Annotated in this window: 131 protein-coding genes and 3 pseudogenes (1 of these 134 running past the window's edge); 29 read left to right on the top strand and 105 right to left on the bottom strand. The window is 41.4% G+C overall.

The window, feature by feature from the left end:
- Window positions 1-69: 69 nt before the first annotated feature.
- Complete coding sequence (locus tag SJY16_RS13300; protein WP_377889859.1) at window positions 70-354, bottom strand: HNH endonuclease; 285 nt, start codon at window positions 352-354, stop codon at window positions 70-72.
- A gap of 97 nt (window positions 355-451) precedes the next feature.
- Entirely contained in the window at window positions 452-3700 is a 3249-nt protein-coding gene (locus tag SJY16_RS13305) for a DEAD/DEAH box helicase (RefSeq protein WP_377889860.1), read from the bottom strand.
- A 171-nt stretch (window positions 3701-3871) separates the two neighbouring features.
- Here SJY16_RS13305 and SJY16_RS13310 point away from each other — a divergent pair, with 171 nt between their 5' ends.
- On the top strand, window positions 3872-4510 hold the full coding sequence (locus SJY16_RS13310) for a LysE family translocator (protein WP_377889862.1): 639 nt from the start codon (window positions 3872-3874) through the stop codon (window positions 4508-4510).
- Between the two features lie 21 nt (window positions 4511-4531).
- Here the strand turns inward: SJY16_RS13310 and SJY16_RS13315 are convergent, their stop codons facing one another.
- Both SJY16_RS13315 and SJY16_RS13320 read right to left on the bottom strand, forming a co-directional pair.
- The gene (locus SJY16_RS13315) at window positions 4532-4726 is read right to left on the bottom strand and encodes a hypothetical protein (protein ID WP_377889863.1); all 195 of its coding nucleotides are present in this window, start codon (window positions 4724-4726) and stop codon (window positions 4532-4534) included.
- 284 nt (window positions 4727-5010) lie between these two features.
- Entirely contained in the window at window positions 5011-5568 is a 558-nt protein-coding gene (locus SJY16_RS13320) for a kinase (protein ID WP_377892232.1), read from the bottom strand.
- Between the two features lie 164 nt (window positions 5569-5732).
- Between SJY16_RS13320 and SJY16_RS13325 the strand changes: the two genes are divergently transcribed.
- Window positions 5733-5864: a hypothetical protein gene (locus tag SJY16_RS13325; protein ID WP_377889864.1), complete on the top strand. Its 132-nt coding sequence runs from the start codon at window positions 5733-5735 to the stop codon at window positions 5862-5864.
- A gap of 34 nt (window positions 5865-5898) precedes the next feature.
- On the opposite strand, the gene SJY16_RS13330 is transcribed toward SJY16_RS13325, so the two are convergent.
- The 5 genes from SJY16_RS13330 to SJY16_RS13350 form a co-directional block, all read right to left on the bottom strand.
- Window positions 5899-6390 carry a GNAT family N-acetyltransferase gene (locus tag SJY16_RS13330; RefSeq protein ID WP_377889865.1) on the bottom strand — a complete coding sequence of 164 codons (492 nt, stop codon included), beginning with the start codon at window positions 6388-6390 and terminating at the stop codon, window positions 5899-5901.
- Between the two features lie 102 nt (window positions 6391-6492).
- Window positions 6493-7209: a trehalose operon repressor gene (gene treR / locus SJY16_RS13335; RefSeq protein ID WP_377889866.1), complete on the bottom strand. Its 717-nt coding sequence runs from the start codon at window positions 7207-7209 to the stop codon at window positions 6493-6495.
- A gap of 15 nt (window positions 7210-7224) precedes the next feature.
- Window positions 7225-8919 (bottom strand): alpha,alpha-phosphotrehalase, encoded by a 1695-nt coding sequence (gene treC, locus SJY16_RS13340; protein ID WP_377889867.1) that lies wholly within the window; start codon window positions 8917-8919, stop codon window positions 7225-7227.
- Window positions 8920-9010: 91 nt separating this feature from the next.
- Window positions 9011-10414: a PTS system trehalose-specific EIIBC component gene (gene treP, locus SJY16_RS13345; protein WP_377889869.1), complete on the bottom strand. Its 1404-nt coding sequence runs from the start codon at window positions 10412-10414 to the stop codon at window positions 9011-9013.
- A gap of 61 nt (window positions 10415-10475) precedes the next feature.
- Window positions 10476-10976 carry a PTS sugar transporter subunit IIA gene (locus SJY16_RS13350; RefSeq protein ID WP_377892234.1) on the bottom strand — a complete coding sequence of 167 codons (501 nt, stop codon included), beginning with the start codon at window positions 10974-10976 and terminating at the stop codon, window positions 10476-10478.
- A gap of 248 nt (window positions 10977-11224) precedes the next feature.
- Between SJY16_RS13350 and SJY16_RS13355 the strand changes: the two genes are divergently transcribed.
- Window positions 11225-11722: a cupin domain-containing protein gene (locus tag SJY16_RS13355; RefSeq protein ID WP_377889871.1), complete on the top strand. Its 498-nt coding sequence runs from the start codon at window positions 11225-11227 to the stop codon at window positions 11720-11722.
- 80 nt (window positions 11723-11802) lie between these two features.
- On the opposite strand, the gene SJY16_RS13360 is transcribed toward SJY16_RS13355, so the two are convergent.
- From SJY16_RS13360 to SJY16_RS13375, 4 genes are all read right to left on the bottom strand, one after another.
- Window positions 11803-12654 (bottom strand): aldo/keto reductase, encoded by an 852-nt coding sequence (locus SJY16_RS13360; protein ID WP_377892236.1) that lies wholly within the window; start codon window positions 12652-12654, stop codon window positions 11803-11805.
- 25 nt (window positions 12655-12679) lie between these two features.
- Window positions 12680-12958, bottom strand: coding sequence for a hypothetical protein (locus SJY16_RS13365; protein ID WP_377889873.1), 279 nt, complete (start codon window positions 12956-12958; stop codon window positions 12680-12682).
- Window positions 12959-13285: 327 nt separating this feature from the next.
- Window positions 13286-13948, bottom strand: coding sequence for a type 1 glutamine amidotransferase domain-containing protein (locus tag SJY16_RS13370; RefSeq protein WP_377889874.1), 663 nt, complete (start codon window positions 13946-13948; stop codon window positions 13286-13288).
- A gap of 94 nt (window positions 13949-14042) precedes the next feature.
- Complete coding sequence (locus tag SJY16_RS13375) at window positions 14043-14306, bottom strand: hypothetical protein (protein WP_377889876.1); 264 nt, start codon at window positions 14304-14306, stop codon at window positions 14043-14045.
- A 196-nt stretch (window positions 14307-14502) separates the two neighbouring features.
- On the opposite strand from SJY16_RS13375, the gene SJY16_RS13380 reads away from it, so the two are divergent.
- On the top strand, window positions 14503-15303 hold the full coding sequence (locus SJY16_RS13380) for a peptidoglycan-binding protein (RefSeq protein ID WP_377889878.1): 801 nt from the start codon (window positions 14503-14505) through the stop codon (window positions 15301-15303).
- A 339-nt stretch (window positions 15304-15642) separates the two neighbouring features.
- Here SJY16_RS13380 and SJY16_RS13385 read toward each other — a convergent pair whose 3' ends face one another.
- The 5 genes from SJY16_RS13385 to SJY16_RS13405 form a co-directional block, all read right to left on the bottom strand.
- Window positions 15643-16539 (bottom strand): zinc-dependent metalloprotease, encoded by an 897-nt coding sequence (locus tag SJY16_RS13385; RefSeq protein ID WP_377889880.1) that lies wholly within the window; start codon window positions 16537-16539, stop codon window positions 15643-15645.
- 195 nt (window positions 16540-16734) lie between these two features.
- The gene (locus tag SJY16_RS13390; protein ID WP_377889882.1) at window positions 16735-17835 is read right to left on the bottom strand and encodes an AI-2E family transporter; all 1101 of its coding nucleotides are present in this window, start codon (window positions 17833-17835) and stop codon (window positions 16735-16737) included.
- Window positions 17836-17844: 9 nt separating this feature from the next.
- Entirely contained in the window at window positions 17845-18453 is a 609-nt protein-coding gene (locus SJY16_RS13395) for a serine/threonine protein kinase (protein ID WP_377889884.1), read from the bottom strand.
- Window positions 18454-18592: 139 nt separating this feature from the next.
- The gene (locus SJY16_RS13400) at window positions 18593-19537 is read right to left on the bottom strand and encodes a nucleoside hydrolase (protein ID WP_377889886.1); all 945 of its coding nucleotides are present in this window, start codon (window positions 19535-19537) and stop codon (window positions 18593-18595) included.
- A gap of 154 nt (window positions 19538-19691) precedes the next feature.
- Window positions 19692-20579, bottom strand: coding sequence for a diacylglycerol/lipid kinase family protein (locus SJY16_RS13405; protein WP_377889887.1), 888 nt, complete (start codon window positions 20577-20579; stop codon window positions 19692-19694).
- Window positions 20580-20740: 161 nt separating this feature from the next.
- Here SJY16_RS13405 and SJY16_RS13410 point away from each other — a divergent pair, with 161 nt between their 5' ends.
- Window positions 20741-21355 carry a PH domain-containing protein gene (locus SJY16_RS13410; protein WP_377889889.1) on the top strand — a complete coding sequence of 205 codons (615 nt, stop codon included), beginning with the start codon at window positions 20741-20743 and terminating at the stop codon, window positions 21353-21355.
- 210 nt (window positions 21356-21565) lie between these two features.
- Here the strand turns inward: SJY16_RS13410 and SJY16_RS13415 are convergent, their stop codons facing one another.
- From SJY16_RS13415 to SJY16_RS13435, 5 genes are all read right to left on the bottom strand, one after another.
- The gene (locus SJY16_RS13415; RefSeq protein ID WP_377889891.1) at window positions 21566-22603 is read right to left on the bottom strand and encodes an STAS domain-containing protein; all 1038 of its coding nucleotides are present in this window, start codon (window positions 22601-22603) and stop codon (window positions 21566-21568) included.
- A 23-nt stretch (window positions 22604-22626) separates the two neighbouring features.
- A complete protein-coding gene (locus SJY16_RS13420) occupies window positions 22627-22860 on the bottom strand; it encodes a hypothetical protein (protein ID WP_377889893.1) in 234 nt (77 codons plus the stop codon).
- A gap of 71 nt (window positions 22861-22931) precedes the next feature.
- The gene (locus SJY16_RS13425) at window positions 22932-23816 is read right to left on the bottom strand and encodes an aminoglycoside 6-adenylyltransferase (protein WP_377889895.1); all 885 of its coding nucleotides are present in this window, start codon (window positions 23814-23816) and stop codon (window positions 22932-22934) included.
- Between the two features lie 78 nt (window positions 23817-23894).
- Window positions 23895-24149, bottom strand: a complete 255-nt coding sequence (locus tag SJY16_RS13430; RefSeq protein ID WP_377889897.1) for a hypothetical protein — start codon at window positions 24147-24149, stop codon at window positions 23895-23897.
- A gap of 89 nt (window positions 24150-24238) precedes the next feature.
- On the bottom strand, window positions 24239-25090 hold the full coding sequence (locus tag SJY16_RS13435; protein WP_377889898.1) for an MBL fold metallo-hydrolase: 852 nt from the start codon (window positions 25088-25090) through the stop codon (window positions 24239-24241).
- Window positions 25091-25242: 152 nt separating this feature from the next.
- Between SJY16_RS13435 and SJY16_RS13440 the strand changes: the two genes are divergently transcribed.
- The 5 genes from SJY16_RS13440 to SJY16_RS13460 all read left to right on the top strand — a co-directional run bounded on the left by SJY16_RS13440 (window position 25243) and on the right by SJY16_RS13460 (window position 29972).
- Entirely contained in the window at window positions 25243-25911 is a 669-nt protein-coding gene (locus tag SJY16_RS13440) for a peroxiredoxin (RefSeq protein WP_377889900.1), read from the top strand.
- Window positions 25912-26064: 153 nt separating this feature from the next.
- Window positions 26065-27498 carry a spore germination protein gene (locus SJY16_RS13445; protein ID WP_377889901.1) on the top strand — a complete coding sequence of 478 codons (1434 nt, stop codon included), beginning with the start codon at window positions 26065-26067 and terminating at the stop codon, window positions 27496-27498.
- A gap of 4 nt (window positions 27499-27502) precedes the next feature.
- Window positions 27503-28663 (top strand): Ger(x)C family spore germination protein, encoded by a 1161-nt coding sequence (locus SJY16_RS13450; RefSeq protein ID WP_377889903.1) that lies wholly within the window; start codon window positions 27503-27505, stop codon window positions 28661-28663.
- Window positions 28664-28665: 2 nt separating this feature from the next.
- On the top strand, window positions 28666-29769 hold the full coding sequence (locus SJY16_RS13455) for a GerAB/ArcD/ProY family transporter (protein ID WP_377889905.1): 1104 nt from the start codon (window positions 28666-28668) through the stop codon (window positions 29767-29769).
- Window positions 29766-29972, top strand: a complete 207-nt coding sequence (locus SJY16_RS13460) for a hypothetical protein (RefSeq protein ID WP_377889907.1) — start codon at window positions 29766-29768, stop codon at window positions 29970-29972. The genes SJY16_RS13455 and SJY16_RS13460 overlap by 4 nt, the downstream gene beginning before the upstream one ends.
- Before the next feature lie 48 nt (window positions 29973-30020).
- Here SJY16_RS13460 and SJY16_RS13465 read toward each other — a convergent pair whose 3' ends face one another.
- The gene (locus tag SJY16_RS13465; RefSeq protein WP_377892238.1) at window positions 30021-30452 is read right to left on the bottom strand and encodes an AhpC/TSA family protein; all 432 of its coding nucleotides are present in this window, start codon (window positions 30450-30452) and stop codon (window positions 30021-30023) included.
- 308 nt (window positions 30453-30760) lie between these two features.
- Here SJY16_RS13465 and SJY16_RS13470 point away from each other — a divergent pair, with 308 nt between their 5' ends.
- A complete protein-coding gene (locus SJY16_RS13470; RefSeq protein ID WP_377889908.1) occupies window positions 30761-31183 on the top strand; it encodes a VOC family protein in 423 nt (140 codons plus the stop codon).
- A gap of 71 nt (window positions 31184-31254) precedes the next feature.
- On the opposite strand, the gene SJY16_RS13475 is transcribed toward SJY16_RS13470, so the two are convergent.
- From SJY16_RS13475 to SJY16_RS13595, 25 genes and pseudogenes are all read right to left on the bottom strand, one after another.
- On the bottom strand, window positions 31255-32895 hold the full coding sequence (locus SJY16_RS13475; RefSeq protein ID WP_377889910.1) for an alpha-glucosidase: 1641 nt from the start codon (window positions 32893-32895) through the stop codon (window positions 31255-31257).
- 1 nt (window position 32896) lies between these two features.
- Window positions 32897-33748: an alpha/beta fold hydrolase gene (locus tag SJY16_RS13480; RefSeq protein WP_377889911.1), complete on the bottom strand. Its 852-nt coding sequence runs from the start codon at window positions 33746-33748 to the stop codon at window positions 32897-32899.
- A gap of 142 nt (window positions 33749-33890) precedes the next feature.
- Window positions 33891-35861 carry a phospholipase D-like domain-containing protein gene (locus SJY16_RS13485; protein WP_377889913.1) on the bottom strand — a complete coding sequence of 657 codons (1971 nt, stop codon included), beginning with the start codon at window positions 35859-35861 and terminating at the stop codon, window positions 33891-33893.
- Between the two features lie 294 nt (window positions 35862-36155).
- Window positions 36156-36362: a helix-turn-helix transcriptional regulator gene (locus tag SJY16_RS13490; RefSeq protein ID WP_377889915.1), complete on the bottom strand. Its 207-nt coding sequence runs from the start codon at window positions 36360-36362 to the stop codon at window positions 36156-36158.
- A complete protein-coding gene (locus tag SJY16_RS13495) occupies window positions 36363-36764 on the bottom strand; it encodes a hypothetical protein (protein ID WP_377889916.1) in 402 nt (133 codons plus the stop codon).
- Window positions 36765-37002: 238 nt separating this feature from the next.
- Window positions 37003-37350, bottom strand: coding sequence for a DUF4260 domain-containing protein (locus SJY16_RS13500; protein WP_377889918.1), 348 nt, complete (start codon window positions 37348-37350; stop codon window positions 37003-37005).
- Window positions 37347-37748, bottom strand: a complete 402-nt coding sequence (locus SJY16_RS13505) for a hypothetical protein (RefSeq protein WP_377889919.1) — start codon at window positions 37746-37748, stop codon at window positions 37347-37349. The genes SJY16_RS13500 and SJY16_RS13505 overlap by 4 nt, the downstream gene beginning before the upstream one ends.
- Window positions 37745-38485 (bottom strand): ABC transporter permease, encoded by a 741-nt coding sequence (locus SJY16_RS13510; RefSeq protein WP_377889921.1) that lies wholly within the window; start codon window positions 38483-38485, stop codon window positions 37745-37747. The genes SJY16_RS13505 and SJY16_RS13510 overlap by 4 nt, the downstream gene beginning before the upstream one ends.
- Window positions 38482-39390 (bottom strand): ABC transporter ATP-binding protein, encoded by a 909-nt coding sequence (locus SJY16_RS13515; protein WP_377889923.1) that lies wholly within the window; start codon window positions 39388-39390, stop codon window positions 38482-38484. Before SJY16_RS13515 ends, SJY16_RS13510 begins: the two co-directional genes overlap by 4 nt.
- Window positions 39391-39745: 355 nt before the next feature.
- Entirely contained in the window at window positions 39746-40891 is a 1146-nt protein-coding gene (locus SJY16_RS13520) for a mannitol-1-phosphate 5-dehydrogenase (RefSeq protein WP_377889925.1), read from the bottom strand.
- Between the two features lie 2 nt (window positions 40892-40893).
- Window positions 40894-41331 (bottom strand): PTS mannitol transporter subunit IIA, encoded by a 438-nt coding sequence (locus tag SJY16_RS13525; RefSeq protein ID WP_377889926.1) that lies wholly within the window; start codon window positions 41329-41331, stop codon window positions 40894-40896.
- 2 nt (window positions 41332-41333) lie between these two features.
- Window positions 41334-43445: a BglG family transcription antiterminator gene (locus SJY16_RS13530; RefSeq protein ID WP_377889927.1), complete on the bottom strand. Its 2112-nt coding sequence runs from the start codon at window positions 43443-43445 to the stop codon at window positions 41334-41336.
- Between the two features lie 23 nt (window positions 43446-43468).
- A complete protein-coding gene (locus tag SJY16_RS13535; protein WP_377892240.1) occupies window positions 43469-43735 on the bottom strand; it encodes a hypothetical protein in 267 nt (88 codons plus the stop codon).
- A gap of 78 nt (window positions 43736-43813) precedes the next feature.
- A pseudogene (locus SJY16_RS13540) lies at window positions 43814-45241 on the bottom strand (PTS mannitol transporter subunit IIBC); the annotation flags it as partial.
- Window positions 45242-45597: 356 nt separating this feature from the next.
- On the bottom strand, window positions 45598-46374 hold the full coding sequence (locus tag SJY16_RS13545) for an ABC transporter permease (RefSeq protein WP_377889929.1): 777 nt from the start codon (window positions 46372-46374) through the stop codon (window positions 45598-45600).
- Window positions 46371-47267 carry an ABC transporter ATP-binding protein gene (locus tag SJY16_RS13550; RefSeq protein ID WP_377889931.1) on the bottom strand — a complete coding sequence of 299 codons (897 nt, stop codon included), beginning with the start codon at window positions 47265-47267 and terminating at the stop codon, window positions 46371-46373. The genes SJY16_RS13545 and SJY16_RS13550 overlap by 4 nt, the downstream gene beginning before the upstream one ends.
- A 12-nt stretch (window positions 47268-47279) precedes the next feature.
- Window positions 47280-47480, bottom strand: a complete 201-nt coding sequence (locus SJY16_RS13555; RefSeq protein ID WP_377889933.1) for a PLD nuclease N-terminal domain-containing protein — start codon at window positions 47478-47480, stop codon at window positions 47280-47282.
- 207 nt (window positions 47481-47687) lie between these two features.
- Complete coding sequence (locus tag SJY16_RS13560) at window positions 47688-48008, bottom strand: YxlC family protein (protein WP_377889935.1); 321 nt, start codon at window positions 48006-48008, stop codon at window positions 47688-47690.
- Window positions 47992-48537: an RNA polymerase sigma factor SigY gene (gene sigY / locus SJY16_RS13565; protein WP_377892243.1), complete on the bottom strand. Its 546-nt coding sequence runs from the start codon at window positions 48535-48537 to the stop codon at window positions 47992-47994. Before sigY ends, SJY16_RS13560 begins: the two co-directional genes overlap by 17 nt.
- A 203-nt stretch (window positions 48538-48740) precedes the next feature.
- Window positions 48741-49241: a GNAT family N-acetyltransferase gene (locus tag SJY16_RS13570; RefSeq protein ID WP_377889937.1), complete on the bottom strand. Its 501-nt coding sequence runs from the start codon at window positions 49239-49241 to the stop codon at window positions 48741-48743.
- 23 nt (window positions 49242-49264) lie between these two features.
- The gene (locus tag SJY16_RS13575) at window positions 49265-49450 is read right to left on the bottom strand and encodes a hypothetical protein (RefSeq protein WP_377889939.1); all 186 of its coding nucleotides are present in this window, start codon (window positions 49448-49450) and stop codon (window positions 49265-49267) included.
- 79 nt (window positions 49451-49529) lie between these two features.
- Window positions 49530-50465 carry a UDP-N-acetylmuramate dehydrogenase gene (murB, locus tag SJY16_RS13580; protein ID WP_377889941.1) on the bottom strand — a complete coding sequence of 312 codons (936 nt, stop codon included), beginning with the start codon at window positions 50463-50465 and terminating at the stop codon, window positions 49530-49532.
- 250 nt (window positions 50466-50715) lie between these two features.
- Window positions 50716-51666, bottom strand: coding sequence for a hypothetical protein (locus SJY16_RS13585; RefSeq protein ID WP_377889943.1), 951 nt, complete (start codon window positions 51664-51666; stop codon window positions 50716-50718).
- 165 nt (window positions 51667-51831) lie between these two features.
- A complete protein-coding gene (locus tag SJY16_RS13590) occupies window positions 51832-52458 on the bottom strand; it encodes a class I SAM-dependent methyltransferase (protein WP_377889944.1) in 627 nt (208 codons plus the stop codon).
- A gap of 103 nt (window positions 52459-52561) precedes the next feature.
- Window positions 52562-53185 carry a hypothetical protein gene (locus SJY16_RS13595; RefSeq protein WP_377889946.1) on the bottom strand — a complete coding sequence of 208 codons (624 nt, stop codon included), beginning with the start codon at window positions 53183-53185 and terminating at the stop codon, window positions 52562-52564.
- 131 nt (window positions 53186-53316) lie between these two features.
- Here SJY16_RS13595 and SJY16_RS13600 point away from each other — a divergent pair, with 131 nt between their 5' ends.
- A complete protein-coding gene (locus tag SJY16_RS13600) occupies window positions 53317-54441 on the top strand; it encodes a CapA family protein (protein WP_377889948.1) in 1125 nt (374 codons plus the stop codon).
- A 12-nt stretch (window positions 54442-54453) separates the two neighbouring features.
- Here the strand turns inward: SJY16_RS13600 and SJY16_RS13605 are convergent, their stop codons facing one another.
- The 8 genes from SJY16_RS13605 to SJY16_RS13640 all read right to left on the bottom strand — a co-directional run bounded on the left by SJY16_RS13605 (window position 54454) and on the right by SJY16_RS13640 (window position 61686).
- Window positions 54454-55014, bottom strand: coding sequence for a GNAT family N-acetyltransferase (locus tag SJY16_RS13605; protein ID WP_377889949.1), 561 nt, complete (start codon window positions 55012-55014; stop codon window positions 54454-54456).
- Between the two features lie 149 nt (window positions 55015-55163).
- A complete protein-coding gene (locus SJY16_RS13610; protein ID WP_377892245.1) occupies window positions 55164-56210 on the bottom strand; it encodes a M14 family metallopeptidase in 1047 nt (348 codons plus the stop codon).
- Window positions 56211-56491: 281 nt separating this feature from the next.
- Window positions 56492-57682, bottom strand: a complete 1191-nt coding sequence (locus tag SJY16_RS13615) for a dicarboxylate/amino acid:cation symporter (RefSeq protein WP_377889951.1) — start codon at window positions 57680-57682, stop codon at window positions 56492-56494.
- A gap of 188 nt (window positions 57683-57870) precedes the next feature.
- Complete coding sequence (locus SJY16_RS13620) at window positions 57871-58509, bottom strand: FusB/FusC family EF-G-binding protein (RefSeq protein ID WP_377889953.1); 639 nt, start codon at window positions 58507-58509, stop codon at window positions 57871-57873.
- A 291-nt stretch (window positions 58510-58800) separates the two neighbouring features.
- Entirely contained in the window at window positions 58801-59046 is a 246-nt protein-coding gene (locus SJY16_RS13625; protein WP_377889954.1) for a biotin/lipoyl attachment domain-containing protein, read from the bottom strand.
- 246 nt (window positions 59047-59292) lie between these two features.
- Complete coding sequence (locus tag SJY16_RS13630) at window positions 59293-59850, bottom strand: HD domain-containing protein (protein WP_377892247.1); 558 nt, start codon at window positions 59848-59850, stop codon at window positions 59293-59295.
- A gap of 54 nt (window positions 59851-59904) precedes the next feature.
- On the bottom strand, window positions 59905-61398 hold the full coding sequence (gene argH, locus SJY16_RS13635) for an argininosuccinate lyase (protein WP_377889956.1): 1494 nt from the start codon (window positions 61396-61398) through the stop codon (window positions 59905-59907).
- Between the two features lie 72 nt (window positions 61399-61470).
- The gene (locus SJY16_RS13640) at window positions 61471-61686 is read right to left on the bottom strand and encodes a hypothetical protein (protein ID WP_377889958.1); all 216 of its coding nucleotides are present in this window, start codon (window positions 61684-61686) and stop codon (window positions 61471-61473) included.
- Between the two features lie 206 nt (window positions 61687-61892).
- On the opposite strand from SJY16_RS13640, the gene SJY16_RS13645 reads away from it, so the two are divergent.
- The 4 genes from SJY16_RS13645 (at window position 61893) to SJY16_RS13660 (ending at window position 65098) form a co-directional block, all read left to right on the top strand.
- Window positions 61893-62135 carry a transcriptional regulator SplA domain-containing protein gene (locus tag SJY16_RS13645; RefSeq protein WP_377889960.1) on the top strand — a complete coding sequence of 81 codons (243 nt, stop codon included), beginning with the start codon at window positions 61893-61895 and terminating at the stop codon, window positions 62133-62135.
- Between the two features lie 17 nt (window positions 62136-62152).
- The gene (splB, locus tag SJY16_RS13650; RefSeq protein ID WP_377889962.1) at window positions 62153-63181 is read left to right on the top strand and encodes a spore photoproduct lyase; all 1029 of its coding nucleotides are present in this window, start codon (window positions 62153-62155) and stop codon (window positions 63179-63181) included.
- Between the two features lie 139 nt (window positions 63182-63320).
- Complete coding sequence (locus SJY16_RS13655; RefSeq protein ID WP_377889964.1) at window positions 63321-63920, top strand: TetR/AcrR family transcriptional regulator; 600 nt, start codon at window positions 63321-63323, stop codon at window positions 63918-63920.
- A gap of 11 nt (window positions 63921-63931) precedes the next feature.
- Window positions 63932-65098 (top strand): FAD-dependent oxidoreductase, encoded by a 1167-nt coding sequence (locus SJY16_RS13660; protein WP_377889966.1) that lies wholly within the window; start codon window positions 63932-63934, stop codon window positions 65096-65098.
- 52 nt (window positions 65099-65150) lie between these two features.
- On the opposite strand, the gene SJY16_RS13665 is transcribed toward SJY16_RS13660, so the two are convergent.
- The 7 genes from SJY16_RS13665 to SJY16_RS13695 form a co-directional block, all read right to left on the bottom strand.
- Window positions 65151-65540, bottom strand: a complete 390-nt coding sequence (locus SJY16_RS13665) for a sporulation protein (RefSeq protein WP_377889968.1) — start codon at window positions 65538-65540, stop codon at window positions 65151-65153.
- A 3-nt stretch (window positions 65541-65543) separates the two neighbouring features.
- Complete coding sequence (locus SJY16_RS13670; RefSeq protein WP_377889970.1) at window positions 65544-65714, bottom strand: FbpB family small basic protein; 171 nt, start codon at window positions 65712-65714, stop codon at window positions 65544-65546.
- Between the two features lie 264 nt (window positions 65715-65978).
- Complete coding sequence (locus tag SJY16_RS13675; RefSeq protein WP_377889971.1) at window positions 65979-66254, bottom strand: YkvA family protein; 276 nt, start codon at window positions 66252-66254, stop codon at window positions 65979-65981.
- A gap of 265 nt (window positions 66255-66519) precedes the next feature.
- Entirely contained in the window at window positions 66520-67434 is a 915-nt protein-coding gene (locus SJY16_RS13680; RefSeq protein WP_377889973.1) for an AEC family transporter, read from the bottom strand.
- Between the two features lie 125 nt (window positions 67435-67559).
- Entirely contained in the window at window positions 67560-67862 is a 303-nt protein-coding gene (locus tag SJY16_RS13685) for a hypothetical protein (RefSeq protein WP_377889975.1), read from the bottom strand.
- Window positions 67863-67972: 110 nt separating this feature from the next.
- Window positions 67973-68299, bottom strand: coding sequence for a DUF3889 domain-containing protein (locus SJY16_RS13690; protein WP_377889977.1), 327 nt, complete (start codon window positions 68297-68299; stop codon window positions 67973-67975).
- A gap of 198 nt (window positions 68300-68497) precedes the next feature.
- Window positions 68498-68980: a CBO0543 family protein gene (locus tag SJY16_RS13695; RefSeq protein ID WP_377889979.1), complete on the bottom strand. Its 483-nt coding sequence runs from the start codon at window positions 68978-68980 to the stop codon at window positions 68498-68500.
- Between the two features lie 228 nt (window positions 68981-69208).
- Here SJY16_RS13695 and SJY16_RS13700 point away from each other — a divergent pair, with 228 nt between their 5' ends.
- A complete protein-coding gene (locus tag SJY16_RS13700; protein ID WP_377889980.1) occupies window positions 69209-70606 on the top strand; it encodes a DUF2254 domain-containing protein in 1398 nt (465 codons plus the stop codon).
- Window positions 70607-70680: 74 nt separating this feature from the next.
- Here SJY16_RS13700 and asnB read toward each other — a convergent pair whose 3' ends face one another.
- Both asnB and SJY16_RS13710 read right to left on the bottom strand, forming a co-directional pair.
- A complete protein-coding gene (gene asnB / locus SJY16_RS13705) occupies window positions 70681-72609 on the bottom strand; it encodes an asparagine synthase (glutamine-hydrolyzing) (RefSeq protein WP_377889981.1) in 1929 nt (642 codons plus the stop codon).
- Between the two features lie 458 nt (window positions 72610-73067).
- The gene (locus SJY16_RS13710) at window positions 73068-73658 is read right to left on the bottom strand and encodes a peroxiredoxin (RefSeq protein WP_377892249.1); all 591 of its coding nucleotides are present in this window, start codon (window positions 73656-73658) and stop codon (window positions 73068-73070) included.
- 196 nt (window positions 73659-73854) lie between these two features.
- On the opposite strand from SJY16_RS13710, the gene SJY16_RS13715 reads away from it, so the two are divergent.
- Both SJY16_RS13715 and SJY16_RS13720 read left to right on the top strand, forming a co-directional pair.
- Window positions 73855-74136: a hypothetical protein gene (locus SJY16_RS13715; RefSeq protein ID WP_377889982.1), complete on the top strand. Its 282-nt coding sequence runs from the start codon at window positions 73855-73857 to the stop codon at window positions 74134-74136.
- 256 nt (window positions 74137-74392) lie between these two features.
- Window positions 74393-74569, top strand: coding sequence for a hypothetical protein (locus SJY16_RS13720; RefSeq protein WP_377889983.1), 177 nt, complete (start codon window positions 74393-74395; stop codon window positions 74567-74569).
- A gap of 41 nt (window positions 74570-74610) precedes the next feature.
- On the opposite strand, the gene SJY16_RS13725 is transcribed toward SJY16_RS13720, so the two are convergent.
- Together SJY16_RS13725 and SJY16_RS13730 are read right to left on the bottom strand one after the other, a co-directional pair.
- Window positions 74611-74832 carry a hypothetical protein gene (locus SJY16_RS13725; RefSeq protein WP_377889985.1) on the bottom strand — a complete coding sequence of 74 codons (222 nt, stop codon included), beginning with the start codon at window positions 74830-74832 and terminating at the stop codon, window positions 74611-74613.
- Window positions 74833-74957: 125 nt separating this feature from the next.
- The gene (locus SJY16_RS13730; RefSeq protein ID WP_377889987.1) at window positions 74958-76061 is read right to left on the bottom strand and encodes a histidine kinase N-terminal domain-containing protein; all 1104 of its coding nucleotides are present in this window, start codon (window positions 76059-76061) and stop codon (window positions 74958-74960) included.
- A 347-nt stretch (window positions 76062-76408) separates the two neighbouring features.
- On the opposite strand from SJY16_RS13730, the gene SJY16_RS13735 reads away from it, so the two are divergent.
- Window positions 76409-76819, top strand: a complete 411-nt coding sequence (locus SJY16_RS13735) for a TipAS antibiotic-recognition domain-containing protein (RefSeq protein ID WP_377889988.1) — start codon at window positions 76409-76411, stop codon at window positions 76817-76819.
- A 385-nt stretch (window positions 76820-77204) separates the two neighbouring features.
- Here the strand turns inward: SJY16_RS13735 and SJY16_RS13740 are convergent.
- Both SJY16_RS13740 and SJY16_RS13745 read right to left on the bottom strand, forming a co-directional pair.
- A pseudogene (locus tag SJY16_RS13740) lies at window positions 77205-78083 on the bottom strand (lipase family alpha/beta hydrolase); the annotation flags it as partial.
- Window positions 78084-78257: 174 nt separating this feature from the next.
- Entirely contained in the window at window positions 78258-78683 is a 426-nt protein-coding gene (locus SJY16_RS13745; protein ID WP_377889990.1) for a GNAT family N-acetyltransferase, read from the bottom strand.
- Between the two features lie 120 nt (window positions 78684-78803).
- Here SJY16_RS13745 and guaC point away from each other — a divergent pair, with 120 nt between their 5' ends.
- Window positions 78804-79787, top strand: coding sequence for a GMP reductase (guaC, locus tag SJY16_RS13750; protein WP_377889992.1), 984 nt, complete (start codon window positions 78804-78806; stop codon window positions 79785-79787).
- Window positions 79788-80171: 384 nt separating this feature from the next.
- Complete coding sequence (locus SJY16_RS13755; RefSeq protein WP_377889993.1) at window positions 80172-81629, top strand: MDR family MFS transporter; 1458 nt, start codon at window positions 80172-80174, stop codon at window positions 81627-81629.
- Window positions 81630-81655: 26 nt separating this feature from the next.
- Here SJY16_RS13755 and SJY16_RS13760 read toward each other — a convergent pair.
- Window positions 81656-81841: pseudogene (locus SJY16_RS13760) on the bottom strand (VOC family protein); the annotation flags it as partial.
- A 16-nt stretch (window positions 81842-81857) separates the two neighbouring features.
- Window positions 81858-82244 (bottom strand): VOC family protein, encoded by a 387-nt coding sequence (locus SJY16_RS13765; RefSeq protein ID WP_377889995.1) that lies wholly within the window; start codon window positions 82242-82244, stop codon window positions 81858-81860.
- Between the two features lie 170 nt (window positions 82245-82414).
- On the opposite strand from SJY16_RS13765, the gene SJY16_RS13770 reads away from it, so the two are divergent.
- On the top strand, window positions 82415-82633 hold the full coding sequence (locus tag SJY16_RS13770) for a DUF2642 domain-containing protein (RefSeq protein ID WP_377889996.1): 219 nt from the start codon (window positions 82415-82417) through the stop codon (window positions 82631-82633).
- A gap of 31 nt (window positions 82634-82664) precedes the next feature.
- Here the strand turns inward: SJY16_RS13770 and SJY16_RS13775 are convergent, their stop codons facing one another.
- The 4 genes from SJY16_RS13775 to SJY16_RS13790 form a co-directional block, all read right to left on the bottom strand.
- Window positions 82665-83867 (bottom strand): alanyl-tRNA editing protein, encoded by a 1203-nt coding sequence (locus tag SJY16_RS13775; RefSeq protein WP_377889998.1) that lies wholly within the window; start codon window positions 83865-83867, stop codon window positions 82665-82667.
- Window positions 83868-84194: 327 nt separating this feature from the next.
- Window positions 84195-84389 carry a hypothetical protein gene (locus SJY16_RS13780; RefSeq protein ID WP_377890000.1) on the bottom strand — a complete coding sequence of 65 codons (195 nt, stop codon included), beginning with the start codon at window positions 84387-84389 and terminating at the stop codon, window positions 84195-84197.
- Window positions 84390-84409: 20 nt separating this feature from the next.
- Window positions 84410-85036 carry a GNAT family N-acetyltransferase gene (locus SJY16_RS13785; protein ID WP_377890002.1) on the bottom strand — a complete coding sequence of 209 codons (627 nt, stop codon included), beginning with the start codon at window positions 85034-85036 and terminating at the stop codon, window positions 84410-84412.
- A gap of 87 nt (window positions 85037-85123) precedes the next feature.
- Window positions 85124-85633, bottom strand: coding sequence for a GrpB family protein (locus SJY16_RS13790; RefSeq protein WP_377890003.1), 510 nt, complete (start codon window positions 85631-85633; stop codon window positions 85124-85126).
- 400 nt (window positions 85634-86033) lie between these two features.
- On the opposite strand from SJY16_RS13790, the gene SJY16_RS13795 reads away from it, so the two are divergent.
- Both SJY16_RS13795 and SJY16_RS13800 read left to right on the top strand, forming a co-directional pair.
- Window positions 86034-87356 carry a hypothetical protein gene (locus tag SJY16_RS13795; RefSeq protein WP_377890005.1) on the top strand — a complete coding sequence of 441 codons (1323 nt, stop codon included), beginning with the start codon at window positions 86034-86036 and terminating at the stop codon, window positions 87354-87356.
- A gap of 134 nt (window positions 87357-87490) precedes the next feature.
- Complete coding sequence (locus SJY16_RS13800; RefSeq protein WP_377890007.1) at window positions 87491-88102, top strand: acetate uptake transporter; 612 nt, start codon at window positions 87491-87493, stop codon at window positions 88100-88102.
- A 216-nt stretch (window positions 88103-88318) separates the two neighbouring features.
- On the opposite strand, the gene SJY16_RS13805 is transcribed toward SJY16_RS13800, so the two are convergent.
- Together SJY16_RS13805 and SJY16_RS13810 are read right to left on the bottom strand one after the other, a co-directional pair.
- Window positions 88319-89284: a ring-cleaving dioxygenase gene (locus tag SJY16_RS13805; RefSeq protein ID WP_377890009.1), complete on the bottom strand. Its 966-nt coding sequence runs from the start codon at window positions 89282-89284 to the stop codon at window positions 88319-88321.
- Between the two features lie 72 nt (window positions 89285-89356).
- Window positions 89357-90142: a GNAT family N-acetyltransferase gene (locus SJY16_RS13810; RefSeq protein ID WP_377890011.1), complete on the bottom strand. Its 786-nt coding sequence runs from the start codon at window positions 90140-90142 to the stop codon at window positions 89357-89359.
- 127 nt (window positions 90143-90269) lie between these two features.
- Here SJY16_RS13810 and SJY16_RS13815 point away from each other — a divergent pair, with 127 nt between their 5' ends.
- Both SJY16_RS13815 and SJY16_RS13820 read left to right on the top strand, forming a co-directional pair.
- Window positions 90270-90470, top strand: a complete 201-nt coding sequence (locus tag SJY16_RS13815) for a hypothetical protein (RefSeq protein ID WP_377890013.1) — start codon at window positions 90270-90272, stop codon at window positions 90468-90470.
- A gap of 6 nt (window positions 90471-90476) precedes the next feature.
- Complete coding sequence (locus tag SJY16_RS13820) at window positions 90477-91115, top strand: STAS domain-containing protein (protein ID WP_377892253.1); 639 nt, start codon at window positions 90477-90479, stop codon at window positions 91113-91115.
- Window positions 91116-91170: 55 nt separating this feature from the next.
- Here the strand turns inward: SJY16_RS13820 and SJY16_RS13825 are convergent, their stop codons facing one another.
- The 6 genes from SJY16_RS13825 to SJY16_RS13850 all read right to left on the bottom strand — a co-directional run bounded on the left by SJY16_RS13825 (window position 91171) and on the right by SJY16_RS13850 (window position 96898).
- On the bottom strand, window positions 91171-91818 hold the full coding sequence (locus SJY16_RS13825) for a Type 1 glutamine amidotransferase-like domain-containing protein (RefSeq protein WP_377890015.1): 648 nt from the start codon (window positions 91816-91818) through the stop codon (window positions 91171-91173).
- A 14-nt stretch (window positions 91819-91832) separates the two neighbouring features.
- A complete protein-coding gene (locus SJY16_RS13830) occupies window positions 91833-93752 on the bottom strand; it encodes an ABC transporter permease (RefSeq protein WP_377890017.1) in 1920 nt (639 codons plus the stop codon).
- Window positions 93742-94503, bottom strand: a complete 762-nt coding sequence (locus SJY16_RS13835; protein ID WP_377890019.1) for an ABC transporter ATP-binding protein — start codon at window positions 94501-94503, stop codon at window positions 93742-93744. Before SJY16_RS13835 ends, SJY16_RS13830 begins: the two co-directional genes overlap by 11 nt.
- Window positions 94504-94602: 99 nt before the next feature.
- Window positions 94603-95607 (bottom strand): sensor histidine kinase, encoded by a 1005-nt coding sequence (locus tag SJY16_RS13840; protein WP_377890021.1) that lies wholly within the window; start codon window positions 95605-95607, stop codon window positions 94603-94605.
- Window positions 95607-96293: a response regulator transcription factor gene (locus SJY16_RS13845; RefSeq protein ID WP_377890023.1), complete on the bottom strand. Its 687-nt coding sequence runs from the start codon at window positions 96291-96293 to the stop codon at window positions 95607-95609. Before SJY16_RS13845 ends, SJY16_RS13840 begins: the two co-directional genes overlap by 1 nt.
- Window positions 96294-96361: 68 nt before the next feature.
- Complete coding sequence (locus SJY16_RS13850) at window positions 96362-96898, bottom strand: DJ-1/PfpI family protein (RefSeq protein WP_377890025.1); 537 nt, start codon at window positions 96896-96898, stop codon at window positions 96362-96364.
- Window positions 96899-97142: 244 nt separating this feature from the next.
- Between SJY16_RS13850 and SJY16_RS13855 the strand changes: the two genes are divergently transcribed.
- Window positions 97143-97826 (top strand): bacteriorhodopsin, encoded by a 684-nt coding sequence (locus SJY16_RS13855; protein WP_377890027.1) that lies wholly within the window; start codon window positions 97143-97145, stop codon window positions 97824-97826.
- Between the two features lie 63 nt (window positions 97827-97889).
- Here SJY16_RS13855 and SJY16_RS13860 read toward each other — a convergent pair whose 3' ends face one another.
- The 9 genes from SJY16_RS13860 to SJY16_RS13900 form a co-directional block, all read right to left on the bottom strand.
- Window positions 97890-98813, bottom strand: a complete 924-nt coding sequence (locus SJY16_RS13860) for a type II secretion system F family protein (RefSeq protein WP_377890029.1) — start codon at window positions 98811-98813, stop codon at window positions 97890-97892.
- A 3-nt stretch (window positions 98814-98816) separates the two neighbouring features.
- Window positions 98817-99776 carry a type II secretion system F family protein gene (locus tag SJY16_RS13865; RefSeq protein WP_377890031.1) on the bottom strand — a complete coding sequence of 320 codons (960 nt, stop codon included), beginning with the start codon at window positions 99774-99776 and terminating at the stop codon, window positions 98817-98819.
- 1 nt (window position 99777) lies between these two features.
- The gene (locus SJY16_RS13870) at window positions 99778-101109 is read right to left on the bottom strand and encodes a TadA family conjugal transfer-associated ATPase (RefSeq protein ID WP_377890033.1); all 1332 of its coding nucleotides are present in this window, start codon (window positions 101107-101109) and stop codon (window positions 99778-99780) included.
- A 16-nt stretch (window positions 101110-101125) separates the two neighbouring features.
- On the bottom strand, window positions 101126-102322 hold the full coding sequence (locus tag SJY16_RS13875; protein ID WP_377890035.1) for an AAA family ATPase: 1197 nt from the start codon (window positions 102320-102322) through the stop codon (window positions 101126-101128).
- Window positions 102319-102909, bottom strand: a complete 591-nt coding sequence (gene cpaB, locus SJY16_RS13880) for a Flp pilus assembly protein CpaB (RefSeq protein ID WP_377890036.1) — start codon at window positions 102907-102909, stop codon at window positions 102319-102321. Before cpaB ends, SJY16_RS13875 begins: the two co-directional genes overlap by 4 nt.
- A 31-nt stretch (window positions 102910-102940) precedes the next feature.
- Window positions 102941-103843 carry a pilus assembly protein TadG-related protein gene (locus tag SJY16_RS13885; protein WP_377890038.1) on the bottom strand — a complete coding sequence of 301 codons (903 nt, stop codon included), beginning with the start codon at window positions 103841-103843 and terminating at the stop codon, window positions 102941-102943.
- Window positions 103840-104214: a TadE family protein gene (locus SJY16_RS13890; RefSeq protein WP_377890040.1), complete on the bottom strand. Its 375-nt coding sequence runs from the start codon at window positions 104212-104214 to the stop codon at window positions 103840-103842. Before SJY16_RS13890 ends, SJY16_RS13885 begins: the two co-directional genes overlap by 4 nt.
- Complete coding sequence (locus SJY16_RS13895; protein WP_377890041.1) at window positions 104211-104711, bottom strand: A24 family peptidase; 501 nt, start codon at window positions 104709-104711, stop codon at window positions 104211-104213. The genes SJY16_RS13890 and SJY16_RS13895 overlap by 4 nt, the downstream gene beginning before the upstream one ends.
- Window positions 104712-104776: 65 nt before the next feature.
- The gene (locus tag SJY16_RS13900) at window positions 104777-104941 is read right to left on the bottom strand and encodes a Flp family type IVb pilin (RefSeq protein ID WP_377890042.1); all 165 of its coding nucleotides are present in this window, start codon (window positions 104939-104941) and stop codon (window positions 104777-104779) included.
- A 396-nt stretch (window positions 104942-105337) separates the two neighbouring features.
- Between SJY16_RS13900 and SJY16_RS13905 the strand changes: the two genes are divergently transcribed.
- Window positions 105338-105679, top strand: a complete 342-nt coding sequence (locus SJY16_RS13905; protein WP_377890043.1) for a DUF192 domain-containing protein — start codon at window positions 105338-105340, stop codon at window positions 105677-105679.
- 96 nt (window positions 105680-105775) lie between these two features.
- Here SJY16_RS13905 and SJY16_RS13910 read toward each other — a convergent pair whose 3' ends face one another.
- From SJY16_RS13910 to SJY16_RS13965, 12 genes are all read right to left on the bottom strand, one after another.
- Window positions 105776-106855: an AI-2E family transporter gene (locus tag SJY16_RS13910; protein ID WP_377890044.1), complete on the bottom strand. Its 1080-nt coding sequence runs from the start codon at window positions 106853-106855 to the stop codon at window positions 105776-105778.
- 90 nt (window positions 106856-106945) lie between these two features.
- Window positions 106946-107455, bottom strand: coding sequence for a nucleotidyltransferase family protein (locus SJY16_RS13915; RefSeq protein ID WP_377890046.1), 510 nt, complete (start codon window positions 107453-107455; stop codon window positions 106946-106948).
- A 104-nt stretch (window positions 107456-107559) separates the two neighbouring features.
- Window positions 107560-107955, bottom strand: a complete 396-nt coding sequence (locus SJY16_RS13920) for a VOC family protein (RefSeq protein WP_377890048.1) — start codon at window positions 107953-107955, stop codon at window positions 107560-107562.
- Between the two features lie 158 nt (window positions 107956-108113).
- A complete protein-coding gene (locus SJY16_RS13925) occupies window positions 108114-109454 on the bottom strand; it encodes an FAD-binding oxidoreductase (RefSeq protein ID WP_377890049.1) in 1341 nt (446 codons plus the stop codon).
- A 132-nt stretch (window positions 109455-109586) separates the two neighbouring features.
- Entirely contained in the window at window positions 109587-110627 is a 1041-nt protein-coding gene (locus SJY16_RS13930; protein ID WP_377890051.1) for a zinc-binding dehydrogenase, read from the bottom strand.
- A 258-nt stretch (window positions 110628-110885) separates the two neighbouring features.
- Window positions 110886-111443: an MEDS domain-containing protein gene (locus SJY16_RS13935; protein ID WP_377890052.1), complete on the bottom strand. Its 558-nt coding sequence runs from the start codon at window positions 111441-111443 to the stop codon at window positions 110886-110888.
- Between the two features lie 87 nt (window positions 111444-111530).
- Entirely contained in the window at window positions 111531-112259 is a 729-nt protein-coding gene (locus SJY16_RS13940; protein ID WP_377890054.1) for an alpha/beta hydrolase family protein, read from the bottom strand.
- A gap of 12 nt (window positions 112260-112271) precedes the next feature.
- Window positions 112272-112511: a hypothetical protein gene (locus SJY16_RS13945; RefSeq protein WP_377890055.1), complete on the bottom strand. Its 240-nt coding sequence runs from the start codon at window positions 112509-112511 to the stop codon at window positions 112272-112274.
- Complete coding sequence (locus SJY16_RS13950) at window positions 112512-112709, bottom strand: hypothetical protein (RefSeq protein WP_377890056.1); 198 nt, start codon at window positions 112707-112709, stop codon at window positions 112512-112514. It lies immediately after the preceding gene.
- Window positions 112710-112769: 60 nt separating this feature from the next.
- Window positions 112770-113345, bottom strand: a complete 576-nt coding sequence (locus tag SJY16_RS13955; protein ID WP_377890057.1) for a histidine phosphatase family protein — start codon at window positions 113343-113345, stop codon at window positions 112770-112772.
- 28 nt (window positions 113346-113373) lie between these two features.
- Window positions 113374-114372, bottom strand: coding sequence for a serine hydrolase domain-containing protein (locus tag SJY16_RS13960; protein ID WP_377890058.1), 999 nt, complete (start codon window positions 114370-114372; stop codon window positions 113374-113376).
- A 166-nt stretch (window positions 114373-114538) separates the two neighbouring features.
- On the bottom strand, window positions 114539-115343 hold the 3' portion of the coding sequence (locus tag SJY16_RS13965; RefSeq protein WP_377890059.1) for an FtsW/RodA/SpoVE family cell cycle protein. Its footprint extends 476 nt past the window's final position; only the last 805 of its 1281 coding nucleotides appear in the window; its start codon lies beyond the right edge, outside the window; its stop codon occupies window positions 114539-114541.

Here is a 115343-nt window from a genome sequence, read left to right on the forward strand (position 1 = left end):
TTGACTTCCTACTATATAATCACCTTTCAATTACCAGAAAACCCTTATAAGACAGTAGCTATAGCGCACCTATTTTTTTCTATTTTTTTCGTTCGATTTCGACACTCTTACTTTTTTGGTAGATGATTGCTTTTTAATCCACTTTAAAAAACGTCGGATTTGCTCATCCTCTTTTAACTGTTTTAATGTATAAAGTCTTATCGCTAACTCTCGATTGGTGTATAAGGCATGAATTTGTTTATGACATGCTACACACAAAATAGCAGTTGGCCCGAACGCCCCTCCTTCTTCTTTAGGTGTTAAATGATGAACCGTACATGTTACACCACTTCGTCCGCACAGTTCACACGTCATTCTTAACCACCCCTATCCGCTATTATTTGTTCTTTGTTAATAGGTATACCATCTAAAAGAGAAAAAGCCCCCCTGTTCCAACAGGAAGGCTCACGCATTAAATGCTTAAAATCTCTTTAATTTCCTCCTCAGAAAGGCTTGAGATCATCGTCTCACCTGGCTGGATGACCTTTTCGATCAGCTCTTTCTTCTTTTGCTGGAGTTCGTATATTTTCTCTTCAATTGTTCCCTGAGTGATCAACCTTAACACTTGAACGACTTTCTTCTGTCCGATACGGTGTGCTCTTCCGGCAGCCTGTTCTTCAACCGCTGGGTTCCACCACAGGTCATACAAAATAACCGTGTCTGCACCAGTTAAATTCAAACCAGTACCACCCGCCTTCAACGAAATAAGGAAAATTTCCTTTTCTCCGTCGTTAAATCGCTCTGTCATTTCTACACGATCTTTTGAAGGCGTTTGGCCGTCTAAATAAAACACATCATGGCCAGCGTTCGTTAGATTATCCTGAATGATTCGAAGCATGCTCGAAAACTGCGAAAAGATAAGAATCCGCTGCTTGTTTTGAATCGAAGTCGCAACGATGTCCATCAATTGCTCAAGCTTACCTGAGTATCCATCGTAATTTTCAAGAAATAAAGAAGGATGACAGCATAGCTGCCTGAGGCGTGTCAGTCCAGCAAGTATTTTCATTCGATTACGCTGGAAGCCTTCACCCGCAATGCTTTCTTTTGTTTCCTGCTGAATGCGATGTAAATAGCCGATATAGAGTTCTTTTTGCTGTTTTGTTAACTCAGATACTTGAACCGTTTCGATCTTGTCAGGAAGCTCTTTTAACACATCCTGCTTCACTCGCCTCAAGATGAATGGTCGCACCATTCTAGATACTTGTTCATGAGGCAATTTCTTAAATGAGCTCAAGTCTGGAAAGAAACCTGGCATGATCGAATGAAACAGTGCCCAAAGCTCATCAAGAGAATTTTCGATCGGTGTTCCACTGAGCGCAAATCGCTTCTTTGCACGCAGATGTCTCACAGCTTGAGAAGTTTTCGTTGCTGGGTTCTTGATTGCTTGGGCTTCATCAAGAAAGACCGAGTCAAACTGCATTTCTTCATACTGAGAAATATCCTGCCGTAACGTAGGATAAGAAGTAATCCATACGTCAGGTGCTCCCTGTGCCAATAGTTCTCTTCGTTCAGGTGGTGCACCGGCATTAACGGCAACTTTCATACTAGGAGCGAATTTCTCAAATTCTTTCTTCCAGTTATAAATCAGTGAAGCAGGTGCGATGACGAGTGCAGTCGCTTCTGGATTCTCTTTCTTTTCAGAAAGAAGGTAAGCGATACTTTGTAGCGTCTTACCTAGACCCATATCGTCAGCTAGAATACCTCCTAGTTGATAATACCCGAGTGCTTTTAACCATTGAAATCCTGTCAATTGGTACGAACGTAGTTCCGCATCTAACTCTTCAGGCAAGCTGAACTGAAGATCTTCAGGATGTTTTAGCCTCGATAACAGTTCTCGGAATGCTTCCCCATAACGAGAGCTACGCTTTCCTATCCCCATCGTTTCATCGATTTGCAACCCTCGATACAGTGGGAGCTGCAGATCCCCACGTTCGACTTCATTTTCTTTAATGTTCAACTCATCCAAAAGCTTTCCAACATGTTGAAACTCTTCATCTTCGATCGAAACGAACGACCCGTTTTCAAGGCGATAATACCTTTTCTTTTCGATCATCGCTTTCAGAACGTTTGAAATCTCGCCTTCATCGATTCCCTTCATATCAAAGCTAACGTCAAGCCAGGTACCTGTACCGTCCACATCGACTGATGTAACCGGGAGGGAACCTTCATCCAATAACCAGCTCTTTGCTGAATCTGTTAAAAGCACTTCTGCTAGTTCATCAAGTCGTGGGAGCGTCCAATATAGAAAATCAAAGATTAATGCTTCATCATCGACATACAGTTCACGACCGTTAAATTTAAGTGACGCTTGTTCGATAAGTGCCATAATCTGTTGTTCCTTCTCGCTATCACGAAGGATGATGCCACCATTATTATTTTCTAAGCGAGACGAACTGTCGAAAGGATCGATATGATCGTCCCCATATTGATACGTGACGTTAACAAGGAGGCGTTCTGCCTCTGCATTCACGTAGACTTTCGCACGAAGCTCTGGTTTTTCGATTTTCTCAGTAATGTCTTCTGAAATCGTAACGTCACCGAGCTTCTTCAAACGTGGGACAACTTGAGATAAGAACGGTTCGATTTGGTCACCGGAAATGGAAACGGTGCTTCCAGGTGCTGACGTTCGAAACTGTGCTAACTCTTTAAGCAACTTTTGCTGTTTCTTTGTAACCTTGTATAACGTCTCATTGTGAAAAACCCATCCGTACGTACTGAAGAAGGCAGCTTCCTCAAAGCCATTAAGATGAAGAATGAAGTCGGAATCAACTTGATCAACTTCAAACTCAAATGGGTGCTTATCTTTATATAGTGGAATGTTCTCATAAAGGAAACGATTAAAATCAAACCGAATCGTGCGGTTCTGGACATACAACTCTTCGAGAAATTCGTTTGCAGTCAAAGGTGGCAGGATCAACTCTCGATTGTCTGTAAACCTCCCCCAATTATCTGGGATACTTAAATAAACCAACTCATTACGCCTTACCGCTAATAGTAACTGCAACAATGGTAGATCCCGCTCATTGAATTCATGTTCATGAGGCTCATAACTAAATTTCTTTGTGAAATAAAGCGATTCCTCCGACTGAACTGCGTCTAGAAATGTGCGAATATCTTTTACGACATATAAGCGATCCACGCCTACCTTCATCTCGACCGTCCAAGGTGCGTCTCCCTGCGATCGTCTTAACGATGGATAAGCTGTTGCTTTAATCGTAAACTCCACCTGTAATCGATCCTTCTTTGCTGAAGGTATATCAGATAAATCCACATCATAATCGCTCAACGCTTGAATTAACTGATCTGTCTCAACGTAACTCTTCGTTGCAACCGGAGCCGTTCTTTTCTTTTCTTTCTTCGGTTCTTGGTAGTGTGTTTGAGAGTCACTGATCGCAATGAGAACTGCCGCGATGTGCTTACACGTTCCATACGTATCGAATGCTTCACACTCGCAAGATCCAAACCAGTTATCGCTCAATAGCTCGATAACGACTTCATAATCACTCGTTCCTTGCACATGTGCAGTATAGGACTTGTCCTCTGAATTATACTTTAGAACATGAACGCGCCCGTTCTGGTAGTAAGTGAGCCCTCTCTGATAGAAACTCACTGGAAACCGTTCTTTTATTTCGCTCTTCGAAAACATTGAGTTTTGGTTCATCTCGATATCACTTCAATTCTCATCGTAGTAGTACCCTTCATTATACAATTATCTTGGCTCTCCACAAAACCATAACCGCTCACAATCGATATTTTTTCGTGCATTGCTTCTATTTTTGCAAGTTTGGACATGTATTTAAATAGAGCCAAGCAAAAAAGGAGAATGTTATCGATGCTAGAAACTGTGGTAGGTCATATCATTCTTGGTTTATCGATTGCAGCCCCGATAGGCCCAATCAATATTGAAATCATGAAACAAGGAATTCACAAAGGATTCTGGTCCTCCCTCCTTGTAGGTGGGGGTGGAATGAGTGCAGACCTCATCTTAATGTGTCTCATGTACTTCGGTATTGCTGCTTTCGTAAAAATATCGTATGTACAACTATCTTTATTAGTTCTTGGGTGTGTAATTCTCACCCTATCAGGAATTCAAGGGTGCCTCTCATCTGTCAGTATAGACGAGGCACACGACAAAGATAAGTCGGGACTCTTTCATTCTTATGCAACGGGCTTCATGATTGCAGCATTTAATCCGATGAACCTCTTATTCTGGTTAGGCATTTACGGTTCTGTATTAAGTCAATCGTTACAACGCCCTGATAAATGGGAAGCCTTCTTCTTATCTACTCTTGTGTTTGTTGGAATCGCACTTTGGAATCTTAATATGTCGCTTACCGTACACTTTGGCAAGACATTAATGAAACCAAGGACGCTAAAAGGGATCAGTGTTGTAGCAAGTCTCGTATTGCTCTTCTTCGGCCTTCGTTTCGGCTACTTGGCTGCTGAAATGCTATTCATCGCTTCAAAATAAAGAGAGCAGCTTAAGCCGCCCCTAAATCATGTAAACATATAAGGCTATACCTGCTACCGCTAGAATACTTACGACAATATAAATCAGAAAAATCGTTACGGTCGTATTTTTCGCTTTCTTATCATAAGCAGAATCACTCTTCCCTGCGACCAGAAGGGTACCGATCAAAATCAGCACAGTAAATATAATGATTAAAATAGTTGCAACTTTTATCATATCTCTCCCCCCTCTCTTCTATCATACATCGAATCGAGAGTGGTTTTAAACATGGACTTTATCAATATTTCTACATTATCAAAATATAGGCACCTTTTTTACTTTTAACCTAATAAAGAAATATAATTTGGTTTTTTCATGTATTGGATTCCTGATTTATGACAACACTTTTTTATACAGTCGGTCATTATCTTTCATTACAATGAAGATGCTGTCAGATGGCTGGCTGTACCACAAGCAAGTCCCTTGAAAGAGCCCCTCTACTCTGAGGGGCTTGTTCCATTTTATGAGCTGTTTATAACGACATCAGCATTCTCCATAGGGGATTGTTCCATCAAGTAATAATCTTCCGCTTTCCAATAACGATCTTGAAACTTAGTAAGATTCTTCTGGGTTCGCTCACTTTCTCTTAAAAACCTTGTTCTCCGCGGGCAATCGAGGTAAATGACATAATCGAAATAATCTCGCCATTCCTTTCGTTGTAAAAACACACCTTCTATGACGATCACAGCAGCATCATGGATCGATATTTCTTCAAGAGTATGAGAATCACTCTGTTCATCATAGCGCTGAAGTCTCAATGTGGAAGCAACTCTTACCTTTTTAAAGAGTTGGTCTCGCAAATAGTGAATATCCCACTGAAGTGCGTAGTACTCATACCAGTCCTCATTACTAGTATTGTAACGCTCCTTTCGTGCTACGATATAGTCATCGAGGTGGAGAACAAGAATCTCTCGGTCGATCCGATTGACCTCGTGACGCATCTTATTAACAAACGTGGTTTTTCCAGACCGACTCAATCCATCGATTCCAATAATCACCCGCTTTTCTTTTGATAACATAAATCGAATATCTGATAGGTTCACCCTTTTCACCTCACCCTATAATGAAATGTGCTAATTTTCTACATTTTTCATGAATTCCTATTGATTTACCAACATCCTATCGATAAACTATGATTATATTCGATAAAAAGAACAGTTCTACTAAACAGGGGGTTGGATTTGTGCAGAAAGACAACAGCTTACCAAAGGATTGGATGTTTCTCGTGCAAGAAGCTATGAACTCCAACACAACTAAGGAAGAATTTGCTGCTTATTTAATAGAAATTGAGCAATCTCTAAAAAAGTCTTCATAGAATAATAAACCCAACCGAAGCTGGTTGGGTTTACCTATAGAAATAAATGTAGAATGGACATCAGACCTGATCTGCTTTCCATCTTCTTATTTAAATCAACGTAACCTTGCTCAAGATAAATCGCACGTGCCACATTGTTTTGTTCATTTACTCCAAGCACCACTTCATCAATATGTGGGAAATTAGTCTTCACATACCCTCTTACAAGTGACATAGCTTGTTTTCCATACCCTTTACCCTGCTCTTTCTCATCAATACAGAGCGCTCTTAACAGCATGGCGCGTTTGTTCGATGTAAAGTCCTTCGCACCCTCTCCGCTATGTAATACAAAAAAACCAACAACCTTTTCTCCAGATAGTATTACTACAGGATGCCGATCAGGGTCCCTCATACACTGCTCAAAGGCTGGCATAGGTAAAGAAGTATACTTCAATTGGGGGTCAGAAAGGGTGAATCCTCTGAGCGCCTCTAGATGAAATCCTTGAGTACGTACTAGCTTCACTTGTTCTGTAGTTGACTTTGTCATGATCTCCCTCTCCTTTCTCACCGTTACCATTTCTACTTCGCTAAAGAAAAAACCTTTTTTCTATCAAAAAAGCAGCATACAATCTGTATGCTGCAGTGACGGTTACTTCTCTCTTCTAGCAAAATCGACGAATCGAAATTTATCCAACCGATGGCGTGACTCTGTGTATTCTACAAGCGATGTATCACTCAAGTAGACATAGTTTCGCACAACCACCACATGGTCATAGTCTTTTAAATCCAGAAAACGCATGTCGTCTTCATGAGCTTCTTCGACCACTATTTCTTTCTTCGCATAGCTGATCGAGAGACCGAGGTCGTTCTCCAAATAATCATAGATCGAGTTTTCACACGTTTCTTTCGTTAACTCTGACACGTATTGAACAGGAAAATAATCGCGATCTAATATGATTCGCTCACCATCGATTTCTCTCGCTCTAATCACATGCCAAACCTCATCATCCGCACGAAGACCAAGCTGTTCACGAACCCAATCAGTTGGCTTTTCTTTTTCGAGGTAGTGAACGATTGTTCGAGCTGTTTGACTCATCTGTTGTGAAACTTCTTTGAAGCTCACGAGACCTGAGACGGGGAACTCATACCGATTCAGGTCAATCACAACAGAACCTCTGGCTTTTATCTTTTGTATCAACCCATTCTGTGACAAGAGGTTTAGCGCTTTTCGAATCGTTTCGCGGGATGTCCCATATACTTCTGAGAGTTCATGCTCAGAAGGTAGCTTGCTGTTTGGTTTATACGTACCATCTTGAATTTTTGCCGATAACTCTTGATAGATCTGAGCGTATTTTGTTTGTTTCATGTCACCATCACCTTATTATGATTGCTTGAAATGATAGACTACAGATTCAAATGGCTTAAGTTTCATACCATCAATCTTGGTGTGAGGAGGCTCAGAGTAATTAGAAAGAAGCAGCTCTTGCTTGAAACCATCTATTGAAATATGTGATGGAAGATGAAATTCTGCTTCATGTTCGTAAAAGTTGTTGATCACTAGTAACTTTTCTCCCTCAACTTCTCGTACATAAGCAAAGATCTGAGGATCTTCTGGCAAAAGGAGCTCATAGCTTCCTTCTGTTACAATATCAAGATTCTTCCTGAGCTCGATCAGCTTCTGATAATGTTCGAAGATCGAATCGTTTTCTTGAAGCGTGTTCTCCACATTAATTTCCTCATAGTTCTTCGCTACTGGAATCCATGGTTCCCCCGTTGTGAAACCGGCTTGTGTATCCGCGTTCCACTGTACTGGCGTACGAGAATTATCCCTAGACTTATGGCGTAAGATCTCAAGTATTTCTTCTTCACTATAGCCTTTTTCTTGAAGAATGGAGTAACTATTAAGCGACTCAACATCACGATAAGACGATAGATCGTCGAACTTCGGATTCGTCATACCGATTTCTTCCCCTTGATAAATATAGGGAGTGCCTTGCATCATGTGCATCGTTGTCGCTAACATCTTCGCTGACTCTTTCCTGTAGTCGCCATCATTACCATAGCGTGAAACGATTCTTGGTTGATCGTGGTTACACCAGAATAGTGCGTTCCACCCTCCACCTTCATGCATTTCTTTCTGCCATGTTGAAAGGATGTCTTTCAGCTTAAGAAAATCGAAATCAGCGACCGTCCACTTTTCACCGTTCGGATAATCTACTTTCAAGTGGTGGAAATTAAACGTCATGCTGAGTTCATTACGTTCAGGGTTTGAGTAGTGAATACAATCCTCAATCGTTGTCGATGACATTTCTCCTACGGTCATCGGATTATACTTCATGAACACTTCACGATTCATTTCATTCATGAACTCATGTGCGCGAGGGCCATCTGTATAAAATTTACGCCCATCTCCAGGCGTAACCGATCCATCATCGTTCGGGAAATCCTGATCTTTTGAAATGAGGTTGATCACGTCTAGTCGGAATCCATCAACACCCTTTTCGAACCAGTAAGTCATCATGTTATAAACGTCATCACGTACTTTCTCATTTTCCCAATTCAGATCTGCTTGTGTCACATCGAATAAGTGAAGGTAGTATTGACCTGTTTCTCGATCAAACTGCCAAGCGGATCCTCCGAATTTAGACTGCCAGTTCGTTGGCTCTTCCCCATCAACTGGATCTTTCCAAATGTAATAATCACGGTACGGATTATCTTTTGATTTTCGTGATTCAATAAACCACTGATGCTCTGTTGACGTATGGTTCACAACGATATCCATAATGATTTTGATATTACGATTGTGTGCTTCCTCAAGCAAACGATCGAAATCCTCCATCGTGCCATACTCTTCATAAATACTGAAATAATCACTGATGTCATACCCATTATCATTTTGCGGTGAATCGTAGATCGGCGTTAACCACACCACATCGACACCAAGCTTCTTCAAGTAGTCTAACTTCTCAATGATACCATTAATATCCCCAGTACCATTCCCTGTCGTATCATTAAAACTCTTTGGATAGATCTGATAAACGACTGACTTTTTCCACCATGGTTGCACGCTATTCAACTCCCTATTTCTTTATACAAACTACTGATATCAAAAAACGATATCACCGGAACAGCCGACTAAGACATTCCTGGTGATATCGTACGAACTATTAATTTTCTACTTTTCTTACCTTTCCGTACAGAAGTGTTAGGACGAAAGGCAGTACTAAGACAATACTCATTCCAAGGAAGAAGGCTCCCCAATATTCTTTAAAGATCGATAAGAAACCAGGTACTCCTCCAACTCCGATCGATTGTGCTTCAACACCCATGACGGTGATGACAAGACCAGCGATCGCAGAACCGATGATCGCAGCGAAGAATGGGAAACGATAGCGTAGGTTTACACCAAATAGCGCTGGCTCTGTGACACCGAGGAACGCGGAGACTGCTGACGTTCCTGCAAGACCCTTTGTTTTCTCATGCTTTGTCACTAACATCATCGCTAGTGCCGCTGCACCTTGAGCGATATTTGAGAGTGCCAGCATCGGCCATAAGAATGTGCTTCCGGTGCTTCCAATCAATTGTAGATCAACTGCTAAGAACGTATGATGCATACCAGTAATAACAAGCGGTGCATAAAGCGCACCATATACGAGTCCACCGATTGCAGGAGCTGCATCAAACAAGCCAATAAACCCATCAGTCAAGAGATTTGCAATCCAAAACGTAACCGGGCCGATCAACGTGAAAGCTAAGAACCCTGTGACAAGAAGAGCTACTGGCGCAACGACAAGCATCTGAATCGAATCATGCACACGTTTATTTAAGAATGTTTCTATTTTCGCTAGAATATAAGCGGACACAAGAACCGGTAGAACCTGGCCTTGATAACCGATCTTCTCAATCTCGAGACCAAATAAATTCCATGTCGGGATTTCCTCAGCCTCACCATAAGCCCACGCATTCAGAAGGTCAGGGTGAACTAAGATAAGACCAAGGACGATTCCGAGTAGCGGACTCCCGCCAAACTGTTTCGCCGCTGACCAACCGATTAGTCCAGGTAAAAACACAAAGGCGGTGTTCGCGATCAAATTGATGATACTCGCGAGATCTGCCCATTGAGGATAAACCTCAACTAACGGGTCACTAAAGAAAATATCTGGTGCAGTTAGAATATTGTTGATACCAAGCAACAAACCTGCTGTCACGATCGCGGGAAGAATAGGTATGAAAATATCAGCTAACGTCTTTACTGCTCGCTGAAGTATGTTTTGCTTTTCGGCAGCAGCGTTCTTCACATCCTGTTTGGATGCGCTCTCAATTTCAGTAATTTCAGCGAAGATCTTATACACCTTATCAACTGTTCCTTGTCCGATAACAACCTGAAACTGTCCATTCGCAGAGAACGAACCTTTCACAAGATCATTTTGTTCTAACGCTTCTTGATCCACTTTGCTTTCATCATGTAGAACTAGTCGAAGTCGTGTCACACAGTGCGTAGCGGTCGAAATGTTATCTTTACCGCCAATCGCATCTACGATCTGCTCGACAGATTTCCTATCAATAGCCATGCTTCTTCCCCCTATTCATAAGGTACAGGTCGCCTACGAACGACCTGTCGTTAGTTATGTGTTACTTCTTTACTTTTGTATACATAATTTCAGCTTCACCGCGAGAAGCACCATCCGTGTACTTTTTCTCAACATTTTCAAGTACATCGGCATTCGTAATGATTACTGGCGTGATCGTGCTCGCTGCTTTTTCTTTTACAAGATCAAGGTCAACCGAGATCAGTGGATCACCGACTTTTACTTTGTCGCCTTCCTTCACGTGTCCTTCAAATCCTTCTCCACCCATGCCGACTGTTTCTAAACCTACGTGAATCAGGAGTTCGAGGCCTGATTCAGATTGAATGCCAACAGCATGCTTCGTGTGGAAGAACTGAATGACCTTACCGTTTACTGGTGATACAACTTCGCCATCTGTTGGTTCGATCGCTACGCCATCACCCATCATCTTTTGTGAGAATGTTGGATCTGGTACGGTTTCAAGCTCTACAACCTTCCCGTTTAATGGAGCGAAAATTTTCTCTTCTGTTGGCGTTTCCTTTTTACCGAATAGTTTTTTTAGCATCATTTATTCTCCTTTCAAACGCTTACATTTATATGTTAACTTGTCTATACATGTTAGATACAATTCGTAGTGTACCTTGTATAGACAAGTTAGTCAACAGAAACGTTTTAGTCTTCTACTGGGGAAAGAAAGCATGTGTATTGAAGTCAATACTCCTTTTCCCTTTTACCTTCCAACTAAACGAAAACATGTTTGAACACGTTTGAAAACGTTTAATAGGTGTACGAGAACATAAGGAGGGATAGCGGATGAATAAAGCGGATGTAGAAACGATGGGGATTCCGAACAACCCCGATCTTCCTCTCCTCCTTTACCGTGGAAGTTTAGTAGATTTCACAAACACTTGTGCGGAGCAGTTCAAAAAGAATAACTGGACGAACAGTTGGAAGAACGGGGTATTTGATTACCATCATTACCACAGCAACACTCATGAAGTGCTTGGCATTGTTAGTGGTGAAGCTACCATCACGTTCGGCGGTGAAAATGGAGAGAAAGTAACGGTTAGAAAAGGTGATGCAGTAGTCATTCCAGCAGGTGTTGGGCACAAACGAGAAAGCGCATCTTCTGATTTTCAGGTTGTCGGTGCATATCCAAATGGACGAGATCACGATATGAAAACCGTTGATTCCAATGAGCGAGACGCTCTTAAAGCAATCCAACGTGTTCCATTTCCTGAAACAGATCCGATTTTCGGTGGGGATGGTCCGCTGGTTGAAATTTGGTCGAATGTGAATCAGGAGACGTGAACGCTTAAGCACGTTGCCATTATCAATGAAACACCAAAAAAACCGGCCAGAGGATTTCACCTCTGGCCGGTTTTGTATAACTATCCTTTTCTTCCAGGAACCGTTTTATCATAAAAAGGTTTGTGATCCGGATGATGTGCGAGTCTACTATCTTGATTACACGCATCGATCTCCGCCATTTGTTCACGGGTCAGTTCAAAGTCGAAAACATCAGCGTTTTCTTTAATTCGCTCAAGGTTTGAGGATTTCACGTTAAGAATCACATCATGTTGCAAGCACCATCTCAGAACGACTTGGGCTGGTGATTTTCCAACACGTTCACTAATTGCCTTAATCGTTGGGTTCGACAATACCTTCCCTCTTTTTAACGGCGACCATGCTGCGACTTGAATGTTCTTCACACGACAATAGGCTCGTAGCTCTTCTTGTATCAATTCTGGGTGAAATTCAATTTGATTGATTACAGGTGTGACACTCGAAGTTTTTGCTATCGTCTCAAGATGATGTCGTTCAAAGTTGCTAACACCGATTGCGCACACTTTCCCCTCATGATAAAGCTTTTCTAATGCCTGCCACGTTTCTTGATACAGCTCAGGAACGGGCCAGTGAATGAGATAGAGGTCGAGGTAGTCAGTCCCTAAGCGCTCTAATGAACGTTCGAATGCTTGCAGCGTTGCATGATATCCTTGCTCATCGTTCCAGACTTTTGAGGTAATGAATAGGTCTTCTCGCGATAAGTTTGATGCCTTGATCGCTCTACCAACCGCTTCTTCATTCCCATAGTAAGAAGCCGTATCGATACCACGGTAACCACATTGAAACGCATCATTAACAGATTGAACCGCTTCATCACCCTGTAGCTTAAATACACCAAAACAAACCTTTGGCATTTTCACTCCGTTTAAGAGCGTTACGCGTGATTCTATTCCCATCACCGCATCATCCTCCCCCTATGAATTAAATCAATTTCTTATATTCTTCAACAAACGAACGTGGATCTTCTTTTATCATAAAGGAAATCACACCTCTGTTTGTGTGGAGATAAAGAAACCCGTAGTTCCCTGCCGTGAAACGATAAGATACATCGAACACGTCGTTCAGCCGATAGTGCTGAAACGTCGAGCGAATGCTATCTTCATAGAGCTCTAATTCATATTCTTCTTCAATCGTACGTTGTCCTGTCCGTTCAATTTTGCGAACCATTTCTATGAACGGTTGGGAGGTAATAAACGTCATGATTCTCACTGCTTCCTTTACGAAAAGCTATTCGCTAATTATAATCTATGCCTGTTATACCATGTTTTAACCCTGTAGTAAAAATCCACTTCTACAACGAGTGTTCTAGCTCCTTCTTTTCATGTAGCTGGAACTTGAATTCGCCGATAAAACTTGTTTTTCGCTGATATACGCATAATTCCGCTGATATAATGGCGATTTCCGCTGATAAATTCAATTTACCGCCGATATACTGCCCATTTCGCTGATATCTCTACTATTCCCCTATTATCCAAACAAAAAAACATAAAAAAAGAGCGAATCACAAGGATTCGCTCTCACTCTTTATTAAACTTCTAGTGCTTCGATTACTTTGTTTGCAGCGCTAGCGCTTGATTGAGGGTTTTGCCCAGTTACAAGATTGCCGTCACGAACGGCGAAGTCTGCCCAGTTTTCTTGCGATGTGAAATCTGCGCCTTTTAGACGAAGCGTCGATTCTAGCAAGAATGGCATTTTCTCAACTAGCTGCATTTCTTCTTCTTCTGAATCTGTAAACCCAGTTACTTGTTTCCCTTGTACAATAGGAGTACCGCCATTGTACGTGACGTTCACAAGTCCAGCTGGACCGTGGCAAACCGCACCGATCACTTTGTCACTTTGTGCTTGCTCTTGCAATACGTGAAGTAATGTTTCACTATCTGGGAAGTCGAACATCGTACCATGACCACCCGGAAGGAAGACTGCGTCAAACTGATTCGCATCTTCTTTTGCTAGTGGCGTTGTAATCTTTAGCTTTTGCTGTGCTTCCGCCCACTCGGGAGGGTACTCGTTAGGAATACTGTTAGGATCAAGTTCTACTTGTCCACCTTTTATTGAAGTTACCTTAATTTCGTATCCTTTTTCCTTAAAGATATTGTAAGGAATTGCAAACTCTTCAAGCCAAAGGCCTGTTTTATTTTCCGCATCGATTTCTGTATGATTCGTTACAACCATTAGTACTTTCTTACTCATTGAAATCCTCTCCTTTATCTTCTTAACATGTATGTTTCAGCCACTTTTGTATATTACCCGCTGAAAATAATTCTAATCATAAGAATTGCTTAAACTAATACAGTACCTTTGGAATGACAAAGAACATATAGAAGACATTCAAGAAGACTGCTCCGAATACAAGCAGAGTGTTTTGCTTTTTCACTTGAACAATGTACAAAACGAACCAGATGAGAAGTAAACCGATCGGGACGAGGGCGTAGACACGATCTGCTCTTAACAGAATCACGCCTAACAACTCTAGTATCGAGTATGGCACGATAATGATTCCTAATATGATATTGATGATATGTATCCATTTCTTTTCCAATGGCTTCAATAGTATTCTCCTTTCACTCTTTCCCTACTACTATTCTCCTTTTCTAACCTCTAACAGTCAATCGATCTTTTATACAAAACCAATTTCTGGTCGTTATCTGGTTAAAATGTAGTGGTTTCCTCCATCATTGTCGTTGCTTGACGAATATTGACGAATACCTTTCTGTGAATACAATTGCAGAAAGTGAGGAAATGAGATGTTTCATAAATCTAAAATAATCACAATGTTCGTCGTTGCAGCATTCGTTATAATGGCAACACCTGCTCTTGCTTCAGCAGAGCTTGGCGATAGAACATTGAATAAAGGAGACAGAGGTTCTGATGTTGTAGAACTTCAAAACTATCTTCTTACAAAAGGAGTATTTCCTTATCACACAGCAACAGGCTACTATGGTGATATCACCAAAAACGCTGTTAAAGAATTTCAAGAATCTCGTAATCTAAAAGTGGATGGAATCGCTGGCCCGAACACGAACAGCAAGATTAAAGTACTTCGTTATGGTGATATTGGGAAACAAGTCATACATATCCAGAGTCAACTCGAAAAAACAGGTCACCACACCTCAGGACTCGATGGCGTATATGGAAATGGAACAAAAGCTTCCGTGAAAAGCTTCCAGAAAGCACAGGGACTTGAAGTTGACGGAATTGCCGGTCAAGGAACACGATCTGCGCTCAACCAAGCTGCTTCAAAAGGTTCAGCAGCCGGAAAAGAACTGACAGTTGAAAGCACAGCTTACACTGCTCATTGTGACGGATGCTCAGGCGTTACGAGAATGGGCGTAAACTTAAAGAAATACCCTGATGCGAACGTCATTGCAGTGGATCCCGATGTCATTCCATTGGGCTCCATCGTTGAAGTAGAAGGATATGGTCGTGCGATTGCTGCAGATACTGGTGGTGCGATCGATGGTAATCGAATCGATGTCTTCATGGATGACCAGGACGATGCGTTGGCTTGGGGTCGAAAAGACGTAAAGGTAAAAGTAATCAAATAGTCGAACAATTCGTACCGCTTCCTAAGATTGGAGGCGGTATGTTTTTTTATAACCAAAGCTAAGCATGACTGTTGAAAAAGAACCATAATTTGAGAAGTTTCAGTGTAGAAATGAATAGTGTAGTCAACTCCTATTTTCGAAAGATCTCCTCTCTCAATCTCTTTGTTTTGTGAATCCTCCTTCAAAAAACCTACACGATATCCCTGATAACTCTCTAACATTTTTTCAACACAACACTAATCTTCAGTTGGTTCGTTAAGATGTTAATTCTTATTCACTAAAGGAATATACAAAAAACGCCCGGAATTCACCGGGCGTTTTCACTATCATTTTATCAACTTAATTACCGTACCAAGCTTTGTTCGCTTCGATCAGATCATCGTGGTCTTGATCCCAGTAATCAACGCTATAAGAATAATCGTAGTTCATAATGCACTTGATTCCGCTTCCTTGAGCGTCATGGCCAAGGCCATAGTTATGAGAGAACTCATGTTGAGCTGCATGCCATGTGTTTTCTGCACCTTGGTCAAGGTTGACAGAAACTGCACTCTGGTAAGGAGCGTTAGGATATACGTAAGCGATTCCGCCAGAGTTGAAGTTCGAATCACGCGTGAAGCCTACCAAGAAATCTTCGCCGTTTCCATTCCAGTCTCCATCTAAGTCTTGAAGGATTTCAGAAGCATTCGCACCTTCTGAGCTCCACTGAGCAAATGTTTTCACTTGAAAATCAATATCATGGTCTCGAGTAAAGCCATTGTCTGCATTCTCTACAATGTTTTGAGTGAGTGTTTGCCAGTCGCTATGTGCAGCGCGGTATTCTTCATCAGCTGCAACAATAACCGTTACGACGCGAGTAGCTTCATCTGCGGAACCATTGTCATCACCAGATCCATCATCGGATCCACCACCACAGAACAAGCAAAGCAGCTCTCCCTCTTTCGTATTGTTCTTCGCCATTTTCTTATCTTCTTTCTTTTGTTTCTTATCAGCGTTCTTCTTGATTTTCTTTTCACCGATCTTCTTGCCTTGTTCGTTAACGATCTCAGCTACTGAATCGTTTTCTACCTCTGCCACTTCATCAAAGGTTTCTTTCCCCTTATTCTTTGCCTTTGGAAGTGCTTCGATTGTTACTTGATTTCCAGCAGAATCTACAGTTGGTGCTTCATTACTAGAAAATCCTGGTGCGATCGCTAGCGTGAGTGCTAGAGATAATGCAACAAACCCTTTACGTTTCATGTGATTTTCCCCCAAGTTTTATTATTTTGAATCGAACAACTATTAATCTAGCACAAGTAAACCTGTCATTTCAGGGGGCTATTGGTCGAATCTAAAAAGTTTATGTCTAAGAACAAAGAACTGGTTTTTTTAACAAACTGTTAATAAAAGTCCCTTTTCAAACAAAAAAACTCTCCTCAATGGGAGAGTTTTTGTTTAGTTACCGCTATGTTTACCACGCTGCTGAAGCTTTATGAGTCGATAGGTATGGGTTGCGATCACCTTCAAAACCGCATAGGTCGGAATGGCTAGAATAAGCCCGAGGAAACCTGCTAAACTACTCGCAACGAGTAGCAGAAGAATGATTGTCAAAGGATGGATATCGAGTCTTCTTCCCATCACTTGAGGTGAAATCAAATTACTTTCAATTTGTTGAATCACGATGACACCGATAATAACATACACAGCTGTTAATGGAGATTGAATGAATCCAACGATTACCCCAGGCGCAGTACCGATGATTGGCCCGATAAAAGGAACGACGTTCAAGAAGAGTGCAATAAATGCCAAGATTAGGGCGTAATCAAGTCCAATGATGACATACCAGACATACACGAACGTACCTATAAAGAGACTCACGATCAATTGCCCCTGAATGAATCCGCTCAACGCATCGTCCATATCTTCAAGAATCTTTGCGCCTTCCTCTCGGTGTGCACGAGGGACGAAGCGTAACATAGATGGCATTAGCTTCTTCCCATCCTTTAGCATGTAATAAAGAATGAAAGGTAGTAGTACAATTCCGACTACAACATCCGTTACGATGTTCAAGAAGGATAATAAGTAGTTTCCAAATGAAGAGCTGATATCACCGATTGAGCCGGATATGCGCTCTGTCAATCCATCGACTGAAACCATGTCACTTTGTAATAAGTTTGCTATGTATGGGTTGCTCTCCCACCGCACAAGTGCATCTTGAAAGTCTGCCACAAGTGCTGGAGCCCCTTTTGCTAGACTATTAAACTGTTCTGTCAAAATTGGACCTATGCTGAATACGAGACCTGTTACCCCACCTGCAAGTGCGAGGTAAACGATTAGAATTCCGAGCGGCCTCGGTATCTTTGCTTTCTCAAGCAACGCGATGACTGGGCGCAATAAATAATAGAATACACCCGCTGCGATGATTGGGAAAGCAAGCGTCGTTACGAGAATGACGATGGGTCGGAATAAGAAACCGATTTTGCTACCGACCCAGATGACTGTGAAAATCAATAGCAACCATATGAGAAATCGAAACATACTTGATCTTTCAATCATGGACTTCCCTCACTTTCCTTTGTTTAATTTGATAATCCCCTTTCGATATAACCGAATGACCGTTTCAACTACCCATACCGGAACTTTCCTTGGAAAATAAGCGGTGCAATAGATTGTATTGTACGCCGTCTTCAGATCCTCCCAGTGACTACATTCCTTTGTTTGACGAAAGCGTACGACATCGATCACCCGTACTTCTCCGTTTTTTAATAGCATCACATTTTGCAAATGTGTATCTGAAGGGTTCAGCCCTTTACGTTTGGCATAGGAAAGTGCGTCATCCACGTTCTGAACCATCTCTCTTGTGATCTCAATCCCTTCGATCAAGCAATCATAGAAGGTGACCCCATCTAAATATTCCAGAATCAAATAGCCCTTCCCTGCCTCATACAGCTTTGGATAATAGACGTCATTATCAAGCTCTTTATAAATATCAGCTTCTTGTTCAGCTAGATGATGAAATTCAGGATAAAAGACTTTTAATACTTTATTTTCGAGAGAGAGTTTAAACACCGCTGCACTTCTTCCTTTACCAATCGGATGAAGGCTATCTGGATAATTAACGATGGATTCCCCTTCAAAACAAATGTCGTTAACGAGATCGGTTGCTGTTGTCATAGGGTCTCTTCCTCTCTTGGTTCTGCCGTTATTTATATTATATATGAAAAAACCACTACCACGATGGTAATGGTTCATCCGACAGCTACCACATTCATTGCATACGATTACTATCTTATAAAAGTTTCATAACATGTAGCTAAAATGACTCTCCCGTCATGACTTCCATAAAGTTCCGATAAAATTTGAAGTATTCCAGACTAACTGCAACATCTTGAACTAACCTTCCATCACATTCGTATTGCGCAAAACTTTGTCTGAAGTCTCCGATGCTTAGTCCACGAGCCTCTCCATTAATTTCTAACGCGACCGGGGTCTTATAGAACGTAAACATCTCAGGGTGAATAACCGCCATGATTGTAACTGCATCGTGTACAGGTGATCCTTCTAAACCAGGTACCTTTTTCTGGTAAAATCCAAAGTAATAGTAATCAAGTAGCGGTTTTATAAGAGTAGACTTGCCTTTAAAATGAATAAAATCAACCATTCCAGGTGTAACGATCGCATGTTGTGTGACGTTCAGTGGAAAAAGCTTCACATTCTTCGCATACCGCATAACGATATTCGCTGCTACAGGATCCGCGTGAAAATTCGCCTCAGCACTCGGGGTCACATTACCCGGTACGTTAAAGGCACCACCCATCACATAAAACGTATGAATTCTCTCCATTTTCTCAGGGTAAAGGAGAAACAGTGTTGCAAGCGTCGTTAATCGCCCAACGTTTACAATAACAAGGTCGTCATACTGATCCAGTAACGGGATAACCTGAAAGAAATTCTCCAGTGAAGCAGATTGGTCCTCCGTTGGGGTGATGGGTCCCAGTCCGTCAGGACCATGCACATCAGGATAAAAAACAGGAACTTCACCGGTCATAGGTTTTTCGGCACCACCCATCACCGGAATGTCCGTACGCCCAACTTCCTTAAGAATATATCGAACATTATTCGCAGTTTGTTCTTTCGGAGCATTCCCATAGCAAGCGACGATTCCAACCACATCGATCTCACCTGAAAAGTGAGCATATAGAAGTGCAACCGTGTCGTCGATCCCAACATCACCAAAAAACAAGACCTTCTGTCCCATCCTCCCACCTCATCCCCATTAATCTTTATGGAAATTTATTCAAAGGTATTCGAATGTAGACGTATTCAAACAGTCTAATAATGTAAGAGGGGCGAAGAGCCGGGAACCCTTGAGTCATCTGAAGATATGAAACTAGTCAAAGAGCAGTATTCACTTACTGCTTTTTGACAAACATTGTAAGCTCGTTATGCAATGTTTTCGCTTCGAACGGAAGAGGAAACCCTTCATCACCATCAATATTTACGACGAGGTCTTTTGAAGATTTCACCTTAAGATTTGTTGCTGGGAAATATTCGATTTGATCGTTACTTTGAAGCTTTCCATTAAAGAGATCTGGAATCAACTTGATCACATGCGGAAGTGAAAGCTTTTTTAGGAGAAACACATGAAAATAACCATCGTTTACTTCTGCATGTGAGGCAAACGATTCGATTCCACCTACAGAATTCGTTAACGCCACGAGCATCAAAAAGCATTCACCGCTCCACTCCTTGTCATCATATGTAACCGTCAATTCGAATGGCGTTTTGTCTTTCAGCGCTTTACCACCTTCAATGAAATAAGCGAGCGGTCCGAAACGTGACTTCTCTTCAGGGCTCACATCATAGACAGCTTCTGCAATCGCGCCAACTGCGAGCACATTCATGAAGTATTGATCGTTGATTTTCCCAATATCGACGGGTTTCGTATGTCGTTCTCTCAAGACATCAAGTGCTTTTTCTGGCTGCATCGGAATTCCAAGCGCTCGCGCAAAATCATTTACCGTTCCAAGCGGGATAAATCCAAAATCAGGACGGTCTTCTCTCTCAGCAAGTCCATTGATACTTTCATTGATGGTGCCATCTCCACCAAGGGAAATAAGTGTTTCGTATGTCCCTTCACACGCTTCTGTTGCAAAACGCTCAGCGTCGCCTGCTTTCTCAGTGAAGCGAACCGTCACCTCATCGTGATTTTCTTTAAGAATCGCTACAACGTCTTCTTCAAATTCGATTGCCTTCTCTTTTCCGGAAGAAGGGTTCACGATCAACATCGCTTTTTTCATACAACATCCCCATTTCTCTAACAAAGTGATAGCTAGAAATCTATAATTCTTTTCCCTCTCTAGCAATTGATGAAACAAGATGCCTGACACGTGAAACTTTATCGTCATCTCATCCGTATATTAATAGACAACGGAATTTAACTAGGGAAAGGATGAGCATCATGTTCAAAAAAGTAGCTTCAGACGTACTAGGATTAAGTGATGTAGGAAGTGTGATCAAACCTGTCGATTATGACAAGGTAGATGCAGATGATTACGTTCTTCATGAAGATGGGGAAGAAATCTATTTTCTTATTAAATCGAAAGCTGATGAGTATTGCTTTACGAATCTCGCACTTATTCATGTTGACGGAAAGAGCGCGTCTAGCAGCAAACGCACGTTGAGAAGGTATGAATATAGCCACAATAAATTCACAAACGTAGCTCTTGAAACCGCTGGAACGGTCGACCTTGATGTTGAAATTAAATTCCAGTTAGGAAATGAAGTATTCTCGATCGATGTACATAAGAAATTTATCGAGGAGCTAAAAGACCTCTATAAATCTCTCATCCGCATCGCAGAGCTGACACGTGAGAACGAAACGTATTACGACTTCTCACGAAAGAGTCTTGACTTAGCTTCTTCAACTTTAACAAGTATGCGCCATAGTAATACAAGTCTTCATGAAGAATTTAAACAGATCAACGAAATTGCTTTCAATTGGCTTGAAGAATCAAAGAAACACTATACGATCAAAGACTTCGGAGATGTATTCAAACGCTATATTAATAATTAATGAACAATGAACGAATGGAAACCATGATTATTGTGCTCCCTATACCGTAGGAGAACACCGCTTGACTCCTAATGGGTTGAAATCAATCACAGCAAACTTTTCAACCCCGCGAAAAGCGAGGAACCTGGAGGAGAAATCACCACCTTACCGTGGCAGATGGTCCTTAGGACGTTATCGACACTCTGAGGGATCAGGCATATGCCTGATCCCTTATTTTTGAGCTTCTACCGTTAAACCTTCTCTTGCTAGAGCATAGTGGATTCCGTGCTTTAGAGTCGAAAAGCACATCAGTCCCTCGAGTTCTTCACTGGATTGAACGACTTGCATGCTTAGCTTTGGTGAGATTCCTACTAACAGACATGAAACACCTAACAGCCCCGATGCTTTTACCATGCTATGTAGTAAATCGATCGTAAAATCATCTACTTCATAGATCCCTGTTAAATCAAGGATGAGCGTATTTGCCTTATAATCAGGAAGCTTTTGGAGTGTTTTCGCCATGAGCTCGTCCAAGCGGTTCTCGTCGTATCTCCCGATCAAAGGGATAACAAGAATATGATCCAAAACCGGAATGATTGGTGCCGAAATTTCCTTGATCATTTGTTGCAGTTCTTCTGTACGTTCCGATACTTTCTTCTCTAAATCAACGAGTTCAAGTCGCTTTTTCTCTTGAATCATATCGTGAATGTTTTCATTTGGTGTAATGGAAGAAGGAGAAAAAACATACTCCGAATACTCATCGCCTTTTATTTGGCTCTTTCTGACTTCGTACCAAACTTTCTCTCTCAATAGACCACTAAAAACCCCTGCCCAGTGGCCAGGAATAAAGGTCCCTTCCTCTTGTTTCTCTTGTTCACCATTAATCTTGTATTCCCAGCTGTTCTTAACCCTTACGACCGCTGTGTTTTTCTCCTCTTCCACATCGACAATCGTGGTTATTCCCCAGCCTGCTGTTTTGTACGTATTAGGGAGACTACTCACGATGTTTTCTACATTCCCTATGGTTTCGTGATAGAAATCACTTACGATCTCACCTGTGCGATACCCGGCAGATTCTAACACAAGCGCCGTCTCGTCTTCACCTGCAATTTCTTCGATTGAATCAAGAAAGACTTTAAATGCGGTGTTGATCCAGAATACTAGGGCACCGTCGCCTTCAAACTTAAAATCGCCTTCATCTGTATTCCATTCGAAATGAGAACCATTCACATCAACTTGATGGTAATTCGTGCTTAAGTTATTCCCCATTAGTAAACCTCCTGAAAACGGGGTCAGGCACGTGCCTGACCCCATTGATATGCATTTCCAGAGAAATAAACATCTTCATTATCTTTAAATGTATAGACGACTTCTTCGCGTTCGGGATGGAAGTAGACGATGAGAAAGTCACCACTCTGATCTTTCATTCGCTTACCACAATTATACATCGGATAGTCGCCGATTTGTAAAGAATCGCAATTTAATTCTGACGTGATCCACTCCATCACTAATTCTTTCTCATCCATAACTGCCCCCTATACCTGTTTCTTCTTAAGGCTCCTTTTCCACATTTTGGGTGTGTTGAAACATGAAATTATTATATCTCGATCTCATCAGCCTCAGGATCCAACTCCCTAACTTTCTGTAAATAGTTTGTGATATTCATTTCTACTTCTTTCGGACATTCAAACCCAAGCTCACTTCCAACATCTCTACATAATTCCATGAAGAATTCATTCATGTTGATGAGGGCATTCCAGTTCTCCTCAAGATCAGCTCCTGCATAAGTCGCTTCAAGCTTTTCCCATGTTTCTGCATCGAGATAACGCTTGAACCACCTTCCGCATTTATTGGGGTTTACTTCCCAGTTAAATCTAATCCCTAAGGACCATTCGAGTATTTTCTGTAAGTATTGAAATCGCATCACATTATCGAGCATGTATTTCGCAAAGAACAATTCATCACGCCATAGGCTTTTCGCAACATACGTGGTGTCCCACCAATAACTATTGACCAGTTCCTGAAATTCATCTTGCGTTGGTTTTTTGACAAGAAATGCTTTGTTACTTGGCGTCATCATTCCTTCTACGATCTGGTCCTTATCTAATAGAACCTTATAACCCAAATCGTAGTGAGGTGGCAACTCCTCAAGCTCAGCAATTTCTTCCAACGATTCTGTGGTAGAAATTTGGAAATCGACTCGCGTTCCATCCATATACATAACAAGTCTCGTGATCCATCCTTCATTCTCCCTCGGAATAAGCGGAACTGTAGTCATACTTTCACCAAAACGTTTCATCCATGTGTCATCGCTCAAAAAGTAATCCAGATCCTCTACAAACACTTCAATATCATAGTCTGTAAACACATCCCGATAAGCATGAGGATTCGCACGAGAACTTGTCATCAATAATGCCCGAATATTCTCATTTGCGGTCCCCCATTCCATAAGATCCATCAACATTCTTTTTTGATCTTTCACCTTTCTTTCACCCGCTCCCTTATTCTTTTGCAAAGCATTATGTACGAAAATCCGAAGCTCTTGCTTCGGATTTCCGACTTAGAATAGTAATCCAGCTATTGCACCTAATACACCCAAAATAATCACAAGGATAACCCAGAAGATCGCAAAGATTACGATAATCCACCCTGCTAGCTTTCTACCTGTTTGGATTAGGTAAATACCAAGGACTAGCGGACCGATGATCAAACCAAGAATTGCCCATACAAAGGCACTTTTGTCTCGTTTTTTTGCATCTACATATAAATAAATAGCAATAATGATATTAATGAGTAAACCGAATGATAGTTCCATGTCCTCACCTCAATTCTCTCTGTTGGTAAAATGATACCCCAAAGAAAATTCGATTAAACAGAATAAGACTTAGGAAGTTTCGCTTAGCACTAAATTTCCACGTTCAACGTGTCATACGCAAAGGAAATCATTTTGCCCCTTTCCTGCATCTTCTTTTCCAAGGTTACAAGTTCGTCATACCCCAACTGATCAGGCTCTTCTACGTGCGTTAAATAAACTTTTTTCACATTCAGCTTATCTATGATTTCAAGCGTTTGTTCAAAAGTCGCTTCCTCACTTAGAACAGGATGAATTTCTGAGATTTGTCTCTCCCCAGTGAACGGATTGAATTCAAACACCCCGGTCGGAATAATAGCAAGATCAAGTTCACCAAGGTCTGGTGGATTCCATCCATATAACTCATCCGGCGCAATTAGGATTCGCTGCTTTCCATCCTCGAATAAAAATGCGTACACATAATCCTCTGATAGTCGAAATGGTGTAATCGTTACACCATTCAACGTAATTGCTTCCCCATCCGTTAGATGGTTTATAGCAATATAATTCTGACTTTCAAAAAAAGCGAGATGTTCACCTGATCCTAACCTCGTTTCAAAGTCGATCCCTACTTGTTGAGGTAAATACACATTTGTTGTTGTTCCCTGAGGAGGATAATTGATCCAATCAGCATTAATCGTTTCAAGCACTCTTCTCCCCATCACATGATCTGGATGCCAGTGAGAATAAAGCACACCATCAACCTTCTCCACGTTCGAACGATTCAATTGCATATAGCTGTCCTCAGGCGTATCGATCAAGACATTCGGACCATGAACAAACAAACTAGGTCCAGATCTGCTGTAAGGAATTCCTTTTTCTCTAGCTTCTTTACATACATCACAGGTACATAGTGGGCGAGGGGTAGCCATTGCTCCACCAGTCCCTAAGAATTCAATCTTCATTTTCCCACTCCTCTCTTTTCAATCAGTCTATCGAAATTCCTAATGGAAAAAAAGAGAAATAGTAGTAAAGTTTTACACAAGATTCATTACGTATTACTCAGTTTACTTCTCAGCAACTGTGGAAAATTCGTTGTAGAACGCATTAAAGGAGGATGAAGAACACGATGTCTGAAACTGAAACCACCTACCAGTTACCAAGAATCGGATCACCCGCACCAGACTTTTCTGCAACAAGCACGCTCGGTAACATTTCTCTCGAGGACTACAAAGACAAATGGTTTATTTTATTTTCTCATCCAGCGGATTTCACTCCTGTATGCACAACGGAATTCGTTGCATTTCAGGAGATTTATCCAGAGCTTCGTGAACTCGGGGTTGAATTGATCGGTTTAAGCGTTGACAGTGTCTCCTCACACCTTGCCTGGATCCGAAATATTGAGAAGAACTTTAACAAAGAGATTGAGTTCCCTGTTATTGCAGATCTTGATCGAGAAGTTGCCACTAAATACGGGATGATCATGCCAGGTGAAAGTCAGACTGAAACGAGCCGAGCTGTCTTCGTAGTGGATGATAAGCAAGTGGTTCGTTCAATCATTTATTATCCTCTAACAACCGGCCGTAACATGAAGGAAATCTTAAGACTTGTAAAAGCCTTGAAAACAACGGATGACAAAGGCGTTCCTACTCCAGCAAACTGGGAACCAGGAGACAAAGTACTCGTGTCTCCGCCTAAAACGGTAGAAGCGATGAACGAACGGAAGATGGACCCGAACCTTGAGTGCATCGACTGGTATTTGTGTCAAAAAGAATTGAAAGAGTAATGATGAGATAACAACTTAAGCAAAAGATAGAGGCCACTCAAACGAGTGGCCTTTTCGTATTTTCAACACTTCCTTATTTTTCATTGATCAGCATATTAATGACCGGATTGCACAAAGTAATGCTATATACATAAATCGAAGGAGGTGATGGCAATGTTCAATTTGAGAAAGAAGGTTTCCTTTCAAACACGGCTCGAAAACATCAAAAACACGTTCGGACAACCTGATGATTTAATTTGCCACATTGTTGAAAAAGGGACTATTTCTCTTGCCATCATCTATTTCAAAAGCCTCGTGGAACAAGATGCGCTAAAAAGGGGCGTTGTCAAGAAGATTCAAGCTTGTCCAGACGATGAAAACATACTGGAAAATTACCAGAACATCGTTACGTCGCCTACCTTCCTAAAAGAGTCAGAAGGAGAATTATTAAATGATATTTTAGAGGGAATGGCCGTTATTCTCTTAAGCAACACCACATCACACATCGCTTGCGATGTATCGTCTACTGAAGGCAGGGATATCGTTCCCTCAGAGACTGAAATAAATATAAGAGGACCTCACGAAGCATTTACCGAAAGGCTCGACAAAAACCTTGGCCTCCTTCGCATGAGGGTTAGAAATAAGGATCTTCGCTGCATCACCCTGCAGCTAGGGAACTTAACTAAAACAAAAGTAGTGGTCAGCTATATTGAGGGAATCGCTCCACAAGAGATAATTGAGGAAGTATTCAACAGACTCAACAAGATCGATATCAACATCATACTTGAATCACAGATGATCGAAGAAACGATCGTGGATAGTAAGCTTTCCCTTTTTCCTACGATTTCGAATACTGAGCTTCCAGACAAAGTAGCATCGAGACTCATAGAGGGGCGTATTGCTATTCTCACAGAGGGCACTCCATATGTATTAACTGTCCCATCTCTTTTTACTGAGTTCTTCCAAGCTCCTGAAGATTATTATCAACGTTGGGACGTGTCCTCTTTACTTAGAATGTTACGATTCACAACGTTTATCTGGGGAACTCTCGTACCTGGCCTGTTCGTCGCACTTACGACTTATCACCAAGAGATGATCCCTGGCCTCCTCTTATACAGTTTTGCAGCACAGCGCGAAGGTCTTCCATATCCATCGCTCGTTGAAGTACTGATCATGGAATTTATCTTTGAGGTTCTCCGTGAAGCTGGAGTTCGAATGCCTGTTGCGATCGGCTCAGCCATTTCGATTGTTGGAGCCCTTGTCCTCGGACAGGCAGCAGTGCAGGCTGGATTAATTTCAGCTGCTGTTGTTATCGTAGTGTCACTCACAGCCGTCGCAAACTTTGTTACCCCCGCCTATAATTTTGGAGTAACCGGAAGAATCCTTAGATTTGGCTTCCTCTTCGCAGGTGGAATCTTGGGATTCTATGGCATGTTTTTCTTATTTTTAGTCGTTCTAATTCACGCAGCTTCCCTTCAATCCTTTGGAGTTTCATATCTTACGCCTTTCGCACCTCTGAATTTAAGGGACTTAAGAGATACGTTTGTTCGTCTCCCTGATAGCTGGGTGAAAAACCAACTACCTAAAGGGATCGAAAGAAAGGAGTAGTGAGATGAGAAGAACAGTCGCTCCTTTTTCATGGATTCTCATTCTGCTTCTTCTTGCTGGATGTTGGGATCAGAGTGATATTTCAGAACTGGTTATCGTGGATATGATGGGGATTGAGAAAGATCAAGACACAGATGAATTCATCGTGTATTTTCAAATTGTAAATCCAACTTCGTTTGCAACTCAGGAAAAACGAATGGATTCCAGCCCTGTCTATACGTATGTTACCAAGCATAAATCGTTAAAAGCTGCAGTAGATAAAGCAAGTTTGAAAGTACCGAGACACTTGTTTTTTTCAAAAACAAAAGTCCTTCTATTATCGAATGAATTGAAGGTTTCTGACATGGAAGAAATCTTCAATTTTCTTGATCGAAATAGCGAAACAAGAGCACCAATTCAAACAGCGGTCTCTCTCCAACCACTTTCTGAAACAATGTTTAGGTTAACAAAGATAAATTTTCTTCCGGGACAATGGATCTACGAGAATTTCCAGGCCTCAAAGAGGCATTATACTGCGGTCCATACACACTATAGGATTCGAGATAACGTCGAAAAATACTATAGAGATGGAAACCTGTTATTTCCTGCGATCGTTTTCCTTGATGAGAACGGAGAACATCCGGATTTCCTTAAAGAAGTAGATACAAGTAATGGACATGCACAGTTTGTGGGTGGGCTCGCATATCAAAAAAATGCAGACCCCGTTTCACTTAATAATGAAGAGATGGCACTCTATCATCTTCTTACTAATCAACTTAACCAGATGCCACTGACAGTAATGAAGGATGAAACAGCAGCACACTTTTTAGATATCAACAAATGCAAAAGCAAGAAAAGAACAATAGGAAAGAATCCTCATCGCTTTCAATTTAAAATTTCATGTAAAGCTGATTTTCTAAATAGTAAAGTCACAGAGGCTTTGACGATGAAAGCAATCGAAAAGATTCAGAGTGAAGCTGAGAAAAGTCTTGAGAAGAAGCTTATCGCGTTGACAGAGAAGCTTCAACAAGAACAGCTAGATCTACTGGGCTTGTTCTCGAGATACTCTTCAATGAGTAACGATGAGAAACGAACAGCATTTAAAGGAGCTACCTTAACATATGACCTCAGCATCGTCGTGAATGATGTTGGAAATATTATTAATCCATATAGCGAGGAGGAATAGAGATGAAGGATACAACCTACAACCATTTAACAACGTGGCAATTCTTCTTGATCGCAACTAACTACTTGATCGGACCAACATTTTTCGTCCAGATGAGCGGATTGATAGGTGCGACGAAGCAATGGTCCTGGATTCCTCCTATGCTTGCCTTTCTCCTTAGCCTCGGAGTCATATGGCTTTGGCTGCACCTCTTAAAAAGACATCCAGGAAAAGATCTCGCAGAAATTACAATTAGTCTACTTGGTCAGAAATTCGGATTTCTTATTTCATTGACCTTTATTTATTTCTTCATTCTAATCGCTTCTCTTGCTACAAGGAACGTTGGAGATGTTATAACGACGGTCTCCATGGACTTCACTCCTACCGTTGTTTTCAACCTCCTTACAATTACAGTCGCCATCTATTTGCTTTCGAAAGGACTAAGAACGATGGGGCGAACCGTCGAAATCTTAACGCCCTTTCTCTTCATTATTTTCTGGGGTTCTCTCTTGCTCGTTATAGGAGAGTGGGATACAGAGAGAATCATCCCATTACCAGGATCATTTGATATGAATGCCATCGGAAACATGACGATCGCTTTTTTCAGCTTTCCTTACCTTGAATTTCTACCGATTATCATGCTGATTCCACTTACAAGAAACATCAAACGAACAAGAAAAAGCGTCTATCTTGCAAGCTTTGTCACTACTTTATCAACGATCGGTGTAGTTTTCATACTGCTCGGAACGATCGGTGATACGAGAATTTCAAATTTAACGTATCCAACGATGGCATCCGCTCAAGAAATTAGTCTTTTTCGAACGATCGAAAATCTCGATGTTTTTGTATCGGCTATACTGATTACGACTGTACTTATCAAAGTCTCGATTCTCCTATATGCAGCATTTGTTTTTATGAAGCACGTCTTTCGCTTTCCGTATAAGATTCCGCTCTTGATCCTGCTGCTATTTACTACGACCGCTTTCTCAATGGGAGCACACGACAATATCGTAGAAAACATCGCATATGCGAAAACACTCGTACCGATCTATTCCGTAATCCTCGGCATTCTCCTGCCGTTACTACTGCTCGGCATGTCATATATACGAAAAGGTGCACAGTCATGAACATCTTCATATTTCTTCCTTTTCTACTATTCTTCCTCACCATGACGATCTATTTATTAGTAAAGAAAGATCGTCTTAACTTACTCAAATTCTTATTGATGTCATTCGTAACAGGATGGATCTGGTGGACGTGGTCCATGGACAAGTTAATCGATCCCCTTTACCCAGTAAAGCTACTTGCCAAAGGCCTTCAAAGCCTTTGAGAACATATAACAACAACCCCTAGCGCAGACCAGGGGTTGTTATCTACCTCAAACTTTTTGAAGAACAGTATCGATTTTCGCATGATCTTCCGGCGACGAATCAACATGGTGCCAGATGAGCTTTCCTTTTTCGGAATATACGTATGTTCCACCTTGTATATAAACATCTGCTTTTTTCATCGAAGTTAAGACTACTTTCTTCTGACGTTCATCGTCCGGGATGAAATTCTTCACCTTCCCAAATATGAAACCAACTACAGCTTGTGAAAGGAGTTTCCATTTTGGTGAAGTTTTATGACCAAGTTGAGTATAAGCCTCTTTGGTAGGATCTCCTAAAATAGGAAATGGAAACGGACCGAATGCTTCAAGAAATTTCTTTATGAATTCAGCATTCGATGGCGCGATGGCGTACACGGTAACGCCTTTGTCTTGAAATTCATCAATTCGCTCACGCAACTGCGTAAGATAATCTCGACAGATTGGTCAACCGAGATGACGAACGAAAACCACCATAGTTTTGTTTTTCTCTTCGATCATCTCATCAAAAGACATGGCATTGTTAGATTGTGTTTCGAACGATACGTTCACTCTACATTCCCCCAATCTCACTTATTGTATCGATGTTTACGCCCCCTTATCAAGAAAACAGATCTCCTCTCCCTCCATATATTAATACGTAAGTAAATAAATTGAACGGAGCTCGAATCTTCAAGCTCATTTTATTTTCACGAAACTTTTTGTTACAGTCACTCGTAAATAAGACAATTCCATCACTAAGGAGGACAACTATGTTTCGAGTTGGCAGTATTTTCATTCCTGTAACAGATTTGGACAAATCGATCGAATGGTACGAGGATAACCTCGGTGTGACGAAGATTGACAGCTGGGATGGTGGTGTCGGATTCTATTTTCCAAACGACAATACACAGCTAGCCTTAATTCAAGTGGATGAGCCGCAGCCCTCTGAATTTACGGTTAGTCCCAATTCGAAGAACGGATATTTCAATTTCCTAGTCGATGATATTGAAGAAGCTTATGAGAAACTAAACGAGAGCGGTGTCGTCACAACTGAAATCGAAGCCTTCGGTGGCATGAAGGTGTTTGATTTCTTTGACTTAGATGGTAACCCGTTTAGCGTTGTGAATGAATGTAAGGACTCGCCTTATCATCGTGAAGAAGTTCGAAAAGCACAAAAAAGTACATCGTTTTAACGAAAAGAGCGCCCCAGTTATGGGCGCTCTTGTTTTACCATTCATTATTTATTATCGCGTATACTTTGAGATCATAAGGCGATTTCATAAATCCTAGCTTCATGAGGTCTAAGAGAGGTATTCTTCAACACATCTTTATCCGAAACATCATTGTAATTTGCAAGAATCAGCCGCTCGTTACTCTCATCGATCGTTACATCGATATCAAAGATCGTATGATCGTCACTGCAGTTTAAGATAATGAGCCAACGTGTGCCTTCAAACTGTCTCGTATACACATACAGCTTTTCTTGCCCCTTCGATAAATCTGTATAATCACCATAAATCATGACCGGATGCTCTTTCCGGAGTGCAATTAAGTCCTTATAGTAGCTAAAGATCGAGTCTTCTTCAGAAAGCTCACGCTTCACATTGATCATTTTATAGTTCGGATTCACATTGATCCACGGTTCACCTTCTGTAAAACCAGCCTGTTCGGTTTCATCCCATTGAATTGGTGTTCTAGAATTATCACGACTTAAAGGCAATAAGCTTTCAAACACTTCTACAGGATTGCGACCTTTCTCCACTTCTTCTCTATACTTGTTTTTCATGGCGATATCATTGTAGTCTTCGATTGTATCGAATCGAACCCCGGTCATGCCGATCTCTTCACCTTGAAAAACGTATGGAATACCAGGTAGTGTATGAATCATCGTCGCAAGAAGCTTGGATGATTCTTTACGGTAACGGTTGTCATTCCCATATCTCGATACCTGACGTGTGTGGTCATGGTTATTCAAAAACTGTGAATTCCATCCTTTTCCATAGAACGCTTTATGCCACTTCTCCTGGATCTCCTTGTATCTCACCATGTCCCATGAAGGCATATCATCTGCGACTTCAAAGTGGAAGAGGGTTTTTAACTCATTCCGATCTTCTGCTACGTACTTCAATCCTTCTTCAGGCGTAACAAATGGGATTTCTCCAACGGTTAAGATGTCGTAATGGCGAAGAACCTTTTCGTTCATTTCTTTAAGATAGTCATGAATTCCAGGGTTGTTTGCTAGATAATCCGTATACTCAGGATTCTCCGCATTTGGAAAACCATCGATCTTAGCAAGAAGATTAATCACGTCCATACGAAACCCATCGATCCCCTTATCGAGCCAGAAGCGCATCATGTCATAAATCGCCTCACGCACTTCTTCGTTCTCCCAATTGAGGTCTGGTTGCTCGACGGCAAAGGAATGGAAATAATACTGACCAGTTCCCACGTCGTATTCCCATGTGGATGGGGTGAAATAAGAACGCCAATTGTTTGGTTCACTCCCATTCACCGGATCTCTCCATATGTACCAATCTCTCTTTGGATTATCGATCGATGATTTGGACTCTAGGAACCACTCGTGTTGGTCAGATGTATGGTTCACTACAAGGTCCAATATAACTTTTAGTCCCCGCTTATGTGCTTCATCTAACAGTTCTTCGAAATCCTCCATCGTGCCTGCCTTTTCCATGACCGAGTAATAATCAGAGATATCATAGCCGTTATCACGATCTGGGGACTCATAAAACGGATTGAGCCAAACAACGTTCACACCAAGTTTTTCAATATAATCTAGCTTTTCGATCACACCTCGTAAATCGCCAACGCCATCTCCACTACTATCATAGAAACTGCGCCAGTATACCTGGTATACGACCGCTTCTTTCCACCATGTTCGTTTCAAATTAGTTCCCCTCCTTGATGACTTTCCAATTCTGCTTAATGATGCTAAGTATGTATTCGGGCTGATCCCAATGAAGCATATGCGTGCTTTCAGGGATTTCTTTTACAATCCCGTTTGTGCTTTCTTTGAAAATTCCAGCCATCCTTTTTCGCTCTTCCTCCCGATTATGAGGAAGAGTGGCTCGTAATAACAGAATCGATGAAGGTAGCTCATGATAGAAATCAACAACCTCATGTTTGTGCATCGCTTTTATGATACTGCTCCCCGTATAACCCCTTGCATGCCAGTAATACTTACCGTCTTTCTTCCATACTAAATCTTCGGCAGCTCTGTCTAAAGCAGCAGACCTTCTCGATACTGACCCGTATACAGCATGCGCTTTAAACTCTTCCCAAGTGTCAACACAGTCTTCAAAATCCACTTCATAAAAGGCAGCTTCTTCGTCCATCGATTGCATGGACTCTCGCTTACTCTGATACCCTCCATCTAGCAGCATCGAACCTATTACCTTATCCCTATAATTCTTCACATAAAAAAGCGCAACGAAACTTCCCCAGGAATGTGAAAGGAAATAAAATCTCTCAATGTGTAGAGAATCGACCACTCGATCTACCCACTCTACCATTTCTGGCATCTCATAGTCCTCTTCTCGATCGAATGGATCAGTTTGCCCGTGACCTGGTGCATCTACTGCGAAAACGTGGAAATCGTCCTCTAACCCTTCTGCGATTTCAATAAAACTTAAACTCGTGCTCCCGAGGCCATGTAAACAAAACACGACCGGGTTACCGCTCTCTCCCCACTCCGTAACTCTGACATCTTTGCCGCCTATCTTTATGCAATAACGATTCACGTGCTTCTCCCCCAACTCAGTACCTTCACATATTCTACCCATCATTGTAACAGATTGACAATTCGTAACGGGAGGTTGCTTTTTCATAAACAAAAAAAGAGCACGAAATCATTTCGATTCCATGCCCTCATCTTATTGGTCATTAGTTTACCGTTCCACCTGCTTGAATATATCGTGCGTTGAACTCCTGTACAAATTGATTCGTAATCGCATCATCGTGGATGATCAGCATATTTTCGTCATTCACGTCGTTACCGTTTGTGCTCCAGTTTGTAGAACCAACAATGACTGTTGGATCACTGTTTGTATCAGCATCAACTAGCATCGTTTTACTATGAAGCTTACGTGCTTCAGCATCCTTGTATACAGGAGCTGCATTAGCCCAGCGAATGTTGGGGTTGTTTTCACTTCCAGTTACGGTACGTCCTGTCATTTCAACACTTGCAGACCACCACTGGTTCCAGAAGTCACTTGAGAATACACCTTTTACATCAAAGCCAGTACGTGTTCCCTGCTGGTCTTGGTAAGAACCTTCCCACTTATACTTCAACTCATCTACAAGAGTTTGATCACTCCAAGCGAAGATTGTGAAATAGGTGTTGAGGTCAGCTTCTGTTTTTACGAGTTCAGCCATCCGACCGACCGCATCGTCTCCAGCGGAGAAGTAAACTTCAACCGTTTTACCGCCGATCGTAACTTGATGGGTTGTGTTATCTACTTTACGCGGACCAAAGTTAGCATTAGATGTACTTGGTGATAAAGTAGAGGTCCCCCACATTTCGTTAAACTCAGTTTCATAGATTGAAGACAACTCTGAAGAATTCACTTCTACGACATGCTGTTGGTTACCATCAAGAACGCCGTTTGTCATGTTTTCTTCAGAACCATAAAGACCTGTTACTGTAAAATTCCAGCTTCCAGTAAATACCCATTGGTCATCAATCAGTGCAAATTTATTGTGCATCTGGTTATCAGGAGAATAATACGTTCCGTCTGATTGTTGCTCCGCTTCTACAAATAAATAGCCAGTCATCTCAGTATTCCCAACCATAATCGTACGCTCTTTGAAATCATCAGGTGAAGAAGGTAGGTTATGATCCGCACGTAGATTTGTATCTTCAACTGCTAGCATTGGAGAATCAGAGAATACGTGAATATCGTCAGCCGTTCCAACAACCATATCTTTTCCTCGAACCATTTCTTCAACATACAGTCGCATCGTCTTAAAACGGTCTACATAGTGAGGGTCCGTCGCGTCTTTCGAATCAGCGATCACTCGTACGTCAACACCTTCAGACGCCTTCTGGATCAAAACATCAACTACTTTTGGCAAGTTGATCTCATATGTAGCGAAATCGATGCTTGTCGTCGCAGCGTTAATACGCTTTAACAAACGATCTTCAAGGTTTACATTATAGTTAGCTTCGTTTCCTGCATCCGCATATTGATTCATCGCACATTTATTGAAGTAAACGTTGATTGCGTCAGGTGCTTCAGATACTTGATTAAGGTGCTCAGTCGTATCTGTACAAGCTTCGCCCCCGCCAGAACCACCGGATCCACTTGTGTTAGATGAAGATGGTGTTCCTTTTCCTTCACTGTATGAACCAGTCGATGTTACCCAGTTAGAAGCATCCGATCCAGCTACTCCTGGATCCTGACGCTCCATCGTCGCCTTCGTATCGTTGTCACCCTCGTGCCACGCGTCAACGTTATCGATCAATGCCCCGTTATCATCGCGAAGATTCATATTTTCGCCAGAGTTGCTTAGTGCACCACTGTAAATATGATCAGCCGTAACGCCAGAAATCGCATTATCATCTGTTCGTTCAAGTATGTAATAACCATCTGCTGGAATACTGCCAGTCAAGTTTATTGAAGGACTGCCATCTGTTGCGTTTAGCGTCCAACCGTCTAGTGAGATAGCGCTACCAGTATTGTTATAAAGCTCGATCCACTCATCGTTGTAATCTACTGTCGTGCCCATCCATGCGACTTCATTGACAACAACGTCCCCATTCGTCGCTGCATGAACCTCGTGTGGCGTCATCGATGGGGTAATAACAGTTAGTACCATACTGATGGACGCTATGATCATTCCCAATTTCTTCATCGTGTTTTCCTCCCTGAGATGTCCTTTGTGTAACGCTTTCCACACTATCCTACAATTTTCGACGAATTTTTAATATACTTTTAATGAAAATATTTTGTAAATTTCTAATTTACATACTACGCACTAGTGCTAATAACTCAGGCAATAGTAAGGCGCTTACATTTTTGCCAGTAAGCGCTTTTGTTTGGTATTATTTTGACACCTTCATACATCTTTTAGAATATCAGCTCTATGTTGAGATGTTCATGGTGTATGAAGAAAATCAAAGATAATAATTCAGTACAGTGAACAGCGTTATCGTAAATCTTCTTCTTCTAGAATAAACACATCTTCTATTCGCGCATCTAGTTGTTTAGCAATCTTCATAGCGAGTTTAAGAGATGGATTATACTCACCTTTCTCAAGAAATACGATTGTTTCTCTTCGTACATTTACTCTTCTTGCCAGTTCTGCCTGCGTGAGCTTATGCATTGCTCGTAGCTCTTTCATTCTTGTCAGCATTTACTGAAAGCCTTTCCTTCTAGCGAATAACCAGTTTACTCCGAAACTCAGGATCATGAATGCAAGCCCTAACATAATCAGGTCGTCCTTCTGAATGTAAGAATGGAACGCAAACAAGACAAGCCAGAAGATAAGAGAAGCATAATATGAATATCCTGCTGCAAACATTTTCACCTTTTTCGAGAGTTCATCATCGTGTGGTAACCCAGCCTTCACATCTTTTCTAAGATTTAAAAAGATTGGAATTAAAATAAGCATGGTCACCATCATCGCGATCGTCATCACTAACTCAGATGTTCCTGTCGCACCGGTCCGAAACAACATGACTATCTGAAATAGAAGACCACCAATAAGAGCAACTGACAAAACAGAAAAAATCGTTAAGGCAATTTTGGAATTCAATTCACTTCACTCCCTTTGTTAGAAATAAGTAACCTTATGTTATAAATATATAACATTCGGCTACATTGTGCACCTTTTTCTTCAAAAAAGTAAAAAATAATATTTCACGTTGGTTTGAACTTGATAATTATAAAGGCATTCCTGGTGCAAATCACCGTGAAAGAAACAACCCCGCACATCTTCGTAGTGATGTGCGGGGTTACTAAGTATTCGGCTCTATAAATCGTCCTTTAATCTTCTACACCTTCTGTAAATGTGTAACCTTAAAATCCTCTGCTGACTTTAATCCATAACCAATCATGCGATCCATTCCTATATGAGCTATCCAAATGAGCCCAATAGCTATTAAAAGGGTTTGCTCACCTATCAAACTAACTAGAAGCATGGCTAATGGTAGACTATATGTGTGTAAAACGTTATAGGCATAGGAGCCTACTTTCATTCCGAACAGATATCCCACCATCGCGACATCAGGAGCGAATAGTAACAGCAGGAATAGCCACCAACTCACATTCGTTTCAGAATAACAATAAATAGACAAGATCAATACTACGAATCCTTCTACGTGTAAAAAGAGTTTCGTCAATTAGGGATCACCTCAGAATGAAAAGCTGATGGAACGTCGTAACAAACCTTAACGCTACACAACACTTTCGTATTACTATCATACGTAAGAACTTCTTTTGTTTGCTCTTTACTATATTCTTTCATAGCTTCAGAGGTTTGGAGAATAATGGTGTAGTCAAACGATTCAGCCCTGCTCTTACTCTCTTTGGCCTTTTGAACGAGCTCCAAAAACTCTTCCGCTCCAAATACTGCAAGCGTTTCTTCTTTTTGTCTCACGATCACTTGATCCATCACACCGAATTCGGTACCGAACATCTGGTTAACCGCTACTTCTATATTGGACCTTAGAGGTGAAGGATCTGCACACCCTGTGATGAATAGTAGAAGTACCAAAAGCCCTAAACTAAACCGAATCACTTATCACTCCACCTGAAGAACCGTGAAGCAAGGACAGTAGAAACTACCGAAATACCAAGTAACACACCTACTTCGAGTCCGTAGTCTGTGATCGGTCCATTATTCCATGTTCCACGAAGCATTTCCACCACATAGTAAAGCGGTAAAGCTTTGGCAACATTTTGTAGGATAGTTGGCATAAATTCCAGCGGGAATGCAGCGCCAGATAAGAAGAGCATGATATTTAAACATAGCGAGCTGATCGCAGCAGCAGCCTGTGTGTTTTTTGCAAGAGAAGTTAGGAACAACGCAAACGGGAAGAAAGCAAGAATACTTACTAACAATGCAAGCAATGTGCTCCCGATGTATACAGGTAAGGTCAGATCATACATCAACATTCCAAATACCATGAGCAGCAATGCAGACACCACAAAGATGACAGAACCCTGGAATGTATGTGCAGCTAGAATCATCCATGAGCGAATCGGCGTTGATTGGTATCTCCTTAGAACACCAGTCTCACGGTAGCCTGTTAAGACTGTCCCAAGTGTAAAGAACGAGATCGTCACGATGTTTACTCCAATCCATGAAGGAACAAACATTTCAGCAAATGAGAGACCGTTCAAATTGTTTTCTCCAAACATAGATCCGAAAAGCCAGATCATGAGGACTGGAAAGAGAAACGTCCAAAATACACTGAGTCGATCTCGAAAGAACATTTTCGTTTCCAAACTTGCAAGCTTCATCATCGCAGTCATGCTGTTTCCTCCTTTTCAAGAAAATGAACAAAGAGATCATCGAGTGACCCTTTTTCAAACCTGAAGTTTTGAATTTGAATGCCATTGTCATAGCAATATTTAAAAATATAGTACGCTGTCGTCTGTTGATCTTCACTTAATACTTTGTATGAATGGTTCTCGACTTCAACGCTGACTACGTTCGGTAGAGAGATAAGGAAATCATATTCAAGCTCCTCCGAATCGAACGCAAGATAGTGGACAGGGATTTGATTCAACAGCCCTTGTGGTGTATCTAACGCTCTTAACTCGCCGCTATAGATCATCGCAACACGATCACATAACTTCTCAGCTTCCTCCATGTAGTGTGTTGTCAATACGATCGTACACCCTTGTTCTTTCAACGCACCGATCAATCCCCAAAGTTCTCGTCTAGCATGTGGATCAAGTCCCATACTTGGTTCATCGAGGAAAAGAATTTCAGGTTTATGAAGAGTTGCAAGCGCAAGCGTCACTCGCTGTTTCCAACCACCAGACAAGTCATCGAACATCACATTCATCTTTTCATGAAGTCCCAAAAGCTCTATGAGATGATCCTTCTGAGTAGTTGGATAAAAAGATGCAAACAGATCGATCGCTTCTTTCACCTTCATCTTCTTCTGAATCGCCGTCGCCTGAAACTGAACACCAATCCTTTTGTTCAATTCACGTAATTGTTTGTGTGGAGTTAATCCAAGCACAGAAAGCTCACCGCCATCTGGCTTTCGAACCCCTTCAAGCATTTCGATGGTAGTCGTTTTCCCCGCTCCATTTGGACCAATGATGCCAAAGATCTCGCCTTTCCGTACACTCAAAGAAATATCTTTCACTGCATGAACATTGCCGTATGATTTTGATAAATGATCTACTTTGATTACCTCTTCCATTACAAGTCCCCCCAACATGAATTTCACGGACATAAGCTTCCAGTTGATTGATATGATAGTCTTCAACTTCTAATACGTTAATCCTTCACAATAGTTTCAAATCTTTATGAAAAAAATGGAAGAATGGTCATTTTTTCTTTTATCGGCGATAGTTAGCATATATCAGCGATAGTTTGATTTTATCAGCGGAATAGAGATTTATATCAGCGAAAATGGCCGTTTTATCGGCGATACTTTGTTTTTATCGGCGAAACCGCAGTGATCTCTTATTGCAAGAGGAGAGCCCCTCATTACCGTCAGGGCTTTGATGATTCATAAAAAAAGCTGCCGAGATATTCTCGGCAGCTTTGGTCTACTACTTCATTTCATCATATTGCTTTTTAATTAGCTCAAATAGTGGTGAACCTTCTTCAACGTCTGTGAAGGTTGTGATGGCTTTTGAAAGTCCTTCATTCTGAATGACTTCCTGGATTTGAACTGCTTCTTCGTCCTCTTTTGGATCGAATAGAAGAGCGGCTGCTATTCCTTTTGCTAGGAATGTTGGCTCTGTACCTATTTCCATCAGTTGACTTGCGGGTCCTGTTAGACGATCCTTTGGACCGATTTTACGGATTGGAGCACGTCCAACTCGTGTAACTTCATCAACAAGATGAGGGTTCTCAAATCTAGCAAGAATCTTCTTGATATACGTACCATGTACTTCAGGGTCAAAGCTATATTTATGCTGAAGCAACGCTCCTGTTTCTTCTAAAGCACTCTTTACATCACTGTAGATGCTGTCATTTTCAAGTGCAGCTTTGATTGTATCTGCACCTGACAAATAGCCAAGGTACGCAGTCATCGCATGACCAGTGTTAACAGTGAATAGCTTACGCTCGATATATGGAGCAAGGTCTTCAACGTATGTGATCCCTTTGATCTCTGGTACGTCTCCTACCATCATCGTCTTATCAACAGCCCACTCATAAAACGGTTCAACCGCAACTGTTAACGGATCTTCATGAGTTTGGTTCGGTACGATTCGATCGACCGCTGCATCTGGAAAACCAGCATATTTCTCAAGAGAAGAACGCTGGGTTTCCTCCATTTGGGATGCGATCGCTTCTTTTAACAGTGTACTTCCACCGATCATGTTTTCACACGCAATGATGTTGACTGGCGCTTTCTCAGAATCGATGCGTTTCTCAATTCCATCTTTTATGCTGCTTGAAATAAGCTTAAGAACAGTTGGTCCAACTGCTGTCGTAATGAGATCAGCTTCAGCAATCGCATCAACAACACCTTTTGGATTCGCTTTACTGTTGATCCCTTTAACTTTATCCACTACGATTTCTTCACGCTCTTGGCCAAGAATTTCAACCGTGTACTGCTTTTGTTGATTCAGTTCATCGATTACTGTTTCATTAATATCTACAAAACAAACATCATAGCCTGATTGTGACAATAGCTTGCCAATGAACCCTCTCCCGATATTTCCAGCACCAAAGTGAACAGCTAGCATGATTAATTCACCTCATTAAACATTGAGATAAATGTTTCTTTATCTTCTGCTTGAATGAGCTTCTCTACGTTCTCTTCTTCAGAACAAACGATTGCGATCTGAGACAGGATTTCAAGGTGCTCGTTATCTTTTCCAGCGATTCCGATGATGAGCTTTGCGATATTACCATCGCCAAAATCTACGCCTTCACGTAGTTGCACGATTGATAAACCTGAATGGTTTACTGCTTTCTTCGCATCTTCTGTACCATGAGGGATCGCTACGAAGTTCCCCATGTATGTTGTCGTGATTTTCTCACGTTCAAACATCTGGTCAACGTAACTTTCCTCAACATACCCTTTGTTCACTAGAATATCTCCTGCAAGACGAATGGCGTCTTCCTTTGTTGCTGCTTTCTCGTTTAGTACAATATTTTCTTTAGATAGAATGTCGTTAGCCATTATCATTTCTCTCCCTTAATACTTAATTTGTCAGTAATGAATTCTCTTAGCTTTTCTGCTAAAAAGATCTGTATGCGTTCCTCATTTTCTTCTTCAAACAACGTGATCGTTTCACTAGTTTCAATGACGACTGTGCTAATAAAACTCATAATCTCAATTTGCTCTGAAGTCGCTTCTTCAGGTGCGAGCTGAAGCAAAATCGTGTCCATGTCGATTTCAGTTTCATCCATTGCCTTCCGTTTAACAGGTTTCTGCAATCGGATAATAGAAAAGGTCGGCTGAAGAATAGCTGGCGTACGTGTATGAAACAACGCTAGAGACGATTCCGGAATTCCAACGCCGCCTAGTTCCTCACGCTTTAGAAGTGCTTCAGTAACTGCGTCGGAACTCGTAATGGTATTACCCTTTTCAAGACGACTACACTCTTTTTTCAGCAACGCCACTATGTCTTCTTCGTCACCTTCAGTTAAGGTTAAGTGCTTCATAATCGAAGAAGCTGTCTCGCTGTATGCTGCTGACCTAGTAAACCAGTCCGCTGCCTGATGTCCAGATTGAAAGCTGCTTTCCTTCTCTTTCAACGCATTCTTCCTACGTGTAACGTTGGACTTTTGAAGTACAGTACGGATCCCTCTTGCTTCTTTCTCAGATAGAAATGGACTCACTTCAATATATTCGGCATCAATGTCACGTAAAGGAATCGTTGACACGATAAGATCGAAAGCATGAAGATCTTCTTTCTCTAACTCAAACAGTGACACACTCTTTACATCATCGATCTCATGAAATTCTTGCTTCAACCGCGTTGCAAGCATTTTGGATGTTCCGATTCCGCTCGAACAAACGGCAAGAATACGTAAGTTGTTCTTTTTATTCCAGCCTTCAAGTGCAGAACCGAAGTGAAGAACAAGAAAACCAACTTCTTCATCCGGAATCGTTACACCGTTGAAGACATTTCCAACCGCCTCTTTGATGACCTTGAAAAGCTCGGGGTAGTCTTCCTTAATCTTCGTTAAAAGCGGATTGTGGATGCTCATTTTCTGATTAAGGCGATGAGTAGCTGGACCTAGATGAGTGACGAGCCCCTGAAACAATGAATCGTTCGATTCGAGCTCGACGTTAATGTTGTCACTAACTTCTCTAATCAACTGTCTCGCCTTCACTGTGATCGGGTAATTCGATTCCTCTAGATAATAACTACTAGAACTTCTGAGCTTTGCCCCTCGCAAGTGCATGGTGATATAGCCAACCTCTGCTTCTGGAATCGGGATTGAGAAAAAGTCCGCCATTCGTCTACTAATCGTCTCAGCTGAATGGAACTCTTTCGTCTCTTTTAGTGACGAGAGGTAATCCGACTCCATCTCGATCTTCTCACCTTGCTGAATCCGTTCAATCGCAAGTGTTAAGTGGACGATAAGCCCAATATAAGCACTATCCGCCATCATATAAGGAAGATTGTTGTTCACTCCCCCTACGATTGCTTCCACTTGATGAAGCTTCTCGCGATCGACCAGACCAAGAAGTTGGTCTGAAGCAGACTCCATCACATCGCCTTTTGATTTCTTTTGAATCGATTGCTTCAATAATGTAAAGAAATCAGAATCATTGTATTCTGTCGTAAGCAAGGAACTGATCGCGTGTCGTTTCAACGCTTCTGCGCCTTCGACCTGTACACCGTAGCCCCGCTTTCGAATTAACGAAAGTTGCATACTGTGGAGCCAGTCTTCCACTCTGTTCAAATCGTTGCTGATCGTCGCAACTGTGACTCTAAGGTCATTTGCTAACCCAATGAGTTTAATCGGCTCATGCGATTCTAACAGCTTACATAAAATCAATGTTTCTCGCTCATTTTGTGTGTACTCGGTAATGTCTAAGTTATACAAGTACCGTTTGAGTTCATCACGCTGAGAAGGATGTCCATCAAACTGGACACCCACCCCCGCTTTTTTCATCAGTTTCAACTCGTATTCGTTCACAACATCTTCAAGGCCCGATAGGTCTCTATGAACAGTGCGTTCACTTACTTCGAGTTGCTCTGCTATTTCCTTTACGGTATAGAAATCGTCCGTTTCAAGCAAAAGTTGTAAAATACTTCTTTCCCTTGCAGAGAGTAACATACGATTCCACCTCTATCCTTCAGTTAACGATTCGTTAATGTACTAACAAGTTCATCGTACTTAGGACTATTCATAAAGTTCGTAACGGAAATGTGCTCAGCATCTGGACGCTTCGCTTTCGCACGGTCAGTCAAATCTTTGTGCGTAACAATTAGGTCAGCATCGTCAGGAAGGTTATTGATCGATGTATTCGAAACATCGATATCTTCAAGACCTGCTTTCTTGAACTTGTTACGAAGTACTGATGCGCCCATTGCACTTGATCCCATTCCTGCATCACATGCAAACACAACTTTTTGAACGTCTTTCTTGATAGTCTCTTCACTTTCGTTCGTGCTCGTCGCTTCTTCTTCCTGCTTATCGCCAGAAAGATCACTTACAAGCTCATCGTATTTCGGGCTGTTCATGAAGTTCGTTACTGAAATATGATGCGCGTTCGGAAGTTTCGCTTTTGCACGATCTGTTAAATCTTTATGCGTGACAACAAGGTCAGCATCATTCGGAAGATTGCTGATCGACGTATTGATCACTTCGATATGCGCAAGACCTGCTTTTTTGAATTTATTCTTCAGTACTGACGCTCCCATTGCACTGGAGCCCATACCAGCGTCACATGCGAATACGACTTTCTTGATCGATTCGTAATTCACTGTGTTACTTGGCTCAGTAGACGCTTCATCTTTCACTCCTAGTGAGGATCGAACGCTACTCTTCTTCCCTTTCATCGCTTCCATTTTCTCTGCAGCTTCTTCAAGCTCTTCTCCAGAGTCACTTGATCTCTTAAGAATGAAGGATGCAACAAGGAACGATACGAGTGTTGCGACAACAACACCTGCGATAACGCCAAGGTATCCTCCACGAGGTGTCATAATCATTAGTGCAAAGATACTACCAGGTGACGCCGCTGCAATCAGCCCAGCATTTAGAATACCGAATGTGAATACCCCACTCATTCCACCAAGAATAACCGCGAGGATTAAAGCAGGTTTCATCAAGATGTACGGGAAATAGATTTCATGAATTCCACCGAAGAAGTGGATGATTGCAGCACCAGGTGCTGATTGCTTCGCTGAACCTTTTCCTGCAAACCAGAATGCTAGAAGAATCCCAAGTCCTGGTCCAGGGTTTGATTCTAGTAAGAATAGAATCGATTTCCCTGCGTTCGCTGCTTGCTCAATCCCAAGCGGGCTTAAGATACCGTGGTTAATCGCATTGTTTAGGAACAATACTTTCCCTGGTTCGATCAAAATGCTTGCTAGCGGCAGAAGTCCCGCAGCCACGATGACTTCTACACCTGCTGCAAGTGCTTTGTTCAGACCTAGTACAACTGGCCCAATCGCTAGTGATCCGAGAATCGTTAATAAACCACCGATAATACCTGCTGAGAAGTTGTTAACAAGCATTTCAAAGCCGGATTTAATTTTCCCTTTGATCGCTTCATCAAATTTCTTAATGGCATAACCACCAAGTGGTCCCATCGCCATCGCACCAAGGAACATCGGGATATCCGCCCCGACGATAACACCCATCGTCGCTGTGGCACCGACTACTCCTCCTCGTGCGCCGTAAACAATTTTACCACCAGTATAACCAATTAAGAGTGGTAATAAGTAATTGATCATTGGACCAACAAGCGCTGCTAGCTGCTCATTTGGAATCCAACCATCTGGAATAAATAATGCGGTAATAATTCCCCATGCAATAAATGCACCAATATTCGGCATGATCATGCCGCTTAAATAGCTACCAAACCGCTGAATCTTCACTTTGAAGCCGGATTTTTCCTGGTCGCTCATGTGTCGTTCCTCCTATTCTTCCGCACGTATGTAGCGACTTGTTGACAGCATTTATGAAGTGCTGTCTTCCATTCGGTCACTACCTTTGCCGTGCGATATGTTTTTCTTTGTTAATTCCAATAATAAGGGCGTAAGAAAGCGTTCGCAATGAATTCCAAGTTCAAATTCGTCATAAGACTTGTTGACATTATTAAATTACACAATGACATACGTGATAGAAGAGAATGGCCATTCAAAGATGGGCACAAATCAACAACACTCCTAGGTAGAGGAATAAAAATAAGCCACATTCTAATTCCAATGGAATAAGGATGTGGCTTAGCTAACAGACCGGGGTTTTAGCTTCTAACCTAGAATTAATAGTGTTCAGCTTTTTTGAAGCTCACTACTGCAGACACAAAAAAGATAGCGCTTAACACGATTGTAGAAGAAATCGTAATAAGGAAATCGTCTTGTGCAGGTTGCCTCATTAAAAGATTTGTTGCGTGTTCGATTACATTCACTGGGCTCCATGCCATAAACTTTGGAAGTAATGTGGTTAATAGCGACAATAGCGCCAAAAACGAGATGGTTATCCCCGCAATTGCTCCATTCCCTTTAAAGATTGTTCCCATCCAAATTGTAAAAGACACAATGTAGACAATCCACAAACTATATATGAGAAGACTTTCAAGCACAAGTACCCAATCTACCGATGAGAACAATAAATTCGTATAATACCAAGTTAACAAATAGCTTGCAAACAATGAAGAAAGTGTTATGATAAGCTGCCCAACCCATTTGCTTGAAACATATTGGAATGGTGAAACAGGTCGAACCATTACTAGTGTAATTGTGCCATTCGACTTTTCATTCGAAATGACCCCCATTGTTGCTAAAACAAATAGCAGCGTTCCAATTGTTCCAAGTTGAGACAGCGTACCTGCCATCACTTCTGATCCTTTTGGAGTTGGAAATGTGAAAGATGCCCCTTCTGGAAGATTACCAGCGTGTTCAATAATTTGGGGCATATAGTAGTTTGTGATTGGCTGTGAAATACCTATTATGATGATTGCGATTGGTAACCAGATCCACTTTCCGCTTTTGCTGCTCTCCATCATTTCTTTTTTTAATAATACGTAAAGATTTCTCATTGCTCCATCACCTTCATATAGGCATCTTCTAACGAATCCTGAAGTTTCTCGAATCGATTGATCGTTAACCCTTTTTCAATAATGGCCGACAACAAATCATTCGAGTTTGTTGCGCCTTCATTAACGAACAGGATGATGCTTCGATCTGTGACCATCTTTATTTTCTCAACATGGGGAAGTTCAGAAAGGTGATCATGTATAGGTTCCTCTGTGTCTACTTTGACTGCAGAAGTACGGAATGCTTTCCGTAATTCTTCTAGCGTGTTATCCCATTTGATATCTCCATCTTTCAGCATAATGACTTTATCACAAACCTGCTCAGCATCATGCAACACATGGGTGGAGAAAAGGATCGTCATGCTTTCCTTCAATTTAGTTATTAATGATAAGACGTCTCTTCGTCCAGCAGGATCTAATGCAGAGACTGGCTCATCTAATAATAGTAATTCAGGATCGTGTAATAACGCTTGCGCTAAACCAAGTCGCTGTTTCATCCCTCCAGAAAAGCCACCAATTCTTTTCTTCTTAACATCGGATAAGCTTACAAACTGTAGGACTTCATCGATTTTCTTTTGAAGTTGTTGTTTTGGAATATGAGATAGTTCGCCTGCAAACTGTAGAAATTGAGTCGGTGTCATCCAGTTGAAAAATGAAGGATGCTGCGGTAAGAATCCGATTTTCGATTTGTCATATTTCTCTTCAGATTGATGAAACTGAATAGAGCCGCTTGAAGGTGTTAATAGTCCAGCTAACATTTGGAGAGTCGTTGTTTTACCAGCACCGTTTGGTCCGAGTAATGTAATACACTGACCTTTCTCAATTTGAAAAGAAATTTTCTTTACAGCAACAGAGCTTTTATACTTCTTTTCAAGATCGTTCACCTGCAAAAGCATGACGCATTCCCCTTACTCATTTTTTCTTCCCACAACAAAGTAAAGAATAGGACCTATCGTCCCTACAAAAATAATCATTAACAGCCAAAGCCACTTTGGTCCGTTCGTTTCACTATGTCGAAAACAACTCACTAATGCTGTAATCATTAAGATAAGTTGTAACGCGATCAATGGCGCAATAATCCCCCAGTTAACTTGTAGTAACTCTTCCATAAAAAAATCAATCCTTCCTTAATCGTTTTTTTTGACGTCTTATAACAAAAAACCAATAAAAAATAGTTGGTAGCGGAAATTGAAACAATCCCCAAATCCCCCAAAACCATGCATAGGTGTTCCGTCTCTTTGCATCAATAAAAAGAAAGATACTTTGCGCTAATAAAACCGGAGAGAAAAAAAGTAGGATGAGCATTTCCTCATTCGTCATAACCTTACCTTCCCTTCACGCGCGGTAAGGAAAATAGATATCACAGGTCCCAATAGTGCTGCACATACTTGTATGTACAGTATGGTTTGCACACTTTTCATCAGGGTAGTAACGAACAGACCTAAAATGAAAACGGCTGTCAAAATAAATAGAGATAATTCCCTTCGGAATGTTCTTTTTCGATCTAGTTTATATCCATGAAGCTGCTCTGCGATCTCATGCTGCGAAATCTTGGGATCTCCAGCTATCGCATCAATCGTTTCCCAATCCTTTTTCAACATCTTCGTCTTTTCGATCTCTTTATCGTTGCCCATCATCGTTCCACTCCTTTCGTATCAATTTCAACCCATTATGGACTCTTGATTTTACCGTTCCTGCTTTTACACCAAGCATGGTGCCGATTTCCTCATACGTATATCCATAATAATGTCGAAGTAAAATAGGGATTCTAACGTCTGCATCAAGTTTGTTGAAATCCGCAAAGTGATCGCTCCATTCGATGCCTTTCGATTGAGCAGCCCAATCTAGTTGTCTTGAGAGCGATGCTTTCACTTGTTTATACCATTTCTTTTCCCTTTTCTTCTTACGCAATGAATCAATATATAATCTAGATGCGATCGAAATCATCCAAGATGAAAATTTACTTTCTTCTTTGAAGGCATGCAAATGGTTATAGCATTTTAACATTGTATCTTGAGTGAGATCTTTGCTTAATTCTTCTTGTAAGGACAGCTTTAACAAGTATCTATATAAGAACGGGTAGTAATGCTGATACAGGATAGTAAAGGCTTTATCATCACCACGTTTTGCGCTCTTAATCAGTTCATGTTCCTTGTCTTCATCCAACTTCATGCCCACCTCCTTTTTCTCTCTGCTATAAGACGTTTTAAACAGTTAAACCGTTCATTTTTTTTTATGAATGGCTCTTTTCATAAACATTGTTTCTATAAAACTATGTAAAAGTCTATCTATCAATCAAAACAAAACCACGAATTACGTAGCAATTCGTGGTTTAATGAGCGTCTAGGATAACGTTCGATCGCCCTTTTTTATGACAGCAGTTTCGCCATATAATATTCATCTACATACTCATCATCTATTAGCATTGATTGGCGCTTCAGTCCTTCTACTTCGAAGCCAAACTTCTTATATAGCGCAAGGCCCCCTTCATTACGAGTCGCTACGTTTAGCTCTAATCTATGTATGTTCCGCTCGTTCACCCATTCTTCTAACGCATTAAAGAGTGAAGTCCCTACTCCAATTCCTTGATAATCTTGGAGAATTCCGATCACAAGATAGACAGCATGTCGCTTCTTTTTTGCGTCACTACCTACTGCGACTAGATAACCGACAAGCTCACCATCTTGTTCTGCTACAAAAATCGTAGTGGTTTCACTCTTCAACATTGACTCTAGTTTCTTCTTTTCCTCCACAGCATCTACTTTTCGCTCACCTGCTTCGAATAGCATAAACTGCGATTCTGCATCTACACGCTTCCTTAGTGATGAGAACGCATCTGCTTCCGCAACTTGAATTTCTCTAATCTTCATATTCTCTTAACTCCTTTACATTTCTAATCTACTTCACACGAGACGTGCCAATTTATTCCGAACCACTCTTTTTCTACCTTTGCCTCACCATTTGCTTGCTCACAACTTTCAATGGCTGATTGCTTTCCTATTTCATTTGAGATAAAAGCAAACGTTAAAGCAATGAGCGCGAGTGCGCCAATCCACATCGCTTTACTTTTTACGCTCATAACAAACAACCGTCCCCCACTTTTTCATAAGTAAAAAGGGATGAAACCGATTCATCCCTTTTTGCCATTTCACCTTATTCTATTGAGGCGTATCTTTTTCCTTTAAAGGTTCACCGATTACTCTCACTTCACGTTCTAAATCGACCGAAAACTTTTCTTTCACAGTGTTTTGTACGTGGTGGATCACATCGAGGTAGTCGGTTGCTGTCGCGTTGTCGATGTTTACAATAAACCCAGCGTGCTTCTTGGAAACTTCTGCTCCACCGATTCGTGTTCCTTGTAATCCAGAATCCTGGATAAGTTTCCCAGCGAATAACCCTGGTGGGCGCTTAAATACACTACCGCACGATGGATATTCAAGCGGCTGTTTGCTTTCGCGCTTAAACGTTAAATCATCCATGATCGCTTTGATTTCGTCGTAATTCCCTTGTTTCAATTGAAACGTTGCTTCAAGAACAAGGAACCCTGTTTCATCAACATTACTGTGACGATAAGATAAATCGAGATCTTCCGCTTTACGGCGAACAAGCTGACCGTCTTTCGTAACGCCAAGAACACTTTCGAGACAGTCTGCAACCTCTCCCCCGTACGCGCCTGCGTTCATGTAGACAGCACCACCCACAGAACCGGGAATTCCACATGCGAATTCTAGTCCTGATAGATGCTGCTTCAAAGCATATTGTGAAACTTCAATGATACGAGCACCGGCTTCAGCCACAACCGTATCACCCGTTCGTTCAATTTTATCAAGTGTTGAGATATTCAACACGATTCCTCGGATTCCACCATCCTGAATGATGACATTCGATCCTTTACCGAGAATCGTTAACGGTAGATCATGCTCGTTCGCATACTCCACCACCGCTCTAGCATCTTGTGCACCACTTGGAAAAACAAACACGTCTGCTTTTCCACCCATCTGGGTGTACGTATGCACATTCAATGGTTCATTCAATCTGACATCTGCTGTTGGCAAACTATTTCTCAGGTCGTTAAACACACGTTGATTATCCATTCCTTACCTCGCTTATGAACATGTTCGATTGCAAATTGATCGCTCGAACCTTTTATTTTTATTATAGTTATATTCAAAACTGTTCGTGTCTAAAATCTTCATTATTACGGCATAACACATTCTTTTATAAAAAAACAGCTTTACACAATCATTTATTCTACCATTAATGAGCGAAGACTTCACCTATAACAAAAAAGAATGCATACAAAAACAACCCGAGAAGGTTCTCTTTCCCGGGGTTTGGACGTTGTTACTCTTTAAGCGAGCTGCTCAAGCGCGCAAGAATTTCCTTTCTAAGTTCGACCAGCTCAGGAAATTGATAAAAAAAGTCTGTTTTCTGATCAGCTATTGATGATCCCTCTGGGTATGTCGAAAAAATAAAATGCGTCCACGCTTCAGCTATGTCTTCTTCAGGATGTGTTGCTGCATAGTCCGTGGAAAAATGATCTGGGTATTCTTCAAAAAACGCAACTTGAGCTTCTTCATCCCATTCCACGTCATTATTTAACCACTCTTCATAATAATCCGCCCAGAATGTCTGGAAAAACGAATTCATATAGGAGTTTTCTTTTGTACATCCATTAAAGGCAAAATAATAGTCACACGCAATGAATGCTTCTTGTACCTCATCATCATCATTTAAAATCGTAGAAGTAACCTGATCGTCTCTAAGCGTTAATAGATGACCGTACTCATGAATCAACGTATAATAAAAGTCTTTTTCATTTATAGTATCCTCAAAATCGATCGCGAGCCTCCATTCACTAGAGTTGTCTAACGGCTCTACATAACCAAGAACTTCATCTCGCCCATCAGTAAAAATCAAAAACTCCTTCACCATTTCGCGATCGTTAGAAGGGATTAAGTCAGAAAATAACTTCCAAAGCGCTTTATGTTTGTGGTTTTCCTTTGCAAACGATACGTAAGATTCATCTTCAGTAATAACGGTAGTACTCGTTAAGTCATTACCATCGATATCATATGAAACAATCTGAACCTCCAAAGCTTCTCTTTCTTCTTCGAAAGACTCGGGTATATCAAGGAAATTCCCCTTCTTTGCGGTAATCTCATCTAAATAGCGATCTCCTTCTTCAATCGCAAGTTCATTCTCAGGCAATGAAGTGGTACTCGGTTTATCAACTTCGATTGAGCAACCTGTCACAAGCAACGTTAATAAACAAGCGTAGACCCACTTTTTCATGTTGCACGCTCACTTTCTATTAGGGATATAACAGTAGATGCATGGAGAGCTAGGCTTATACGGAATGCCTGACGATAGGATAAAGTAATTCATTCGATAAGAACGAACAAAGTCCTGCATACGATAAAAAGGGAAGCTGCATCAACCAGCTTCCCTTCGTCGTCATTATTTAGATAGTTGGATTACGCCACCACAGTGTGAGAAACCATGAAATTCGAGCTTACATGTGCCTTCTAATGCTTTTTTCATTTCATCAAAAGCAAAGTAAAACTCATCCTCATCCCAATGATGAAGGTTATTATGTCGGCATTCTTCTAGCTTACTTCGATTTTCAAAAGCCACATCACCGATCAAGATCTTTCCTCCTTCTGAAAGCTTCGGAAGGAGTTCTTCTATGAACGTAACCTTCTCTTGATCAGAAATATGATGAAGTGCGTACGTGCTTATAATAAAATCGTACTGTTTCTGCTTGAAGTGTTCTGGTAGTCCATTTGATAGATCCCATTCGATAAGGTGTGCATATGGCATTTTTAACTGCGCGATGCGAATCATCTCATTCGAAAAATCGATGCCATTGATATCGTGGCCAGCTTCGTATAACCTGCTTGCCAAAACGCCCGTGCCAAATCCAATATCGAGAACCTTTGCACCTTTTGACTGCATCACTTCGTTATAAATCGCATTTAAGATTTCCTTGTATCCAGCGAATGGATAGGACTCACGATCTTCACTCATTTGTACGGATTGCTCGTATTCATTCGCCCATAAATCAAACCCTTGTTTACTTAACATCTGCATCCTCCTACTATATGTATATCTCGTTTCATTTCGTTTGATAGACGTGCCACTTATCATCTTTCCAACTATTACTAAGTTATCTAAATACTAACATATTTTAGTTCTCGGGGTCCCGTTGCTCTACCTTCATTTTCAGAAGTAAGACGACATTTTCGTCTGTAATCATCCGCTCGATACCTTCCTCTGTTTTAAGGTCGACGCTTCTAATCTCGTCTTTCTTACCACTTTGATAATACGCACCAATCACTTTCGTCTCCCCCGATTCAAGCGTGATTTCGTCATCCATCGTATAACCCCATCCGTAAGGCTTTTCTGAATCGAGAGGATTATTTGAGATCCGCCTTGGTGCACTCGCTATTCCAGGCGCATAAAGAGAAAATAGCTCTTCTCCTTCAGCAGGCTGAATGATCCCGAACCCCATGTTCCCTTCTTCTACTTCATTCATAGCAAAACCATATGACAGCTCTGTTAGTTTTGAGGGCGACATGGGCTTTCCATCCTGGTATCCTTCCACCCAAACATTCACCCATGTTTCATCAGCTTTCGTTAGTCGTAGATTATAGGTTAAGAGAATCCCCATGTTCATCTCCTTGAACATCTTTTCTTGCCCGCTCTCTTTCTCATGAGAAAGAGTACCCAAGTGCTCATCATCAACAGAAACTGACACGTTGCAGCTTACTAGCAGGAAGATTAGCGCTGTGCAAAATAACGCTTTCCCCACTTCATCACCCTCTTTTTTTGAATAGCTATACTTTTCCAAAATATTACTAAAAATAGGTCTAAAGACTATTATTTCCATGTTATAATTTACCTTGAACTCCCAATTTTTACGAAACTATGAGGTGTGCAGAAATGAAGCGTTTGGTTATTCTAGTAAGTTTGTTGTTCGTTGTTGGAGTGTTAAGTCTTGTTGCAATAGCCCCGTTCAAAAAGTCAGAAGCTGTAACGTCTACATACCATTCAGAGATTTCGAGAGAGCTCTCGCGAGAGCTTCCTAGTAAAACGTCGAGCTATGAAATTTCAGTCGTTGGTGACACGATGTTCGACTGGTCGATCAAGACAGCAATGAACGCACAAGGACCAAACTATCCTCTTCAACATATATCATCCGTTGTAGAGGACTCAGATCTCGCCATCCTTAACTTAGAAACCGCAATTGGTACATCGGGGTATAAACAGGACAAGCTTTATACGTTTCAGTCCCCACCCGCTTCAGCAAAAGCAATTAAAGACGCTGGTTTCGACGTCGTTTCCCTCGCAAACAACCATGCGATGGACTTTGGTAGAGAGGGTTTATATGAAACAATCGATCTGCTAAAGAAAGCAGATCTAAACTACATAGGAGCTGGAACGAACGAAAACGAAGCCTACACTGCTTATTCACAAACGATCAATAACCACAAAGTTGACATCCTTGGTTTTTCACAAGTTTTGCCTACCATCTCATGGTATGCAAATGAAAACGGCGGACTTGCGAGCGCTTATCAAGAGGATCGCGTGATCGAGCATATCAAGAAATCTGCTGCCAAATGTGATACAACGATTGTATATCTTCACTGGGGTTCTGAAAGGATGATTCAACCGAGTGCTGCTCAAAGAAATTTCGCCCACACGATGATCGATGCAGGTGCTGATATCATCATCGGTTCCCATCCCCACGTTCTTCAAGGGATGGAGTATTATAACGGAAAGCCCATTTTGTACTCACTCGGTAACTTTCTGTTCCCGGATTATGTAGATGGTGACAGTGCTGACACCGTGATCGCAAAGATCGATGTGGTGATGAACAATTATGAAGTAACGTTAATCCCTGCAATCATTCATGACAGCACCGTCACTTTAGCAGATAAACAGAACGCCGCTCGAATTACAGATAAGATCATCTATCGTTCCAACTTAATCTCGCAAACTTCTGATTTCGCAGTATCTGAGGTAAAAGGAAGAAAGTCGCTAACAATCGCTAGAGCAGGTGAATAAGCGGAATCTCTCCTAGAATACTTTCGCATAGATGCACGTATCGGTTAGTCCCGAATCATCTAAACGAACATCATCATTCTTTAATATCGCTTCAAGGGTATAATCGAGTCGTTCAGGTACTGCGCGACTCTTTTTATTCCCAACATCGCATTGAATCTCCAGTCTCTTCATATTCAATTCTTTCTCCGCAAATTCAGTAAGCCTACCAACAGCTTCCATCATATACCCTTTTCCACTATATTTCGTGTTGATCCAGTAGCCAATTTCACTTTTAGGCACATCCCAATCAAGGTTATGAAGCCCTGTCGTCCCTACATATTCTCCTGTTTCTTTCTCAAATATGAGAAATCTCAATCCTTCACGCTTTAAGAATTTAATGTGAGCTTCACGCACATTAATTTCTGTATCTTCAACCGTTGGATTCTTTCTTGCAAAGCCTACCCACGGTGCCAGTTCCTCCATCGAAGAGTGGATCGCTTTGTTAATGACCTTACCATCACCTGGCTCAGGCATCCTTAACATTAATCGTTCAGTCTCTAGTTCAGTACGTATATCCATCAGAATCGGGTTCATCAGTCTCTCCTCCACCAGAATGATATAATAGCTATATTATAGACATACTAGTTTTTGGAAATAAAGAATATTTTCTAAAAAGTCACTTTACTTTCTAACACGCAAAAAAACGAGACCTTTTCGGCCTCGCTTTTCCTTGTTCAGTAGATTTATTCGCTGTCCTTATGGCCACTCTCAGGTAACGTGTCCCAGAACGTTGTATCTTGAGATTCGATTGTGCCGTCCGCAATCGATTTAATAACTGCTTTCATTCCTGTTACAGCCTGATTGATTAGATAGCCGTTACTTTTTTGCCCTAGGATATACGGCTCGTAATAATGATCAGCCATTCCTCTCATTTCAAAGAGAAGCGTCGAAATGCCATACTCAACCGCAAGTCCGTTCCGGCTAATCGTAGGGGCTGTCCCGCCTACATATTTTGATAACGTCCCATATCCTTTTGCTTCAATCGCATTATACAAGACGCCACCGAGCTGTTTAGACTTCTCTCGAACATCAGCATCAACCTCTCCATTTGTCGGATAAAGAATCGAACCTGAGACGAGTTCATCGGTATCTCCTAGCGTCGTTTCCCTTCCCTGATGGTGAAGATCGACCATATACTCTGGCTCGTATTTCTGAAGAACATTTTGATGCAGTGCCTTTGTTTCCGGCTGGTTTCGCTCAACGTGATCGCGATTCAGATCCACTTCGTTCGCATTGTAGCGAGTATGAGTGCCTGCTGCATAATCTTCAAGTGAAAAGTTCACGTCACCTTCAGCACCATCAACGTTTAATCGAGGTGCGATGAGTACGTTCACATGTTGAAGAAGCTCTCTCACTTCCTTTTTGTTTGTGCTCAAATACTTGATGACTTTTAACGCCCCTTCAGTCGTAAGGGTTTCGTTCCCATGTTGCTGCGTTAAAAAAAGAATCGTTGGATTTTCTTCATTTTCGCCAAATTTAGCAAGATAGAGATTTCGTTCTTTAACAGATTGTCCATACACTTCAAGCTCAAGTGCGTCAGACTGGCGGTCGATTCTCTCGAGTACTTTCACCATTTCTTCATAGTTATGTAATCGCTCATTCTTCACCGTTTCATTCCCGTTATAGCCAGGTCCATTCCCTACAGCCTCAACGGCCTGCCCATTTCCAAACACCCCTCCTGATACAGCTAACATACCTGAAACTACAATCGGAATCATCTTTTTGTTCATCATAAGCCCTCCAAGTTATTAAAGATTACTTCCACTCCTTCTCCTCATTCATTTACACATCCTGTCAAATGATAGAATTCGAATCGTTTGACCCATAACGATAGGAAAAAGTTAAAATACCGTTTGCACATAGAGGTTTTCAGGACCATTTTCGCGATATGCTATCTTGTTACCTACTGAAATGTGAGAAATGAACCATAGGCGTTCATTGCATTCAACATAGAAAATGAGTCGATTGATAGAAAAAAGCAAGCTCAACATGAGCTTGCTTTCATTCAAACCTAATTCGCTTTTGCTATAGGCTGTACGTTTTTCTTTTTCGACGTTAATCGGTCGACAAGAGCGGATAACGCACCATCGCCAGTTACATTCGTTGCTGTACCAAAGCTATCTTGCGCGAGGTAGAGTGCGATCATAAGGGATACCATCGTCGCATCGAAACCTAGCATGCTTTCTAGCAGTCCAATCGCCGCCATAACCGCACCACCTGGTACACCAGGAGCTGCGATCATCGTGATTCCTAGCATCAAGATGAATGGGATGATCATTGCGAACGTAGGGTCTTGTCCGTTCAGAAGCATGACGGCCATCGCACAAGAAACAATCGTGATCGTACTTCCTGAAAGATGAATCGTTGCAAGTAACGGAATGCTGAAGTCTGCAACTTTTTCACGAACGCCATTCTTCTTTGTTTGTCTCAGGGTCACTGGAATCGTTGATGCAGAAGACTGTGTACCAAGCGCAGTAAAGTATGCTGGTACCATCCCTTTTAACATTTTAAATGGATTTCTAGATGTCGCTGCACCTGTTACACTATATTGAATCAGTAGCATCGTCAGGTGAAGAAGAATAATCATCACAAAGACTTTTGCAAACACGCTCAAAATCGTTTGTACCTGACCTGCACTCGTCATATTAGCGAATATGCCAAGGATATGAAGTGGTAATAACGGAATAATGACATAACTAATCACTTTTTCGATGATTGTTCTGAATTCAACCATAACACCTTTGAGCTTGTTTTCTTTCATAGCAGCCATTCCTAATCCGAGCGTGAATGCTAGAACAAGTGCTGTCATCACACCCATCATTGCTGGAATTTCCACCTGGAAGAAAGGCTCTAATAGAGATTCTTCAGGATTAGCCATCTCTGATGCAGCGCCACCTGTCTCGAGAAAGATCGGATACAGATTACGTGCAGCAAAGAAAGCGAGTAAGCCGGCTAGAAAAGTAGAAAGATAAGCTACTGTCGTCGTGATTCCAATCAGTTTTCCGGCGCCTTTCCCTATTTCTCCAATTCCTGGAGCGATAAATCCGATAATAATCAACGGAATAGCAAATCCGAGGAAATTACCAAAAATGCCGTTAAAGGTAGCGAACAAACGCACCGTCCATTCTGGTAAAAATGCTCCTATTAATACACCAAGAGCAATTGCGATAAGTATTCGTGGTAATAATCCAATCTTCTTCATAGTGTCCTCCAAATAAAAACATTTGTCCTTCTGAGATGCAATCTATGAAGTACTTTACAAGATAATTTACATCCAGGCAAGCCTTTAAGCCAAAAAAGATTTAAAACTTTTTTCCATCGATTCTACATTAAAAAGACCCGCCACCTAATCTTTTCCTAATCGAAAAGAAAGGGACGAGTCTTTATAGCCTACGCGTTCAACCGTTCATTATAAACTTTTTCAAGAAAAGCTTCTAAAGGGGTAATCTCTTTGATGTGCTCATTACATACTCTAGTATCTACACACATATAGTGGCCGACCGTATGATACTCTCCCTTTTCATAAACGTGTGAGGTTACATGTGCCACTTCACCATACCTTTTGCACAAAAAACAGGTTGTCCTCTGGTTAAGGATTCGATAGGAGCCTTCAATACCAGCAAGCTCACCATTGATTGGATAAATTAGATAGTTCCGCTTGGAACGCACATCATGCCAACCAAGGTACGTTAACGTTCTCGAATAATGAAAAGGTAACGTCACTTTCTTACTTCTATGAAAAAGCTTTTCTACTTGTTGATTCGTTATTTCTGGAAAAGGTATGACAGCACTCCCTACTTTTTCAAGAAAAGTTCCGTATTCTGATACATCTAAGTAGCGAAGCTCATCGAGGAACGTACGTTGTTCATCTGAGAAAGAGTGATCAAGCCCGAGTATTCTATCTGTAGCATTGTGTCTAACAGCATCCTTCACATCCGCATCAACAAGATGGCTAACATTGTATAACAACACATCTACCTGCTCACGAATAACGTTGAGATGATGATTATGCAGAAATGGCTGTAGCATACATGCACCCCTCCTTGTGCTTTCTTTATACCACAATAAGAGTCTTCATACTACACAAAAAAGCCGGCTAGGCCGGCTCAGCTTGTTGGAAAACCTTGATTCGTTGTTCCCTATGCGGAGTATGATTAAGTAGGCATCAGACTTCATTCTATTCGTCTTTTGATTAGCTTTGTTTTTGCTCATAATCATGCATGAAAGTTGATTGGAGCGGAAATCACCACCATAACCCTAACCACGGCAGATGATCCTTAAGACCTTCTCGACATTCTCAGCCAGCTTTCATACGTAAGATCAATCGCTTCCTGTTACAAAATCATCTTCCATCATCGATGCAAGAACGACTCCAGACGTCACTCGATCATTTTCTTGTACATGAAGTTCAGAGATTTGCCCACTTACATTAAGTATGACATCTTCAACGTTGCCCTGCCCATCGCGAATAACAAACATCGGCTCCCACTCGTACACTCGGGATGTATGGTTCACGTATACTTTCTCAATAATTCCTTCACATGGACAGACCACTGTGCGATTCATGGTTTTTGTTCCCCTTTCTGACGTGTAGTGTTCCTCACAGGAGGAGTAAGTCAGTTTATTATAATCATATGTTCCACAAGTCCAAGTATGATGTGAAACATTTGCTTCAAAACCTCGCGTCCATTTTACCTGCATTTCATAAAATCGCAACCCCGTAAAAGAAATCCATACATTTCAGAAAAGTGTAACGATCAAAGCCTCCCATCGAACCCATGAGAAAACGAGTAACCTCTCGGATACTCGTTCTTACGGCGTGTTATCGTTGATTTTATTTTTTGTTTCTAGATCGATAAGCTTTCTTATTTTCTTCATCAATGTATGATCAAGATCAAACTCTTTCCCATAAGTAAGGTTAAACTTGTAATCAAAGCCCGGAGGATTTGTTCCTTGTGTGTGCTGAATGATCGTTTCCATCTTATCGAGCGCTTTAACAAATTTCGCTTCGTCCGTTTCTCCTTTGTTGTACTCTTTACAAAGCGCTAAGATGGCAGCCTGGTTCTCTGATGGCAATGGATCCGTTAACCGTTCTACACTTTTTTCCTCTTTCTTGATTTTCTTATCATGATTCACTTTAATAGTTGCAGAAATATCTCCATCATAAGCCTCACCAAGATCGTGAACGAGGCACATATAAATTACTTTGTTCATATCGAGACCCTTCAGATCATCGCTCAAGGCAAGTGCAAACATCGCAAGCCTCCAAGAATGTTCCGCAACACTCTCTCTTCTACCCTTCTTCGTATATGCAGACCTCGTCGTATCCTTAAGCCGCTCTAATTCCTTTATGAATGTGACGATTTCCATTGCATCCAACCTTAAAATCCCCCTTGGTGCCTGTCACCACCCGAATGTTGTCAATTAATGTCTAAATATCTTCAAAGCCTTCTCTTTCTCATTTAGGTGTGTCCTTATCTTCTCACATTGTAAAACATGATTTTTCCACTTTTGTTTCCGATCCTCAATCATCCTCTTCACCTCAATAGGGTTAGGTCCACCTCTCACCTTTCTCCTTTGAATAAATTCTCTTGGAGATATGATGTGCTTCCATTCTTCTTGAGTGAAGGTGATCCTCATCCTTACGTTCGACTTCAGGAGTTCGTTCACATCGTCTACTTGCCAATCCAAAAGTTCACGTTTTTCCTCAACACACTTCCTTGCTAGGAAACTTGAGACTTTGTGAGCCTCGCAATAAGAAAGTCCTTTTTCTCGCGTGAGTACATCAGCAAATTCTGTAATGGTGATACAGTTCTTCCACGCCTGCTTTTCTGCTCGACCTTTATCAACTTCCATCGTTCTTACAACTGCATTCATCAGTCGATACACACGAGATGCCTTATCAAACCCTCTATAAAGATGCGGTTGAAGATCATCTTCTGTATCCACAATATCTCCGTATGGCGTGTTATGAATCATTTGAACCACGCTCAGCGCCTCACCTACAGCACTGCTCGCAAGTGCACGAGCATGCTCAATCGACACAGGATTCCTTTTTTGTGGCATGATGCTGCTTATTTGAACGTAAGGGGCAGCCACTTTCACGATTCCGACTTCAACTGTCGCAAGGCGAAGAAAATCATGAACCCATCGCCCTGTGTTTGTCATCGACGTCAGGATCGCAGTGGCAGGTTCTAATAGATAATCAACCCCTCCAATCGCATCATACGAATTCTCCATCAATCCATCAAAACCAAGCAGGTCACAAACACGCTCACGATTGATTGGGAAACCAGTTGTTGTAATTGCTGCTGCGCCCATCGGTGAAAGATTAATACTCTTAAACGCATTCCAAAACCGATTCACATCTCTTTCAAGCACATCGAATACTGCTATTAAATAATGCCCAAACGTGGTCGGTTGTGCTGGCTGTGTGTGGGTGTGAGCAGTCATGACCGTGTCTAAATGTTCCTCCGCTTGCTGAATCAACGCTTCCTCCACATCAATCATATCTACAATTAGCGACAGAACGCATTTTCTCAGAACAATTCTGTACATCGCTTCGCCCATATCGTTTCGACTTCTAGCGATATGCATCATACTAGCTAAGTCTGGGCCAATCTCTTGACTAATTTTCGATTCCATCATGAAGAACAAATCTTCAAAGTCTGGCGAGTAGTGTAGCGAGCTTGCGTCCATCTCTCCTATACGATTCACGCATGCAAGGATGAGGTTCGCATCTTCTATCTTGATAATCCCCTGCTCTGATAGCATCACAACATGAGCTCTGTGGATTTGAAACATCGCATGAAATAAGTAATCACGCTGGTCATAGAATACGTGCTTCAATAAGGCATCCACATACGTCTTACCAGGAAAGACACTACCCTCTTGTTTAGTGAATTCTTCTTTGTTCATTTCGTGCCTGTCACCACCCGTTTTTTCACATCATATGTCGAACATATAAAAAACGGGCATTGAGCTATTTGCTCAGATGCCCGTTTTTCTGTAGGTTTCTTTTTTCCATACATAGTACAACTCAGGATCTGGTTCTACTCCCCTCACCCACAGGCTATGCTTTGGTACGACCCGATCGGACACTTTGTACCATTCGCCGCCACGTATTTTTCGATAAAGTTTGAATCGGGATAAACCTCTGTCAATCATGCTTAGTGAAGGCAGGATTTTCTTAATGGTCTTCAACATGCCTTCACGCACCTCCTCCATTTTGAGTCAACAGAACACTATATGAGAGAAGAAATGAAAAGATGCTAAAAAAAGGCTTTCTGTTATGGAAACTTCAAAATACACCTGACCCATTCACAACCTCACCTTAACAAGATTTACCATGCTGCTTTCTGCAACAATTTACTTCTTACTAGGAACAATGAATATAGGATAAAAGGAGTGAAATGGAAATGAATCTCAACGAACCTATGCACTATCAAGCAGGCGATATCGTCTATGTTATGTATCGAAATCCACATACGTATAATGTGGCAAATATCCAGGAAGCAGCCGTCGTGAATGACCCCGATCATCCAGGCGAATTAGCTCTCTTTCTGTATGAAACGTATTATCCGTTGAATGCAGGTATCGCCATCTATCAATCAGAAGCGGAAGCGCAACAAGCATTCGAAACGTATTTCGGGTAGGTAAAGGAGGAATTTGATTGGTTAAACCATTTGTTCCACAGCTTGTTTATATTGAACCACAAGCAACAGACTACCCTCTTGGGAGGCAGTTAAAAGAAAAGTTCACAAAGATGGGAATCGAAATCCGTGAAACCACCTCACATAATCAAGTAAGAAACCTACCGGGAGATAACCACTTTCAACAATATCGTGTCGCTAAATCCACCCTTGTTGTAGGAGTAAGAAAAACCCTTAAGTTTGATACATCCAAGCCTTCAGCAGAATACGCAATCCCGTTGGCTACAGGCTGTATGGGACACTGTCACTATTGTTACTTACAAACGACGATGGGAAGCAAACCATACATTCGGACATATGTGAATACAGATGAGATTTTTGATGCGGCTGAGAAATATATGCAGGAGCGCGCACCCGAACAGACGAGATTTGAAGCTTCTTGTACTTCTGACATCGTCGGGATCGATCATCTAACACATACGCTTAAAAGCGCCATTGAGTATTTTGGTAAATCAGAATATGGGAAGCTTCGTTTCGTAACGAAATTCGCTCATGTTGACCATCTCCTCGATGCTGAACATAACAAGAAAACGCGATTTCGCTTCAGCATGAACGCAGACTATGTAATTAAATTTCTTGAGCCAGGTACGTCAAGACTCGATGAGCGAATTGAAGCTGCCGCAAAAGTAGCCGAGGCTGGTTACCCTCTTGGTTTCATCGTAGCGCCTATTTATTTATACGATGATTGGAAACAAGGGTATCTCGAATTGTTTGAACAACTTGAAGCAAAGCTCCCAAAGAGCGCAACAAAAGACTTAACGTTCGAACTCATCCAACACCGCTTCACGAAACCCGCAAAGCGCGTCATTCAAAAGAACTATCCGATGTCAAAGCTCGAAATGGAAGAAGAAAAAAGGCAGTGGAAATGGGGCAAGTACGGTATCGGAAAATACGTGTATAAGAAAGACGAGCAAGAAGACATGAAAGAAACACTTGGAGGCTACATCGACCGTTTCTTCCCAGACGCAAAGCTCGAGTACTTCACGTAGAAGCTGCCGGTGCCTGTCACCACCCGCTTTTACTCGAACAATGTCGAAAGCATCATTTGCATTTCAAAGCATAACATTATAAAATATGAGTGTACTCATTTATGAGCGCACTCATATTTAGTTTAGGAGGAAACGGTGAATGAGTCGTTTACGTGAACAGAAAAAACAAGCTACAAGAATGAAAATCATCAACTCAGCAAAAGAACTGTTCCTCGAGAACGGTTTCGATAAAACATCAACGGAGCAAATCGCAAAACATGCTGAGGTCGGCAGTGGCACAGTGTTTAATTATTTTCCTACAAAGTCTGAGCTTCTTATCGAGGTGATGCGAGATGACTTTGTTCAAGAAAAGCGAAACGACCCTCCTTTTCAGATGAAGGAAACCGCAGAAGAAACAGTTCAAGCATACTTAACCGAACGCCTTGAAAGCTTCAGTATGCTCGACAAACGCCTTTTCCGTGAGGTCATCACAGCTTCACTCAATGCTTATCAAAGTAGACCTGGGTTTCTAACAAGTCTGATGGAATTAGATTTCATGTTCATCGATGAATTGATAGCACTTCTTGAGAAGTTGAAAGATACAAACAAACTAGAAATGCAGTTTGATTCCTCTACAGCAGCTGAAGTCATTTACAGCTCAGTCATGTTTGAATCTCTTCTCTTCCTTTATGTCGATGAAAAAGAACTTCATGAGATAACCGAGAGAATCGAAAAGAAAATCAATTTTATTTTTAAGTGAGGTGAGTACAAGTGGATGTAAGTATTGTAGGAGGCGGAATCGCAGGCTTAACGCTTGCTTATTGGCTAAGCGAAAGAGGTGACCGGGTCACAGTTCTAGAGAAATCTTCTTCGTTAAGAGCTGAAGGCTTTATGATCGATTTCTTCGGTCCCGGGTACGATGTCGCAGAAATGATGGGGATTCATGACGAACTTAAAACAATACACTATCCTGTCGACGCGCTTGTATTTATGAAGAATAGTGGTGAGGAGAAGTATCGTATTCCTTATCAAAAAATGAGAAGCCTTATGAACAATAAGCACTATAACTTCATGAGAGGAGATCTCGAACAAGTTCTTTATGAGAAAATTCGAGATCGTGTCGATGTGAAATTCAACGCTTCTCCTATTTCGATCGATCAAGATGAAAACAACGTGACTGTCACATTGTCAGATGGTTCAACGGTAACATCAGATCTACTCGTAGGTGCCGATGGCATGCGTTCTGCTGTTCGCTCACTCGCTTTCAACGAAGATCGCAATCATTCTATTCGTTATATAGGCTACTATACCGCAGCGTATATTATTGATGACCCAGAAATACTCAAGAAGACGGGCGGAAGCTTCTATACGTATTCAGAGCCTGGCCGACAGGTTTCAGTGTACCCAATCCGCGGTGATAAAGTAGCGACTTTCTTTTTGTACACCAATCCCGAACAGCAAGGTCATGTAAATAAAGAAGAAGCTCTTCGCCAGCTTACGGAAAAGTTCGGTCATATGGATTGGATTGTCCCTGACTTGCTACGAGCAGGGAATGATGCAAATGATTTTTATTTTGATGAGGTATCACAGGTGGAGCTATCTGAATGGAAGAACGGTCGAATAACGTTTGTCGGGGACTCCTGTCAATGCGTTTCATTACTTGCAGGGCAAGGCGCATCTATGGCGATGGCTGGTGCTTATACACTTGCAAAATCTCTTGAAGAGCATCCAGCTGATCTCACTCATGCATTATCTGAATATGAGCATTCGCTCCACAGTGACATCGAAACGTTACAACGCTCAGCGAGAAAATTCGCAAACTATTTTCTTCCTGATTCATGGTGGCGTCTTTATGTAAGAGATGTGCTAACAAGAGCATCTATTTTGCCTGGTGTAAGAAAGTTTGTAAACTTTAAGACTGTGCGTTTACCTAAATAGTGGCACACGTATTATTTTCAAGGGAAGGAGCCTGCGGGAGCTCCTTCCCTTTTTATAATTGAATGACGATTTGATCCTGGTCAACGCTTTTCGCACCCTCGTTGAACACTAAACGCGTTGTAAACTTATATGAAGTTCGCTTTTTCGGTTCTGGAATGGCTTCAGGAATACGAAACGAGAACGGAATCATCACTCTTTGTTCTTTTCTAATGTCTTTCACCGTTAGGATGGTTACAGAGTCAACAACATGAGAGGTTTTCTTCGCATGGTCGACGTAGACGAGATCGCATTCAACACGCTTTACACGCTGCTCGATCGTTCCGCCAATAATTTCGAACGATCCTAAAACCAGTTCACCGCGCTTAAAGCTCAGTTTATCTAGAATCAAATCGATCTTCGCTGCTCCAATTCCTAACAAACACATCGACTTACGTAGGAGCACTTGCTATTTCCCTCCTTTTACGACCGATTTCCGATGAAAGCGATCATACTTTTCATCAAGCTGACGGTCAATACGGTCCATTTCCTTTTTATCGTGAAGAAGGTCTTCTTTATTTTGCTTTACTAGGTCTTTAAATGACATTGATTTATTATTTGAGAATAGGTTTTTTTTCATATTGATCTCCCTTATTTTGTTCTTAGTTTGACTAGCATGATTACATAAACAACTTACCATACAATAAAAAATGACCTCTACCAATGTGGTAAAGGTCATACACAACGACCTTCACCGTCTGGTAAAGGTCTTGCTAACAGCAACTACGCTGCCAATAAAGCCGAGAGCAATCGCTCTGTCTTGACGACTTTATTGTAAAAGCTACTCCCCTTTAGGAGAAACGATAAATTGTTATCTCAATAGTATAGAATTAATGAAATAGTGTCAATAGTCTAAATCATATTTCTCCTTCAGCTCTTGAGGAGCTTGTTTCACTACTTGTTGAAGGATTAATGTCAGAATCATAACATCATCTAGTATCCCAAAGATACTGAGAAAATCTGGGATTAAGTCAAACGGAAGCGCAAAGTAACCGATGATTACAGCAAGTGATAGCCATTTTTTCTTACCGCCATGACGTGAAGTAAAATACTCATACAAAAATGGGACGAACCTCTTTACTTTGAAGATCAACCTTGCTCGTTTCATCATTGTAGCCATCTCGTTCACTCCTTCTCACTTTTATAGCATATCCAAAACAAAAATAACCTCCGCCTCTATCGGCAAAGGTTATTCTTGCAGGAATCCTTTACCAAAGCGACGGTAAAGGTCTTGCTAACAGCAACTACGCTGCCAATAAAGCCGAGAGCAACACGCTCTGAATTGACGACTTTATTGTAAAAGCTACTCCCCTTCGAACGTTTATTTGTACTATCAACTGTAGAGCAACTCTACGATTTCGTCAAGGAAAATGTTCAGTGCATCATTAAAACAGGATCCTGCTCACCGATATGACGACCGTTACAGTAAGCATACTGAACACGGTGGATGCAAGTACGATTTGAGCAGACAGCTCTGGCTCATTTTGATATTCCTGAGCGATGATAGCACTGTTCACTGCTGTCGGCATAGCAGATGAAATTAAGAGCGCCTGCGCTGTAACACCATCCATGCCAAAAGCGTAAATAAGACCGATCGCGATCACTGGACCAAGGAGCAACCGAATGAACAAGCTCACGTACACAACAGATAAGTTTTTTGCAAAACGAAGCTGTGCCACCTGTGCCCCGAGCGTCACAAGTGCGATCGCCACCATTGAATCCGCAATGTAATCAGCTGGAATCAATACGAATTCAGGAACATCGACATTCATCATATTCAGACCGATTCCAAACACCATCGCATAAAGAACGGGCATTTTAAAATACCCGAGAACGGCATTCAGCTTGTTTCCATCCACTGTTTTCAACGCGAAAATTCCCCAAGAAAAGGTTAAGATGTTTTGGAAAGTAAGGATGATCACCTGAATGGACATCGCAAACGGATCGTGCTTGAAAACTAGATCGTTCACAGGTACACCGTAGTTCCCGGAGTTATAGAAGAGGATACTATTCGTGAAGGAAGCCCTCACACTCTTGCTATACCGAAATAACCTACTCACAATGAGGGAAATCACGTACAAGAGCACTACGAAAAAGGAAAAGAACAACAATACAGATAAAAACAACGTTAGTGAAAACGTCGTTTCATATAGCTTCAAAAAGATAAAGCCTGGAACGATGAAATAAATATTCACTTTCGCTAACGTATAAAGATCAAGCTGAAAAACACGGTGAAGGTACACACCGATTCCGATCAAAATAAATACAGGTACAATAATATCGACGAATACACCAATCATGACAAAGCCTCAAATCTATGCGGGTTGATTTTCTCTAAAGACTAATCATAACAGAATCACGCATAGAATTCCCTGCCCTTGCTTGTTCATATTTGAACATAGCATTTCATCAAAAAAGCGTTGATTTAAGATATCAACGCTTGATCATTAGCCTCTCTCACAACCTTATTAACAGCTTTCCGATTCTCCCATAGCATCTTTTTCAACTCTTCTGTCGACACAACTCGTTCTTCCTTATCGCAATACGTCTCTCCTTTTCCATGAATCGAATAAGTACCATCATCATATTTCATCACTGTCCAATGCCCTTCTCGCACATGATCTTCAAAAATGATGTAATGCTTTTTCCCTGTTGAATCATAATCAGCGATTTTCTTAAAATCCGATAAGAGGGCACTAACCTCTCTCATGCTTTTAATCACATTCATTCGTCTCTCTCCTTTATCCCTAGTGGCAATAGATAATAATTCCCCTCACAGAGTCAAATCCCTTCTTCTACAATTGAAAAAGGCAGCTGGATTGGTTCCAGCTGCCTTTATTAGAACTCTTCTATATCATCAAAGTACACACCGATTAGTTCATCTTTCTTATCATTCACAAGTACATATACGCGAACGTTCTTGTTTACCCCATTCGATTTCAATGTGAAGTCAAAGTTATATTGATGGCGTTCATCCGAAATAAATACTTTACCATCATACGTGTATTCAGTAACGCTCTCTCCTGGGTACTGCTTCTTCGTTTGCTGAATAGCGATCTTTCCCCACTCAGCATAGGACGGTTGCGCTGCACTCGCAAATGGTGCGTGCACAAATAGTGCTAGAACCATTACGACACTTAGCCACCAGTTTTGTTTTTTGATCATGTTTTTTGCCCCCACTCTTTTTGTAAGTATGAGGATAGTATTTAATACTTTTCTAACAATCATACATTCGTGACACGTTCATCAGGTTGCTCGTCCAATCCAATTGGATGTCTTGTACATATCCTATATGTAAGGTAGATGGTTCCCCCTACTTTCACTAATCAGGAGGAACGATCCAAGCAAACATTCTAGAGCGCTCTAGGGTGTTTCTTTTTGTTCATGGTTCGGTAATTTGCTTAGGAATTGTAATAACCATCGTATCAAGAAAAAGAAAATATAGACGCTTATGAAGGTGTAATACCATTTCCACGAATGATAGTGAACCAAATCAGTATACTTCTCCAAAAAAAACTCGATTACAGTCATAATCGTGGTATACATAAATCCTTTAAGTAAATAACCTTTGAACGTATAGTGATAAGTTGTTTGATAATAATGCAAGCTTAAGACAGGGAAAAGAACAAGTTCAAACAGCGGGCTGCTATCAAAGTAAGGAAAAATCGTCACCGGGTAAGTCAGCATACCACTTTCAACTACGATGACTCCGAGGATTAAAGCAAAGTAGCCAGTAATAAAGAAAGCCAGCAGCCAATCCTTTACAGGGGGCTTGCGTAAACTATAGAAAAAGAATAAAACTCCGCCTACAAACATGATATAAAGGATCGCTTTTTCAACTAGCACGTTCTCACCTACCTCAGCTTATTCACATAACGGGCGTTTTCATAATTCACGTATTACCTTTTCCGAAACCTCCACCTATTATCCATTCTTTCAATAATATGAAGAAATTAGTTAGGCGGGTATCAGAAAGGTACAACGATGCAAAATATAGAAATACCAGAATTTGCGTTTTAGGAAGAGACCCCAGGGGAAAAGCGCTATAGAAGTCGTTAGAAGGGAGTCGCAGCCATGATCAAAAAATTCCTACCCTGGCAGCTGCGGAAATATTTTGATATGCCTAAGAGGGTGCGGAAACATGAACTCCAATCCACTCTGTGGTATATGCCAGCCATTTATATTCTTGGTTCAATCCTATTCGCAGGGATCACCCTATTTCTTGATTTGTCAGTAGACATTTCTAGATTCACACCTGATTTAATGCACGCGGAAGCTCAACCAACACGCTTACTCGTAAGCTCTTTGATCGGAGGAATCTTAACACTTAGTGCATTCACATTAAACTCCGTGCTCGTTGTGTTAACAACATTTAGTGGACAATTTTCACCAAGGATGCTTCTTAATTTCGTCGCAGACCGAACGACTCAACATTTCGTCGGAATCTTCCACGGAAGCTTCGTCTACGTTCTTGTTACCTTCTTATTCCTTACAAGTCAGTCAAAAGAAAATTTCGTTGTTATTCCAGGCGTTACTTTCATTTTAGCTTTCGTAACAGTGATGACATTTATCTTGTTTATCAACCATGCGACGAGCTGGATGCAGGTACATAATATCGCCACAAACATGAAGAACGAGTCCATCTCGATCGTAAGAACCTCTTTATCAGATGAACTTGAAGAATTCAGAAGCGAAGCGCCTGTTCATTACAACAAGGATGAAAGAGAGAATGAAAAAGAAGCATGCTCTCTTGAATCTGGATACATTCAACTCGTTGACTTCAGGAAGATGATTGAAGAAGCAAGAAAAGACAATATCGTTATTCAATTCCAGAAGAAAGTAGGAGATTACGTCTTACGAGGCACTTCACTCTTTACGTTCTGGGGAAGCGGAGCAAAAGACGTTGATGTCAAAAAGTATCATAAGTTTCTTGAAATTGGATATAAAGAAACAGAGATTCAAGATATCAAAATGGGGATGACAAAGCTTTCTGAGATCGGAGTAAAGTCACTAGGAAACGACGATCCAAAGACAGCGATAACCATCATTCATCAAATGGCAGACCTTCTGTTAGAGGTAGAGAATGATATAACATTCACACCATACCTCGCTGATTCTGACGGTACTGTTAGAGTGGTGATGGAGTCTGAGAACTTTGGTTATTACCTTTACCGTGGCTACGGTTATATTCGTCACTATGCTGGAGACAACTATCTTATCATTTCAGAAATCATCCTAGCATTAAGCCTTGTTTCACAATCGATCTCTAAAGATAAGCTTAAGGAAGTCTGGGAATTCGGTAAGAACACGATGGATCATATCGATGAGAAACTCATTTATGACCTAGACCGTGATTACTTACTTGAAAAGCTCTATAGTCTCGCCTACTACACAGGTCACAAAGATGAGTTTCATAAGATTGAGAAACGATTTGGTGAGAGTGGGGATGAAGGTCATAAGATGGAGAACTAATGAGCAACAATAGAAATAGAAGCATAGAAAAAGACTGCTGTCATATGAACAGCAGTCTTTTTCTTCGGGATGGGTCACAGTACGTGACCCTTTCCAAAAGCAGCTATTTTACTCTCGATTTCATCTTCTGTTTGAAGCTCTTCAAATGAATAAATTCGCTCTACAAAAATCTGATGCCAGAGCATGAAGACTAGCACAGTCCAAATTTTTCTGGAGTAATCACCCTTCTTCTGAACGTGAGCCTCTAACAGATCTGAAACAACCTTCTTATCGATCAGGTAATCCGTTTCGCTTACATGAATAAGCTGTTTCGCCCAATCATAAAGCTCATTACGAAGCCAATGCCGAATCGGCACTGGAAATCCTAGTTTTTTACGATCGAGCACATGATCCGGAACGATTCCACGGGCAGCTTTTCTAAGGATGGATTTAGTTGTTCCGTTAGCAATCTTTTCGTTTACCGGGATTTCACTTGCTACGCTAAAGACTTCCTTATCTAAGAACGGCACGCGTAATTCAAGTGCGTTCGCCATCGTCATCTTATCAGCTTTTAGGAGAATATCTCCTCGAAGCCACGTTTGAATATCGATATACTGCATTTGATTCACAGGGTGATCTGAAGCAACATGATGATAAAATGGCTTTGTGATCTTCTGATAGGTTTCAGTTGGATTGTAGGTTTTGAGAATTCTTGCTTTCTCTTTTTCCTCAAACATCTTCGCATTTCCTATATATCGTTCAGAAAGAGCCGTCGAGCCTCGTTCTAAGAAACTTTTCCCCTTCATTCCTTCTGGAAGAACGGTTGCAACCCGGTTGATCATCTGTTTAAGCCCTTTTGGCACGGGTTCGAACATACGGAGTGCTTCAGGTTCACGGTAGATATTGTATCCACCAAATAATTCATCTGCACCCTCTCCTGAAAGGACCACCGTTACATGCTTGCGCGCTTCTCTCGCTACGAAATACAGTGGCACACAAGCAGGGTCTGCGAGAGGATCATCCATATGAAACATGATTTTCGGAAGCTTCTGGATATACTCTTTGGCAGAAATCATGTAAGAATAATTATCTACATTCAGCTTATGAGCCGTTTCCTTCGCAACGTCCACCTCGGAATATCCTTCTCTATCAAAACCCACTGAGAACGTCTTGATCTTCGGATTCACCATCTTTGCCATAGACACGATGATAGAGGAATCGATACCTCCAGAAAGAAATGACCCAACAGGTACATCACTTCGCATATGTATATTAACTGAATCGATTAGTACATTTTGAATGCGTTTCACCCACTGATTTTCATTAGAAGTCATAATTGGGTTGAACGTCGCATGAAAATATTGCTGAAACTGGAGTGGTTGATCTTGTTTCTTCACAAAATAGTGTCCAGGTTCGACTTTCTTAATACCTTCCGTTAACGTCATAGGTTCTGGCGAGTATTGAAAGCTTAAATAATGCTGTAATGCGATCGGGTCTACATCTTCGTAGTTTTGCAATAGCGTGATGCTTTTCTTCTCTGAGGCCAAGATAATATCGTGATCTCCCTCTTTATAGTAAAGAGGTTTAATCCCAAAATGATCTCTCGCCCCATATAGCGTCTTCTCTTGTTTGTCCCATATTACTATAGAGAACATTCCGCGCAGTTCAGCGAACGATTCAACACCCTTCTCAGCAAATAATACGAGAAGCACTTCAGTGTCTGATTCTGTTGCAAATGTTTTCCCTTGTTTCTTTAACTGTTCGCGAAGCTCAACATAGTTGTAGATTTCTCCATTAAAAACCATCCAATATCGCTCATTTTCATAATGATACGGCTGATGACCGCTTTCGAGATCGATAATGCTTAGTCTTCTAAAACCTAATGATACGTGATCATCATGATAATATCCGTCATCATCTGGACCTCTATGATTGATGATTTGGTTCATCTTCACAAAATCAGACTTTGAATGGTAACTTGATTTCTCTGGTTCCGTACGTAGAACGCCAACAAAACCACACATAATTATAGCCACACTTTCATCTGTGATAGTAATACAATTGTAACACTAAAGAAATATATCTGTAACACGACAGTGAAATATTTTCGTTAGTCAATCAGAGGGTTCCCCTCTTTTTCATCATAAGAGAAGTGGTATAAGCAATCTTATAAGAATGATTTCGCTTAACTAAGGCGGATAGGATAATGGGAAAATTAGTTCGAAGAGACGTGAATCGATGCATTCCATTTTCAATAATGATTATCCAGTCTTATTCCATCTACTACTTCTATTAAAGCATATTATTGAAAGAATTTGTCTCTTTTTTGAAGGTGAATCCTCGTATTAGGAAGATAGTCTCACGGAATAGAACCTTCCTTATTTATTTATCCCCGATTAAACGATCCATAAACAGTCACGCCTATCATCGTCTGCCTTCGTTTACAAAATTAAAAAAGCAGCAAAATGGTTTTTTGCTGCTTTCAATGTCGTCCAATATCCTGAATCGAGATCGAAATCCCCTCTTGCCCTGGCATCCAATTCGCTGGAACGACTTTTCCAGTCACCTTATTATATTGAAGAGCTTGAATAAGCCTTAGTAACTCAAACGAATTCCGCCCAACTTCCGTTGGATAAACCATTTTTGACATGATCATGCCAACTGGATCGATAATGACAGTACCTCTCAATGCTGTCCCAGATTGTTCTTGTAGAACCCGATATGACTTGCTTATTTGATGATTACGATCACTAATAAGGGGATATTGAATTTTCGCTGCGGAAGGAGATACCTCTGTAAACACTTTGTGTGAATAAACGCTATCCGTACTAATTCCAAAAACAATCGTGTTGATTTTCTTAAGCTCAGGGTAAATAGCAGCGACCGCCGCTAATTCAGTTGGTCAAACAAATGTAAAGTCACTCGGATAGAAAAACAGGATAACCCAACTACCTCGATAATCTTCTAGACTAATCTGTACAATTTCTTGATCGACCGGATTATAAGCATCCGCTCGAAATAGCGGAGCCACATCATTCGTTTGAGCGCAAAAAGGGAGGCTGTCTTCTTCCATCATCATTTCCCACCACCTCTTTTCAGATGCTTTATATGATATGAAACGCCCACTCGGTTCATTCTTACCACTTCTTTTCTTCTATATTGCTATCCATTTCATCATTTACAAAAAAAACCTCCTTATAGGAAGAGTAAAATCTGATTTTCTGGTGATAGTAAGAAGCGATTCCATCATAAAATAAGGAGGAAAAAATATGAAAAAGAAAGCTATTGTGTTAACAATGGTTGCAGCTCTTTCTACTGGTTCACTAGCAGCATGTAATACTGATCAAAAAGATGATATGAACCAGCAGCCAGAAGATGTGAACTACGATCCGGTTCGTTACGATAACAACAGAGATGACGAGATGGACAGACGCCATATTCGCCAACCGAACGAACGTGACACTCCAAACAACATGGATGAAGAAGAGCCAGATTTAGATGAAGAACCATCCGAGCAAAGACGCCAGGATAGGCGCGACCGAAACTACTAAGAACACCCTCAGCTTCTGTGCAATAGCGTACAGAAGCTTTTCCATTGGAAATAGAAAAAGCCCCTCTTATCGAGGGGGGAGAGAATAGGCTATTCTTCATTATATGACGGAAGCGAGGAATGTATTCCTACCACCGATATGAAAGCGCAATCTCAGAACCACTAATCCTTTCAATAGAAATCTTCCAGATGATTAGGAATGCGAAATAATTTATGTTATTATAGTATCTACTCTAAATGGAAAAGAGGGATTTTACGTGGAGGTAGAGAACGATATTATACTCCCAGAAATCGGTAGTGATGTAGAAATTGGAAATCGCAAAGCTAAAGTAATCAGCATTTTAAACAACACGATTGTAGCCGAATGGCATGACGTATCTGAAGATGAAGAAAAACGTGTTGTTGCTAAGCACGACGAATATACAATGCTCTAAATTCAAAAAGGACCGGCATCGCGCCTGTCCTTTTTTGGATATCAGTTATCGTTCTTCTTTTCACTGGCACCTTTAAGCTCATGATACGCCTTCTCAAATTCCCCATAGGTACCCATGCCATAGGTTTCTTGATCGTTATCAAAGAGTTCCTTAAAGGCAAATGTCTTCGCTTCATCTAATGTTACTTCTCTCGCGTCCATAACCAGGTTTAGATAAGAAATGAAATAAGATTTACTAAGCTTACCTGCGTTCTTTGTAATCACGGTCTTCCCTCCGTTTGCAGTATGCCTTTGTAAGGAAAGTATAATCTCGCATCCATTCTCTATGCAAATGGCAAGATTCAACGGGCTACATTCTTTATTACCCATAGACATTCTGCTACCGCCGATCAAACGGAAGGTAAGGTGATCGTGAACGTTGTTTCCTTCTCAGTAGACTGACATGAAATTTGGCCTTTGTGGTTTTGGATAATCTTCTGACAAACATACAGACCAATCCCTGTTCCAAGCTCTTTCGTCGTGTAAAACGGTTCAAAAATCGTATTAAGCTTCTTCTCAGGAATGGCAGGGCCATTATTGGTAATGTGAAGCTTCATCTCACCTTTTTCCTTCTTCCCAACAAGCTTGATCGTTCGATTCTTTTGAATTTCTTTTAACGCATCGATCGAGTTCATAATAATGTTTAGAAGAACTTGACGTATTTTGTCCTTCTGTCCAAAAATACGCAATCCATTAGGAATATTATTCGAGATATGAACATCGACATCAACAACGCTCGGATAAATGAAGTCGATCATATCATTGAATACTTCGCTCACCTCAAACTCTTCCTCTTTGACTCCATCGATCTCTTTCTTCGATACGTGGAGAAACTGAGAGATACGGAAGTTCAACTGCTTTAATTCATGATCAATGACATCAAGGTATTTCATTTCGGGATTTTCTTTTCTTAATATCGCAACAAACCCCATAATCGCCGTTAATGGATTTCGAAATTCATGCACAAAACTCGAAGACATTTGTCCTAGAATCGATAACTTTTCTTGATGAGTTTCGTCTATGTACGAGATTTTCTCCTGTAACTCATCGTTTTTGATTGCCGTATATTCCGTAACGGCGTGATAGGCAAATTTATCGAAAAGCTCATTTAACGACTCCAAAACCGGCTGCAAATCTTCTGACGAAAGGCCCGAATTCGTCATATGATTAAATAACACACTTCTCCCTAAATTAACGTTGTGTATAAAATCACCGATATTGATATCTGCTTCAACACGCTGCATCGCCACTTTTTTTGCAAGTTCTGCAATCTTGTTTTCGTCGATTGGTTCAACGATATTTTTCCTCACAAGTTGATACATTAACTTTCCATTTGCGACTACCTTATCCCTATAAATATCATCGTCGGATATCCGTATCCGCCGCTTCCAATTATTAAGGTATTCGTCTAGATTTCGGTCGAGGTAGTCTACTAATTGATCTTGTACAATCATAACCTCATCCCTCTTTTTGTTTGTATTAAAAACCATAATTACCCGAACTTTCTTACTATTATAGCAATAATGATGAAAAGTAGAAAATTCGCTTTATATCCTCACTACTACGTAATTCTCTTCAAATGGCCGCAACGCAATGTCTTTACATAAGTGATTACAATCGTATTGTCTATAATAATAATATTACATCAATTTCGAGTAGAAATCTGTTTATTTCCACAAATTTAATTACTATCTTACTGATGTGCTCTTCCATATGAGGAGAGAGTCATACATGTTGAAACGGCAGAATATATTTTAAAATAATAATTCGAACTCCTTATTTCTGAAAGGAGATTATAATCATGCCTAAAAAAGGAAAGTTTGAAGGAATTGCGTTCTTCCATCATCAGTACGAAGAACGAAATCAGAAGAAGAGAACCCAGCGAAGAAATCAATTAAATCGTTTATCAAAAAGCGAAAAAAAAGAATTAAAATCGTCGCTTGAATTGATCTACAGAAAACTCGTTTGTCTTTCCGACCTACCACCTCAGTCTATTGAAACGCAAAGCATCATTGACGAATGGTATCATTTCTTATCAGATCATTTTAATGGAACGTACACACTTGAGGAATTTCAAAAGCTTGGGGATTTGTATGTGAAGAATGAACAATTCAAACTTAACATCGAAAAATATGGTACAGGACTGGCTGAATATATGCGAGAAGCGATCGCATGTTATATAGGAAGTGAACGAAACAAAACCACGGGCTAGCCCGTGGTTATTTGCGTTAATGCAGGGTGAGTAATCCATTAACCGGAAGCGGTTCTTTCGAACTGACATGAATATGATTTTCTGTTCTGTTCCCTTTCTTAATGAGAATATAATCGACATCTTTCAATTCGTGAGGAACAAAATTAACCGTATGAGAGCGCAGGAACTCTTGAGATACTACGATACAAGACATCTGTTTAATCCGAACGACGGAAAAATGGTGTCCGATCGATGTTGATGTGTCTGGTCTCACCAACTGGCTATAGCTTTCACCCTTCCTCTTCACCTTGATATGCCCTTTCCCTTTAAGGATAATTAACGAGTAATCCTCGAAAGAGGGATAGTCGCTGGTTTTCACTTCACACGAACGTCCAAGCTTGTTCGCAAGAAGTGGCAAGCTTTTGTATAACACCTCATTGTGACTTCCTTGAAAAATATGTTTATCGCCCTCTATTGAAAACACGCTGCTCAACGTTGCGTTCCCATCTCCGAGCTCTGTTTTTAATGATGCCGTCACTTCCCCATCCACCCATATCTCCGACGAGTCAGAATGTTTTATCTCTAAATAGCGAATCGTTTCTTCTCCAATTCCGCCGATCAGGGTAATTGGGATATGTCGCTTCTTCACAATCTCTCGTTTTTTGTTTAATGCATCGAGAAACGTGTTTTTTGTTTCCATCGTTTGATATGGTACGACGCCAAACTCCCTGTCACTATTTTTCATAAAGAGATAATTTCCGTAAGCCGATCCTGGCGTAATATCTTTAAGCCCCTTAAAGTACTCGTGGATCGCACTGACCTCACTCATATTCGTGACACGTGGCAGCAACCACAGATAAGCCTCCATATAAAGCCGAACAAGATTCACCTTCTCACCTGATTCACCAGGTAAGGAACCACCCGTCCAGTAACTGAAGTTAGGAGGTGACCCAGCGTTTGGTGTACACATCATCATTAGCTGGCTCACATCAAACTTATAATAGTTACTTTCAATGTAAGAACGACTTACTAACCCACCCATGCTATGACTGATGACAGCCACCTTTTTCTTGCCTGTTACTTTCTTTGCGTGCTGTATCGTATCATATAAGTAACGGCGTGCAGATTGCTCGATTGGTTTTCGCCAATCATAATACGCTACGAAGAAATTCTCCCCTTCTTTTAACCCTAATTCTGTTTCAAGTAACGCGACGAATGGTTTGTACACGATACCTGCAAGTCCAAAGTGCCAGTCTCCCGTTCCTGGAATGATTTCGTCCCCCATTGAACCAAATAAACCAGGCACAAATACTACCGGATAATCACCAACCAAGTTCGATTTCTGTAGAATAGCCGTCCTCTCCCTTCAAGCAGGACTCGTAGCGAATACTAGTAAACTATATTCGATTAGGACGAGAATAAGAACTTTTGGAAGGTGATCGTAAGATTTAAAGACATATTAGAGTTCTTTATAAAATCCGGTAGCAATTCCTTCAAACCCACATCGTTCATAGAAAGCATGCGCATTATTTCGTTCGATCCGATTTCCGCTGTTCAACGTAACCATCGTCGCACCGTTTTCCTTTGCCCAGTTTTCCGCAAATCGCAAAAGTTCTTTACCGATTCCTCCGCCTCTAGAATCTGATTCAACGACAAACGCATTTATTCTAATATAGGAATCATTGTTCTCGTATCGGTAACAGTGTATAAATCCAATCATGCCTACCAATGCGCCATCTCGATCACATACATACGTATGGTAGGATGGGTTCTCAAAAATCACGCTCATTCTTTTTTCCATTTCGTCTCGTTTCGTCGAATACCCAAGCTCTCCCATCAAGTATGCTAGCTCATTACAATCTGTATGAATCGCTTTTCTTATCATGGTGATCCCTCCAATTTTTTAAATATGTTTTGACATGCGAACAGATGTCATGTACATTGTGTATTGAGCGAACATTATTTAATAATAACGAAAAATTATTCGTATTTAGGGGTGTGCTTTATGGAAAACGTGTTTGATTATGAAGATATTCAATTAATTCCCGCAAAATGTGTGGTTAACAGTCGATCCGAATGTGATACTAAGATTACACTTGGAGAGCATACGTTTAAGCTTCCGGTCGTACCTGCCAACATGCAGACGATCATAGATGAAACGATCGCTATGTTTTTAGCTGAAAATGGTTATTTTTATATCATGCATCGCTTTCAACCTGAACGACGCCTCAATTTTGTAAAAGAAATGAAGAGTCGCGACCTCATCTCCTCGATCAGTATCGGAGTGAAGGAAGAAGAATACCGCTTTGTCGAACAATTAGCAGAAGAAAACCTTACCCCTGACTATATAACGATTGATATTGCACACGGTCACTCTGAAGCAGTTATCCAGATGATCAAACATATTAAGAAGCACGTCCCTCGTAGTTTCTTGATTGCCGGAAACGTGGGCACCCCAGAAGCAGTTAGAGAGCTTGAACATGCTGGTGCAGATGCAACAAAGGTAGGCATTGGGCCAGGTAAAGTATGTATTACGAAAATCAAAACCGGATTTGGTACAGGCGGCTGGCAATTAGCTGCACTTCGCTGGTGTGCGAAGGCTGCAAGCAAACCTATCATCGCTGATGGGGGAATTCGTACGCATGGTGATATTGCAAAATCCATTCGATTCGGTGCATCGATGGTGATGATCGGCTCACTATTCGCAGGACACGAAGAATCCCCTGGGGAAACAACGGAACGTGATGGCAAGCTCGTCAAAGAGTACTTTGGATCAGCTTCAGAATTTCAAAAAGGTGAGAAGAAGAACGTTGAGGGCAAGAAAATGTATGTAGAACATAAAGGCTCGCTTCAAGACACTCTTGTAGAAATGGAACAAGATCTACAATCTGCGGTTTCATATGCAGGTGGAGATAATCTTGATGCCCTACGCCATGTCGATTATGTTGTTGTAAAGAACTCCATTTTCAATGGTGACAAAGTCTATTAATAAAAGCTCGAAACCACACGCCAATCGTGTGGTTTTTCTATAGTTATTGCAAGTGAATGTGGCATGCACCTCTGGTACTAGTCACTTCCACTACTCCCTTCTGAAACGATAAACCCATCGCAGCATTCCATACCCTCATGTGTGTGCTTACGTAAAATTAGCAATTCTGTGTTTAACATTGGTAACATCACCATTCCTCCAAACAGCTTGAAACCTAGATTTACAACCATCGTAGCCACATAAACTCTCACTCAAACAAGGTGTTTGTATCTCCCAGAAATAAGGAGTATAATTTGATAATTGATTGCAGAGAACCTACTAAACTAATAAAACACTTTTCATACTAGATAAAGCTCATGCAACAAAAAGAGAGGAGGCTTTGAGGTGACGACCACTCAACCTTATAATAAACTATTGATCGCCGCACTTTTACTTGCGGGGTCTTTCATTACGATATTAAACCAAACCCTTATGATCACAGCCATTCCACCCATTATGGAAGAGATGAGCATTACGGCTAATTCAGCTCAGTGGCTAACGACCGTTTTCATGCTTGTGAATGGGATCATGATTCCTATTAGCGCATTTTTACTCGAACGATTTACCACAAGGCAATTATTTATTGCAGCGATGGGGATTTTCTCAGTCGGGACGGTTGTCGGTGGATTAGCTCCAAACTTCGGCGTATTGCTTATGGGTCGAGTGATCCAATCAGCTGGTGCCGGTGTTATGCTTCCATTGATGCAAACCGTGTTTCTCATGATCTTCCCTGTGAACAAACGTGGTGCAGCCATGGGGTATATCGGACTCGTGATTTCATTCGCTCCTGCGATCGGACCAGCACTTTCAGGTTGGATGACGGCGAACTATTCCTGGCGTCTACTATTCTGGGCTATTCTACCGCTCGCATTGATGATTATCGTGATTGCATACTTCATCATGAAGAATGTGACGGAGCTGACACGCCCTAAGGTTGATCCAATTTCAATCATCCTATCATCGATTGGTTTCGGTGGCTTGCTATATGCGTTCACGAGTGCCGGAAACTATGGTTGGGGAAGCCCAATAACGCTCATCGTTCTATTAGTTGGAACAATTACGCTCGCGATCTTCATCGTTAGGCAACTACGAATGTCGCATCCAATGCTTGAGTTCCGAGTGTTTAAAGATAAAATATTCACCATTACAACGCTCATCGGAATGATCATGTTCCTTGGCTTGATCGGGGCAGAGACGTTGATTCCTCTTTATATGCAGAACATGAGAGATTTCACTGCATTCGAATCAGGTTTAGTTCTTTTACCTGGCGCAATTATCGTAGCCTTTATGTCGCCGATCACTGGTCGCATTTTCGATAAGTTTGGTGCAAGGCTACTCGCGATCGTAGGACTGACAATCGTTACAGCATCAACATTCGGTTTCGCTTTTATCGATACAACAACAACGATCACGTTTCTAACCGTTGTGTATGCGATCCGCATGTTCGGTCTATCTATGGTTATGATGCCAGTCACAACAGCAGGATTGAATCAGATGCCAAAACGACTCATCCCACATGGTGCAGCGATGAATAATACGATGCGCCAGATTGCAGCGTCTGTCGGAACAGCTATCCTTGTTACAGTCATGACGACGACCGCTCAATCTGCACAGACAGAACCTTCGATTTCAAATCCAGATATATACGGAGTGAAAGTCGCGTTCATCGTCATCGTCGCGCTTACGTTCGTAGGACTTGTGCTCTCTTTTTATATTAGAAAGAATAGTCCTGAAGAAGAGGCTAGAGAGCAAGAAGCGACGGATATCGATAATGAAAATGAAACAAAATCCGTGAATATGTAATAACTCGTCCATGTGGACGAGTTTTTTTATTGAAAGGCTGGGCTTAACTCGCTCCATACGTCAAACAAGTTTCCATCAGGATCGCTGAACACAAAATTGTTACCAACATGTCCGCGATCTTCTACTTCCCCAACGGTTACGCCATTTTCGAGAAGAGAAGCATGGAAATCTCGTAACGTGTTCAAGCCATCTACTTCAAAAGTCACGCAAAAATGCCCCTTCCAACCATTAACCTAAAATCGCTTCCTTTCGTTCAGCTTGCTCTTCCTTGTTTATATATTCAAAGAACCCTAAACGATTTCCCCATGGATCCGCGAAGGTTCCCCAGCTTACCGGAACTTCTTCTCTTGAATGAATCTCAAAATAGTCCACGTTCAACCTTTGCATGATTCTATTTCGTTCTGCTTCCAAATCTTCAACACCGAACCGGAGTGGGCCACTCCCTACCGTAGCCGTTCCTTCCGCAAGCTGTAGCCAACTACCGGGGAGCATCTCCCACTCGACTATTCCATCGTGAGGAGCAAAGTCAGGTTTCCGTTCAAAAAGTTCGCTGTACCACGCTACCCCTTCTTTCATATTAGATACCCGTACTTGAACCGTCATTTCAAACACCATACCGACACCCTCCTAAACTATGTATTCTTTCCTCTATATCATAACTGAACATACGTTCTCACCGCAATTATTTTTTTGATTATTCTGCACTATTTTTCGATGAGTTTCCAAAACGAATTCCTTGCATACGATGAAGTCGAATCCTAATGCGACACAAGGGAGTGAGAAGCGTGAACACTAGGACGAAAAACCGCTATGCTGCTTTCGTTGATCCATTTGTTTTGAATCGCTTGCACGCTAGTTCAGGGAAAAATCTGATTGTACAAACGAGAAAAGACACGCTTCGAGGAAATCTCTTTGACGTGCAACCTGATCACATCATCCTAAGCCACTGTTATGGAAAAACAACCATCCTTATTAACCAGATTCTCTCCATCTTGCCCGAATAAAAAAGGAAGCACATCATGTGCTTCCCCTTCATTAAACCTCGACGGTACACTTATTCATTAACTCTTTCATCACATCATCTGCAGATCGAATCGCTTCTCCGCCACCTTGTGCAAAGTCTTTTTTTCCGCCACCTTTACCATTGATAACGGGGAGCACTTCCTTTAGAACAAGGTTCATATCAAGACTCAGATCTGAGCCTCTCCCACATACGACTTGGATTTTCCCTCCTATTTCACTAACAAGAAGAACGATCACGGAAGGTTTTTCACTCAGCATCATCTTTGCTAACTTTTGAAGTTCCTTCATACCATACTCATAAGAGACGAGGTGTACAATTTGATTCGCCCCTACTGTTTGTGGAGCTTCTACAAGCTTCTCCGCTTCATATGCTAGGAGTTTTTCTTTCAGATCATCGATCGCTTTTTCCTGATCTTTCGTTTGTTGAAGCAAGCGTTCTGCAGCTTCAATGACATTTTCTTGAGGCACACTTAACGTTTTTGTTAACGTCTCGATGACTCTTTGCTTGCTATACAGTTCATCTATAACTCTCTTCCCACATAAGAACGTAACCCTAACCTGCTTTTTCTGCTTTTCCCACTTCAAAATACTGATGCTACCGATTTCTCCAGTCGAAGCAGGGTGTGTGCCACCACAGCCACTATAATCGACTTCTGGAATCATAACGAGCCGGATGTTTTCAGATACTGAAAGCTGTTTCCGAAGTGGATACTGAAGGACTTCATCTGGTGAAACCCATTTCGTGATCACTTCATTATTGTTTAGCACGACCGTGTTAGCAGTATGTTCTGCACGCTTCACTTCTTCCTCAGCCAGTTCAGGAACATCGAGGTCGATCGTACACGTTTCTTGTCCGAGATGAAAACTCACTGTCTTATACCCAAACAAATCTTCAAAAGAAGCTGATAAAATATGCTGTCCAGCGTGTTGCTGCATATGATCAAAGCGACGATTCCAATCGATTTCGCCTTGTATTTTATCAAGACCTTGGCGTGACCCTTCAAGATAATGACGAACTTCTCCATCCACTTCCTCAACGTCCTTTACAGTAACGCCATTAAGCGTTCCTATATCATGAGGCTGGCCACCCCCTGTTGGATAAAAAGCTGTTTCATCAAGCACCACATATAAACCGTGCTCATCAGTTTGTTCGGTTTGAACCGTGGTCTCAAACGTTCTTATGTAAGGATCTTTGTAGTATAATTTATCAGTCAATCGATACCCTTCTTTCTACTATGTATGTTAGCTTCATCCTATCATGACCTACGTTCTGCCTGCATCTTTTGTATAAAACACACCGGTTTAAACGACCATTCCCGCTTATACAAAAGGCTTGAGGAGTCCTATCCTCAAGCCCTAGCATTACTTTTTCTTTGTAAACTTTGAAAGCAGAATGGCGATGATCAAAAACAGAATCCCAAACACCATAATATTATCTGAAATAAAATCCATAAAAGACAACTACCTTTCACTTTTGATAACGATAGTAAAAGGATACCACATCAATGGATTATACTGATAATCCATTTGTCTTCGATTTATTCACCCAGAAAACTTACTGTCCTCTTCCCCTTTCTTAAATTGCCAGAGGATGATATACATGATCAAACTACCGAGACAAAATAACATGATGAAGGGCCAGCTTATACGCTCACCTTTCAGTAGATCTACTAAAGTGATAGCCACGATACATCCAAGCGCAAAAGGAATCCAGTGCTTCAATAAATACGCTATCATCTTTCAATCACCTACCTGCTTTATATTCTTTTTAATGTATAAACGCTATTCCTCTCAATCTCTTTACAGCCATTTGCCTGAAACGTCTTCATCATAGGTAGATTACGAACACTCGTATTTCCTATATAAGTCGTTGCTCCAAATGTGTCCCGAAGGAAACGCAAAGATTGTCTATGAATCTCCTTGCTTTTTCCTCTACCTCTTTCAGAAGGAACTAATCCAAAATAGAACAACCTCCCTTCGGATTTCGTACCTGGTTCGATATGGGGCATAACGACACCTATTGCTTTCTCATCTTCATAAACAATCATACAACTATCTTTGTAACTGTCTCCTAGTTCACGTTCAACGCTTCTTAGCTGATCATCGATCGAAAGAGTAGAAGATGCATTGAACGAACCGCTCATCGCATCAGCCCAAACTTTTTTATACGCTTCTTCTGTCAGTTCATGTAACGTCACGAACGTATAAAGCGGTGTTTCTTCAATTTCCATTTGAAGATCATGTGTCACCTGGATTGTCTCATCGTGTAATGAAAATCCCGCAGCAATCAAATCGTTGCGTACGTCCTTTCGATCACTGATCACCACATTAACCGTATCCACATCCCTGAATGCATTGTCGTTAAGAACGTCACGAATGAACACTTTGGCCTCTGAATCGTTTAAATGATGAAGTTCTTCAAACGTTACAAACTTCTCCCCCTTTACTATTTTTACTTTGTCATAGAGATCCTACCTCAGAGAATGCTCCCGATAGCTCTCTGACTCAAGTAGATTACGCATGAATACTGCCTTTTCATCACGATAATCATCCATTTCCTTACCGTCATGAGTCATTTTCAATGTATTATAGTTCTTCGTTATGTCTGGGTTCTCCTTGAAGAAGTGCGTTACTTTCCAAAAATTGTCGACCACAGAATGCTTTAGCGTCAATTGAAGCCCAAGCGGCAGGATTTCATCTTCCTTCTCATACGCTCCAAAAAATGACGTTTGACTACTTCCTTCATTTAACGCATACGTTTGATCCAAGTAGGATCTAGCGTATTCAAACGTAGATTCATCCACACGTATCTGAAGATCAACATCGCCTTTCGTTAGTGATCCTATGACTGCCGTACTCCCAACGTGGTGAATTTCCGCACTAGGAATGGCGCTTGTAATCATTTCAGCATGCTTTCGAAATACTTCCTCTGCTCGATCACGAAACTTCTCTTCATTTTCAAACGTTACAATTTCTTTCATACCGATGGTCCCTCCTGAGTTTTCGTTTATAGCAATCTAGTTGGATAACTCATTCTCACATCGGTATCGCTCCAATTCATCGTTTTCTACATCCCCTACTATCTTCCATTTCACAGCTAAAATCCCTCCTATCAATTCTTGAATTATCAAGATAGGGAAGAATTTTGTCGCCTTCAAAGCCTACCTATACTCATTCTAATTAATTGGATAACCCCGCCAATCGAATGAATGTCATTCGACTTCCTGCAATCATTTCCCCGGAAATCTCCTAAAAGAAGACAATGAAATTCTTGTAAAATAGACAGTAAAAAAATTTCACACTCGACACCGATAGCCCTTTCTTTTACTAGAGTTTATGTATAATTAATCCCATCAAATACCATAGATCGGGAGGAACCTTATGAGACCTTTGCGTCTAGTGTTTTTATTTCTATCCCTTATTCTAGCTACTTCTTGTAACTTGCTGCCTGGAAAGGACGCCTCGAAGGAAAGCGAAGCCTCAAAGCAACCTGAAGCAGTTGAAGCCGGAACGACGACGACTTGGAGTGAAGGAACCTACAAATGGGAAGAGGATGGAAACATCATGGGAACTCTCGACATCAGTGACCCAAGCGGTACATCGTTCGCATTTTCATTATTTGCGTATGATGGACAAGATGTTGGTGAACTAGCGGGCACAACGAGCGGAGAAGATCAGGCTGTCTTTACTCATCCAGACAAGAAAGAATGTACCGTTACGTTCACGAAGGAGAAAGAAGCCATTTCCGTTGTGGCTACTGAAGAATGTCAAAGCTTTGCAGATGCAAACGTTTCGTTTGATGGTACTTACACACTTATCCCGATCGGTAACGAAACGCAGTCTGAAACATCAGAGGAATCTGCAACAGAAGAGGAATCTGATTCTGAATCTGCAACAGAAGAACGTGATGATGATTCAATTTCAAATTGGAAAGAGGCGCTCTACATCGATGCACGTTTCGATACGGGGAACTTGAGCATCTACGAGGTTAAACCTGACTCGTTTATGTTTTCCTTTGACGTGAGTAGCGGAGGGCATGTTGGACAACTTACTGGAAAGGCAAAAGCGAATGGGAATGAAGCAATCTTTCAAGATAATGAGCAACCAGATTGTAAAGGAACGTTCGCAATGAATGATAATGTTATCACGTTTAAAGAAGATTCATGTTTGGAGTACCACGGCGCTGCCGTTGAATTTTCAGGTGAGTTTACAATGACGGAAGACCCTCCAAAGCTTCCAACCGCAACAAGAGAAACGAACAGCTGTTCATCGACTCCTTTTCATTCAGATCTCCTTACATTTGCAGAGAAAGGACACTTGAAAGATGCGTCCATTTTTCTAGGAATGACGGAAGACGAGTTAAAAGCATCTAATCCCTCTCTCAAATATGACGATTGGTTTTTCGAAGGGATCCCTGCATTCTTTAATAGTAAATACGCATACTTAACAGTTGATGACAAAATCTTCAACATGCGATACAACGCGTTGTCTGAAGGACCCGCGATTCCTTATGAACAACTAACCTGCCAGTTCGGTGATCCAGCAGAAGTGTACTTAAATGAACTTCGCGGCGAGTATTATCATGTCTATCATACTGGTGAAAATATGATTTCATTCATTTCGACTGAAGAGCACGGTTCGATCAGTGCAGTCGAGTTAGAATCACAAGATGATAAGTTACAAGAAAATAAAGATCGTCATTAATAGAACGAACCCGTGCGAGATGTCGCACGGGTTCTTCTTATCCCTATAAAGAATGCGCTTCCACATAATTTCCTATTGCGTACCCGCTTTTTATTGTGTAAAGTGGTCAAGTATGTTTTATAGGAGGTTACATCATGGATCAATCACAACAGAACGTTCAAATTAAGGTAGCTGACCCTTCAGCCATCGGACTATTCGGATTAGCAATGGTAACACTTGTTGCTTCTTCAGCTAAGCTCGGTTGGACTGACGGCGTTTCGTTCATATTACCTTGGGCTATTTTTCTAGGAGGAATCGCTCAACTGTTTGCTAGTATGCTAGATGCAAAGCACAATAACACGTTTGGAACAACAGCGTTTGGCGCGTTCGGACTTTTCTGGCTCGGAATCGGTACATCATGGCTGATTCAATACGGCGTATTTGGCGATGCAGCAGCGAGTGCAGTTGACCCAAGCCAGTTAGGCATCGCGTTCATCGGCTACTTGATCTTCAGCTTGTTCATGACAATCGGTGCGATGGAAACACATAAAGTACTCTTTATCATCTTCGTCCTTATCGATTTTCTTTTCATTGGACTTTCGTTATCAACGCTCGGAATCGCTCCAGAAGCGATGCACCTATTCGCAGCTGTTTCAGAATTTCTAATCGCGATCTTTAGCTTCTACGGATCGGCAGCAAGCGTATTAAACACTCACTTTGGCAAAGTAACGCTTCCTGTTGGAAAGCCGTTCGGTATATTTAAATAGAAGCTACCATGAAAAAAGAGACCTATTCGCAGGTCTCTTTTTTAGGTTATTGAAAACACAGGGTGTCTGCCGTAGGTGTGAAGTCTAGATTACAGAATTTCCTCCAAAGAGTAACGAAGTACCATTTCACTTCATAAATAGTAAATAAAAAAACAGGCATCTAGACATTCTAGATAGCCTGTTGAGGGGCCTATAGATAGATTCCGAATTCTTATATTAAATCTCCAACGGTCTAAGCTTTCGTTCGATTTCAGCACGTTTTGGCTCAAGGAAAGGTGGAAGTGCTAGTTCCTCGCCCATCGTTTCTAACGGTTCATCCGTTGCGAACCCCGGCCCATCCGTAGACAGTTCAAACAAGATGCCATTTGGTTCTCTGAAATACAGGGCTTTGAAATAATAGCGCTCAACTTTACCAGAGTTCGGTAACCTGAATTGATTCAATCGTTCAGCCCATTTGTTATACTCTTCTTCATTCGGCACGCGGAATGCAACGTGGTGAACACCACCTCTTCCAAGGCGTGCTTTCGGTAGATCCGGGCGCACTTCGATATGCACTTCTGCACCGCTGCCACCTTCCCCGGTCGAATAGACGAGAATGTCTTGCCCATTTCCTTCTGGTGATGAATACGATTCGCTTTCTCTAAAACCCATCACTTCTGTTAACACTTGAACAGTTGGCGTAGGATCTTCAACAGTTAGCGTGACAGGTCCGAGTCCAACAATACTATGCTCAGTCGGGATATCATCTCGTTCCCATGGTGTTCCAGCTCGTACCCCTTCTTCTCCATCATCAGCAACAAGAATCAGTCTCGTACCATCAAAGTCTTCAAAGCCGAGTGTATTACGGCCTGCCCTCTTCTGAATACCTTCATGCTTGATGTCGAATGTCTCGAAACGCTTCTTCCAGAAATGAAGGGCTTCGGTAGTTGTCACCCTCAATGATACATATGATATATCCGATGTCCCTCGATACGATCTGCCTAATCCAGGAATATCAAAGAACGTGATATCTGTACCAGGTGTGCCCTCGCCATCGGCATAAAAGAGATGATACGATTCTGTATTATCTTGATTCACCGTTTTTTTAACTAATCTCAATCCTAATATTTTTGTGAAAAACTCATAATTTCTTTCCGCTTTTCCAGTCAAAATGGAAACATGGTGTAGTCCTAATAAGTGCATTCTTATCACTCCTTTATCTTCACACTTAGTATAAATGAAAAATATCTCGAATTCAATATATTTTAATTAAAGCTATTTCTCCCATTCAAATACGTTCATTTCTCCAATCGACTCAAAACCAGCTTTTTCATAAATAGCAAATCCTTCTGGAGACGCCTGTAGGAAACACCACTTCTTGTTATACTGTACTGCTTCTTGAAGAAGATATTGAAACATTGCTGAGCCATATCCCTTTCCACGTTCAGTGTCTGAAGTCCCCATATCATAAATCCCGATGCTATCTTTCGCTACGATGATTGAACCTGTTGTAACTGGTTTCCCATCTGCTTTACCGATATATAATTTCAGGTAAGATGACTGCATGTCGATTGATGAAGCAACCTTTTCATAATAGGCTTTGACTGCTTTCCCTTCTTGTGACTCTCCAAAAAATGAAGCGATCAACTCACCAAAATGGGTCACATCTTCACTCTTCTCTGCTAGATGGATTTCAAATCCACGCGGTAACTCTGACGATTTTTCTCCATATCCTAGTTCTTTGACCATCGCAATATTCGTTTCCGCTTCCACCAATCCTTCCTTTTCTAGTTCTCTCTTGAACATGTCATCATAAGTATTCCAAAACCAAACGCTCAGAGGGTATTCCTTCTTTTTAAACGTTTCAAGATGGTTGAGAAATGTATTTTCGACTAACGCCTTTTTATGGTGAATTCCAATGACGTTGAATGTATCTGACGGTAAGCCAGCATCCACAATTGTTACGTGATCACCTTTCACAACCTTCATCGTTGCAATCTGCTTCGCAAAGTATGATACTTTGTATACAAAATTATCGATCAATCGTTTTTCGATGCTCATTTGGTAACCTTCCTTTCAAGTCGTTAGCGTGTGACTGCCCTATATTCACCATACCTTATTCTTGAATGTATGTTACGATAAAATTACGCAAGGGATATATAATGACAAGGAAAGGGGGAGAAGTATAATGACGACACAAACTCCTGCCTACAACAATATACATGAAGCAGCCAAAGAAGTGCTTGAACTCATCAGTAAATTCATCGATGTGAACACGTTTTTCGTCGCAAGAAACGATAAACAGAACGTAGATATCCTTGAGTCTTTCAATCGAGATGACATCCTTCTCGAATCAGGTTTCCAAACATTATATCGTGACTCTTACTGACAATTCATTGTACGAGCTGGTCGTGAACCGCTCATCATTGATGATTTGACTACAAATAGTTTTACGAAAGATATGGAAGTTACGAAAAGCCTTGGCGGAGGCTCATTGGTCGGAGTGCCAATCAACTTCCGAAATGGTGATAATTTCGGTACGCTTTGTGCTATGGACAGTCGTGCCTATCATTTTGAAGATGACCATATCGCACTTATGAAGTCGATGGCAAATTTGTTAGGAAATGTACTTGAATTAGAAAAGGCTCATTCTAGCATCGAAACACTCTCTGTTCCGCTCGTCCCAATCTCAAGTGAAGTCGCGATCTTACCGATTATCGGTGAAGTGGATGAAGAAAGAACAGAAAGAATTATCGAGACCGCTTTAACACAAAGTGTTAAGAAGAACCTAGAATATATATTGCTCGATCTCTCAGGACTGAGTGACATCGATGAAAACAATATGAGTAACCTTCTTAAGATCAGCAAATCACTCGATCTCGTAGGGGTTCATATGATCATTACTGGCATTCGTCCTCAGCTTGCGATGAAAGCTGTCCAGTCCAATAGCGATTTTGAAAACATCGAGGTAAGTGCTAACCTTGGTCAGGCACTAGACTATATTGGCTATCAACTAATAAAGAACGATGATTAATAAGACTTTCAAATAAAGCAGAACGACACTCCAGTAAACATGGAGTGCCGTTTTTTTATAAAATACTTTTCTTCTCATCCTTAAAAATGACATGTGGGGGGATTTCTCCTATTTGAAGCATGCTTTTTTGGTTCACAACTACTGCGGTGCCATCTGGAATAGTAAGAATAGGAAGCTCATACTCGTTCGAATACCTTTTTACTACTCCTTCGTCTTTCGCAGTATAGTGACACCACACCGTATAGGCACCTAAAAGCTTTAATCCATCTAAATTCTTAAGGCTACCAATCTTTGGTTCGGACTTCTCATAATGCTTAACCGTTTCACCGAGCACGATTGCCCCTGCACTCTGTCCATAGATGATACCACCGTCGGCAAAGAACTTTTTTAATAGAAGATCAAAACCAGTTTTAACGAGTTCCGAAAGCAATTTGGTAACAGACCCACCGCTCATGTACACACCTGAAAAAGACGTCATGTCTTCATACGTTTTCTCACTCAAATCCGTCCACATGGTAACCTGAGTATCAGGAAATAAACTACACGTGTATTCATAACAACATTCATAAGTGCGATAGTCTTCATCACCTGCAAGAGGAATGTAAAGAACCGACGTAACTTCCTGCAACCTACTGACAAAATAGCGATTCATTTCAAGCGTCTGGGTCGCCCCCCCACCGCCTGATAAAATGAGTTCTCCCATATATACGCCTCCTCTTACAGTGCCTCTCGGATCACCTGCTTATAATAGCTTACAGAAAGTAGTCCAAAAACTGAGTAAAACGCTGTATATAACACCATCACAATAATCATTGGCGTCCACATTTCCGTTCCAAACATAAACCAGCCTGATCGAACAGCAAAATAGCTATGCAGTAAACCAACGATCAAAGGGATTCCAAAATTGAACACCTGCTTCCCAGCGACTCCTCTAAGTAAATCTCGCTTCGAATACCCAAGTTTGCGAAGAATACGATAGCTCGGCTTCTCTTCTTCACTCTCATCCATCTGCTTAAAGTATAGAATGCAGCCTGAAGTAATGAGGAAAGTAAGACCCAAATATGCGACGATAAACATCACTAATCCCATGCTTTGTTTCTGATCTGTTGCAAAATCTAACTGAGATTGGTGTGTTTTGTGAAGACCGAGATTGTGAAACAATGTGTTGGCTTCTTCACGTGTACTACTGTTCGTGACGTTGATGCCAACATAGGAATCAGTTGATGATTCTTCGAGTTGAATCTTCGAAAAAAGTTTCTCGTCTACGACAACAGTCGGTAACCCTCCTGGGGACACACGTGTATTCACAATATACTCATCTTCTAGTCCAATATAAGTTAAAGGAATAGAAGATCCTTCACTGCTTACATGGACGGTTCCTTTCTTTTTGAGAGGCATGATTGCCTCCACCATTTGACTATATCCAGTAAATTTCACTTCATCGTGCTCAAGGGATATAGTTGATACTGCTTCATCACTAACAAGCGTCATAGCTGTGTTCTTAGCATCAAGTGCTAATTCCAATTCAGTATCAATCAGTGTCGAGATATCTAATTCCTTTTGAACATACTCTACCCTTTTTTCCTCAAATCGAATTGAATTCTCCTCTAATGATTCTCCAAATCTTTCTGCATCACCTTCATCCGTAAATGCAAAATGATCTGGAACGGTCATCTCAGCATTTTTCTCAGCTGAATAGTACGTAATGTAGCTTAGCGACAGTAACCCGATCGCTACGGCTGATACAGTTGTAATGACAGTTAACATAAAGGCACTTGATTTCATGCGAAACATAATCGATGAAAGCGAGAGAACCTCATTGATATCAAGATACCCATCTTTCTGACGTCTGATTAGGTTCGTAATAAAGCGAACAGACCCTTTATAAAACAAGTACGTACCGACGATAACCGACCCAAGTATCGAAATCATTGCAATCATCATTTGGTTGAATGATGTGAAATCTCCATCGAATAGTTTTGATGATACGTAGTATCCGAGAAGAATGAAGACAATCCCTAAAACTCCCATAAGTATTTCCCAAATCGAAATCTTTTTCACTCGTTCTTCTGTCGTCGAAATCACGCTAAACAAATTTAGAATCGTTCTTCTCTTAATGAAGGTATAGTTCATCACCATCACAAGTAGATAGATTCCTCCAAACACGAGAAGCGTTAACCAGAAGGCTTCCATAGAGAAATACAAACTTGCTGCTTTCTCGATTCCAACCACCTTGAAGAAAATCATCAAGATCAACTTGGATACTGCAAAGCCAACGAAAGTACCGATCGCAATCGAAAATAGAAACACGATTGCATTCTCCATAGAGATGATGAAGAAGACGCGGTTTTTCGTCATTCCAATGAGCTGAAAAAGACCGATTTCCTTACTTCTACGTTTAATGAAAAGGTTGTTTGCATAAAAGAGAAACACGCCGATTATCAAAATCAAGAAAATCGAAGTCGTCCGAATTGCTGCTGTTGCTGTGATCGATTCATCATTGCTTAGAGCTGGAGCATATTGTAACGTAACAAACGTAAAGTAAAGTGCGACTGTAAAAACAAGCGCAAAAAGATAAAGGTAGTAGTTCTTTACGTTCTTCTGTAAGTTACGAAGTATAAGCTGTTTAGTACTCATATGTCACCCCGCCAAGCACTCCCTGAGTTTTCATAATATCCTTCAGAAATGCCTGTCTCGACTGCTCTCCTTTGTTCAATTGTGTATAGATGCTTCCATCTTTAATAAAGATAACGCGCGAGCTGAAACTTGCTGTTACTGGATCATGAGTGACCATCATGATTGTAGCTTTTCGCTTCTCGTTCATATCGCTTAATTTCGTTAAAAGATCAGATGCAGATTTAGAATCTAGTGCACCCGTTGGTTCATCTGCAAAAATAAGGCTCGGTTCATGGATGAATGCACGAGCTGCAGACGTACGTTGCTTTTGACCACCGGAAATTTCATTTGGATAACTCTCACTAATGCTCTCGATATCCAACTCTCTCGCTACTTCGTGAAACTTTTCATTCGCTTCCTTCTTCGATACCTTTTTGATCGATAGTGGTAATAGAATGTTCTCTTTCACTGTTAACGTGTCTAGCAGGTTGTATTCCTGAAAGATGAACCCTAGCTCATGCTTTCGATAGCTTGCTAGCTGTTTTTCTTTTAGTTTCGATATTTCTTTGCCTTGGACTTTGATCGACCCCTGACTGATCCGATCAATCGATGACAATACGTTTAGCAATGTCGTTTTCCCTGATCCAGATGCCCCCATAATACTCACAAACTCGCCCTGCTCGATGCGTAGATCAATTCCTTTTAACACTTCATGTTTCGTGAACTTATTGCCGTAGCTTTTATGTAGTTTCGTTGCTTCTAACATGATCATATAACGACCTCCTCTTATGTGATACCTTAAGTTTAATGGAGCTCGGGAAGCTTTTCCTTTGAATCACCTAACAAAACAGAGAAGCATGTGACACTATTGTCACACGCCTCTCGTCGATTCAAACTCGTTCGCTTTCGGGAAGATCACCTTCATCGTTGTCCCCTCACTGACCTTCGATTCCACCTCAATCTTGATATGTAGAGCATCCGCTACTTTTCTTGCGAGGTACAATCCCATTCCAGTTGCTGCATGATCAGAATGTCTCGTAGTTGAGGTGAATCCTTTATCGAAAATTCGCGGCAAATCTTGTGCATCAATCCCCTGGCCATAATCTGTAACATAGAGAACCAGTTGTTCACCAACCATGTTACTCGTTACGGATAGATCGGATGAGCTACTATACTTCACGGCATTTGTTAGAAGCTGTCTCACGATAAAAGCAAGCCACTTCGCATCGCTCAACACTTCTTCTACCTCAAGGGCAATCTCAAATCCGATTCCTTTTCGAATACACCAGGATTTTAATGTTTTAATTTCTCCGAAAAGAATGCTTTCTAGATTGACTCGTTCAATATAAACATCGCTTTCGATGAAAGAAATCCGTTTTTGGTGAAGCTGTTGATCTAACAATAAATGAATTCGTAGCCACTCGTACGTTAGCTGTGCTTTGGCTTCCTTGTCTTCAAGGCGCTCGATCATCAAAGACATAACGGTCAGTGGGGTTTTCACCTCATGGATCCACGAAAGCAAATCATCCTTTTCTTGTTCGATCGCAACCTGATTCCTTGAAACGGCATCTTGCAGCTTTTCGATCTCGGATGCAATGTTTCTTTCCACGACCTTTTCGAAAGGGCTGCTTGCCTCAGGAATACTCCATAATTCAAGGTCGTTCTCTCTATCCTCAAGCTTACGATAAAACTCTGTTTCGATTCGGTATCTAATGAGGAAGAATACCATCATGATAAATGTAGAAAGAAATACAACGTAAGTAATCGATGTGAGAGAAATCGATTCATCGACGTACGAAACTAATAGAAGCAATAGCTGAAGAAAAAGAAAAAGACCGATCCAACTTTTTCTCTCGATGAGAAATGCTTTAACCATCAGGAGATAGACTCCACTGCCATGTATCCCTGCCCAACCTTAGTAAGAATCGAATTTCCTAGACCAATTTCAGCAAGCTTCTTTCTTAACCTGTTTACATTAACGGTTAACGTATTGTCACTCACGAACCTTTCATCTTCCCAAAGCATCGTTATCATTTCGTCTCGACTCACGATCTTATTTTTTCGCTCGATCAGAATTTTGAGAATGTAGATTTCATTTTTCGTTAACTCGATCATACCTTGCTCACTCGATAGTTGATTGCGACTATAATCCACAGTGGCACCGAGCCACGTTTTCACACCTGTGTCGTCATTGTTGTAATTATACACGCGTCTTAGAATCGCTTGTATCTTAGCAACGAGAACGTCAAAATGAAACGGTTTTTGTATGAAATCATCCGCCCCAAGGTTCATCGACATCACCATGTCAGTAGGATGATCTCGTGACGATAAGAAGATGATCGGAACATTGGAATGTTCACGAATCAACCTGCACCAGTGAAAGCCATCAAATTTAGGAAGCTGAATATCGATGATAACTAATTCAGGCTTCAATTCTACAAACTCTTTAAACACTTTACTAAAATCGTCTATCCCATGAACGTCATACGACCACTGTGTTAAGCGATCTTTCACTTCATGGAACAACGACTGATCATCTTCGATCAGAAAAAGCTTAAACACAATCTTTCACCACGCTAACCTGTCATTTTTACCCAGTATCAATAGTACCATACAACCTACGCTCTTCTCTATCTCCCATACCAGCTTCGATCGAACGTGAGACCCAGTGATTCACCATACTGAAATGCAAATTCAACATATGAAGAACCTCTCGCTGTGATAACCTGTTCATCTATGATTAAGGGAGCTTCACAGAAATAATCTTCATCGAACGTCGCTAGAAACTTACGTTGCTCGCGCGTTAACCCAGTTGTATATCTTTTCCCATCCAACAAGCCGCTCATCGACAATAAATAAGGAGCACTTGAAATCGCCCCGATCAATAGCTCCCTTCCCTTCAAATTCTCCAAGAAATTCTTCAAATTATGATGGTCAACAAGATGCTCAAAATCATCTACTCCAGGAAGTACGAGACTATCTAACTGTGTGCTATCAACCTGATTAATACTAAATTGCGGGTAGCATGGCATTCCTGCTTCTCCTGCTACGAGTCCATGATCCAATCCGATAAAAACGACTGGCTTATTTCCCTGTTTTAACACTGAAACGAGCACCGATAGTTCATACTCACTGAAACCATGATATAAGAGAATACCAGTATACACGGCACACACTCCTTCATTATTAGTAAACAAACTGGAGATGACCACACGAATCGTACCTGCAAGATTCGATATGCCCCCTACAAGCACTTTCACAATTGTCCAAACACTACTACCTGTTCTTCAAAGCGCACCCATAATCCTTTCTTTCTATCTCGAACCTCACATCATTCTACTAGAATACGATTATTCGCACCCATTCTTGTCTATACTGAAAATTACTAAGATATGTATAGGGGAGAACCATATGTCCAATTTAGATGTCACACTTCACATTGTTTATTTCATACTAATGATCGCTGCCGCAATCTACTTCTACGTCCTTAGTCGGTCACCTAAGAACGTTCCACTTTATGAGTATGTCATCGCAATAATCATCACAGCGTGGTCAGGGACAGCTTATCTTTCGATTGCTCTCGGGCAAGGTGTTGTGGAACGAGCAGATCGAACGATTTACTTCGCACGTTATCTGGACTGGGTTGTAACGACACCGCTCTTACTATTATCACTTGCGTTAACAGCCATGTTTTATGAGAAGAAGAAAAACAAAGGACTGCTCATCGCATTAGTCTCAGCGGATGTATTTATGATTTTAACTGGACTGATCGCTGACTTTTCTCCTGAAAGAACGAAGTATATTTGGTATTCTTTCGGAATCATCGCACTGGTGATCGTCTTGTTTATCCTCTGGATGCCACTTCGAAGAATGGCGAAAGCAGGGAGCAAACGATTATCACGGCATTACAACATTACTGCATGTTATTTAACATCATTCTGGGTTCTGTATCCTACCGCATGGTTACTCGGTTCCACTGGACTGAATATAACCCAGGAAATGGTTAGTGCTCTTTCCTTTATTATCCTGCCACTTTTCTCGAAAATTGGTTTTGGGATGCTCGATCTACATGGACTCAGAAGGCTTAATCAATAGAAAAAACCAGTATCTGTCTCGGAGATACTGGTTTTTTCTATGTATGTTCTCTCTCCATCTTTCCTATCCCAATCCTTCTATGAAAACCTTCACAGCCAACGGACCTAATATGACAATAAAGATTGGTGGAAAAATGAATAAGATCATTGGAATGAGCATTTTCACTGGAGCTTTCATTGCTTGTTCTCGCGCTATCTCGCGCCTTTGTTCCCTTAGTCTCGTTGTTAAGCTCATGATCACTCTCGACATTCCAACTCCTAGATGATCAGCCTGAATAATCGAAGTCATCACACTTCTAAAACTATCAGATGGGACGCGCTTCTTCATATCGTAGAATGCTTCGCGCCTCGACTTCCCGCGCTTCATTTCATCTAACGTCTTCTTAAACTCAGCGGATAATGGCCCCTTCATTCGTTCACACACATCTGTGATCGCTCCTTCAAGACCGACACCTGCTTCAAGAAGCAAGCTCACCATATCAAAAAAGTCAGAGAGTTCCCTATTGATTAACTTAACACGCTTCGTTTTCTTCTTAGCTAAGTAAAAAATAGGATAGCGATAAGACAAGAAAGAAACCGCAGTTGCTAGAATCAGAGCAGATAAACCGCCATCAGCGTTTGGGCCAATCAACAGCAATGCAAGAAACCCACCGGTAATACTTGCTAGAATTTGAATCAAACGAAATTCAATCGGTGAGAGCTTATCATAGCCACTTTCCCGAATCATGAGCGCAAGCTTTCGATGGTCTTTTCGCTGAAGCATTCTTTCAAGACGAGCAACGCTCATGGTCCAGAGCTTACGTAGTAGCGTTTGAGTAATTCCTTTCGACGCCTTTTTGGTTTTCTTTTCTACCCCTTCAGGTTTCCCGAAGTAGACATCGGCACGTGACTCGATCGCAAGTTCTCGTTGGAAGATCGTCGAAAACACCGCTGTGAAGAGAAGCATAAAGAAGACGATGGAAGAGATGGCAAACAACATAATGATCATAACCTACACCTCGATTCGTACGATCTTTTGAATGATAAACCAACCTACTATTAGGGAAATCGTCCCTGCTCCAAGCAAGACCCAACCTAATGGATAGTCGATCATGGGTTGGAAGTAGTCTGGGCTCACAAAATAGAGATACAATGTTAATACGATTGGGAGAGCCGTTATGATCCATGATGACAGCTTTCCTTGCGCCGTCAATGTATTGAGCTCTTCAAGGATTCGAATTCTTCCTCTTACGGTTTCCTCCATGTTATCCATAAGCTGCGCTAAATTCCCACCGCTTTTTCTCTGTGCAAGAATGGCCTGAATCACCACTTCAAGCTCTTTGTTAGGGAGGCGTGTGGTCAAACCTTGAAACACTTCTTCCATCGGAATCCCCATTCCAATTTCTCGAACGGACCGATCGAATTCAGGACCGATCGGATCTGGCATTTCTTTTCCGATTAGTTTCATTGTCTGCACAAAGCTAAATCCTGCTCGAAGCGAATTGGACATCGTAGCTAGCGCCTCAACGAGCTGATAGGATAACTGCCTGTTCCGTTTCCTAGCTTTCTTCACCATGTATCTCTCAGGTCCTACAAACCCAATTACGATAGAGAGTAGACAGAGGTACCATGGAAGAGATAGGACAAAAAGTAGAATTGGAGCAGCAACAGCGATCAGAAGGCGTACGACGAAGAACTCTTCGGCCTTTAACGTGCTCCCCGCCTGCTGAAGCTTGATCTCCGTATCTTTGCTGAACTTCATTCCATGAAACAAATTTGATAACTTCATGATCAATGGTTTCAAAACCTGCTTTTTTTCTTCATCCTTTTCTTCAACGACTGTGGAACCGACCGGCACGAAATCGTTGATTCTCGAGTTCGCTTTCTTCCTCTTCTTCCACTTAGTCGTTACAAAATAAAAGGTGAAAAAGAAACCTAAAAAGAGAATCCCTAACAGACCGATTTCATTCATTTCACCACTCCTCTTTGAACCATGAAGATGGTAATGTAAACTCATTTTGCTCTAATACTTCCGCTATTCCAGGTCTTACACCCGTCGAGACAAAGCGCCCCTCGATCTTTCCTTTGCTGTTTCGTCCACCTTCTTTGAAAACGAACAAATCCTGAAGAACGATCGTATCTCCTTCCATCCCAAGAACCTCTGTTACTTTTACCATCTTTCTCGTTCCGTCCTTCAAACGAACTTGGTGTACGATAAGATCGAGTGCATTCGCAATCTGCTCTCGAATTGCACGCAATGGGAGATCGAACCCAGCCATCAGCACCATCGTTTCTAAACGAGAGAGCATATCTCGAGGAGAATTGGCGTGACCTGAGCTTAAGCTTCCATCATGACCTGTATTCATAGCCTGTAGCATATCGAGTGCTTCTGCACCACGAACCTCACCAACTACGATTCGATCCGGACGCATCCGTAGAGCATTTCGAACGAGGTCACGGATCGTGATTGCGCCACTTCCTTCGATGTTTGAAGGGCGTGCCTCAAGGGCAACAATATGATCTTGCGATAGCTGAAGTTCGGCAGCATCTTCAATCGTGACAATACGCTCATCGTTTGGAATAAACGATGATAATACGTTTAATGAGGAGGTTTTTCCAGATCCTGTTCCTCCACTTATAAAGATATTTAACCTCGATTTCACACACATACTGAGGAACTCTGCCATTTCACTACTAAGCGTATTGTAATCGATTAAATCGTAGATTTGAAAAGGTGTTGCAGAGAATTTACGAATGGTTAACGAGGGTCCTTTCAATGATAAAGGCGGTATGACTGCATTAACACGGGATCCATCTGGCAACCTGGCATCGACCATCGGTGAGCTTTCATCAATACGTCGGCCAAGTGGAGATACGATCCGCTCGATTACTCGTTCAACATGTGAATCATCTCGAAACGAGGAATCACTCCTTACGATTTTTCCTTGATGCTCATAATAAATATCAAACGGTCCATTGACCATAATCTCAGATATCATCGGATCTTCAAGTAGAGGGGTGATCGGTCCATACCCTAAGAGCTCATCTTCTACAGTCCCTAGTAGACTCTTTTTCTCTTCAAATGTTAATCGCTCACCTTCCTTGTCGATGAACGCTTTTCCAAGTTCACGAATTTTCTTCGTTTCTTCGTCTCGATCAAACTGCTTTTTCTTTAATTCTTCTAATAAATAGTTTTGGAGTTTTGATTCCATTTGGATATATTCATTCGTCTTCGCAGGAGCTTGTGGCTTCCCTTCTCCTGATTCGACTGGTTGGACATCAACATAGCGTTTAAAAAGAGACATCCGATTCCCTCCCCCCCTACCTACTCATTAAAGGCCATCGCATTGATTTTAAAGACTTTAGACCAGACTGGACGCGTTCAGGATCATCTGGCATCAATTTCGTTGATAACGAGAGAACAGCTTTAGAAAGAGCATTCTTTGCATCTTTTAATACGAGCGGATAGCCTTCATTAATAGAAACCGCTACCGGTCCTGGCTGGTCTGGAAGCATTGAAAATATCGGTTTCTGAAGAATTTCTTCTAGACGTTTTTGATCTATGGTTGTTTTTCTAGAATCTCTGTTCAAAATGAGATCGATCTTCTCGATCAGCTTCAAGGACTCTAACGTTTCCATGTAAAGCTTTGTGTTCCGAACCGCTGGAATGTCACTCGTCATCAACAACAAGATATCATCAGATAGCACGAGGCTTTTGAGATGGATTTCTGATATCGTAGCTGCTGTGTCGACGATGATCACATCGTAGTCTTTTCTAAGTTCTGTAATGGCCATTTCGATGTGATGTTCCGTAATTATTTCAAAAAACTCTGGTCGCGGTGGTGGTGCTAAGATAGCCACACCAGAATCATGTTTCGTTAAATAATGCGAAACGGAGAATCTACCTTTGTCATACCCTTCTTTCACCCATTCATAAATGGTGTTCTTTGGTTTCACATCAAAGTACATCGTGACATCTCCGAATTGAATATTCGTATCGAGCACAGCGACCATCTTTCCTTCACGTGCTAAGCTCGCTGCTAAATTCACTGTAAGTAATGTACGACCGATTCCTCCGCGAGGGCTACAAACAGAAATGACGCGACTATCATTCTTAGGTTCATGATTTTCCTTTACACCTTGCTGTTCAGCGCGATAATTCATGTAGCGATGAGCCTGTGTGACAACATCGACAAGTTCTTCGGTTTTGATCGGAAGGGTCAGTAAGTTCGATGCACCAGAATGCATAGCTTTCTTCGTATTTTCATTCGATTCTTCAGACAAGATAATGATATAGATGTGGGGGTGCTTAATTGAGATTTCTTCACTTAGTTCATACACATTATAGACGTTATTTGGCTGTAAAAAGAGAGTGGCGTTAGAAGAATCCTCCAATCGTGACTGCAGATCAGCGAGTGTCTGAAAACATGTGAGATGTTGACCTCTTTTCAGAAGGAACGTTTCGATTTTTTCTGCTCGGCCGTTTGAGTCGCAATAAAAGTACCATTCTACACTCATTTAGAAACAACTCCTTCAACAACCTGTCTTGTTTCTTTCAACTCAGCTTTCTCGATCGCCTTATCTTTCTCGTTTCTCAACATTAAGTAAAAGCCGTTCGCATCTGTTGAAGCAAGGCTGATTTTCACACCCTGTTTCGCATCTACTTCTAGTGTAACGGTCTCATAAAGAAGAGACTCTTCACCAGCGTCAGAGGCTTTACCGGAACCAAGAACTTTTACATTTTGGAGAACAACCTGTGCTGATCTAAGTTCTTGTTTCTTTTCTTCGTCCACCGCTGTTTCAAACGCGACAACATCTACGAAGGATCCAGGTACAACATATCCTGATACCCCTTGTTCAAGCGTGACTTTTAACGAAATGGCTCGTTTTCCTTCACTCACTTCAAGCATCTCATTGCTCATTTCCCTCTCGACCACAGGAGGGGCCGCTTCAGCTACTTCTTCAACCTCCGGAACATCTTCGGTTTTTGAATCAGATCCTGTCGACGTAACGATCGCCATATTTGAAAATAAGGCAACATAGACAATTCCCGTTGCAATGACTCCAAATACGAGAGACCACATCCAGATACGCTTCGTTTTCATATGCTCCTCCTTACCTTTCCATATCAGTCATTTAATCGATAAGTTTCACGCCGTAAACGTTGCCGGTTTGGGATCCATCGATTTCACCAGATGTGATCATCTTTTTGAATTTGCCTACAATCCGTTTTGGCTCATCGACCCGGTCCAACCAATAGGATGCAAACCCTACAATTTCTACTGTTGATTTCCCATTTACACTGTCCCAAGATTTTATTAATGGAATGATGATCATACGATCGCACGTTCCATCTGCGGAAGATGCATTTTGACAATGCGATTTACCTGCATCATTATCAATCAGGGTCTGGAATGCACCTTTGACCGGCCCCCACTTCTGGCCAGGCTCAGTTTGTACGGTTTTTGTTCCTTGAGGAATTTCTACACCGTTTATAATGTTGTTCGCTAAGCCTTGTGCACCGTTGCTCCCGATATCAAGATAGCCACAGTTCCCGTTTTTTTCACCTGGATTGCTACACTTCAGTTCCGTTTGATGAGGAACCGCTGTGTACTCAATCGCTAGGGGCGTAATCCCTTTTGTTGGCCAAACTGGACCGACCTTTGCTTTCGCTGAGGCGCTAATTCTGGCATCCTTCATACCGAACACTTTTGCAAATGTCATCGGAACTTTTGTTTCTTGAGAAACGTGAATTGTGTCAGCACCTGTTCTTATGTCACAATACGATACCGGATAGCCATTTTTGTACGCATAGCTTCCCGCTACTGTCGTTGCCTTACTTCGACTCGTTATCAGTTCTTGAGCCCCTGCAAGAGCCGCTGCATCGACAGCGTTCTGAAGGATGCTCTTCTCGTGATACATCCGCCCTACATCAACAACCATAGCCGCTGCACCGAGGAGAACCGTTATGCTAACTGCAACCATCGCCATCGTATTTCCGCTTTCATTCGATAACATCGATAGAATTTTTTTCATCATTCCACCCTCATCGCCGTTGTACTTGTTAAATCGATCGGACCCGTTAATGAAGCAATCACCGGGGTGAGGAAGTCAATATGATGACTGATCGTGACGCGAACCTCGCTGCCTGAAGATTTCTTCCCACCTGGAGAGATTGATACCTGCGAACCAGAAAGACTAATACTAGTGGCATTATCCACCGCCACCGAACGAATGGTGGCATCATCTTCCCCAACGCTTGCTGTTCGTGCAGCTTCACGCCCGGCATGATCGATCGTTAAATAGGCGTGAAAGATTCTCCCGAAATCAACGATTCCGAATAACAGCAACACAAGTACTGGTAGAACTAACGCAAATTCAACCATCGATTGTCCTTTCTCTGATTTCATGTCATCCCTCCTAAGAAGAACGTACACAACGTCCCAACTGTAATGGCTACTCCATACGGAAAGGTGATTCGTGGTTTGTCATCGTTACCCGATGTTAAGTTCTTCAAAAGATAGAAAAAAGAGAGTAAGTATAGTGGAGAAATTTCTTTGAATTCGAGTCTCCTAATAAGTAAGATAAGTCCGATGACCCCTCCTACTAACGCTGTGTAAACAAATGAATGAAGAACGAATGTCACACCTGTAAGTGCCCCAACTGCAGCGAGTAGTTTCACATCGCCTGCACCCATTCCTCCTAATAAGTAAGGAATAAAAAGTAGAAGAAAACCAACTAATAAGCCTGCACTACTAAAGAGCAACCCTTCAAATCCAAGCGTGATCGTATAGTAAATCAATCCTACTAGCATGGCTGGAAATGTAACGATGTTAAGAATCTTTCTGCTTCGAATATCCGTGTAGAAAGACAGTAGCAAAGTAACCACTAAGATACTATAGATCATCGGTGTACCTCTCCTTTTAAATTTAGCCCCACCTGTTAGAGTGGGGCCTAAGAAAAAGTCTTATTTTATTTAAGTTCTTTTGCTACCTCATTAATTAATGCTTTTACTTTGTCACCAAGGGTTGTAAATGCAGCTATCGCTACAACTGCTACCCCCGCAAGAATCAAACCATACTCTGCCATCCCTTGCCCTTCTTCTTCTCTAACGAATGCTCCCATTTTCTTTAACATTTTGTTTCCTCCCTAAGTGTTGGTTTTTTATTTCATTAGAAAACCTATGTCTACAAGCAACAGTATTTCAGTAAGTATGATCCAGAGACCTTGAAAGGAAGTAATAAAAAAGCAAGGTAATGCTTTTACGCTATCCTCATTCCAAACCCCCTTTGATTAGTGAACATCAGAAGCATAGGTTCGCGATTGTTCATTATAGTGATCTCGTTTGCTCTTTTGTTCTTTTTAAAGAACTTCTGTACTTTTATTGTAGTTCTCAATAACGAATTTGTAAACATCTTTTTTGCAATTAATTTGTAAATGTTTATGAAGGCTTATAGCGTCTACTTTCTTGTTGAGAAAGCAATTCCCTTCGTATATAGTGAATGTAATAGCTATAGGAAAGGATGAAGTGTAATGAGTGAACATCCAGAACGTATGATATATCGAACAATACCGCACACAATTCTTTACGCTGGTTCGTTCGCATCACGATTACGTGGACTTATGTTTCGCAAACGTCCTCTTGACCAAGAAGCTCTCTTAATTACACCGTGCAACTCGATCCACATGTGCTTTATGCATTTCCCGATCGATGCTGTGTTTCTCAATAAAGAGAACAAAGTGATCAAACTCATTCCAAATCTACAACCGTGGCGTTTTGTCTTTCCAATTAAAGACGCACATGCCGTTCTTGAACTACCTGAAGGCGCTATCTCTGAGCATAAAGTTCGTGTAGGCGACCAGTTAAACGTTTAACCTAGCACAACGTTATTTCAGAGAAGGTTTTCTCCCTGTTCGTTGCTTCTGCATGCAAAAAAGACCGGTATGGCCACATCGCCATACCGGTCTTTGTTATTCGCTGATTTCTTGCATCTGTCTCAGTCGATAGAACTGATAGAAGTTCTTAATGACCACCTTGAGGACTGAATAAAATGGAATCGCGATCAACATGCCGATGAATCCGTAAAGAGCACCTGCAACGATTAACAATAAAATGATTGTTAAAGGATGAATGTTCAACTTGCTACCGATTACGAGCGGGGCGACGAGATTCCCTTCTAGCTGTTGAACAATCACGAGTGCGACTAGGACTGAAAGTGCCATCGTCGGTCCTTGCGTAAGACCGACGACTAGGGCTGGGATCACACCTATGATCGGACCAAAGAATGGGACGACTGCAGTTAGCGTCACGAACATACCTAGAATAAGGGCATAATCTAGTCCAAGAATTAAGTAAGCAATATACATAAGTACACCGTCAACCACTGCGACGATCACTTGACCCTTAATGTAGGCAGCTACAGTATCATCAATATTGCTAAGAATTTTCTTTCCTTCTTCTTGATGATTTCCAGGAATGAATTTTAACAAGTATGGGATTAATTTATGGTCATCCTTTAAGAAATAAAACACTACGAACGGTACAACGATCAAAACCGTTGTAGCTCCCGTTAGAGCAGATAAAACCTGAGTAATATTATCTCCAAAACTTTGTGTAACTTCTCCAAGATAGCTCGTTGCTTTATGTCTCAGATTTCCTACTGAAACCATCCCCATGTCATTTTTCTCAATCGCTTTTTGGGCTTCTTCAGCTGACTTCTCAAGCTTCTTTGGAAGATCCTTCGTAATACTAGTTGCTTGATCTGAGATTGTTTTCGCTAAGAGTTTGAATCCTCCATATAAGAGGCCTCCTATCGCTACAAAAACAAGAAGAATCGCTGCAAGGTCGGGAACGAACGGAATCTTTCTAACAAGACGAACGATCGGCTTAATGATGTAATACAGAAATCCAGCGATCAATATTGGATAAAAGAGTGTACTGATGATGGTGACAACTGGTTTAACGAAATCAAGTTTTGCCAGAAAATAAAATAAGATAAGAACAAGAATCGCACCTGTTATATATTTAAAAAAATCGTGTTTAATCCACATGTCCAAACTCCTCTTCGTAAAAGTGATAGCTTTTACTCTATTCCACAAGAAGCAGCCTTCATAACGGGAAATTTAAAATAAAAACGAAATTTAAGGTGTCACTTCTATTTTCGGCCATCTTGAAACCCAATTTTTCTTTGCGATTCGTTCTTTATATATCCAGCTTCGTTCATTATTCAAGAAATGTGGAGTTGGTCGTACCTTCATCGCAAACGCGTCTTCTAAGCCATGAGGTGCAATAAGAATGACCTGACCCTTTTTATCTAACTTCACCCCAAGAGCTGTAGCTGTTTCAGTAAATTTTGAAATGGCATCTACGGAAGACTCATAAGGTGGTGAATCATTTAATACATGCATTCTTGCTTGATTTTTCACTGACCAAGGAATCGTTTCATCAATTTTCTTTAGTTCATTCTCATACACCACTTCTTCATTCTCATCGATGTGCCCCTTATCAAAATAGATAACATCCACATCAGGTAACTGTGTAGCACGGTCATACTCATGTTGAACATCCCAAATTTTCGAACGCACAAAACCTGCACATACCCACCAGTCAGGAAGATTAATAGATTTAACGATCCTTAACACATCCATCATCGCTGGATCTTCCTTTACAATTGATATCAGTTCCTCTTCTGTAGTTATGATTACCTTCCCCTTTCATCTCATTTGGAAAAATCATCGACTTCTTGGTATTTTTCTTATGGAGCGACGATCTCTACTTTCATTCGATCAGGATCTTCAAAATAAACGGCATAATAATCGTCCCCTCCTGCGTATGGATGACGATCTTGATATAGAATGGTCACGCCTTTTGCTCGCAACTTATTTGTTAATTCATCAACGTGCTTACGTGATGATGCGTGGAAAGCAAGATGGTTCAACCCTACACGGCACCTGTGGTAAGAAGGTTCCTTAAACCGTTCTTCAACTTGAACAAAAACGATGTATGTATCTCCGATCTTAAAGCTATGGCCTTCTTCCCAGTTCTGAAATGAATGATAGCCTAATTCTTCAAGTAACCATCTCCAGAAATCGACCGTTCTCTTTAACTCTGACACGTATAATTCAACGTGATGGAGGTGACCAACTGGCATTACTGTTCCTCCTCTTTTTGAAGTTGTTCTTAGTATCGATCTTAGCTTTCTTCCTTTTGCTATAATGCTATGAACCAATTATTTCAAAACAAGGGTATTAACTCAATGACTAATAAAACGCATACACAAAAAATGCCCTCATACGAGAGCACCTGATTCTATTCATGAAATGGTGGAATGCTTTGTTGAAATGTAAACACATTCTTAGGGTCAACTGCTGTTTTCACTTCTCTTAACCGGTGAAAGTTCTCACCATAGTAAGCCTTTGGCCAATCACGGATAGACAGATCCGGCCAGTTAACGTAGTCTCCATCCGTATAAGGACGCATTTGTTTTCGTAATGCCACTACCCACTGGATATTTTCCCTAGCTTCTTCTTCACTGGTCCAAGAAGTATTGTATTCTTGAGCGATAAGAGCTTCTCGGTGATAAAAGGCAGTATCTTTCGGAAGTTTTTCTGAAACTGCGCCTCCTAATGACTGTTGCCAGATTGAAGCACTGTCATTTGGCGCATGTTCTAAGAATCGTTTCATAATCTGGATTCCACGCTTTGGTATAGGCTTGTAGCCGAAAGACCCAGATCTTTTGAAGAATGATGGCTTATTCCCAGCTGGGTCGTTGAAATAGTTGAAGGCTTTATTAAAAGGTAGAGAGGCGAGTTGCACCTTCTTCGGCTTATTTTCATGAATTAACGGTTTGATCAATTCGATCAATCGTTTTTTCGACCCTACGAACTGACCTAGACATCGGATTACATTTTGACTCTTCGCATGAAGTTCGAGCGTAGACGTTAGCTTATCATCGGTAAAAGGAGCCCACCCCTGCCACGTTTCATAAACGGATTCGAGTTGGTCGAACTCCCACTCGATTTTAAAAACCGAAACGTTGTCGATCGGATGGGTGCGAAATGTGAGCTCTGTGACGATTCCAAAATTTCCGCCACCTCCCCCACAGCATGCCCAGAATACATCGCTATGCTGTTCTCTCGTCACCTCGATAATCTCTGCACCCTTCTCACCTTTAGCTACAACCATTTTCACCTTGAGAAGATGATCGCATGTTAATCCGAATAGCCTCGACAGATACCCGATGCCACCACCTAGCGTTACCCCTGCAACGCCAACGCTAAATTCTGTACCAGCAGGTAATGCAAGACCATATTTCCATAACGTATTGTACACCTTACCTAAATCTGCACCCGCAGAGACCTTCGCCGTCTTTGTTGGCACATTAACGGTTACATCGTTCATCTCGCTTAAATCGATCACTAATCCATTATCAACGACCGAGAAATTTTGATAGCTATGTCTTCCGACTCTGACTCGAAAAGGCAAACCTTTCTCTCGAGCAAATGCTAAGGCATGTAATACATCCTTTTCCTCCTGACAAAACACAATTGCTCCAGGAAACTTTGGTTGGTACAAATTAAGGTTTTGTCTTGCTTTGTCATACGCTGGGTCACCAGGTAAAACGATTCGTCCCGTTAATTCCGTTGCCATCCTCTCGCCCACCTTTTCTAAAGTACTACAGCAGTGTATGTTCATGAGAGCGATTAGGTAGCTTTTGTACATGAAAAAATTGGGTATCAGCCTAAAAAAAGACCCGTCACCGTTGACGAGTCAAAACTAGCGTTATTCTTCTGGCAATAAAACGATCTTTCCAAGCTTCCCAGCATTCTTGAAGTACGTTTGTGCTTCTCTCGCCGCTTCGAGTGGGAACGTTCTCTCGATAACCGGCTGAATTTTTCCGTCTGCAATGGCACTTAACATTTTCTCAAATTCGGAACGCGTCCCAAGGACAGAACCGTATAGCGTGATATGTTTTAAGTATAGCGTCCTGAAATCAAGCTCCGTCTTTTGGCCGCCTGCAGAACCTGACGTACAGAACTTGCCACCTTTTTTCAATACATGAAGTGATGTTCCGAATAACGCATCACCAACAACGTCTAGTACGGAATCGATTGGGCCGCCGTTCGCATCGAGAATATCTTGGGCGATAGTTTCCGACTTATAAGATAGAACATGCGTCGCTCCGAGTTCTTTCATACTTTCTTCAAGAGCTAGATCACCGACGAGTGCGACGACATTAGCACCGAACACTTTTGAAGCTATCTGAACATTCAATGACCCAACGCCGCCATTCGCGCCAGTCACCATCACCGTTTCACCTGGTTTTGGTTGAATCTGTTCCACCATGTGCCAAGCCGTCATCCCACTAACCGAAAACACAGCACTTTCGATATAGTTAGATAGCGGCATATCAAAGCAAAGCTCAGCTGGCCAAACAACGTATTCTGCATAGCCTCCGTCATATTCGGAGCCAATGAAGCTCATGTCTTCCGAAATATGTTCTGAACCTTCTTCCCCGCTCGACGTAAATGGAAAAAGAACAACATTCTTCCCTTTCATCGTCTTATCCACCTGTGCGCCTACTTTGACGACCTGCCCTGTAATATCAGACCCAGGCGTTCTCGGAAATTGTACGCCTTCAGGTCTCCAACCTGATTTGGATCCTGTTCCGTATGCGCCTTCTCTCATCCAAATCTCTGTATTGTTGATCGCACATGCTTTTACTTTTACAAGAACTTCATTATCCTTCGGCTCAGGAATCGGTACCTCAGCAATCTGTAGCTTATCAACGTCACCGTAACCTGTTACTTGTACAGCTTTCATATCTTCATCACCTTTCGTTAAGAGTTGATTATGTAAACTTAGCACTAGCCCTCAAATTGCTCAAATAGGGTCAAAAAAAAAGAGCCTATCTTAGCTCTCCCTAGCATCCCACATCGTGAAAGATTATATCATATTTTTCATCATCATCATCACGTTTGTTATTTCATAGCCAAACGCTTCATACAAACCTCTAGCGATCGAAAGACCAATCGTGTCCACTCTGAGTTCTTCCCCTAGATCTTCAATTCAGTCTGCTCTCTAAGCCTGATATTGTTTTGAGATCACGAAATCCTCTTCCATAAGGACATATGGATGTGTTTCCATGAGGATGTTAATAAGATAGTCCGGCATTCGCTCTCCTTCGTATGCACAAATCAAAGGAAACGAATAGTCATTCACCGCACCATCAACAATCCTTTCAAAATCTTCTATTATATGCAAAGGTTCTTCCATCGAGGCCCATTCTACATGTGCCCAGGACCTAAACCTAACATTTTTCTCAACGTATGGCTGCACCACTTTATTGAAATGCTCCACGATCGCAGGGGGATGGTAACTGCCGTTAGAAAAATAAAAATCAAAGTTGTTGATTCGATGAACATATGTCATTTCTTCAGTTGTTAAAAGATTGGACATTTCTTCATAAATAATCCGATACATCGGTTCATTCTCAATAAGAATAACGTGGTCTCGCGCTTCAATTCCATCTTGTATAAACCCAACCACCTGTTTAATATAGTTCTTTACCCCATCATAGGCATACAGCACATGAACGCATCTTTCATCTTCGAACAACTGATTCATTTTCGTTTTCACACCATCACCCCTCTTTTTAGCATTACTTTCTTACTACAAAGACTTTCACCCTACTAATTAAATTAGACAAAGAAAGAGCTAATCCTTTTATGGATTAGCTTTCACACTCAAGAAATTCTGGTGTAACCATTCGATTACATCTCGAACCATTGCATCAGTAAATTGATGCCCTATATTAGGATAGCTTTTGAATATCACATGGTCTCTTTCTTCAGCCAAGTACCGGTAATAGGCTTTCTGCCCTTGAATCGACACGATTTCATCGCATTCTCCGTGAAGGAGGAGTGTTGGTGGAATCCCCCTCCCCAACTCAACTGGGTCGAATTTTTTGAAGGCAGCTAACAGCTCGCCTGGAATAGCTCCCCTATCATCTTTATCTCGAAATAAAGTCTCCGAAAAAACGAATGAACCAGAACCATTTACATTAACTAACCCGGCTAAGTTCGCTTCCCTACTAGCGATACCACTTGCAATAAAGCCACCCATCGAGCTTCCGAGGAGAATGACATTTTCTTTTCTTAAACCAATAGTTGCAACGAGCGATGGAAATTCTTCGATACTTTGAAAGATTGTTTTCCAAAAATACGTCTGCATGATCTCAGGTTGAAAATGATTTGTGAACGGCATCCTTGAATCGTGAAAGATTAGTTCAGGAATCACGACTGAAAATCCTTCCTTCGCAAAAGTTTCCGCCAAATCAACTGATCCTACAGCAGCGCTGCCAAAGCCATGATAGATGATGATGGTTTGAGGGCGGATGACATCCGCTGGCTCAATATAATAGTAGTGTAGCGTATCCTGAACGACCCGTCTCATATTCTCACTCCATTAAAACAAAATGACAGTATACACAAAAGCTGATGTCACCATCAACATAGCTGCATTCTCTTTCCGATTCCCTTTCCATTCTGCAATTCCCGTGACAAACATAACCGTCCCTAAACCAAACATCAAATAAGGCATGAGTTCAAAACGATCGGTTACTAATACGAAGACTGATAACCCAACCGTTACGGCTGATAAAACAATTCGTAATACTTTGATCAAACTACCACCTCTATCTTTCAACTATCGTTCTCCTTCGGGACGTTTGTTTTTCCTAAACAGTCTGATGATGTAAGCAGTTAGTGACACTATGAGCCCCATTAACAATGCCATTCCTACATGCCCTACAATAGAAGAAAGTGGCTGATTACTGTAATCTCCTACTAACAATAAAAGAATAAATGGATAACCAAACCACTTACTAGACAGTATTCTTTTCATAGTGTCCCTCCTACATTTAAACAATGATTCGTTAGAAGCTGCACTGCTTCCCTCATTCGATTACAAATGGGAGATACAATTAAATAGAACGTTACGCCAGCCTTGATCACTCTTCTGTATGATCGATAAGGATGTATTTTCAAGGAATGCATAGAAGTATTCTTCCGGAAATAAGTATTCAAGCGTGATTCCGATCCAAGCACCGTGGCTCACGACGAGTACCCTTTTTCCTTTGTAAGCGCTTGTTAATTCTTCTAAAAACGCGCCGCCTCTTTGCGCCACGTCTTGACGCTTTTCCATTCCGAGCTCTTTATTACGCCAATCTTCTCCCCACTTCGCAACTCTTTCAGCCTCTGTCGTTCCTTCGATTTCACCGCCATGCATCTCACGTATGGATGGTTGTTCGATAATTGGCGTGTGAGGTAACCTCGACGCGATGATCTCCGCCGTTTCTTTTGCTCTTGAAAGGTCACTCGTTATGATTACATCCCAAGGCTCTTCTTTTGAAAGTCTTTCAGCAAGCTTTAACGCCTGGTTTTTCCCTTCTTGATTTAAGGAAATATTCGAATGTCCCTGCGCTTTTCCTAAAGAGTTCCATTCGGTCACTCCATGTCTTACTAATCCTACTGTAGGCATGTTTTGCCCCTCCAATTCTTTCTTCTTTTTACTTTACACAAAACGAATCCGCTACAAGATTACTAAACTCTTTCAAATAATATAAATAGTTTTCTCCACCATAGTTATACCGTTTGTTGTACATCTTCGCGACAACCACATTGTATTCTGGAATCACGAGAAGCGTAGGTCCAGTTACGCCAAGGATTTGATAGGAACCTCGTGGCACGCGACTCCCAAGTTCACTTCGTTCCCGCGGCTCGTCTTGAACGAACCAAAACAAACCGTTCTGCGGCAATTCTTTATCGGCATAAGGGGGGCTTTGAATGGTCGTTGCTAGTTCCATCACCGCTTCTGGTACAATCTGTTTACCGTTCATCTTACCCCGATTAAGAAAGAGTTTTCCCCACTCAGCAAACTCACGCGTGTTTACAAAGAGGTTTTTCTCTAGACCGTCTTCTCTCATTCCTAACGCGGTCTCCCCTTTATCTGCAGGGTCTACAATCACGCTAACAAGTTCAGGAGAATCTGAAACCTCCCACCAGGTCTTAGTGAAGCCAAGAGGTTCAAAGACTCTTTCCTTCAAAAGCTGCGGAAAATTTTTCTCGTAGAGGTTATGTATGAGCTTTGTCATCATGACAATATTGATTCCACGATACGCCCAGCTCTCACCAGGTTCGAATTCTCTTATGAGATTGCCTTCAAGGTTTTCGTCTAACCCGTGAGAATGAGTAACTAAATGACGAATCGTAGTCGCTCCAAGCAACTCATGATCGATATCATCGAAGTAGTTTCTGGCGTAATCATCTAAACTAGTAATTTTCCCTTCATAGATCGCATATGCAACAGCTAATCCAAGATAGCTCTTCCTTGCAGAGGCGACGTTGAACCGAGACTGTTGATCAACTTGGCGCGCGTCTTCTGTATTCGAGTGCTTGCCACTGTAGTGTTCGAGTACGACTTCATTGTCCTTCATGACGATGAGTGCAGCTGCTGTACTAGCGTTTTTATCTTTTATTTCCTCGACCCAAGAAACGAGTTTATTCATTCGACCTTCCTTTCACGACTTTAGAACGGTGCCTGTCACCACCCGGAATTTCTCAAATCTTGTCGAACGTATTTTAGTCACTTCCTAATTTTAGCATAAAATCCCAATACGAATATCAGCATGTTCTACAAACGAATAAAAAGGTAGACTACCCGTATGATCACGATTAGTCTACCTTTCTAGTATAGTGAGAAATGATGTGCTTTCTTCTATAGATACTTAATACCATCCCGACGATAAAACCATTCAATACGATCGGCATTAGACCATAACTAATAAACGGAAGCGACATCGTAGTAGAAGGAAATACGCCTACAGACATGAGAATGTTTGAAATTAACTGCGTTGCGATTAATCCAATCGCTCCAGCAAGCAAAAGTTTGGTGAAAGGCTCATTAACAGTTCGAAAGATCGCTACCATCCTTAGCACGAGCAAGCTCAAAACCAGTAGTATCATGATCCCGAACAACCAACCGTAATGAGCCGTTAAGCTAACGAAAACAAAATTTGTATGCGGGTCGGGTACATAGTGAGCATCAGGATTTCCAAACCACCCAGCCTGAAGCAACTGCTCTTTAAGAAGAGTTAGTACATAGTTCGCATCAGCATCCCCTGTATAAAAGACTGATACAAATCGTCGTTTTTGATAATAATCCATTACTGTCCAAGATAATGAAACAAGGGTCAAAACCACTATTATAAATGCGCCCCAAACCTTATACGTAGTCTTCCTTGGAAACGTGCTCCATGCAAGCATCACCATGACCATCACACAATAAATATATGCGGTGGCGATCATTGGCAATGTAAAATAATAATATAGCGGGATAACAAATAACAACACCATTTGCCACAGCTTAAACTTTTCCGAACTATAAAATGATGCCCAAGCAATAAACAAGAACGGCAACGCTAACTTCCCTTCGATCGTAAACGGTCCTAAGGGAATAATGGGACTGCCATTAACAAAC

The organism is Alkalihalobacillus sp. R86527, assembly GCF_042466185.1.
Classification (GTDB): domain Bacteria; phylum Bacillota; class Bacilli; order Bacillales; family Guptibacillaceae; genus Guptibacillus.

What these genes read in the sequence shown, in the direction of transcription:
- SJY16_RS13570 (WP_377889937.1), bottom strand. Translation starts at nt 49,241, where the DNA reads ATGAAGATTAGAGAAATTCAAGTTGCGGAAGCAGATGCGTTCTCATCA.
- SJY16_RS13420 (WP_377889893.1), bottom strand. Translation starts at nt 22,860, where the DNA reads ATGGATGAGAAAGAATTAGTGATGGAGTGGATCACGTCAGAATTAAAT.
- SJY16_RS13690 (WP_377889977.1), bottom strand. Translation starts at nt 68,299, where the DNA reads ATGATCAAAAAACAAAACTGGTGGCTAAGTGTCGTAATGGTTCTAGCA.
- SJY16_RS13730 (WP_377889987.1), bottom strand. Translation starts at nt 76,061, where the DNA reads ATGATTGTACAAGATCAATTAGTAGACTACCTCGACCGAAATCTAGAC.
- SJY16_RS13435 (WP_377889898.1), bottom strand. Translation starts at nt 25,090, where the DNA reads ATGAAGATTGAATTCTTAGGGACTGGTGGAGCAATGGCTACCCCTCGC.
- SJY16_RS13805 (WP_377890009.1), bottom strand. Translation starts at nt 89,284, where the DNA reads ATGCACTTATTAGGACTACACCATGTTTCCATTTTGACTGGAAAAGCG.
- SJY16_RS13900 (WP_377890042.1), bottom strand. Translation starts at nt 104,941, where the DNA reads ATGTTAAAGAAAATGGGAGCATTCGTTAGAGAAGAAGAAGGGCAAGGG.
- SJY16_RS13865 (WP_377890031.1), bottom strand. Translation starts at nt 99,776, where the DNA reads ATGAATGAAATCGGTCTGTTAGGGATTCTCTTTTTAGGTTTCTTTTTC.
- SJY16_RS13520 (WP_377889925.1), bottom strand. Translation starts at nt 40,891, where the DNA reads ATGCTAGCTGTTCACTTTGGTGCTGGAAATATCGGGAGAGGGTTCATT.
- SJY16_RS13825 (WP_377890015.1), bottom strand. Translation starts at nt 91,818, where the DNA reads ATGGGAGAACTCATTTTATCAGGCGGTGGGGGGGCGACCCAGACGCTT.
- SJY16_RS13780 (WP_377890000.1), bottom strand. Translation starts at nt 84,389, where the DNA reads ATGATAGCGTATTTATTGAAGCACTGGATTCCTTTTGCGCTTGGATGT.
- SJY16_RS13745 (WP_377889990.1), bottom strand. Translation starts at nt 78,683, where the DNA reads ATGATAAGAAAAGCGATTCATACAGATTGTAATGAGCTAGCATACTTG.
- SJY16_RS13815 (WP_377890013.1), top strand. Translation starts at nt 90,270, where the DNA reads ATGACGACACAAACTCCTGCCTACAACAATATACATGAAGCAGCCAAA.
- SJY16_RS13305 (WP_377889860.1), bottom strand. Translation starts at nt 3,700, where the DNA reads ATGAACCAAAACTCAATGTTTTCGAAGAGCGAAATAAAAGAACGGTTT.
- SJY16_RS13930 (WP_377890051.1), bottom strand. Translation starts at nt 110,627, where the DNA reads ATGAAAGCTGTACAAGTAACAGGTTACGGTGACGTTGATAAGCTACAG.
- SJY16_RS13645 (WP_377889960.1), top strand. Translation starts at nt 61,893, where the DNA reads ATGGAAATGAATCTCAACGAACCTATGCACTATCAAGCAGGCGATATC.
- SJY16_RS13960 (WP_377890058.1), bottom strand. Translation starts at nt 114,372, where the DNA reads ATGAATAAACTCGTTTCTTGGGTCGAGGAAATAAAAGATAAAAACGCT.
- SJY16_RS13530 (WP_377889927.1), bottom strand. Translation starts at nt 43,445, where the DNA reads ATGTTACTCTCTGCAAGGGAAAGAAGTATTTTACAACTTTTGCTTGAA.
- SJY16_RS13330 (WP_377889865.1), bottom strand. Translation starts at nt 6,390, where the DNA reads ATGACAAAGTCAACTACAGAACAAGTGAAGCTAGTACGTACTCAAGGA.
- SJY16_RS13810 (WP_377890011.1), bottom strand. Translation starts at nt 90,142, where the DNA reads ATGAGCATCGAAAAACGATTGATCGATAATTTTGTATACAAAGTATCA.
- SJY16_RS13315 (WP_377889863.1), bottom strand. Translation starts at nt 4,726, where the DNA reads ATGATAAAAGTTGCAACTATTTTAATCATTATATTTACTGTGCTGATT.
- SJY16_RS13610 (WP_377892245.1), bottom strand. Translation starts at nt 56,210, where the DNA reads ATGAACAAAAAGATGATTCCGATTGTAGTTTCAGGTATGTTAGCTGTA.
- SJY16_RS13615 (WP_377889951.1), bottom strand. Translation starts at nt 57,682, where the DNA reads ATGAAGAAGATTGGATTATTACCACGAATACTTATCGCAATTGCTCTT.
- SJY16_RS13605 (WP_377889949.1), bottom strand. Translation starts at nt 55,014, where the DNA reads ATGAACCCGATTCTGATGGATATACGTACTGAACTAGAGACTGAACGA.
- SJY16_RS13445 (WP_377889901.1), top strand. Translation starts at nt 26,065, where the DNA reads ATGTTCAATTTGAGAAAGAAGGTTTCCTTTCAAACACGGCTCGAAAAC.
- SJY16_RS13385 (WP_377889880.1), bottom strand. Translation starts at nt 16,539, where the DNA reads ATGAAACGTAAAGGGTTTGTTGCATTATCTCTAGCACTCACGCTAGCG.
- SJY16_RS13915 (WP_377890046.1), bottom strand. Translation starts at nt 107,455, where the DNA reads ATGATGGATGTGTTAAGGATCGTTAAATCTATTAATCTTCCTGACTGG.
- SJY16_RS13790 (WP_377890003.1), bottom strand. Translation starts at nt 85,633, where the DNA reads ATGAAAGAAATTGTAACGTTTGAAAATGAAGAGAAGTTTCGTGATCGA.
- SJY16_RS13700 (WP_377889980.1), top strand. Translation starts at nt 69,209, where the DNA reads ATGATCAAAAAATTCCTACCCTGGCAGCTGCGGAAATATTTTGATATG.
- SJY16_RS13460 (WP_377889907.1), top strand. Translation starts at nt 29,766, where the DNA reads ATGAACATCTTCATATTTCTTCCTTTTCTACTATTCTTCCTCACCATG.
- SJY16_RS13630 (WP_377892247.1), bottom strand. Translation starts at nt 59,850, where the DNA reads ATGGAAATCGTCACATTCATAAAGGAATTAGAGCGGCTTAAGGATACG.
- SJY16_RS13525 (WP_377889926.1), bottom strand. Translation starts at nt 41,331, where the DNA reads ATGGCTAACGACATTCTATCTAAAGAAAATATTGTACTAAACGAGAAA.
- SJY16_RS13895 (WP_377890041.1), bottom strand. Translation starts at nt 104,711, where the DNA reads ATGATCTATAGTATCTTAGTGGTTACTTTGCTACTGTCTTTCTACACG.
- SJY16_RS13550 (WP_377889931.1), bottom strand. Translation starts at nt 47,267, where the DNA reads ATGCTTTTGCAGGTGAACGATCTTGAAAAGAAGTATAAAAGCTCTGTT.
- SJY16_RS13300 (WP_377889859.1), bottom strand. Translation starts at nt 354, where the DNA reads ATGACGTGTGAACTGTGCGGACGAAGTGGTGTAACATGTACGGTTCAT.
- argH (WP_377889956.1), bottom strand. Translation starts at nt 61,398, where the DNA reads ATGAACAAAGAAGAATTCACTAAACAAGAGGGTAGTGTCTTTCCTGGT.
- SJY16_RS13365 (WP_377889873.1), bottom strand. Translation starts at nt 12,958, where the DNA reads ATGACGTTTATTACCTCCCAACCGTTCATAGAAATGGTTCGCAAAATT.
- SJY16_RS13840 (WP_377890021.1), bottom strand. Translation starts at nt 95,607, where the DNA reads ATGGTTAAAGCATTTCTCATCGAGAGAAAAAGTTGGATCGGTCTTTTT.
- SJY16_RS13910 (WP_377890044.1), bottom strand. Translation starts at nt 106,855, where the DNA reads ATGTGGATTAAACACGATTTTTTTAAATATATAACAGGTGCGATTCTT.
- SJY16_RS13320 (WP_377892232.1), bottom strand. Translation starts at nt 5,568, where the DNA reads ATGTTATCAAAAGAAAAGCGGGTGATTATTGGAATCGATGGATTGAGT.
- SJY16_RS13905 (WP_377890043.1), top strand. Translation starts at nt 105,338, where the DNA reads ATGAGTGAACATCCAGAACGTATGATATATCGAACAATACCGCACACA.
- SJY16_RS13470 (WP_377889908.1), top strand. Translation starts at nt 30,761, where the DNA reads ATGTTTCGAGTTGGCAGTATTTTCATTCCTGTAACAGATTTGGACAAA.
- SJY16_RS13395 (WP_377889884.1), bottom strand. Translation starts at nt 18,453, where the DNA reads ATGACAACAGCAACCGATCTCGTTAACGACATTTGTTTTGAAGGGGAA.
- treP (WP_377889869.1), bottom strand. Translation starts at nt 10,414, where the DNA reads ATGGCTATTGATAGGAAATCTGTCGAGCAGATCGTAGATGCGATTGGC.
- SJY16_RS13390 (WP_377889882.1), bottom strand. Translation starts at nt 17,835, where the DNA reads ATGATTGAAAGATCAAGTATGTTTCGATTTCTCATATGGTTGCTATTG.
- SJY16_RS13400 (WP_377889886.1), bottom strand. Translation starts at nt 19,537, where the DNA reads ATGGGACAGAAGGTCTTGTTTTTTGGTGATGTTGGGATCGACGACACG.
- SJY16_RS13830 (WP_377890017.1), bottom strand. Translation starts at nt 93,752, where the DNA reads ATGAGTACTAAACAGCTTATACTTCGTAACTTACAGAAGAACGTAAAG.
- SJY16_RS13765 (WP_377889995.1), bottom strand. Translation starts at nt 82,244, where the DNA reads ATGGTGTTTGAAATGACGGTTCAAGTACGGGTATCTAATATGAAAGAA.
- guaC (WP_377889992.1), top strand. Translation starts at nt 78,804, where the DNA reads ATGGAAAACGTGTTTGATTATGAAGATATTCAATTAATTCCCGCAAAA.
- SJY16_RS13450 (WP_377889903.1), top strand. Translation starts at nt 27,503, where the DNA reads ATGAGAAGAACAGTCGCTCCTTTTTCATGGATTCTCATTCTGCTTCTT.
- treR (WP_377889866.1), bottom strand. Translation starts at nt 7,209, where the DNA reads ATGAAACAAACAAAATACGCTCAGATCTATCAAGAGTTATCGGCAAAA.
- SJY16_RS13310 (WP_377889862.1), top strand. Translation starts at nt 3,872, where the DNA reads ATGCTAGAAACTGTGGTAGGTCATATCATTCTTGGTTTATCGATTGCA.
- SJY16_RS13590 (WP_377889944.1), bottom strand. Translation starts at nt 52,458, where the DNA reads ATGTTAAGTAAACAAGGGTTTGATTTATGGGCGAATGAATACGAGCAA.
- SJY16_RS13490 (WP_377889915.1), bottom strand. Translation starts at nt 36,362, where the DNA reads ATGCTGACAAGAATGAAAGAGCTACGAGCAATGCATAAGCTCACGCAG.
- SJY16_RS13555 (WP_377889933.1), bottom strand. Translation starts at nt 47,480, where the DNA reads ATGGAAGAGTTACTACAAGTTAACTGGGGGATTATTGCGCCATTGATC.
- SJY16_RS13455 (WP_377889905.1), top strand. Translation starts at nt 28,666, where the DNA reads ATGAAGGATACAACCTACAACCATTTAACAACGTGGCAATTCTTCTTG.
- SJY16_RS13715 (WP_377889982.1), top strand. Translation starts at nt 73,855, where the DNA reads ATGAAAAAGAAAGCTATTGTGTTAACAATGGTTGCAGCTCTTTCTACT.
- SJY16_RS13405 (WP_377889887.1), bottom strand. Translation starts at nt 20,579, where the DNA reads ATGAAAAAAGCGATGTTGATCGTGAACCCTTCTTCCGGAAAAGAGAAG.
- SJY16_RS13870 (WP_377890033.1), bottom strand. Translation starts at nt 101,109, where the DNA reads ATGTCTCTTTTTAAACGCTATGTTGATGTCCAACCAGTCGAATCAGGA.
- SJY16_RS13440 (WP_377889900.1), top strand. Translation starts at nt 25,243, where the DNA reads ATGAAGAACACGATGTCTGAAACTGAAACCACCTACCAGTTACCAAGA.
- SJY16_RS13675 (WP_377889971.1), bottom strand. Translation starts at nt 66,254, where the DNA reads ATGGCTACAATGATGAAACGAGCAAGGTTGATCTTCAAAGTAAAGAGG.
- SJY16_RS13795 (WP_377890005.1), top strand. Translation starts at nt 86,034, where the DNA reads ATGAGACCTTTGCGTCTAGTGTTTTTATTTCTATCCCTTATTCTAGCT.
- SJY16_RS13350 (WP_377892234.1), bottom strand. Translation starts at nt 10,976, where the DNA reads ATGCTAAAAAAACTATTCGGTAAAAAGGAAACGCCAACAGAAGAGAAA.
- SJY16_RS13885 (WP_377890038.1), bottom strand. Translation starts at nt 103,843, where the DNA reads ATGATGAAAAAAATTCTATCGATGTTATCGAATGAAAGCGGAAATACG.
- SJY16_RS13575 (WP_377889939.1), bottom strand. Translation starts at nt 49,450, where the DNA reads ATGAGCGTAAAAAGTAAAGCGATGTGGATTGGCGCACTCGCGCTCATT.
- SJY16_RS13430 (WP_377889897.1), bottom strand. Translation starts at nt 24,149, where the DNA reads ATGGAACTATCATTCGGTTTACTCATTAATATCATTATTGCTATTTAT.
- SJY16_RS13380 (WP_377889878.1), top strand. Translation starts at nt 14,503, where the DNA reads ATGTTTCATAAATCTAAAATAATCACAATGTTCGTCGTTGCAGCATTC.
- SJY16_RS13355 (WP_377889871.1), top strand. Translation starts at nt 11,225, where the DNA reads ATGAATAAAGCGGATGTAGAAACGATGGGGATTCCGAACAACCCCGAT.
- asnB (WP_377889981.1), bottom strand. Translation starts at nt 72,609, where the DNA reads ATGTGTGGTTTTGTTGGCGTTCTACGTACGGAACCAGAGAAATCAAGT.
- SJY16_RS13680 (WP_377889973.1), bottom strand. Translation starts at nt 67,434, where the DNA reads ATGATTGGTGTATTCGTCGATATTATTGTACCTGTATTTATTTTGATC.
- SJY16_RS13685 (WP_377889975.1), bottom strand. Translation starts at nt 67,862, where the DNA reads ATGAATGTGATTAAAAGCATGAGAGAGGTTAGTGCCCTCTTATCGGAT.
- SJY16_RS13925 (WP_377890049.1), bottom strand. Translation starts at nt 109,454, where the DNA reads ATGGCAACGGAATTAACGGGACGAATCGTTTTACCTGGTGACCCAGCG.
- murB (WP_377889941.1), bottom strand. Translation starts at nt 50,465, where the DNA reads ATGGATAATCAACGTGTGTTTAACGACCTGAGAAATAGTTTGCCAACA.
- SJY16_RS13625 (WP_377889954.1), bottom strand. Translation starts at nt 59,046, where the DNA reads ATGAATCGCACAGTGGTCTGTCCATGTGAAGGAATTATTGAGAAAGTA.
- SJY16_RS13585 (WP_377889943.1), bottom strand. Translation starts at nt 51,666, where the DNA reads ATGAAAAAGTGGGTCTACGCTTGTTTATTAACGTTGCTTGTGACAGGT.
- SJY16_RS13890 (WP_377890040.1), bottom strand. Translation starts at nt 104,214, where the DNA reads ATGAAATCAGAGAAAGGACAATCGATGGTTGAATTTGCGTTAGTTCTA.
- SJY16_RS13955 (WP_377890057.1), bottom strand. Translation starts at nt 113,345, where the DNA reads ATGCCTACAGTAGGATTAGTAAGACATGGAGTGACCGAATGGAACTCT.
- SJY16_RS13875 (WP_377890035.1), bottom strand. Translation starts at nt 102,322, where the DNA reads ATGAGTGTAGAATGGTACTTTTATTGCGACTCAAACGGCCGAGCAGAA.
- SJY16_RS13620 (WP_377889953.1), bottom strand. Translation starts at nt 58,509, where the DNA reads ATGCTACAGCCATTTCTGCATAATCATCATCTCAACGTTATTCGTGAG.
- SJY16_RS13670 (WP_377889970.1), bottom strand. Translation starts at nt 65,714, where the DNA reads ATGAAAAAAAACCTATTCTCAAATAATAAATCAATGTCATTTAAAGAC.
- SJY16_RS13835 (WP_377890019.1), bottom strand. Translation starts at nt 94,503, where the DNA reads ATGATCATGTTAGAAGCAACGAAACTACATAAAAGCTACGGCAATAAG.
- cpaB (WP_377890036.1), bottom strand. Translation starts at nt 102,909, where the DNA reads ATGAAAACGAAGCGTATCTGGATGTGGTCTCTCGTATTTGGAGTCATT.
- SJY16_RS13485 (WP_377889913.1), bottom strand. Translation starts at nt 35,861, where the DNA reads ATGAAGAAATTGGGAATGATCATAGCGTCCATCAGTATGGTACTAACT.
- SJY16_RS13950 (WP_377890056.1), bottom strand. Translation starts at nt 112,709, where the DNA reads ATGAAAAGAATACTGTCTAGTAAGTGGTTTGGTTATCCATTTATTCTT.
- SJY16_RS13860 (WP_377890029.1), bottom strand. Translation starts at nt 98,813, where the DNA reads ATGATCATTATGTTGTTTGCCATCTCTTCCATCGTCTTCTTTATGCTT.
- SJY16_RS13510 (WP_377889921.1), bottom strand. Translation starts at nt 38,485, where the DNA reads ATGACTGCGATGATGAAGCTTGCAAGTTTGGAAACGAAAATGTTCTTT.
- SJY16_RS13515 (WP_377889923.1), bottom strand. Translation starts at nt 39,390, where the DNA reads ATGGAAGAGGTAATCAAAGTAGATCATTTATCAAAATCATACGGCAAT.
- SJY16_RS13560 (WP_377889935.1), bottom strand. Translation starts at nt 48,008, where the DNA reads ATGATGGGCAACGATAAAGAGATCGAAAAGACGAAGATGTTGAAAAAG.
- SJY16_RS13600 (WP_377889948.1), top strand. Translation starts at nt 53,317, where the DNA reads ATGAAGCGTTTGGTTATTCTAGTAAGTTTGTTGTTCGTTGTTGGAGTG.
- SJY16_RS13920 (WP_377890048.1), bottom strand. Translation starts at nt 107,955, where the DNA reads ATGCCAGTTGGTCACCTCCATCACGTTGAATTATACGTGTCAGAGTTA.
- SJY16_RS13940 (WP_377890054.1), bottom strand. Translation starts at nt 112,259, where the DNA reads ATGAGACGGGTCGTTCAGGATACGCTACACTACTATTATATTGAGCCA.
- SJY16_RS13410 (WP_377889889.1), top strand. Translation starts at nt 20,741, where the DNA reads ATGTTCAAAAAAGTAGCTTCAGACGTACTAGGATTAAGTGATGTAGGA.
- SJY16_RS13655 (WP_377889964.1), top strand. Translation starts at nt 63,321, where the DNA reads ATGAGTCGTTTACGTGAACAGAAAAAACAAGCTACAAGAATGAAAATC.
- SJY16_RS13545 (WP_377889929.1), bottom strand. Translation starts at nt 46,374, where the DNA reads ATGAGAAATCTTTACGTATTATTAAAAAAAGAAATGATGGAGAGCAGC.
- SJY16_RS13640 (WP_377889958.1), bottom strand. Translation starts at nt 61,686, where the DNA reads ATGTTGAAGACCATTAAGAAAATCCTGCCTTCACTAAGCATGATTGAC.
- SJY16_RS13360 (WP_377892236.1), bottom strand. Translation starts at nt 12,654, where the DNA reads ATGGGAATAGAATCACGCGTAACGCTCTTAAACGGAGTGAAAATGCCA.
- SJY16_RS13855 (WP_377890027.1), top strand. Translation starts at nt 97,143, where the DNA reads ATGTCCAATTTAGATGTCACACTTCACATTGTTTATTTCATACTAATG.
- SJY16_RS13735 (WP_377889988.1), top strand. Translation starts at nt 76,409, where the DNA reads ATGCCTAAAAAAGGAAAGTTTGAAGGAATTGCGTTCTTCCATCATCAG.
- SJY16_RS13370 (WP_377889874.1), bottom strand. Translation starts at nt 13,948, where the DNA reads ATGAGTAAGAAAGTACTAATGGTTGTAACGAATCATACAGAAATCGAT.
- SJY16_RS13800 (WP_377890007.1), top strand. Translation starts at nt 87,491, where the DNA reads ATGGATCAATCACAACAGAACGTTCAAATTAAGGTAGCTGACCCTTCA.
- SJY16_RS13415 (WP_377889891.1), bottom strand. Translation starts at nt 22,603, where the DNA reads ATGGGGAATAACTTAAGCACGAATTACCATCAAGTTGATGTGAATGGT.